Here is an 84,916-nt window from a genome sequence, read left to right on the forward strand (position 1 = left end):
TCGGCGCTTTACCGATTCTTCGGCGCCCGCCGTGCAGGGTGCAGCCCGCGACGTGCGAGGGCTGCCATGGACGACCTGCTGGCCGACTTCCTGACCGAGACGCATGAGGGGCTGACGGCCCTCGATTCCGCGCTGGTGCGGCTCGAGCGCGCGCCTGACGACCAGCCGACCCTCTCCGAGGTCTTCCGCCTCGTGCACACCATCAAGGGCACCTGCGGCTTTCTCGGCCTCTCGCGGCTGGAGGCGGTGGCCCATGCGGCGGAGAACGTGCTCGGCCGCTACCGCGACGGCACGCTGCCGGTCACGCCGGCGGGCATCACGCTGATCCTCTCCGCCCTCGACCGCGTGAAGGAGATCGTGGCGGGGCTGGAGGCGACCGGGGCCGAGCCGGCGGGCGACGACACGGCGCTGATCGGCGCGCTGGATGCCGCGGCCGACGGCCAGGATGCTCCGGCAGCCGCCGCGGCGCCGGCCGCCCCTGCCGCGCAGGGGCGGGCAGGGCCGGAAGCCCCGGCGCCCGAGCCCCCCGCGGCTGCGCGCCCATCGGCCGAGGCGGCGCAGCATGCCCCGGCCGCGCCGCCGCCCGACCCGGCCGCCGAGGCCTCCGCCGGCGCGGCGAACGCGCCGCAGACGATCCGCGTCGCGGTGGACGTGCTCGAGGATCTGATGACCCTGGTCAGCGAGCTGGTGCTGACGCGCAACCAGCTCCTGCAGCTTGCGCGCGCCGGCGGGGCGGATGCCTTCGCGGTGCCGCTGCAGCGGCTCTCGCACATCACCTCCGACCTGCAGGAGGGGGTGATGAAGACCCGCATGCAGCCGATCGGCAATGCCTGGGCGAAGCTGCCGCGGCTGGTGCGCGACCTCTCGCACGAGCTCGGCAAGAAGATCGAGCTCGAGATGCGCGGCGCGCAGACCGAGCTCGACCGCCAGGTGCTCGAACTCATCCGCGACCCGCTGACGCACATGGTCCGCAACTCGGCCGACCACGGGCTGGAGCCGCCGGCCGAGCGCCGGGCCGCCGGCAAGCCCGAGACCGGGCGGATCATCCTCAACGCCTATCACGAGGGCGGGCACATCATCATCGAGATCGGCGACGACGGCCGCGGCCTGCCGGTGGGCAGGATCCGCGCCAAGGCGCTGGCCAACGGCCTCGCCACCGAGGCCGAACTCGCCCAGATGAGCGAGCGCGAGGTGCTGCGCTTCATCTTCGCCCCCGGCTTCTCGACCGCGCAGCAGGTCACCGCCGTCTCGGGGCGCGGCGTCGGGATGGACGTGGTCAAGACCAACATCGAGAAGATCGGCGGCACGGTCGAGCTGGCCTCGAAGGAGGGGCGCGGCACAACCTTCACCATCAAGATCCCGCTCACCCTCGCCATCGCCGCGGCGCTGATCGTCGAGGCGGGCGGGGAACGCTTCGCGCTGCCGCAGATCGGCGTGGTCGAGCTGGTGCGCGTCGGGTCGAACCAGGAGGGCGCGCCGCGCATCGAGCGCATCAAGGACGCGCCGGTGCTGCGCCTGCGCGACCGGCTGCTGCCGCTGGTCTCGCTGGCCGGCCTGCTGCGCCTCGAGCCCGCGAGCCGGGAGGAGGGCTTCGTCGCGGTGATGCAGGTGGGCGGTCAGGTCTTCGGCATCATCCTCGACCGCGTCTTCGACACCGAGGAGATCGTGGTGAAGCCCGTCGCGCCGATCCTGCGCCACGTCACCATGTTCAGCGGCAACACCATCCTCGGCGATGGCAGCGTCATCATGATCCTCGACCCCAACGGCATCGCGCGCGCGGCCGGGGTCGGCCTCGACCAGGGCGCGGAGGAGGGGCGCGGCGGCGTGCCGGCAGCCGGCGGCATGAGTTCCTCGGCCAGCACCTCGCTGCTGCTGTTCCGCGCCGGGGAGGGCGGGGCGAAGGCGGTGCCGCTCGGCCTCGTCGCGCGGCTGGAGGATATCCCCGGCGAGCGCATCGAGATGGCCGGCACCACCCCGGTGGTGCAGTACCGCGGCGGGCTGATGCCGCTGGTGCCGCTGATGCCCGGCTGGGTGCCGCCCGAGGGCGCGGCCCGACAGCCCGTTCTCGTCTTCACCGAGAACGACCGCGCCATGGGCCTCGTGGTCGAGGAGATCCTCGACGTGCTGGACGAGCGGCTGGTGCTCCAGGAGGGGTCGGGCCGGCCCGGCTACATCGGCAGCGCGGTCATCGCCGGGCGGGTGACGGAGGTGGTGGACACCGCCTACTGGCTGGCCCAGGCGGGCGAGGACTGGTTCCGCCCGGCGCGCGCGGCCAGCCCCGCCATGCGCCCGCGCCTGCTGCTGGTCGAGGACAGCGCCTTCTTCCGCCATCTGGTGGTGCCTGCGCTGTCGGCGGCGGGCTACGAGGTGACGGCGGTGGATGGCGCGGCCGCGGCGCTGCGCCTGCGCGACGACGGCGCCGCCTTCGAGGCGGTGATCTCCGACATCGAGATGCCGGAGATGGACGGCATCGCCTTCGCCCAGGCGCTGCGCGCCGGCGGCGCCTGGGCGGAGGTGCCGCTGATCGCGCTCTCCGCCCGCGCCGAGCCGGCCGATGTCGCGCGCGGGCGCGATGCCGGCTTCACCGACTATGTCGCGAAATACGACCGTGAGGCGCTGCTGCAGTCGCTGCGCGACTGCCTGACGGCGCGCCAGGCCGCCTGAGGGAGCGCGGAGGATGCAGATGATCGCAGCGGAAGCGGCGGCGCGGCCGGCCGCGCTCGCGCCGGGCGTGCGGGAGGAGGCGGTCTTCCTGACGCTGACCGTCGCGGGCCAGTGGTGCGCGGTGCCGGTGCTCGCGGTGCGCGACGTGCTCGGGCCGCATGCCATCACGCGCATCCCTCTGGCGCCGCCCGATGTGGCGGGCAGCCTGAACCTGCGCGGACGGATCGTGACCGCGCTCGACCTGCGCCGGCGCCTCGGCCTGCCGCCGCGCGAGACGCAGGCGCAGGCCATGAGCGTCGTCGTCGAGCAGGGCGGCGAGCTCTACGCGCTGCTGGTGGACCAGGTGGGCGAGGTGATGGCCCTGCCCGCCGAGGGCTTCGCGCCGCATCCGCCGACGCTCGATGCGCTGTGGCGGGACGTGTCCACGGGCGTGCACCGGCAGGAGGACCGGCTGGTCATCGTGCTCGATGTCGCCCGCGTCCTGGCGATCGGCTGAGGGCGCGGCGATGGCGCAGCGCACCTGCCTCGTGGTGGATGACAGCCTCGTGGTGCGCAAGGCCGCGCGCCGCATCATCGAGGGCCTGGGCTTCGCGGTGACCGAGGCGAAGGACGGGCGGGAGGCGCTCGAGGCCTGCCGCGCGAGCCTGCCGGACGGCGTGCTGCTCGACTGGAACATGCCGGTGATGGACGGCATCACCTTCCTGCGCGCCGCGCGCGCGGAGTTCGGCGCCGAGCGGCCGCGCATCGTGCTCTGCACCACCGAGTCGGAACTCGCCCGCATCCTCGAGGCGCTGGAGGCCGGGGCGCAGGAATACGTGATGAAGCCCTTCGATGCCGGGATCCTGCGCGACAAGTTCGTGCAGGCCGGGCTGCTGGAGGATGCGGCATGAGCCTTCCGCCCGCCTCCGCCGCGGAGGAGGTGCGCGTGATGCTCTGCGACGACAGCGCGACGGCGCGCGCCGTGCTCGCGCGGCTGCTGGAGTCGGAGCCCGGCATCCGCGTGGTGCATCGCGCGGCGGACGGGCGGCAGGCCATCGAGGCGCTGGCGACGGCGCGGCCCGATGTCGTGCTGCTCGACCTCGAGATGCCCGTGATGGACGGCATGACGGCGCTGCCGCTGATCCTGAAGGCGGCGCCGCGCGCGGCGGTGATCGTCGCCTCGGCGCTGACCCAGCGCGGGGCGCGCGAGGCGATCGCGGCGCTGGCCGCCGGCGCGGCGGACTACGTGCCGAAGCCGCAGGGCGCGGCGGGCGGCGCGGCGGACCCCGCCTTCCGGGCCGAGCTCATCGCCAAGGTGCGCGGCTGGGCGCGCAAGAAGCGGCAGGACGCGGGCACGCCGCGCCCCGGGTCGGTCGCACCACCCGCCCCGGCCGCGCGCATCGCGCCGCCGAAACGCCGGCCGCTGCTGGTGGCGGTCGGCTGCTCCACCGGCGGGCCCCAGGCGCTGGCCGAACTCGTGGCGCGGCTGCCGCGCCTGCCCGTCCCGATGGTGGTGGTGCAGCACATGCCCGCGGGCTTCACCGCGATGCTCGCCGAGCATCTCGACCGGCAGGGCGCGCTGCGCTGCGCCGAGGCCCGGGACGGGGAGGCGCTGGCCGCGGGCCGCATCCACCTCGCCCCGGGCGATCGCCACCTGCTGGTGGAGGCCGAGCCGGGGGGCGGCCTGCGCGCGCGCCTGACCAGCGACCCGCCGGTGAATTTCTGCCGCCCTGCGGTGGACCCCATGCTGCGCAGCGCCGTCGCGGCGACCGGCGGGCGCGTTCTCGCGGTGATCCTGACCGGCATGGGCCATGACGGGCTGGAAGGCTGCCGCGCGGTCGCCGCCGCGGGCGGCCAAGTGCTGGCCCAGGACGAGGCGAGTTCCGTGGTCTGGGGCATGCCCGGCGCGGTGGCCCGGGCGGGCCTGCCCGCGCTGCTGGCCCCGCCCGCCGCGCTCGCCGAACGCATCGCCGCGCTGGCGGCCGAGAGGGTCATCGCATGACGCCGGAGAGCTTCAACTATCTCGCCGGGCTCGTGAAGGCGCGCTCGGGCATCGTGCTCACCGCGGACAAGGGCTACATGCTCGAGACGCGGCTTGGCGCCATGCTGCGGCGCGAGGGGCTGGCCGGGCTCGATGCGCTGGCGCTGCGCCTGCGCGGCCCGCGGGCCGAGCCGCTGGTGGCCGAGATGGTGGAGGCGCTGACCACCAACGAATCCTCCTTCTTCCGCGATGGCAAGCCGTTCGAGCACCTCAAGCGCCTGCTGCCCAGGCTCGCCGCGGCACGGCCGCCGGGCCAGGCGATCCGCATCTGGTCGGCCGCGTGCTCCTCCGGGCAGGAGGCCTATTCGGTCGCGATGACCGTGGCCGACCTCGGAGCCGCGCTCGGCGGGCGGCGGGTCGAGATCCTGGGGACCGACATCTCGCGCGAGATGCTCGACCGCGCGAAGGAGGGCGTCTTCACCCAGTTCGAGGTGCAGCGCGGCCTGCCCGTGCAGATGCTGGTGAAGCATTTCCGGCAGGAGGGCGGGCGATGGCGGGTCGCGCCCGAGCTGCGGGCGATGACGCGCTGGCAGGCCTTCAACCTGCTCGATGATCCGCGCGGACTTGGCCGCTTCGACGTGATCTTCTGCCGCAACGTGCTGATCTACTTCGACGCGCCGACCAAGTCGCGCGTGCTGGCGGCGCTCGCGGGGCAACTGGCCCCGGACGGGGTGGTGTATCTGGGGGGCGCGGAGACCGTGCTCGGGCTGACCGAACGGCTGGTGCCCGTGAGCGGCGAGCGGGGGGTCTATGAGCCCGCCCGCCCGGCCGCCCGGGCGGGGTGAGGGGTGCGCGGCGTTCGGCCTGCGCGCGGCTCAGGCCGCGTGCATGTCCATCGGCGCGGGGGCCGCGGGGGCCGGGTGCCAGGCGCTGCCGCGCATCGTCGCGGGGTCGCGCAGCACGTAGCCGCGGCCCCAGACCGTGCCGATCAGGTCGGTGGCCCCGGCCTGGGCCAGCTTCTTGCGCAGCTTGCAGATGAAGACGTCGATGATCTTCACCTCGGGCTCGTCGATGCCGCCATAGAGGTGGTTGAGGAAGGCCTCCTTGGTCATCACCACGCCCTTGCGCAGCGCGAGCAGCTCCAGGATGGCGTATTCCTTGCCGGTCAGGTGGACGAGCCGGCCATCCACCGTCACCTCGCGCGAGCCGAGATTGATGGCGAGCGGGCCGATCTGCAGCGTCGGCTGGCTGAAGCCCTTGGCACGGCGCACGATGGCCTGGATGCGCGCGACCAGCTCCTGCTGGTCGAAGGGCTTGGTGATGAAGTCGTCGGCGCCCATGCCGAACACCTTCACCTTGGTCTGCGGCCGGGAGATGCCGGAGAGGATGAGCACCGGCGTCTCGATGCGCGCGGCGCGCAGGCGGCGGACCACCTCGGACCCGTCGATGTCCGGCAGCACGAGGTCGAGGATCATGATGTCGTAGTCGTAGAGGCGGGCGAGCTCGACCGCCTCCTCCCCCGTGTCCGCGCTGTCCACGATCATGCCGGCCTGCCGGAGCATCATCGTGATGCCGCGCGCAGTTGTGAGATCATCTTCAACCAATAAGACGCGCATTTTGGTGCCCTCTCGCTCGACGGGCGTAGAATACCACTCAGGCGTGTATATTCAAGCGGATTTTCACCATACGTTCGCACCAAGAATGCGAAGGAAGGCGATTTTTGAGTCATTCCTAGAGAATCGAGACATTTTTATCACGGGCTGCTGAGCCCCAGCTCCTCCAGGCATGCAATCCAGGGTTGTGGGGTCTCCCGCGGCAGGAAATGCCCGGCGCCGGGCACCACCTCCCGCCGCCGCAGCCCGGGAATCCGCGCCGCGCATCCCGCGCTGTTGCCCGGCGGGTCCACGCCATCCTCCGCGCCATGCAGCACGATCACCGGGATCGTGATCGGCGGCCGCGCCGCCAGCCGCGCCTCGATGCCCTCCAGAGCCGGATCGCCGGGCGCGGCTCGGTGGCGGTGGCGATAGGACTGCACCACCGTCGCGACGAAGTCCGGATTGTCCCAGGAGGCGGCGGTGGCGGCGAATTCCGCCTCGGTGAAGCGCCAGGACGGGGACCACATGCGCCACAACAGGTGGCAGAAGGCGCGGCGGTTCTCGGTCAGCGCCCGCACGCCTCGTTCGGTGTGCAGGTACCACTGGTACCAGTGGCGCGCCTCCTGCTCCGGCGCGGCCGGGCGGCCGGAGGCGGCGATGTCCTGGATGTTGTAGCCATTGGCGGAGACCAGCCCGGCCACCCGCTCGGGCCACAGCGCCGCGACGATGCAGGCCGCCCGCCCGCCCCAGTCATAGCCCGCGAGCAGCGCCCGCCCGATCCCGAGCGCATCCATCAGCGCCAGCAGATCCGCACCCAGCGCCGCCTGCTGGCCCGAGCGCGGCGTGGCCGGGTCGCGGTAGCGCGTCGGCCCGTAGCCCCGCAGATAGGGCACCACCACGCGCTTGCCGCGGGCGGCGAGCGCGGGCGCCACGCCGTCCCAGGCCCGCACGTCGTCGGGAAAGCCGTGCAGCAGCACCACGGCTGGCCCATCGGCCGGCCCGTGCAGTTCGACCGCCACCTCCAGCGCCCCGGCGGTGACCATGACGTGCGGCATCCGCGCCCTCCTGCCTGCGAAGGGCGCGATCCTCTAACGCCAGCGGCGATGCATCCAGAGCCACTGGCCGGGATGCTCGCGCACCCAGCCTTCGATCACCGTGTTCATCGCCTGGGTCGCGGCGTTCACGTCCACCAGCCCCTCGGCGTCGCGGGGCATGGCGATCTCCTCGGTCAGTTCCAGCCGGAAACGTCCGCCGGGCAGGCGGATGGCGCGCGCGCCATGCACCGGGCAGTCGAAGCGCCGCGCGAGCTGCGCCAGCAGCGGGTTCGCGAAGGCCGGGCGGCCGAGGAACATCACGATGGGCCCGCGCCCGAAACGCTGGTCCACCAGCATCCCGACATGCTGGCCGCGCTCGAGCGCCTTGGCGAGCTTGAAGGGGGCGGACATCCCGGCCGCGACCAGCGTGCCCATGCTGTCGCGGCGCAGGCGCAGGATCTCGCGCGCCACCGCGGGGCTGTTGGGCGTGCGGTAGAGCACCGCGCTCTCGATCCCGTGCTTCGCCGCCGCGATCGCCGGCAATTCCCAGTTGGCGAGATGCGCGGAGAAGACGATCGCCGGCTTCCCGTCGTCGCGCAGGCGGTTGTAGAGCGCGATGGTCTCGGCCGTGGCGGTGATGCGCCCATCCGCCGGCCGCGCCGGGTCGAAATCCCAGATGCGGTCCATGTGGACGTATTCGCAGGCGACGCGGCCGAGATTGTCCCAGGCATCGCGCAGGATGGCGGCGCGCTCGGCCTCGCTCTTCTCGGGGAAGGCGGCGGCGATGTTCTCCCGCGCGATGCGGTTCGCGCCGGTCAGCGGCCCGAGGTTGCGCGCGATGAACGCTCCGATGCGCGGGCCGAGGTCGGGCCCCAGCACGCGCAGCACCGCGAAGGCCGCCCGGACCAGCAGCCCGAACAGCGCATCCGCGAAGAGCCAGAGGCGATACCTAAAGCGTGACAACGATCTTCCCGAAGACACGGCGGCTTTCCAGCCGGTCGAGCCCCTCCGCGAAACGCTCCACCGGCAGCACGGTGTCGAGCACCGGCAGGATGCCGCGCGCCATCTTCGCGTAGCCGTCGGCGATGTTGCGCATCGAGGCGCCGAAGGAGCCGAAGATGCGCAACTGGCGCTGGAACAGCATCATCAGGTTGGTCTCGGCGGACACGCCCGAGGTCGAGCCGCAGGTCACGAGCCGCCCGCCCATGCGCAGCGAGAGCAGCGATCCCGCCCAGGTCGCCGCACCCACATGCTCGAACACCACGTCCACGCCCACCTTGCCCGTCGCGCGCCGCGCCACGGTGGGGAAGTTCTGCGTCGTGTAGTTCACCACATGGTCGGCGCCGAGCGCGCGGGCCTTGGCGCATTTCTCGTCATCGCCCGCCGTGGCGATGACGGTGCAGCCCATGTCCTTGGCGATCTTCACCGCCACCGTGCCGATGCCCGAGCCGGCCGCATGGACCAGGATCGTCTCGCCCGGTTCCAGCTTCGCATTGTCGAACAGCATGTGCTCGACGGTGGAGAAGGTGATCGGCCCGCAGGCCGCATCCTCCCAGGAGATGCCCTCGGGCACGCGCACCAGCAGCCGCGCCTCCTGGTTCACCAGTTCGCAGGCGAAGCCGCCGACATGGAAGCCCTTCACGCCGCGGACGTCTTCACACAGGTTGTCCTGGCCCGCGAGGCAGCGGCGGCACGTGCCGCAGGTCAGCGCGCCATAGGGGGCGGCGCGGTCGCCGGGCTTCCACTCGGTCACGCCCTCGCCGACGGCGACGACCTCGCCCACGGCTTCCGCGCCCACGATCAGCGGCATCTCGCGCTTGGCGAAGGCCATGCCGCGGAAGCCCCAGACGTCGATGTGGTTGAGCGCGACGGCCTTGATGCGCAGCGTCACCTCGCCCGGGCCGGGCGGGGGCGGCGGCGGCACCTCCTCGAGGCGCAGGTCGCGGTCGGCATGCAGGCGTAGGGCACGCATCGGGAAACTCTCCTGAACTCGGGGGGAGAAGGGAACGTCTCCCCCCGAACCCCCCTCAACCTTCCTTGGAACCAAAAAGGCAAAGAAGGGAGGGGGCTCGGGGGAGGTTCTCCTCCCCCGTCACTTCCTACGGCGCCGCGCTCACCACGAGGCACACATTCTGCCCGCCGAATCCGAAGGAGTTCGACAGCACATGCTTCAGCCCGGACACCTTGCGCGCCACGTTCGGCACCACGTCGAGCGTGATCGCCGGATCGGGCTCGTTGTGGTTGATCGTCGGCGGCAGCACCTGGTCGCGGATCGTGAGCAGGGACAGCGCGGCCTCGATCGCGCCGGCGGCGGACAGCGTGTGGCCGATCATCGACTTGTTGGAGGAGATCGGCGGCGGCGCGTCACCGAAGACGGCGCGCATGCCGAGGGTCTCCATCTTGTCGTTCTCCGGCGTGCCGGTGCCGTGCGCGTTGACGTAGCCGATGTCCGACGACTGCAGCCCCGCATCGGCGATGGCGTTGCGCATCGCGCCGATGATCGCCGAGCCGTCCGGGTTCGAGCGCGTGCGGTGGAAGGAATCCGCCCGCTCCCCGCAGCCCGAGACGATGCCGAGCACCGTGGCGCCGCGCCGCCTCGCGTGCTCGAGGCTTTCCAGCACCAGCGCGGCGGCGCCCTCGCTCATCACGAAGCCGTCGCGCGTCTTCTCGAAGGGGCGGGAGGCCTTCTCCGGCTCCTCGTTGCGCGCCGTCAGGGCGGAGAGGAGGGAGAAGCGGATCACCGCCTCCGGCTGCACCGAGCCATCGGCGCCGAGGGCGATCGCGGCATCGGACTCGCCGCGCTGGATCGCCTCGACCGCCATCTGGATGGCCGAGGCCCCGGTTGCGCAGGCGGTGGTCAGCGCGATGGGCGCGCCGGTGGTGCCGAAACGCGCGGCGAGCCTCTCGCCCACCCCGCCGAAGAGGAAGGTCTCGTAGAGGTCGCGCCGCCCCGTCGCGGCCTCGGTCGCGGCGCGGTAGGAGCCGTCGCCCTTCGCCTTGCGCGCCAGTTCGAAGCGCTGCGGCCATTCGTATTCGACCGGCGGCATGCCGACCATCAGCGGCCCCGGGAAGGCGCCGGGTTCGCCGAGCGCGGCCTGGGCCAGCGCCTCCTCCACCGCCGCGGCGGCCATGCGCTCGACCCGCACGGGGGAGGAGACGATCTCGCCCCCCGCCGCCTCCTCGGGCAGTTCGACCGTGCCGGCAATGGTGGTCCGCAGCTTGTCCACCGGGAAGCGCCGGATGCGGGAGATGCCGGACCGGCCCGCCTGGACCGCCTGCCAGTTGGCTTCCCGCCCCCAGGCGAGCGGCGTGACGATGCCGATGCCGGTGACGGCGACGAGCGGCCGCCCGAGATGGTCCTTCATGCCGCGCGCTCCAGAAGGGCCAGCGCCTCGCCGCGCCATTGCCCGAAGCCGGTGACGAGGACGCGCTCGACCGGGCCTTCGCCGGCATCCGCCGGATCCATCGCCGGGTAGAAACCGCCGCGCGAAAGGGCCAGGGCGCCGAGGGCGACATTGGCGGGGAAGGTGGCTTCGACCCCGTGGCCGAGCAGGGAGCCGGTCCGGCGCACCGCCGCGCCGCCGAGCGTGGCCAGGAACGCCTCCTCCTCCGCCCGCGCCTCGGCCACGCCGGTCATGCCGGAGAGCACGCCGAGCCCCGCGCCCGAAGGCGCGCCGAGCCGCTCATGCAGCGCCCTGGCGGCAGCGGCGGAGCCGCCCCCTGCGCGCCGGTGCGCCGCATCGGTCGCGACGCCGGCCAGCCGCGCGAGAGGCCGCGCCCCGCGCGCCGCCGCGTGCCCCGCGGTCTCAAGCACCAGGAAGGCGCCGAGCGCCCCGCCGACGAAGCCGCCCGCCCCGCCGCGCGCCGAGACCGGGGCGAAGGGCCCCCGCCAGCAGGCCCCGCCCGCGCCGTAGAGCAGCACCAGATCCCAGCGCTGGGAGGCATAGGCGCCACCCACCAGCGCGATGCTCCCGCGCCCTTCGGCAAGGCGCTGCGCGGCGATGCGCACGGCATCCGCCGCCGCCTGCTCCTCGCCCATGAAGGTGCGAGAGGAGCCGGTCACGCCATGCACGATCGAGATGTTGCCCGCGAGCAGGTTCGACAGCTGCGCCAGGAACAGCGTCGGGCGCAGGTCGGTGGCGAGCCTCTCGTTCAGGATCGGGCCGGCCTCTGCGGGCGGGGTGTCGCACAGCGCGGTCGCCACCGCCTCGTCCACCGCGATGTCGCGCTCGCCCCCGCCGGCCGCGACGATGAGGTGCATGTCGGCAACGAGCCCCCGGGCGCCCGCCTGGTCTATCGCCAGCCCCGCGGCATAGGTCCCGAGGCGCTGCCAGGGTTCCATCTGACGCTGGTCGCCCTTCTTCGGGATCTGCGCGTCGAAGGACATGGCGGGCAGCGGATGCACCGGGTAGGGCGCGAAGGCGCCCTCGTCCAGCACCGGCTGCGCGCCGGGCCTCGACAGGACCTCCCAATGCGCATCCGCCCCTTCCCCGAGCGAGGAGACGAGGCCGATGCCGGTGATCACCACATCCTGGCGCGTCATGCGAGGCCGAGCTCCTTCCCGCGCCCGCGCATCGCCGCGGCGAGCTCGGGGGCGGGGAAATCCATGATGCGCAGCGTGAGTTCCGCGTCGCAGATGCGCTTGCCGCCCGCCTCGATGCGCGCCTGCGTCACGGCGTAGCCCGAGCCGTCATGGATGCGCCGCGCATGCACCGTCACCGGCGTCGCGGGGCCGACGAAGGAGCGGAACTTGGCCTCCTTCACCCCCATCAGGAAGGGCATGCGCGCGAAATCCATCAGCCTGAGCAGCAGCCAGCCCGAGGCCTGGGCCATGGTCTCGACCAGCAGCACGCCGGGCATCAGCGGGTAGCCGGGGAAATGGCCCTCGAAGACCGGGGAGGCGTCGGGGATGGTGCTTTCGACGACAATGGCCTCGCCCTCGAGCGAGGCCACCCGGTCCACCATCTGGAAGTATTCGAGGCGCAAGGCTGCTCCCCCCGGGGGTCGCGCCGGGCTCAGCCGCCCTTGGCGGCGACCAGCTCGTCGATGCGGGCGGCGAGGTTCTTCATCACGAAGTACTGCTCCGCCGGGGCGTTGCCGGCGTTGACCTCCTGCGTCCAGGCCTCGACCGGCACCTTGATGCCGAAGGCCTTGTCGATGGCGAAGACGATGTCGAGGAAGTCGAGGCTGTCGATGCCGAGGTCGTTGATGACGTGGCTGTCGGGCAGGATGTTCTCGCGCGGGACTTCGCTGTTCTCGGCGATGATGTCGGCAATGCGGTCGAAGGACGAGGCCATGGGTGGCCCTCCGGAATCCGGGGTGGGTCAGGGGATCGGGGGGCGTCTTTGGCGCGAATGGGGGCGGAAGGCAAGATTCGCCCCGCCGGAGGCCTGCGCCCCGCGCGGAATGCCCCCGGGGAGATTCGAACTCCCACACCCTCTCGGGCGAGCGATTTTGAGTCGCCTGCGTCTACCGTTCCGCCACAGGGGCCCGGGCGGCGCCATGCCTAGCCGGGCGCGGCCGGGTGCGTCCAGCCCCGCCGCCGCCGCTATTCCGCGGCCGCCGCCTTCGCCGGGGCCTCGACGTTCTTCGTCTCGAACTCCGCCGGGCCGGTGATCTCGAGGATCTCGACATCGTCGGAATGGGCGATCTCGCGGTGGCGGATCAGGCGCGGCTGGTAGCAGCAATCCCCGGCGTGGAAGGTCCTCTCGCCGATGTCCTCGTATTCGAACTTCACCCAGCCCTTCAGCACGTAGAACATCTGGAAGGGCAGGTCGTGGGTGTGCCACTGGCCGGTGGCGTGCTCGCCCGGTATGGCGCGGATCACATGCGCGCCGAAGGCGCCGCCGGTGGCCTCCTTGATGCCGAGGTCGCGGTACTCGAAGAAGGACCGCAGGCCCCGCTTGAACTCGGCGTCCTTGGCGTGGCTCGTCGTGGTCTTGGCCATCTCTCGTCTCCTCCGTCTGCGTTGCGTGCGCGGCCTTCGGGGAAGGGGGTTCAGCCTCTCCCGGCCCGGTCCCTCATTCGAGCGGCAGGGCGACGTGCTTCACGAAGCCCGGCCGCGTCTTCAGCGCCTCGTAATACGCCGCGAGGTTCGGCAGGTCCGGCCGCTCGATCGGCAGCCGGAACCACCGGTGCACCCAGCAGCCGAGCGCGATGTCCGCGAGGGTCGTGTGCTCCCCGCACAGGAAGCGCTGCCCCTTCACCTGCGCGTCCACGATGCGGAAGAGGCGCCCGGCATCCTCGCGCGCCTTGCCTTCGGCCTTCCAGTCGCGCTCCGGCTCGGGAAGGCGGACATGGGTGAAAAAGACCGTGACCATGGGCGCGGTGAGATGGCCGAGCGTCCAGTCCATCCAGGTCTCGACCCTCGCCCGCGCGCGGGGCTCGGCCGGGTAGAGCGGGCCGCCCGGCGCGTAGGTGTTGCAGAGGTAGCGGGCGATGGTGTTGCTCTCCCACAGCGACCAGCCATCCTCCTCCTGCAGCGTGGGCACGAGGCCCATGGGGTTCATGGCGCGGTATTCGGGCTCGCGCGTGCGGCCGAAGGCGCCGCCGGCGTCGATGCGCTCGTAGTCCAGCCCGAGTTCCTCGAGCGTCCAGAGCACCTTCATCACGTTGGACGAACTCGCCCGGCCCCAGAGCTTGCGCATCGCGCCCCTCCCGCTGTCCCGCCGCAGAGGCTAGGCGCGGCCCGCGCACCGGTCCAGTTGCGCCGCGCCGCGGCGCGCGCGACATGATGGGCATGGCATCGGCCCTCTTGATCGCGGTCCTGGCCGCCGCGGCGCCGCTTTTCGCCCAGGGCAGCGAGACCTGGTTGGGCCTGGCGCCCTGTGCGCTCTGCCTGTGGCAGCGCTGGCCCTATTGGGCGGCGGCGGGCCTTGCGCTGATCGCGGCGGCGGTGCCGGGGCGCGGGCGGGTGGCGCTGCTCGGCCTCGCCGGGGTCGCGGCGCTGGCCTCGGGCGGGATCGGCGCCTTCCATCTCGGCGTCGAGCAGGGCTGGTGGCCCTCGCCCCTGCCGGGCTGCGCGGCGCCGGCCGCCTCCGTGCTCGGCGGCTCCGTCGAGGAGATGCTGCGCGGCATGCCCGCCGCGCCGAACAAGCCCTGCGACGTGCCCGCCTTCCTCATTCCCGGCCTGCCGCTTTCCATGGCGGCGATGAACCTCATCTACGGCGCGGGCCTCGGCGCGCTGGCGCTGATCCTGGCCCGTCGAGGAGCACCGGCATGACACCCCGCACCACCGGCGAGACCCGCCTGCCCGGCGACCCCACCCCGCGCGAGACGGTCGAGCGCGCCATCCGCGTGGACCATGCCGGCGAATACGGCGCGAAGCGCATCTACGAGGGCCAGCTCGCGGTGCTGGGCCGGACCAAGTGGCGCGCGACGCTCGAACACATGAAGGAGCAGGAGCAGGTGCATCTCGACACCTTCTCCCGCCTGATCGGCGAGCGCCGCGTGCGGCCGACCGCGCTGCTGCCGGTCTGGCATGTCGCGGGCTTCGCCCTTGGTGCGGCGACCGCGCTGCTCGGCCACCGCGGCGCCATGGCCTGCACCGTGGCGGTCGAGGAGGCGATCGACGAGCACTACCGCGCGCAGGAGGAGGCGCTCGGCGAGGACGAGGCCGAGCTCAAGGCGCATATCGCGAAGTTCCGCGCCGAGGAGCTGGAGCATCGCGACATCGGTCTCGAGAACGAGGCGGAGCAGGCGCCGGCCTACCGGCTGCTGAGCGCGGCCATCAAGGCCGGCTGCAAGGTCGCGATCCGCCTGAGCGAGCGCATCTGAACCCGACCATGCAGAGGAGTCCCGCGCTGCTCGCCGCGGCGCTGCTCGCCGCGGGCGCCCTCTGGCTCGCGGCCGGGCAGGGCTGGCGGCAGGGCGTGCTGTGGCTGCTCGGCGCGGGGTTCGGCCTCGTGCTGCTGCAGGCCGCTTTCTCCTTCGCCGGCGGCTTCCGCGCCCTGCTCGCCGATCGCCGCGGCGTCGCGCTCAGGGCGCAGATGCTGATGCTCGCGATCCTGGTCGCGCTGATGCTGCCGGCGATCGAGGCGGGCGAGGTGCTCGGCCAGCCGGTGCGCGGCATCGTCTTTCCCGCCGGCGTGGCGGTGGTGATCGGCGCCTTCCTGTTCGGCATCGGCATGCAGCTCGGCGGGGGCTGCGGATCGGGCACGCTCTACACGGCCGGCGGCGGCAGCCTGCGGATGCTGCTGACGCTCGCCTTCTTCATCGCCGGCGCGACGCTCGCCGCCTGGGGCGCGGAGGCCTGGAGCGACCTGCCGGCGCCGCCGCCGCTGACGCTGCCCGGGCTGATCGGGCTGTGGCCGGCGGTCGCGGCGAGCCTCGCGGTGATCGGGCTGGTCGCGGCCGGCTCGGCGGTGGCCGAGCGGCGGCGGCATGGGCGCGCAGAGCCGCTCGCCTGGCGCGGCGGCGCCTGGCTGCGGGGGCCGTGGCCGCTGGCCTGGGGCGCGCTCGCGCTCGCGCTGCTGAACCTTGCGACGCTGTGGCTCGCCGGGCGGCCCTGGGTGATCACCGCGGCCTTCCCGCTCTGGGGTTCGCGCGCGGTCGAGGCGCTGGGCTGGGACGACCCCGCCTTCTGGGCCTTCTGGGAGGATCCGACGCGGGCCGAGGCCATCCTGCGGCCCGTGCTGGCGGACCGCACCACGGTGATGGATCTCGGGCTGATGGCAGGCGCGCTGCTGGGCGCGGCGCTGGCCGGGCGTTTCGCGCCGGCCTGGCGGGTGCCGCTGCGGCATGTGGCGGCCTCGGTGGTGGGCGGGCTGCTCCTCGGCATCGGCGCGGTGGTGGCCTCGGGCTGCAATATCGGCGCCTTCGTCGCGGGCATCGCCTCGGGCAGCCTGCATGGCTGGCTCTGGATCCTGCCGGCGCTCGCGGGGAACTGGGTGGGGATGCGGCTGAGGCCGCGCTTCGGGCTGGCGGGCTAGGCCACGCCTCGAGAGAAGAATCTTCCATATTCGATCCCGCGCGATGGAATGCGGACATCGCGCTGAACGCCGCCAATATCCTGAAATACTTTCGCTTGGCACGGTGCGGGATCCGGATATGGTCCGCGCCCATTCGAGATGATTTTTGCAGGATCGCCAGGGACACCCGATGATAGTAAGTGCCGTCCGCATCATTCTCCCCGCCGCGCTCGCCGCGCTGCTTGCCGGGCCGGCCGCCGCCTCCGGCCCCGCGCCGCTCGCCGCCGAGGGCTGCCTCGGCTGCCACGGCCCCGAAGGCCGGGGTGCGAGCGGCATCGCCGCGCTGGCCGGGCGTGACCGCGCCGAACTCGTCGCGATCCTGACCGCCTTCCGCGCCAATGAGCGCCCCGGCACCATCATGGGCCGCATCGCCCGTGGCTACACGGACGCCGAGATCGCGGCCGTGGCCGAACATTTCTCGCGCCTGCGCTGAGGGGGTGGCGATGACGAACCCGGTCCCCCGCCGCGCCCTTCTCGCCGCCGCCGCGCTGCTCGCCGCGCCGGCGCCGCTCCGCGCGCAGCCCTCGCTGCGCCTCGTCGTCATCGGCGGCGGCTTCGGCGGCGCCTCCGCCGCCTCCTTCGCGCGGCGCAACCATCCGGACGTGCAGGTCACGCTGGTGGAGCCGCAGCGCGCCTTCGTCACCTGCCCTTACGGCAACCTGCTGCTCGGCGGCGAGCGGCGGATCGGGCAGATCACGCACTCCTACGACGGGCTGCGCGCGCGCGGCGTGACCGTCATCCACGACCGGGCCGCGGGCGTGGATGCCGCGGCGCGGAGGGTGCGCCTCGCGGGCGGGCAGAGCCTCTCCTATGACCGGCTGATCCTCTCCCCCGGCATCGCGCTGCGTTGGGGCGCGATCGAGGGCTATGACGAGGCCGCGGCCGGGCTGATGCCCCATGCCTGGGTGCCCGGGGACGGGTCGCAGACGCTGCTGCTCCGCCGGCAACTGGAAGCCATGCCCGATGGCGGCGTGGTCGGCCTCGCGATCCCGGCCAACCCCTTCCGCTGCCCGCCCGGCCCCTATGAGCGCATCAGCATGATCGCGCACTACCTCAAGCGCCATAAGCCGCGCTCCAAGATCCTCGCGCTCGACGCCAAGGAGGGCTTCAGCAAGCAGGGCCTGTTCCAGGACGGCTGGCGCGCGCTCTACGGCGACATGATCGAATGGGTGCCGGGCAACCGCGACGGCAAGGTGGTCAGGGTGGATGTGCGCGAGCGCGTGCTCGAGACGGAGTTCGGCACGCGCCACAAGGTGGATGTCGCCAACATCATCCCGCCGCAATCGGCCGCCGCCATCGCGCGCGAGGCCGGCCTCGCGAACGACACCGGCTGGGTGCCGGTGGACACCCGCAGCTTCGAGGCGCGCGCGGCGGCCGGCATCCATGTGATCGGCGACGCGAACATCCCCGGGCCGATGCCGAAATCGGGCTACATCGCGAGCACCACGGCGCGCCAGGCGGTGGCGAGCGCCATCGCGCTGCATCGCGGCCAGAACCCGCCCGAAGCCGTCTACTTCAACACCTGCTACAGCCATGTCGGCGAGGAGTACGGCATCTCGGTCGTCGGAATCTTCCGCCCCAACGCCGACGGCACGGCGATCGTGGAGGTGCCGAATTCGGGCGGCGTCTCGCCACGCGGCGACCTGCCCGCGCAGCGTCGGCTCGAGGCGCTCCACGCCGACGCCTGGTACGACAGCATCACCGGGTACATGTTCGGATGAGCACGACGACACGACGCGCCCTGCTGGCGCTCGCCGCGCTCGCCCCCGCCGCCGCCCGGGCGGCGGCCGATGGCGCCCTCGCGGAGGCGATCCGCGAGGCGGTGGGCGAGGCGCCCATCGAGGATGGCGGCATCGTTCTGCGCGCGCCCGCCGTGGCCGAGAATGGCGGCCAGGTGCCGGTGACGGTGCTGGTCGAGAGCCCGATGACGGCCTCCGACCACGTGGCCGCCATCCACATCCTCGCCACCCGCAACCCGACGCCGGGTGTCGCGAGCTTCCACTTGAGCCCGCTGCTCGCGCGCGCCGAGGTGCAGACGCGCATCCGCCTCGCCGAGGAGCAGCGCATCATCGTCCTCGCGCAGATGAACGACGGGCGCGTCCGCCGCGCCGTCGCCGAGGTCCGCGTCACCACCGGAGGCTGCCTGACATGAGCGGCGCGCTGAACGCCCCGCGCATCCGCATCCCGCGCTCGGCCCGCGCCGGCGAGGTGATCGAGATCCGCACCCTGATCGAGCACCCGATGGAGACCGGCCTGCGCCAGGATGGCAGCCGCGCCGTGCCGCGCGACATGCTGACGCGCATGGTGGTGCGGATGAACGGCGAGGTGCTGCTCGCCGCCGACCTGCGCAACGGCACCGCGGCCAACCCGTTCCACGTGTTCTTCGTGCGCATGGAGCGCAGCAGCGCATTCGAGTTCACCTGGACGGACGAACGCGGCCGCAGCGCGCGGGCCGAGGCGCGGGTGAGCGTCGCCTGATCTCCGGCCGCGCTTGCCCGCCGGGCTTGCCGGTCCGGGATGGCTGCATGATAGCGTCCGGCCCATGAAGCACCTGCCCGGCGACCCGTTTCCCTGGTTCACCCTGCCGTCCACGGACAATCCCCGCTACGCCATCCATTCGGTCGCGGGGCGCTACGTGCTGCTGGGCTTCATCGGATCGGCCGGCCGGCCTGAGACCGCCGCCGCGCTCGCCGCGCTGCGGGCGCAGCGCGCGCTGTTCGACGACGACTTCGCCTGCTTCTTCGGCATCAGCGTGGACGCGGCGGACAGGGAGGAGGGGCGGCTGCAGCCCGACCTGCCGGGCATCCGCTTCCTCTTCGACCTCGATGGCCGGGTGAGCCGCGATTGCGGCGTCATCCGCGACGACCCGGTGCAGGACGGGCTTTCGGTGTTCCGCTCCTGCTGGGTGCTGCTCGACCCGATGCTGCGGGTGATCGAGGCGCGGCCGCTCGCGGAGGCGGAGGCGATCCTCGGCCGCCTCGCCGCGCTGCCGCCGCCCGCCGCGCATGCGGGCTTCGACCTCCCGCCGCCCATTCTCGTGCTGCCGCGCGTCTTCGAGCCCGATTTCTGCCGCGCGCTGATCGCGCATTACGAGGCGCGCGGCGGCGAGCCCTCGGGCTTCATGCGCGAGGTGGAAGGCAGGACGGTCGGCGTCTTCGACCCGGCGATGAAGCGCCGGAAGGACTGCATCATCGAGGACGAGGCGCTGAAGCAGGGCGCGCGCGTGCGCATCCTGCGGCGCATCGTCCCCGAGATCCGCAAGGTCCACCATTTCGACGTGACGCGCATGGAGCGCTACATCGTCGCCTGCTACGATTCCGCGGATCGCGGGCATTTCGCCGCGCACCGGGACAACACCACCTCCGGCACCGCGCATCGCCGCTTCGCCGTCACGATCAACCTCAATGCCGAGGAGTTCGAAGGCGGCGAGCTGCGCTTTCCCGAATACGGCCCGCGCGCCTGGAAGGCGCCGACTGGCGGGGCGGTGGTCTTCTCCTGCTCCCTGCTCCACCAGGCGCTGCCGGTCACCGCCGGCGTGCGCTACGCCTTCCTGCCCTTCCTCTACGACGAGGCGGCGGCGCGGCTGAGGGAGGCGAACAACGCGAGGCTCGGCGAGGGCGTGGGCGCCTATCGCGCCGGCCCCAGGCCGCAGCAGCCCGCGGGAGGCTGAGCCTCAGCCTTCCAGCTCGCTGTCCCAGTAGAGGTAGTCGCGCCAGGATTCGTGCAGGTAGTTGGGCGGGAAGTGGCGTCCGTTCTCCTGCAGTTCCCACGAGGTCGGCTGGCGCGGCGCCTGGCGCGGCAGCATCCGGCATTCGCGCGGCAGCTTCGAGCCCTTGCGCAGGTTGCACGGGCCGCAGGCGGTCACGACATTCTCCCAGGTGGTGCGGCCGCCGCGCGAGCGTGGGATCACGTGGTCGAAGGTGAGTTCCTGGGTCGGCCGTCCCTCGCCGCAATACTGGCATTCGAACCGGTCGCGCAGGAACACGTTGAAGCGCGTGAAGGCCGGGCGGCGCGCCGCGGGAATGAACTCCTTGAGCGCGATGACCGAGGGCAGGCGCAGCGCGAGGGAGGGGGAATGCACCTCCACCTCGTATTCCGAAAGCACCGAGACGCGGTCGAGGAACACCGCCTTCACGGCATCCTGCCAGGACCACACCGAGAGCGGGAAATAGGACAGCGGGCGGAAATCCGCGTTCAGCACGAGGGCCGGGTAGGACTGGCCGCCGGAGAAAAGTCCGCCGTCTGGCAAGCGCCGCTCCTTCCAGCGGTGCGCCTCCAAGACCTGGGGCCTGCCGCGGTCGGATGGGCCCCAGATGATGTGGCGCCGCCGCGAGTCGACCGCATGAATGGCATGCGGCGCGGGGTGCCGCAAGCCTCGCGCCGCGCCATGGCGCGCGGTTTCAACGGCTTGTCACGCAGTCGCGGACGCAAACGCTGCGGCGGCCCGCCGCCCCTCATGGCGCAGGCACGGAGCGTCCCTCACGCCGCGCCGCCGCCGAGGCATTCGGCGAGCAGCCGGGCCCCGGCCATCAGCCCCGCATCGTCGAGCCCATGGCCGAGCGCGGGCGGGAACAGCGCATCCACCGCCACCCCCGCCTCGCGCAACGCCGCCTCGGCCACGCGGCTCGCCGCGGCGGGCACCACCTCGTCGGCCTCGCCATGCACGATCAGCACGGCGGGCCGGGCGGCGATGGCGCCGGCGAGCCCGTCGGCGCCGATCATCCCGCCGGAATAGGCCAGCACGCAGGCCGGGTCCGGCACGGCGCCGCGCAGCCCGGCCTCGAGCACGGTCATCGCGCCCTGGCTGAAGCCCATCAGCGCGACGCGGCGCATCGGCAGGGCGAGGCGCGCCGCCTCCGCCCCGACGAAGCGGCCGAGCGCGCCCGCCGCCGCCCGCACCCCGGCCTCGAGCTGGGCGGAGGAGCGGTCCCACAGCGGGAACCATTGCCGCCCGAAGGGGATCCCCTCGCAGGCCTCGGGCGCATGGGGTGCGACGAAGAGCGCGCCGGGCACCGCCTCGGCCCAGAGCGCGGCGAGGTCGATCAGGTCGTTGCCGTCCGCGCCGAAGCCGTGCACCAGCACCACCAGCGCATCCGGCGCGCCGCCCCGCAACGGGCCGTAGCGCGGGCCCTCCAGCACATCCATGCGCGATCCCCCTTGCCGGCCGCCGCACCCGCCCGCTACCGGGTGCGGCGCATGGGCGCAACCGCCATCGTCACCCGCTTCGCGCCGAGCCCGACCGGGCATCTGCATCTCGGCCACGCGCATTCGGCCCTCTTCGCCTGGCGCCGCGCGCGCGAGGCGGGCGGGCGCTTCCTGCTGCGCATCGAGGACATAGACCCGCTGCGCTGCCGCCCCGAGTTCACCGAGGCCATCCTCGAGGATCTCGCCTGGCTCGGCCTCGACTGGGATGGCGAGGTGCGCGTGCAGTCCGCGCATCTGCCCGAATACCGGCGCGCCCTCGATGCGCTCGCCGCGCGCGGGCTGCTCTATCCCTGCTTCTGCACGCGCGCCGACATCGCGCGCGAGATCGCCGCCGCCGCCAGCGCGCCGCACGGGCCGGACGGGCCGCTCTATCCCGGCACCTGCCGCCGGCTGTCCGCCGCCGAGCGCGCGGTGCGCCTTGCCGCCGGAGAGGCGCATGCGTTGCGCCTCGACATGGCGGCGGCGCTCGCGCTGCTGCCCGCGCCGCTGTCCTTCGCCGAGGGCGGCACGCGCATCGCCTGCGACCCGGCGCAGTTCGGCGATGCGGTGCTGGCGCGCAAGGACGTGCCGGCCTCCTACCACCTCTGCGTGACGCATGACGATGCGCTGCAGGGCATCACGCTGGTCACGCGCGGGGCGGATCTCAGGCCCGCCACGCATCTGCATCGCCTGCTGCAGCACCTGATGGGCTGGCCCGAGCCGGCCTATGCCCACCACCCGCTGATCACCGACGCCACCGGGCGGCGCCTTGCCAAGCGTGACCGCGCGGCGACGCTGCGCGACCTGCGCGCGGCCGGCCGCAGCCCGGCCGAGGTCCGCGCGCTTGCCGGCTGGCCCGATTAGGCGCGCCCCATCCGCCCGGGCGCGCGCCGCGTGCCCCGCGCGACGACGCTCCGGCGCATGCGCGCGCCATCGGGCGCTTCGATCGGCCCGCGCGCCGCGCGGCCGGAGGAGGAGGCCCGCGACAGCGCCATCCGCGGGATGGCCCGACCCTAGCGCCCCTTGAACACCGGCCTGCGCTTCTCGTTGAAGGAGGCGATGCCCTCCCGCCGGTCCTCGGTGCCGACGAGCTGGTTGTAGCACTCCACCTCGAACCGCAGCGCCGTGCGGATGTCCATCTGCAGGCCGAAATGCATCGAGCGCTTGGCCTGCCGCACCGAGAGCGGCGCGTTGGCCGCGATGGTGCGCGCGGTGTCCATCACCGCCTCCCACAGCGCCTCGCGCGTGTCGAGGACGCGGTTGAGGATGCCCCAGTCGAGCGCCTCCTGCGCGGTGAAGGGGCGCGCGGTCAGGATGATCTCCTTCGCGCGGCGCTCGCCGACGATGCGCGGCAGGGTCTGCGTGCCGCCCGCGCCGGGCATGATCCCGATCGCCACTTCCGTCAGCGCGAAGCGCGCGCCGGCCACGCCATAGGCGAAGTCCGAGGCGAGCACCATCTCGAGCCCGCCCGCATAGGCATGGCCCGACACCGCGGCGATGATCGGTATCGGGCAATCGAGCTGCGCCCAGTAGGCGCGCTCGAAGATCTCGTGCTGGTGCCGCCAGGCGGCATCGGTCATGCCGTGGCGCTCCTTGAGGTCGCCACCGCCGCAGAAGGCCTTCTCCCCGGCCGCGGCGAAGACGATGCAGCGGATCTCGCCCGGCTCGGCGGTCACGCCGGTCCAGACCGCGTGCAGGTCGCGACCCATCTGCGTGTTCAGCGCGTTCGAGACATGCGGGCGGTTCAGCCGCACCACCAGGATGTGGGGCTCGGGCGCTTCGAGCTGCAGGGTCTCGTACGGCTTCAGGTCCATGGCGGGTCTCCCTCCGGCATCCGGCTGCGGACCCTGCGCGGAACCGGCCCGCCTGTCAGCCCCCGCCCGCGCATGGCATACCTGCCGCCCAGGAGGACGCCATGCCCGAGACCAACCTGCAGATCCTGCTCAGACGCCGCCCCGTCGGCGCGCCGGTGCCCGAGGATTTCGAGATCGTGGAAACCCCCGTGCCCGAGCCCGGCGAGGGCCAGGTGCTGGTGCGCGCCCGCTACCTCTCGCTCGACCCCTACATGCGCGGGCGCATGTCGGATGCGAAATCCTACGCCAAGCCGGTCGCCCTCGGCGCGGTGATGGAGGGCCAGACGGCGGGCGAGGTCGTCGCCTCGCGCCATCCGGGCTTCAGGCCGGGCGACATCGTGCTCGGCGGCTATGGCTGGCAGCGCTTCTCGGTGGTCGGGCCGGAGCGGCTGTTCAAGGTGCCGGAGCACGACCCGCCGCTGTCCACCAGCCTCGGCGTGCTCGGCATGCCGGGGCTGACGGCCTGGGTCGGCCTCGAGGACATCGGCCAGCCCAAGGCGGGCGAGACCGTTGTCGTCTCCGCCGCCTCCGGCGCGGTGGGCCAGGTGGTCGGGCAGATCGCGAAGATCCGCGGCTGCAAGGTGGTCGGCATCGCCGGCAGCAAGGCCAAGTGCGACTTCGTGGTGCGGGAACTCGGCTTCGACGCCTGCCTCGACCATCATGGCGACCTCGACGCCCAGCTCGACGCGGCGGTGCCGGAGGGCATCGACGTCTATTGGGAGAATGTCGGCGGCAAGGTTCAGGCCGCGGTCTTCCCCCGCTTTCGCGACTTCGGCCGCATGGTGATGTGCGGCATGATCGCCCAGTACAACGAGGCCCCCGGCGCGGATGCCGCCGGCGCGCCGCCCGGGCCCAATCTCGGCCCCGTGGTGCGCAAGCGGCTGCGCATCCAGGGCTTCATCGTCAGCGACACCGGTTGGCCGCGCTACGGCGCCTTCCGCGCGCAGATGGAGGGCTGGATCCGCGAGGGCCGCATCCGCTGGCGGGAGGATGTGGTGCATGGCCTCGCCAAGGCCCCGGAAGCCTTCATCGGCCTGCTGCAGGGGCGGAACTTCGGCAAGCTGGTGGTGGCGGTGGACTGACACGGGGGCGGAAGGCGCCGCCCGCCGAATGACGTTGCGCAACCGGACAACGCGCGGGATTCTCCGGTCATGACAAGGCCACCGGGTCAGCCGGCGGGGCAGAGCCAGGCTCCGGCCCCATGAACGAACTCGCCAGCAGGCCGCAAGCGGCCGCCGCCGAGCGGCCGGAGGCTGCGCGCCGGCCCGTTGCCGCGCGGCTCGTCGTCCTCATCGCCGGGGCGGTGCTGCTGCCCGCGCTGATCCTGATGGTCGCGGGCTGGGCCTCCTGGCGCGGCACCTGGGCCGAGGCCGGGCGCGAACTCGCGCGCGCGGCGGAGATCAACGCCGAATACGCGGAACGCCTGGTGGAGGGCCATGCGCGCGTCGCCGCCCGCATCGCCGAGAGCCTCGCCGTTCACGACGATGCCGCGCTGCGGGCCGTGGGCACCGAACTGCGCGAGAGCATCGCGCGCTTCATCGGCGAGTTGCCGCTGGTGCGCGGCGCGGTCGTGCTCGATGCCGTGGGCGACGTGCTGCTGCTCACCGGCGAGGCCGAGGCCGGATGGACCCGCGCGCCCGTCGGAACCTATGCGGCCATGCTGCGGGAGGCGCAGCCGGGGCGCGTGCTGCTCGGCGCCGCCTACCGGCCGCCGGGCTTCAACGGGCCGCTGCTGCCGCTCGGCCAGCGCGATCCGGTGCGCGGGCGGGCGGTGATCCTGCTCCTCGACGGTGCCCGGATCGGCACGGCGCTCGGCCGCAATGTGGGCGGGGAGGACGATTCCGCGGCGCTGCTGCGCACGGATGGCGCCATCCTCGCGCGGCATCCGGGCTTCGCCGATCCGCCGCCGCCGCTGGCGCCGGACCGCCCGCTGATGGCCGCGCTCGGCGCGGGTCTTGCCGCGGGCACGATCGAGGGCACGACGCCGCGCGATGGCGCGCCGGTGCTGGTCGCCTTCCGGCGCGTGGAGGGCGCGCCGCAACTCGCCGTCGCGGTCAGCCGCCGCCGCGCGGCGATCGCCGCGCAGTGGCGCACGGCCATGCTGCCGGTGCTCGGCATCGGCCTTCCCGCGATCCTCGGGCTGCTCGGCCTCGCGCTCGTGGTCCGGCGGCAGCAGCGGACGCTCGAACTGGCGCTGGCCGGGCTCGAGCAGCGCGTCGCCGAGCGCACCGCCTCCCTGCAGGAAGGCGAGGACCGCCTGCGCGTGGCGATCGAGGCGGGGCGCTTCGGCACCTGGGAGACCGATGCGCGCACCGGCATGACGACCCGGTCGCCGCGTGCGCTCGAGATCTTCGGCCTGCCGCCCGACCAGGCGGTGGGGCCTGCCTCCGACTGGGCGGCGCGCATCCATCCGGCCGACCGCGAGCGCGTGCTCGCCGCCTGGGAGAGGCTGCTCGCCGGGCGCGCGCCGAACTACCGCGAGGAGTATCGCTTCCGCGGCCCCGATGGCGGCTGGCGCTGGCTCGAAAGCACGGCGGCGGTGGTGCGCGCCGACCCGGTGACCGGCCTGCCCATCCGCTGCGCCGGCACGGTGCAGGACTTCACCGACCGCCACGAGGCCGAGGCGCGGCGGGAACTGCTGACGCAGGAGGTGAACCACCGCGCGCGCAACACCCTCGCCATCGTGCAGGCCATCCTGCGCCTGACGCGGGCCGCAAGCCCCGCGGAGTTCGCGCGGCTGGTGGAAGGCCGCGTCGCCGCGCTCGCGCGCGCCCAGGCGCTGCTGGCCGCCGAGCGCTGGACCGGCGCGCCGCTCGAGACGCTGCTGAGCGACGAGATGGCGCCCTATGGCGGCGGCGACGAGGTGTACCGCCCGGGCGAGAACCGCTTCGCCCTCGACGGCCCGCCGCTGCGCGTCCGCGCCGAGGCGGTGCAGGCGCTCGGCATGGTGTTCCACGAACTCGCGACCAATGCGGCGAAGCACGGCGCGCTGTCGGTGCCCGAGGGGCGCGTCTCGGTGACCTGGCGCGTGGACGAGGCGGCCGGGCTGCTGCGCATCCGCTGGTCCGAGACGGGCGGGCCGGTGCCGAGCCTGCCGAAGCACCGCGGCGTCGGCTCGCGCGTGATCGAGGCGACGATCAACGGCCAGCTCGGCGGGGCGGTGGAGCGGCGCTGGCCCGAGCAGGGGCTGGTCTGCGAGATCGCGCTGCCGCTGGCCAAGACGCGCGCGCCCGGCTGAACGCGGGGCGGCGGCGATGCGCGCCGATCCGCCCGGCGCGGACCGCCTTGCGCCATGCGTCTCATGCCGCCCGGATGACGCGGCGCTCTTCGTGTGCCGCGCTGCGACGCCGGCTTCGCCCCGGCAGCGCCGTGCGCGAGGCGCGCCGGCGGCCGTCAGTCCGCCGCGGCGCGCGCCGCCGGCGCGGCGAAGCGCGGCGCGACAGCCTCCATGAACAGGCGGATCGAGCGCGCGGCGGTCCCGGCATCCATCGGGCCGAGGCGGAAGGAACAGATCACGCCGCCCACGCCCGTCGCCTCGATCTCGGCCATCCGCGCCGCCACCGTCTCCGGCGAGCCGGCGATCAGCGCGAGCTCCGCCTGCGCGCGCGCGGGCGGCGCGTCCTCCTTCCTCATGATGATGCCCTGCTCGACGTAGATGCGCTCGCGCAGCGCCTTGCGGTGCTCCTGCATCGCCTCGAAGGCGGGGATGCCGATGCGGCGCGCCTCCTCGTCCGTCTCGGCGACGACGACGTTCCGCCACACCCAGGATTCCTCCATGCAGCGCGCGACATGCGCGGCATCGAAGCCCGCCTCCGCCATCGCCGCGCGATAGGCCGCGAGGCGCTTCGCCGTGGTCTCGTTCGACTGCACGTTCATCAGGAAGGGCAGGCCGCGGCGCGCGAGATGCAGCGCGCCCTGTTCCGAGGACGCCGCGCGGATCACGAAGGGATGCGGCCTGGTGTAGGGGGTGGGGCGCAGGCGCGGAACCTTCAGCGTCCAGTGCTTGCCCTGATGCGTGAAGCCCTCCGGGCTGGTCCAGGCCTTGAGCATGATGCCCTCGGCCTCCTCGTAGCGTTCGAGCGCCTCCTCGTGCGGGATGCCGTAGCCCTGGTACTCGTAGACATTGTAGGCCGTGCCGCGGCCGAGGCCGACGACGAGCCGCCCTTTGCCGAGGTTGTCGAGCAGCGCCAGCTGCTCGGCGAGCCGCGTCGGGTGGTGCAGCGAGACCTGCGCGACCGCGAAGCCGACCTTGATCCGCTTCGTCGCGGCCAGCACCGCGGCGGCGAAGGTCACCGGGTCCACATAGGCGCAGTTGCCGTCGAAGTGATGCTCGGCGAGCCACAGCACCTCGACGCCGAGCTCGTCGCACAGCCGTGCTTCCGCGAGGCTGTCGGCGATCACCTCGGCGTCGCGGTCAGGGTCGCGGCTTTCGGGAAAGAGGAAGTTGCTGAAGCGCAGCATCCGGCCTGCTCCGCGGTTGACCAGGGCAGCCTAGCGGATCGGCGCCTCCGCGGCGACCATGCGGGCCGTCACCGCCGCGGCGCGCCCGCGCGCTCACGCGCGGAACATCCCCCCGCCATCCACGTCCACCACGGTGCCGTTCACGTAGTGCCCGCGCGGGGAGGCAAGGAACACCGCGAGGTCGGCGATCTCTCCCGGCTCGATCGGGCGGCCGAAGGGCAGGTCGGTCAGCGTCTCGGCCCAGCGTTCCTCGTCGCCGAAGCGCAGCTTCGCGTTGGTGCGCGCCTGGGTGAGCATCCGCTCCGTCCTGGTCACGGCCGGGTTGATGCCGACGACCTTCACGTTGTTCGCCTGCGCCGCGGCGCCGAGCGCCTGCGTGAAGGCGATCAGCGCGGCATTGCCCGCCCCGCCCGCGATGTAGCCCGCGCGCGGCGCTCGGCCCGCCATGCCGATGATGTTGACGATGACGCCGGATTTCCGCGCCTCCATCGCCGGCAGGTAGAGCTGGCACATGTGGATGTAGCCGATCACCTTGAGGTCCCATGCCGCCTTCCAGGCCGCGATCGGGATGTCCTGCAGGCGGCCGGCGGGGATCGCGCCGGCGTTGTTCACCAGGATGTCCATGTCGGGGAAGGCGGCGTGCAGGCGCTCGCGCTCCGCCTCGCGCGAGAGGTCGGCGGCCAGGGTCTCGACGCGCACCTGCGCCTTGGCGCGCACCTGGTCGGCAGCGGCGGCGAGCGCCGCGCCGTCGCGGGCCGAGAGCACGACGTCGCAGCCCTCCGCCGCGAAGGCCTCGGCGCAGGCGAGGCCGATGCCCTTCGAGCCGCCCGTGACCAGCACGCGCCGTCCGCGCAGGTGCATCTCCATGCTCAGATCACCAGCTCGATCAGGAACGGCCCCGGCCGCGCGAAGGACTGCGCCATCAGGTCGCCCGCCTGGTCGAGCGTCGTCGCCTGCGCCGCCTCGACGCCCATTGCCTCGGCCATCTTCACCCAGCCAATGTCGGGGTTGCCGAGGTCGAGCATGTTCATCGCCGTCGGCCCCGGATTGGCGCCGACATTCTGATACTCGCCGAGCAGGATCTGGTACTTGCGGTTGGACAGGATCACGGTCGTCACCGGCAGCCGCTCGCGCGCCTGCGTCCAGAGCGCCTGCACCGTGTACATCGCCGAGCCGTCGGCCTGCAGGTTGATCACCCGCCGCCCGCCGCCGCCGATCGCCGCGCCCGTGGCCAGCGGCAGGCCGCAGCCGATCGCCCCGCCCGTGATCTGCAGCCAGTCGTGCCTCGGCGCGGCGAAGGTCTCGGGGAAGAAGCCGCGGCCGAAGGAGACGCTCTCGTCGGCGATGATCGCCTCCTCCGGCATCAGCGCCGCGACGGTGCGGGCGAGGCCCTCGGGGCTCGGCGCGCCGCGCGCGCGCTCGGGGCGCGGGCCGACATCGGGCATCGGGATGGCGGGCGCGCCCAACTCCTCGCACAGCGCGGCGAGCGCGGCCTCGGCATCCTGCTCGAAGCGCGTCAGCACATGCACCTGCGCGGTTTCCGGGTAGTGCTTCGAAGGCTTGCCCGGATAGGCGAAGAAGCCGACCGGCGCCTTGGCGTTCACCAGCACCAGGTGCTCGACCCATTCCAGCGCCTTGATCGCGACATCGGCCGGATAGGGCACGCGCTCGAGCGGCAGGCGCCCCTGGCCGCGCTGGGTCCGACCGTTCGAGCCCTCGGCCATCAGCCGGTGGCCGGTCGCCTGCGCGGCGCGCCAGGCATAGGCCTGCGCGCCTTCGCGCAGCGCCTTGCCGCCGAGCAGGATCAGCACGTTCTTCTTCTCGCGCAGGATGCGCGCAACGTTGCGGACCACATGCGGGTCGGCCGGCTGCGGGTGGGGCACGGGCAGGGGCTTGGCCACCACGCCGCCCTCGTCCCAGCAGGTGTCCGAGGGCAGGATCATGGTCGCGATCTGCCCGGGCGAAGTCATGGCCGCCTGCACCGCCGCCGCGGCGTCCGCCCCGACATCGGCGGCGCGGGTCGAGGTCCGCATCCAGTGCGAGACCCCGCGCGCCCAGCCTTCGGTATCGGCCGTCAGGGGTGCGTCGAAGGGCCGGTGATAGGTCGCCTGGTCGCCCACGCAGTTCACGATGCCCGAGCGCGCGCGCCGCGCGTTGTGCAGGTTGGCGAGGCCGTTGGCGAGGCCCGGCCCGCAATGCAGCAGCGTCGCGGCAGGCTTGCCGGTCATGCGCCAGTAGCCGTCCGCCATGCCGGTGACGACGTTCTCCTGCAGGCCGAGCACGCACTTCATCCCGGGGATGCGGTCCAGGGCGGCGACGAAATGCATCTCGCTCGTGCCGGGATTGGCGAAGCACACCTCGACCCCGCAACCCAGAAGTGTATGGACCAGGCTTTCCGCACCGTTCACTGCGCATCTCCGACGATCAGGAATGGCGCAGCCTGCGCGGGCCGGGCCGCCAGGGCAAGGTGGGGGCCTTGTCTTCCCCGAATCCTGCCGCAATCCTGCCCCACGAAAACGAGAGTAAATCCGGCGCCGCGCCGACAGGGGGGCAGGGCGACCGGCAGGGGGAGACGTCGTTCGCATGATTCCGCGCCTTGCCACCGCGTTCTTCGCGACGGGCTTCGCTGCGCTGCTGTGCCAGATCGTCTGGCAGCGCATGCTCGGCATCTTCGCCGGATCGGACACCATCTCGGCCGCGCTGGTCGTCGGGGCCTTCCTCGCGGGGCTCGGGCTCGGTTCCATCATCGGGGCCAAGATCGCGGACCGGCTGAGCGCGGCGCAGGCGCTGGCCGGCTTCGCGCTGGCCGAGATCGGCGTCGGGCTCTTCGCGCTGCTGTCCAAGGTGTTCCTCTACGACTGGCTCGCGACCGACCTCGCCGGGGTGGTGGACGCCGCGCCGGCCATCTTCGCGCTGTGCTTCGCGGGGCTCGTGCTGCCGACCACGCTGATGGGCGCCTCGCTGCCGCTGCTCGCCCGCGCGGTGGCGACCAGCCACGAGAACATCGCCGAGCGCATCGGCACGCTCTACGGCCTCAACACCCTCGGCGCGGGCATCGGGGCGATCGCGGGCGGCTGGCTGCTCGTCGGCCATCTCGGCTTCATCGGCGCGCTGTGGCTCGCCGCCGGGCTCGAATTCGCCGCCGCGGCGCTCGCGCTCACGCTGCTGCCCGCGCTGCGCGCGGCGCCCGCACCCGCCCCGGCCGCGCTGCGCGCCGCCGATGACGGGCAATACGGCGGCCTGCCGCTGTGGTGCGTGCTGGTGTTCCTCTCGGGCTACGTGATCGTCGCGCTCGAGATCGTCTGGGTGCGCTTCATGGGCCAGGTCGGGCAGTATCATGCCTACCTGTTCCCGACGGTGCTGGGCGTGTTCCTGCTTGCCGATGGCGCGGGCATGGCGGTCGCGGCGCGGATGGTGCGGCGGATGCGCGACCCGCGCCCGGCCTTCTTCATCACCCAGTCCGCGGGCTTCGTGCTCGCCTCGGTGCTGCTGCTCGGCGTCTGGTATGCGCTGCCCTACTGGCCGCTTTCGAGCCTCATGCCGGTGGATTTCAGCCGCATGTATGGCGGCTCGCTCGCGACGATGCTGGTGCTGACGGTCATCGTGGTCGGTCCGCCCTCCTTCCTCATCGGCATGACCTTCCCCTTCGTGCAGCGGGCGGTGCAGCGCGACCTCTCGGCGGTCGGGGCGCGCGTGGGCTGGGTGCAGCTCGCGAACATCGCCGGCAATGCGGCGGGTTCCATCATCACCGGCCTCGTGACCTTCCACCTGCTCGGCCTCGTGGGGACGATGAAGCTGCTCGCGGTGATGTCCCTGCTGCTGGTGCTGTTCTGGCTGCTGCGCGCGGGCTTCATGCGCAGGCCGGTCGAATCGGGCCTTGCCCTCGCCTGCGGCGTGCTGGTCTTCGCCATGCCCGGCAACGGCACCTTCTGGACGCGGCTGCATGCCGAGAGCAGCGGCCAGCAGGCGGCCTGGGCCGAGGACCGCTCCGGCGTCGCCTATTTCCGCGACGAGCGGGCGGGCGACAACCGCGCCGAAGGCCCCTTCTTCATCCAGGGCTTCAGCCAGGGACGCATCCCCTTCCTGCCCATCCACCAGTTCCTCGGCGCGGTGGGGCCGCTGATCCATCCGAACCCGCGCGAGGTGCTGGTCATCGGCGTCGGCAGCGGCGGCACGCCCTGGGCCGCGGGCGTGCGGCCGGAAAGCAGCGTGCGGGGCATCGAGCTGGTGGCGCCGGTGCTGACCACGCTCGAGGAGGTCGGCCGCCGCCATCCGGGCAGCCCGATGGAGCAGATGTTCCGCGACCCGCGCTGGCGGCTCGAAGCCGCCGACGGGCGGCGGACGCTCGCCAAGGAGAGCCGCCGCTACGACATCATCGAGGCCGATGCCATCCTGCCCGAGTCCTCGCATTCCGGCCTGCTCTATTCCGCCGAGTTCCTGGGCCAGGTGCGCGAGCGGCTCGCCCCTGGCGGCCTCTACGTGCAATGGGCGCCGACCGAGCGCGCGGTCGAGACCTTCGCCGCCGTCTTCCCGCACGCCATCCTGCTGATGCCGGTCGGCGTGCTGATCGGCTCGAACGATCCCATTCCCTACGATCCGTCGCGACTCGCTGCGGCCTTCCGGGAGCCCGCGACGGCGGAGCACCTGCGCCGCGGCAATGGCGCCTTCTCGGACTGGGCGAACCTGTTCGCGGAGCCGCCGATCGTCTGGTCGCCGGCCTCCCCGCGCTCCGAGGCGCCCCTGACCGACGTGTTCCCGCGCGACGAGTTCTACCTCAACAACCGCGTGGTCACGACCGACATCTATGCGCGGCGCGTGCGGCCGGTGATCGCGCAGGGCGACGCGCCGCGCTGATCCGGCGAGCGCCAGGGGCAGGCCGCCCGCGCGGGCCTGGGGGGGCAGCCTTGGCCGGGCGCCAGCCCCACGCCCTGCATGTGGCCGCCCCGCCGGCGTCGCGCGTCACGCCGGCCGTTGCGAGGGAGGTCCGCCCCGCGGCATCAGCGCGCGAAACGCGCGAACTCGCGCGCGAGATCCTCGTAGATCGCCCGCTTGAACGCGACGGCGAGGGCGGGCAGTTCCGCCAGCGGCGCCCAGCGCCAGGCATCGAATTCGGGGTGCGGGTCGCGATCGAGCCGGATGTCGGAATCGCTGCCGGTGAAGCGCAGCGCGAACCATTTCTGCCGCTGGCCGCGATACTTTCCGCCCAGCGCCTTGCCGACCAGTTCGGGCGGCAGGTCGTAGGTCAGCCAGCGCGGGTGCTCGGCCAGGATCTCGGCCTTCGCGGTGCCGATCTCCTCCTCCAGTTCGCGGAACACCGCGACCGCCGGATCCTCCCCGGCATCCATCCCGCCCTGCGGCAACTGCCAGCCGCCCGCCGCACCCTCGGCATTCGGCAGGTCGGCGCGGCGCGCCACCAGCACGAGGCCCGCCGGGCCGAACAGCACCGCGCCGACATTGTCGCGATAGGGCAGCAGGCTCATGGCGCGCTCGCGTTGCGCAGCGGGCCGGGCTCGGTCGCCAGCCCCTCGGGCCTGCGGATCATGGCCGAGACCGGCGCCATCACGAGGCCGCGTGCTTCGAGGCCGGCCGCCCAGGCGGCGATGCGCTCGACCACCACCGGCGTTGCCGCGCCGGCAAGGCCGAGGGCCGCGCCGCGCTCGCGCGCCAGGGCCTCGAGTTCGGCGAGCCGGCGGTCGATCTCTCCGCGCGTGCCCGCCGGCTCGTCGAGCACGACATCCACGCTGCGCCCCCAGGCGCGGGCCGGCGCGGGCGCGCCCGGACGCGGGTCCACATAGAGCAGCCCGCGCGCGCGCAGCGCATCCTGCACCGCGCCGATCGCCTCGGGCATGGCGGCGAAGCGCTCGCCGCGCATGCCGCCGACGGCGCCGATCGCCCCGACATAGCCCTGCGCCCGGCCGAGCACCCAGGCCAGGGTCTCGAGGTTCGCCGCCATCGGCTGCCCGGTCAGCAGCGCGCGGTCGCCCGGGTTGTTGAGCGGATAGCCGGCCGGTTCCATGGGCACGGAGATCAACGTCTCCATCCCGCGCTCGCGCGCGCGTTCGGCGGTCTGCCCGGGGCGCGGGGCGTAGGGGGAGATCGCGAGCGCCACCGCGGGCGGCAGGCGGCGGATGGCTTCCTCGGTGTGGGTGGCGTTGAGGCCGATATCGGCGACGATCACGCCGACGCGCGGGCGCGTGTCGCGCCGGTCGAACTCGCGGCCATAGGCGCGGATGGCGGTGCGGCCGTCCGGGCCGATGCGCGGCAGCGGGCCGTGGAGCGAATCCTCGAGCAGCGCGGGATCGGGCGCGGGAATGGCGCGCGGCGGCGCGGGCGGCGGCGCGGGCGCTGCGGCGACGGCCAGCACCGGCGGCTCCGGGGCGGCGGGAGGCGCGGACTCGGCCGCCCGCGCGGGCGCGGCGGTGACGCTCGCGACCCCCGGAGGCGCCGCCGCCTCCGCCGCTTGCCGCGCCGGCGGGTCGCTCGGCACGGGGGCCTGCGGCGCGGCGGTGGGCGGCGCGGGGGCGGGATCGGCCACCGGCCCCTGCGCCGCCGAGGCGACGGGAGGCGCGGCGGCCATGACGGGCTCGGGCGGGCCCAGGCGGTTCAGCCAGACCACGCCGCCGGTCACGCCGGCCCCCACCACCAGCCAGTAGAGGCCGAGCGCACGCCAGCCGGGCAGGCGCATGCCTCGCTATCCCCGCCTAGAGGTCCGATCGCCGCTGCCGGTTGCCGACAGCGGCGTTCAGTGTCCGGGCAGCACCAGGGCGGGTCGCGCGACGGGCGACCTCAGGGGCTGGAGCGGCGCGCGCCGCCGGGCGCGGCCGGAGGTGGCAGCGGGGCGCCGCGCGCCTGCTCATCGGCGGGTCGCGCCTAGCGTCCGGCGCGGCGCTGCGGGGCCGGCGCCGCCGCGATGCCGCGCAGCAACTGCACCGCCTGCTGCAACTGGTGGTCCGTCTCCGGCCGCGCCGGGTCGAAGGCGGGCGCGCCCTCGGCCGGCATGCGCTGCACGCGCTCGAGCAGGCCGGGCGGCAGGTTCATCGGCGGCGGGGGCGGCGGCGCGGCCGCCTGTGGCCGCTGGGCGCCGTTGTCGTTGCGCAGGGCGCGGCGCAGGTCGGCCTCGCGCTCGCGGCGGGCGATGGCGGCGGCGGAGGTGTCCTCGCGCGTCGCCAGCACCTCGATGTCGGGCTCGATCCCGGTCGCCTGGATGGAACGGCCGGAGGGTGTGTAGTAGCGCGCCGTGGTCAGTCGGATCGCGCCATTGCCCGGGATGGGCATGACGGTCTGCACGCTGCCCTTGCCGAAGGACTTCACGCCCATGACGATGGCGCGGCGGTGGTCCTGCAGCGCGCCGGCCACGATCTCGCTGGCCGAGGCCGAGCCGCTGTTGATCAGCACGACGATGGGCAGCCCCTGCGCGATGTCGCCCGGCCTCGCGTTCCAGCGCTGGCCGTCCTCCTGGCGGCGGGCGCGGGTGCTGACGATCTCGCCCTGGTCGAGGAAATCGTCGGCGATCTGCACCGCCTGGTCGAGCAGCCCGCCAGGGTTGTTGCGCAGGTCGAGCACGAGGCCCCGCAGGTTGTTGCCCGCCTGCTGGCGGATCTGCTGCATGGCCCGCCGCAGCGCCGCCTCCGTCTGCTCGTTGAAGGAGGAGATGCGGATGTAGCCGATGTCCCCGCCCTCGAGGCGGAAGCGCACGATCTGCGGGCGGATGACGTCGCGCGTGATGGAGAGTTCGATCGGGCGCTCGGCGCCCTCGCGGCGGATGGTCAGGCGGATCGAGGTGCCGCGCTCGCCGCGCATCTGCTCGACGGCTTCCTGCAGCGTCAGGCCCTGCACGCTGTTGCCGTTCAGGTGGGTGATGAGGTCCCCGGGGCGGACGCCGGCGCGCGCGGCGGGCGTGTCGTCGATTGGCGAGATCACCTTGATGAAGCCGCCCTCCTGCGTGACCTCGATGCCGAGGCCGCCGAACTCGCCGCGGGTCTGCACCTGCATGTCGCGGTACATGCGCGGGTTCAGATAGGAGGAATGGGGGTCGAGCCCGCTCAGCATGCCCTGGATGGCGTTCTCGATGGCATCGCGGTCGTTGACCGGCTCCACATACTCGGCGCGGATGCGCTCGAACACGTCGCCGAACAGGTTGAGGAGGCGGTAGGTTTCCGCCCGGCTGCCCTCCTGCGCCCAGGCCGCGACGAGCGGGCCCACCACCACGCCGGCCGCGAAGGCCGCGCCCACTGCCGCGATCGTGCCGCTCCTGCGCCGCATCCGATGTCCTTCCTTCCGTCCCGCCGGACCATGGACCGCCCGGCGACTCCCGTCAGTCTAAGCCCCGAGCCCCGGCCATGGCAGCCCGAAACCGCGCTGCAACATGACGTTACCGAGCGCGGCGCCTCATCCGGCGCTGCCGCGCGCGGCGGCGAGCCAGGGGGCGGGGTCCACCGCCTGCCCGTCCCGCCGCAGTTCCAGGTAGAGGCGGCCGCGGCCGCCCTCGCCCGGGCCGACCACGCCGACCGGTTCCCCGGCGAGCAGCCGGGCACCGCTGGTTGCATCGAGCCGCCCAAGGCCGGCGAGTACGACATGGTGCCCATCCGCGCATTCGACAATCAGCAGCAGGCCATAACTTCGGAAAGGACCGCTGAACACGGCGCGCCCGGCGCAGGGGCTGACCACGCGCGCGCCGGCCGCCGCGACCAGCGTCTGGCCGCGCGCTGGCACGCCTTCGGCCTGCTCGCCGTAGCCGCGCAGCACGCGCCCGGCGACCGGCTGCACGCGCGCCGCGCCCGGGCCGAGCGCGACCGCCGCCCGGTCGGGCGCGGGCGGCGGGGCGGGCAGGGGCCGGCCGGCCTGGCGGGCGGCGCGTTCCTCCCGCGCGCGTGCCGCCGCCTCGGCACGTTGGCGCGCGGCCGCGGCTGCGGCCTCGCGGGCGCGCTCGCGTTCCAGGCGCGCGAGCATCTCCGCGAGATCCGCCGCGCGGGCCAGCGCCTCCTGCGCGCGGGCGGCGGCGGCGCGCTCGGCCTGGCGGGCCTCGGCCTCGCGCATCCGGGCGGCGGCGATCTCGGAATCGAGGGCCTCGGCGGCGGCGCGCGCCTCCTCCCGCGCGGCGGCGACCAGCATCGTCTCGGCCGCGGCGACGCGGGCGCGGCGGGAGGCCTCGGCATCGGCGGCGCGCAGGGCCTCGAGGTCGCGGCGGATCTGCCGCGCGATGCCCTGCAGCACCAGCGCGCCGCGCAGCGCCTCCTCGGGCGGGAGCGGGACGGCGAGCAGCGTCTCGGCCGGCCAGAGCGAGAGGCGGCGCATGGCCGGCATCATCGGCGCGAGCGCCGCGGCGCGGCGCACCACCTCGTCGCGGGCGGCGATGGCGGCGATGACGGCCTCGCGCTCGCGCTCCTGCGCGGTTTCCAGCACCGCCTCGGCGCGCTGGACGCGCTCGGCCATGGCGACGCGCTGCCGGGCGAGGCCGCGCTCGATCTCGGCGGCTTCCTGGGCGAGGCGGGCGGCCTCGGCGGCGGCGGCGCGCTCGGCCTCGGCGGCGCGGCGGGCGTCCTGGACGGCTTCGCGGGTGGGCTGCTGGGCAAGCGCTGGGGATGCCAGCAGGGCGAGGAACAGGAACAGGGGGGCTCTGCCCCCCTGACCCCCCGCCGAAGGCTTGAGGCCCTCGGAACCCCCCTTCCGCGCAGGCGCCGAGTGCCGGGGGCCCGGGGGCCTCTCGGCCCCCGGCGGGGGTTCGAGGGGGCGGAGCCCCCTATTCCGCAGCCGCCGCACGCTCCGTCCGCAGCAGCGACGCCCCCGTCATCGCCGCCGGCTGCCCGAGGCCGAGCAGCGCGAGCAGCGTCGGCGCGATGTCCGCGAGCCGCCCGTCGGCAAGCCGCGCGCCCGCCGGCCCGCCCATCAGGATCGCGGGCACCGGGTTGGTGGTGTGGGCGGTGTGCGGCCCGCCCGTGGCGGGGTCGCGCATCATCTCCGCATTGCCGTGGTCGGCGGTGACGAGGAGCGCCCCGCCGGCGGCGCGCACCGCCTCGGCGATGCGCCCGAGGCCGGCATCCACCGCCTCCACGGCGCGGATCGCGGCCTCGAGGCTGCCCGTGTGCCCGACCATGTCGGCATTGGCGAAGTTCAGCACGATCAGGTCGTAGGTGCCCGAGCCGATGGCGGCGACGGCCTTCTCGGCGAGTTCCGGCGCGGACATCTCGGGCTGCAGGTCGTAGGTCGCGACCTTGGGGGAGGGGACCATGATGCGGTCCTCGCCCGGGAAGGGCGTCTCCTGCCCGCCGTTCAGGAAGTAGGTGACGTGCGGGTATTTCTCGGTCTCGGCCATGCGGAGCTGGCGCAGGCCGGCCGCCGCGACGACGGCGCCGAGGATGCCCTCCATGGATTGTGGGCCGAACAGCGTCGCGAGATGCGCGTTCAGCGCCTCGCTGTATTCGGTCATGCCGGCGGCGGCGGCGAAGCGGATCGGCCGCGCGCGGGCGAAGCCGCCGAAGCCGGGGTCGAGGAAGGCGGCGAGGATCTGCCGCACGCGATCGGCGCGGAAGTTGAAGCAGAGCAGCCCGTCGCCGTCGCGCATCCCGCCATAGGGCCCGATGACGGTGGCGGGGGTGAACTCGTCGGTGGTGCCCGCGGCATGGGCGGCGGCGATGGCGGCGGCGGCGGTCGGGGCGCGCGCGCCCGCGGCGAGGGCCATCGCGTCATGGGCCTCGCGCACGCGCTCCCAGCGGTTGTCGCGGTCCATCGCGAAGTAGCGGCCGATCACGGTGGCGATCCGCACGCCGGGAAGGCCTGCGATGTCGGCCTCGAACCGCGCCAGGAACTCGGGCGCGGCGCGCGGCGCGGTGTCGCGCCCGTCGGTGAAGGCGTGGATGGCGACCGGCACGCCGGCGCCGGCGAGGACGCGCGCCAGCGCCACCGCATGGTCCTGGTGCGAATGCACCCCGCCGGGGGAGAGCAGCCCCATCAGGTGGCAGGTGCCGCCGGACTGCTTCAGCGCGGCGATCAGCCCGGTCAGGGCCGGCAGGCGGGCGATGGAGCCGTCGGCGATGGCCGCGCCGATGCGCGGCAGGTCCTGCATCACGACGCGCCCGGCGCCGATGTTGAGGTGCCCGACCTCGGAGTTGCCCATCTGGCCCTCCGGCAGCCCGACATCGAGGCCCGAGGTGCGCAGGAAGGCGTGCGGGCAGGCGGACCAGAGCGCGTCGAAGGCGGGCGTGCGCGCCTGGCGGACGGCATTGTCGGCAGGGTCCTCCCGCCATCCCCAGCCATCGAGGATGACGAGCATGACGGGGCGGGGGCGGGTGGCGGACATGCGGCTTCCTCTCGCTCGCCGCGGGATTAGCCCCCGCGATGCGGCAGCGGCAAGGCCGCGGCGGGGCCTTTTCGCGCCGCCCGAGGTGCCGGCGATGCCGTGAGCCCGGTCACGGCACGGGCGTTGCGCGGGCGGGCCGAATGCGCTGCCGCCGGAACGGGAGGGCCCCCATGGACGTGACCGTGTATTTCGCGACCAATCGCGAGATCCTCGCCGAGGATCCGCCGCGCCTCGGCGCCGGATATAACGCGATCGGGCCCTATGGGCTGCGCTACGGCAAGGCCGAGGTCACGGCGCCGGCCGAGCGCGGGCGCAACCGCTTCGGGGATGGCTACCGGCTGAAGCGGGCGGCGCTCTACCCCGAACGCCTGCCGCTCGCCGAGGAAGGGGCGGGCGCGCCGCGGCTGCTCGGCAGCTCGGCGCTGCTCGATGAGCTGCGCACGCGGCTCAAGGAGACCGGCGCGGACCTGCTGGTGCTGATCCACGGCTTCGCCTCGACCTTCGAATCCACGATGGAGCGGGCCGCGCAGCTCAAGCTGCTCTACGGCACCAGGGACCGGCCGCTCGAGGTCGTCGCCTTCTCCTGGCCGTCCAACGGCCGCGCCTTCGGGCTGAAGGCGCGCGAGGGGGTGAGGCTGCAGTATTTCGACGACCGGATGGATGCCGAAGGCTCGGCCGCGGCGATGGCGCGCGCCTTCCACCGCCTGGTGGATTTCGTCCGCGACCTGTCCGAGGCCGAGAGCTGCGGGCGGGCGCTGCATCTGGTGGCGCATTCCATGGGCAACTACGCGCTGCGGCACGCGCTGCAGCAGATCCTGCGCGACGCGCCGCGCGGCCGCCTGCCCCGCCTGTTCGAGAACATCTTCCTGATGGCGGCCGACGAGGACGACGACGCGCTGAACGACCCGGCCAAGCTCGCGCACCTGCCCGAGCTCGCCCATGCCGTGCATGTCTACATGGCGCGCAACGACCGCGCGCTGGTGATCAGCGACACCACCAAGGCCAATCCCGACCGGCTGGGCGCGACCGGGCCGCGCACGCTGTCGGACCTGCCGCGCAAGATCACGCTGGTGGACTGCACGGAGGTGTCGGACACGCCCGGCCTCGACGCCCATCTGCGCCACCAGTACTACCGGACGCGGCCCGAGGTGGTGGACCATGTGCGCGCCGTGCTCTCGGGGCTTCCGCCCGACCGCATCGAGCCCCGGATCTACGTCCCCGCCAGCCGCGCCTTCCGCCTCGAACCATACCGCCGGCGCTGAACGGCCGGCCCGCCGCGCTCAGCCGCGGCGCTCGGCGCGCAGGGCGGCGATCTCGGCGCGCAGGGCGCGGATCTCGGCCAGCACCGCCTCCTGGTCGGCATGGGCGGCCGCCGCGGCGCGCTGCGTCGCCGCCTCGGCGGCGCGCACATCCGCGCTCTCCCGCTCGGCGCGCAGCGTCTGGATGCTGTCCACGATCACGCCGATGAAAAGGTTCAGCACCACGAAGGTCGCCAGCAGGATGAAGGGCACGAAGAACATCCAGGCGAGCGGCTGGGTCTCGAGGATCGGGCGCACATTCGCCTCGGCCCAGGATTCCAGCGTCATCATCTGGAACAGCGTGAAGAGGCTGGCGCCGAGGCTGCCGAAGCGCTCGGGCGCCAGGTCCCCGTAGAGCTTCGTCGCCATCACCGCGAAGACGTAGAAGATCAGCGCCATCAGCAGCACGATCGAACCCATGCCGGGCAGGGCGTGCAGCATCGCCTCGACCACATGCCGCAGTGAGGGCACGACGCTGATCATGCGCAGAACGCGCAGCACGCGCAGCGCGCGCAGCACCGAGAGCGGTCCGGTCGCCGGCATCCAGGCGATGCCCACCACCACCAGGTCGAAGATGCCCCAGGGGTCGCGGAAGAAGCGCCCGCGGAAGGCGTAGATCCGCAGCGCCAGCTCGGCGGTGAAGAGCCAGAGCAGCCCGGTGTCGAGCACCGTCAGCACCCCGCCGGCCGCCGCCATGACGGATGACGACGTCTCGAGCCCGAGTGTCACGGCGTTGAGCAAGATCAGCCCGATCACCGTGCGCTGGAATCCGTTCGAGAGCACGAGCCGCGCCGCGCGCGCACGCAAGGTGTTCGCCGAATCGGCGGCGATGAGGACTTCCTGCACGGTCTGGATCCCGCCCCTGTTGGCCCTGGCGCCGCGACTTAGGCGGGCGGCGCCGCGGCATCAAGCCGGAGGCTTCAGCGCAGCATCAGCGCCGGCACGCCGAAGAGATGCCGGTGCCCGTGCAGCACCGCCGCCCAGAGAACGACGCCGAGAAGGGGCGCGATCCAGCCGATCTCGCGGAGGACGAGCCGGTTCCGCCCGGCGAGGATCGCCCCGAAGGGCAGGATCGAGCTGGCGGCGGCGAAGCTCCGCCATGCCTCCCCGTGGCGCCGCGCCATCTTGGCGTCGATCGAGGGCATGCCGGCCAGCGCGGTGACGAGGAAGGCGCCGAAGAAGACGATCGCCGCCGTGTCCCCGTTGCCCGCGACATGCAGCCCCGACCACAGCGCGAAGGAAATCAGCATCGGGTGCCGCGTGACGCGCTGGATGCCGCGCGGGCCCTGCGCGATCAGCCCGCCCCCGCCCATCGCCGTGGGGTTGCCGATCAGCGAACACGTGAAGAGCACGAAGGCCGGCAGCATCAGCAGCGCGATGATCCAGCGCAGCCATGCCGGGGCGAACCAGACCGGCGCCGTCTCCGCCCCCTGCCAGGCGAGCACGAGCAGCCCGATCGCCACCACCGAAAGCACGGAGAAGGCGATGGTGAAGCCGGCCTCGCCCATCAGCGCGACGGCCCGCCCGCGCAGCGCGGTGCCCGAGATGCCGATATGCACGCCGACCCAGAGCAGGGCCGCAAGGACAAGGAGGATCATGGGCCGGAGCATCGCCGCAGCGCCCCCGCCGCGTCCAGCCTCACGGCCGCCAGGCGCGGTGATAGGGGTGGTTCGCCCGGATCGCCTGCGCGCGGTAGAGCTGCTCGGCCAGCATCCCGCGCACCAGGAAATGCGGCCAGGTCATGGCCCCGAGCGAGATCCGGTGCTCGGCCCGCGCCGTCACCGCCGGGTCGAGCCCCTCCGCCCCGCCGATCAGGAAGCACAGCGGCCGCCCCGCCTCCTCCCAGCGGCCGAGCAGCGCGGCGAAGCGCAGGCTGTCCGGCGCCTCGCCCCCGAGGTCGAGGGCGATGGCGAGGGCATCGGCCGGCAGGGCGGCGAGCAGCGCGGCCCCTTCCCGCCGGCGGATCTCGGCCGGCGCGCCGCGGGCCTCGGGGATCTCCGTCACCTCGGGCGGGGGGCGCAGCCGCGCGGCGTAATGCGCGTAGAGCGCGGCCTCCGGTCCCGCCTTCATCCGCCCGACGGCGAGGATCCTAGCCGGGCGTGGCGTTGGACGCCCCCGGGCTCTCGGGGCCCCACATGCGCTCGATGCGGTAGAGCTCGCGCGCCTCGGGGCGGAACAGGTGGATCACGAGGTCGCCCGCGTCGATCAGCACCCAGTCCGGCGAGGCCTGGATCGCATCCCGCCGCAGCGGCAGGCCGGCCTTGCCGAGCGCCTCGTCGAGATGCTGGGCCATGGCCTGCAACTGGCGCTCGACCTTGCCGGTGGCGACGATCAGCCGGTCCGCGTAGTCGGCCCGGCCGGTGACGTCGAGCAGCACGATGTCCTCGGCCTTGTCGTCCTCGAGGCTCTTCATCGCGGCGGCGACGAGCAGTTCCAGGCGATCGGGCGCGAGCTTCTCGCGCTTGCGGCTGCGGGCCGGGCGCGGCGCGGCGGGCGGCTTCGCCGCGCGGGCCCTCGCCACAGGCGCGGTGGCGGTGGCCCGCTTCGGCGCGGCCGCGGCCCGGGCACCCTCCCTGGGCGCCGCCTTCGGCGCGGCCTTGGCGCGCGCGGCCGGCCTGGCGGCGGCCTTGGCCTTCGCGGCCGGCGCGGCCTTCGGCTTCGTCGCCGCCTTGGGCCGGGCGGCGGCCTTCGGCTTGGGCGCGGGCTTCGGCTTGGGCGCGGCCTTGGCGCGCGCGGCCGGGCGCGCCGGGGCGGCCTCCTCCACCGCGGCGGCCTTCGGCGCGCGGGCGGGCCTGGCGGGCGCGCTCGCGCGCGCGGTGGTGCCGGGCTTCGCGGCGCTCTTCGTCGTGGTCTTCGGCGTGCGGGCTATGGCCCCCTCCTCTGCCCCGGTGTGCCCCCGGCCCGGGCCGCGCGGATGGCGGTGGCCGAGGCGGCGTGCTCCCGCGCCGGAACCAAGCACCAAGGCGCGTGGCACGCAAAGGATTCGATGCGCATCGCCCCCGGGGCGCGGCGATGCCGCCGCAGGACGGAGGCCGCCCGGCCCGCGAGCGCCCGCCGCGTCCAGCCCGGCCGCGGCAGCACCGCGAGCGCGGTGCCGCGCGCGATCTCCCGCCAGCGCCGCCAGCGCGGGAGCTGGACGAGGTTGTCCGCGCCCACCACCAGCACGAAGCGCGCGCGCGGGAAGCGCCGGCGCAGCAGCCGCAGCGTGTCGGCGGTGTAGCGCGTGCCGAGGGCGCGCTCGATGTCGGTGGCGATGATGCGCCGCCCCCGCGCGATCGCCCGCGCCGAGGCCAGGCGCTCGGCCAGCGGCGCCATGCCGCGAGTGGGCTTGAGCGGATTGCCGGGCGAGACCATCAGCCAAACCTCGTCGAGCCGCAGCGCCGCAGCCGCCCGCCGCGCGACATGCAGGTGCCCCTGATGCGCCGGGTTGAAGGAGCCGCCGAGCAGCCCGACCCGCCGCCGCCGCCCATCCCCGAAGCGGCCGGGCCTCACCGCGTGCGGACGCTCACGCTCACCGGCCGGTCCATCAGGCCCTCGTAGCGGACGGTGTAGGTGCGCCCGGCCTCGGTGGGCAGGGCGGGCGAGAAGCCGCCGAGCGAGACGTAGTCCCCCGCGCGCAGGCGCAGGCCGCGCTTCGCCAGGTCCTCCACCAGCCAGGGGATCACGTCGAGCGGATGGCCGAGCAGCGCGGTGCCCGGCGCGCGGGCGAGCTCGCGCTGGTCGTTCGCGAGCACCACCCTCATGGCGGCGAGCCGCTGCGCGAAGGCCTCGGTCGCCTCGGGCGCGATCGGCTCGCCGAGCACGCCGAGCCGCGCCCCGACATTGATGGCGAGCAGGTTCGGCCCGTCCATCCCGCCCGAGAGCACGAGGTCGGGCATCTCGATGAAGGGGATCACCTGGTCGAGATGGCGCAGGATCGCCACCCGGTCGCGCCCGGCCGTGTTGATGCCCTCGTCGCGCACGCGCACCATCAGGTCGGCCTCGACGGTCGGCACGGCGCCGAAGCGCGCCGGCACCTCGGCCCCGTCGCGCAGCGCGATGGTGGCCTCGAAGATCGTGCCGGTGACCGGGTGGTTCACGCCGAAGCGCTGCTGCGCGGCGGGATTGGTCAGCCCGACCTTGTAGCCGACCGGCCGGCCGAGGCTGCGCGCGAGCAGCGGCACGAGCCTGTCCTGCGCGCATTGCCCGTCGGCGAGCGTCGCCATGCCGGCGAGCGGCGGGGAGGGGCGGTTGGCGAGCATCGCCTCGGCCAGCCGCGCGACGGCGGCCTCCTCCGGGCAGGCGGCCCGCGCCGCGACGGGCATCAGCAGGGCAGCGGCGAGCAGCAGGTGGCGCATGGTGTCGTTCCTCCGCGGGCGGGATGCTACGCCCGCCGGGCCGCGCCGGGGAACCGGGCGGATCAGCGGAAGGCGACGGAGACCGCGCCCAGCCCCTCGACATCGAGGCGCCAGGTCTCGCCGGGCCGGGGCGGGACCGGCACCGGCGGGCCGAGCAGCGCGACATGCTCGCCCGGGCGCAGCGGCCGCCCTTCGGCGGCGAGGTCGCGCGCCAGCCCAGCGAGCAGCGCGGCCGGCGGCGCGGTGAAGCCGAGCCCGGCGGCCATCGCGCCGCCCCCGGCCTGCAGCATCGCGCGCGGGAGGGCGCCGGGCGCGGGCAGCGGGGCGGACGCCCCCACCACCCCGAGCCGGAGGCCGAGATTCCCCGCCACCCGCGCCGCCACCCCCTCTCCCGGCGTGGCGGCGAGGTCGAGCAGCGCGAGATAGGGGCTCGCCGCCTCCACCCCGCCATCGGGGCCGAGGCGCAGCAGCAGCCCCGGCGCGAGGGCCGGGCGCGCGCCGTAGCGCGCCGCGAGCGTGGCGCCGGAGGATTCGCGGAGATTGGCGAAGAACAGCGCCCCGCGCAGCGGCGGCGCGACATCGGCCGCGAGCGCATGGCCGGAGACATCGCCCCAGGGCTGGGCCAGCATCGCCACCAGCCTCTCCTGCGCGCAGCGCGCATCGGCGGGCCCGAGGCCGGGGAAGGGGGCGGGTTCGCGCCGTTCGAGCAGGTCGAGCGCGAAGCGCGCCACGGCCGGCATCTCGGGGCAGGCGGCGGCCGCCGGCGCGGCGAGCGCGGCAAGCGCCAGCGCGGCCGCCGCGCGCCTCACGGCCGCGTCTGCCCCGTGCCGATGACGTGGTAGCGGTAGGTGCAGAGCTGCTCGAGCCCGACCGGCCCGCGGGTGTGCAGCCGCCCGGTGGCGATGCCGATCTCGGCGCCGAAGCCGAACTCGCCCCCGTCGCAGAACTGCGTCGAGGCGTTCCACATCCCCACCGCGGAATCGAGCCCGTCGAGGAAGGCGCGCGCGGCGGCCTCGTCCTGCGTGACGATCGCCTCGGTGTGCTCGGAGCCGTAGCGGCGGATATGGGCGAGCGCCTCCTCCACCCCATCCACCACCTTCACCGACAGCACGGCGTCGAGCCATTCCGTCGCGAAATCCTGCTCGGTGGCGGGGGGCAGGTCCGGCACGATGGCGCGCGCGCGCGCCTCGGCGCGGAAGTCGCAGCCGAGGCCGCGCAGGTCGGCGATCAGCACCGGCAGCAGCGAAGGGGCGATGGCGGCGTCGATCAGCAGCGTCTCGGTCGCGCCGCAGATGCCGGTGCGGCGCATCTTCGCGTTGGCGAGGATGCTCCGCGCCATGGCCGGGTCGGCCGCCGCGTGGATGTAGGTGTGGCAGAGCCCCTCGGCATGGGCGAGGACGGGCACGCGCGCCTCCTCCATCACCCGCGTCACCAGGCCCTTGCCGCCGCGCGGGATGATGAGGTCGATCAGCCCCGCCGCGCGCAGCATGGCGCCGACGAAGGCGCGATCGGCGGTCGGCGCGACCTGGATCGCGGCCTCGGGCAGCCCGGCCGCGCGCAGCCCTTCGAGCAGGCAGGCATGGATGGCGGCGGCCGAGCGCGTGCTCTCGGAGCCGCCGCGCAGGATCACCGCATTGCCCGATTTCAGGCAGAGCGCGGCGGCATCGGCGGTCACGTTCGGCCGGCTCTCGAAGATCATGCCGATCACGCCGATCGGCTGCGCGACGCGGCGGATGAGCAGACCGTTCGGGCGCGTCCATTCCGCGAGCACGCGGCCGACCGGATCGGGCAGGTCCGCGACCTCCTCGAGCCCGCGCGCCATCGCTTCGAGCCGCGCGGGCGTGAGGGTGAGGCGGTCGCGGAAGGCGGGCGTCAGCCCGGCCGCGGCCTCGAGATCGGCGGCATTGGCGGCGAGGATCTCCGCCTGCCGCGCCCGCAGGGCGGCGGCGGCGGCGCGCAGCGCGGCATCCTTGGCCGGCCGCGGGGCGCGCGCGATCCTCCAGGCGGCCTCGCGCGCGGCGCGGGCGGCGGTGTCGAGAAGGCGGGCGGCATCCTGCGTGACGGCGTTCATGGCCGAGGCTTAACGCGCCGGATGCCGGGAAGGGAAGGGCGGGTGCGGGCAGGTGCCGGGCCCGCCCCGCCACCCATGCCCGGCAGGCAAGGGATCAACCTTCGCCCGCCGGATGCCGGCATGGGGTTTCGCGCGACGCCGCCCCGCCAGCCCGGCGCGCCGGTCTTACCCCTCGATGCGGATGCCACTTTCGCGGATGATCGGTTCCCACTTGGCGCGCTCGGCGGCCCAGGCGCGGGCCATCTCCTCCTGCGTGCAGGGCATGGCCTCGAGCCCGGCGCGGTTCAGCGCCTCGATCACGCCCGGGTCCCTGAGCGCCGTGACGGCGGCGTGGTTGAGCCGCGCGATCACCGGCTGCGGCGTGCCCGCCGGCGCAACGAGGCCGTACCACGAGGGCACGTCGTAGCCGGGCAGGCCGCTTTCGGCGACGGTCGGGATGTCAGGCAGCAGGCGCGAGCGCTGGGCCGTCGGCACCGCCAGGGCGCGCACGCGGCCTTCCTGGACCTGCGGCAGCACCGAGGGCGCGGTCGGGAAGCCGTAGTCGAGCCGCCCGGCCACGAGGTCGGTCACCACCAGCCCGCCGCCGCGGTAGGAGACGCCGATGGTGTCGATCCCCGCCATCTTCGCGAAGAGCAGGCCAGCGAGTTGCGGCGCGCTGCCGATTCCGCTGTGGCCCCAGGAGAGCTGGCCCGGCCGTGCCTTCGCCGCGGCGATCACATCGGCCGCGCTGCGCCAGGGGCGGTCGGAGGGGCAGACCAGGATGTTGAACAGTTCCACCGCGATCGAGATGGGCACGAGGTCGCGCGCCGGCTCGATCGGCAGGCGCATGATCATCGGGCTGATGACCAGCGCGCCGAGGGTGGCGAGCAGGATGGTGTGGCCGTCGGCCGGGCTGCGCGCCACGATCTCGGAGGCGAGGTTGCTGCCCGCGCCGGGGCGGTTCTCCACGACCACCGGCTGGCCGAGCACCTCGCTCATCTTCGGCGCCATGGCGCGGGCGGAGATGTCGGTCGCCCCGCCGGGCACGAAGCCGACGACGAGGCGGATGGGCCGGCTCGGGAAGCCATCCTGCGCGAGCGCCGGCATGGCGAGCGGCAGCGTCGCGGCGGCGAGCAGCGCGCGGCGGTTGATGGCGGTCTTTCCTTCCCTGGATCGCGGCATGGTTTCGGCTCCCTGGCGCACTGGTTCCGCCCCTTCCGGGGCGCGCGGCGCGACCCTCGCATGGCCGGGACCACGCCGCATAGATGGGATGCCGCGAGACTAGAGCAGCACGAGGTCGTCGCGATGGATGATCTCGTCCCGCCCGCGCCAGCCGAGGAGGGATTCCAGCTCCTCGCTGCGATGGCCGGCGATCAGGCGCGCGGCCTCGGAATCATAGGCCGAGAGGCCGCGGGCAAGTTCCCGCCCCGCCTCGTCGCGCACGCTGAGCGGGTCGCCGCGCGCGAAATCGCCCTGCACGCTGCGCACGCCCGCCGGCAGCAGGGAGGAGCCGCGCCTGAGCGCGCGCGCCGCCCCCGCATCCACCACGAGCACGCCGAGCGGGGCGAGGCTGCCCGCGATCCAGCGCTTGCGCGCGGTGCGCCCCTCCGGCGCGGGAAGGAACCAGGTGCAGCGCGCGCCCGCCTCGATGGCGGCGAGCGGATTGTCCCGCTTGCCGAGCGCGATCGCCATGGCCGAGCCCGCGCCGGTGGCGATGCGCGCGGCGATCAGCTTGGTGCGCATCCCGCCCGAGGAATAGCCGGGCGGCGGCTCGCCCCCCATGGCCATGATCTCCTCCGTGATGCGCTCGACCACCGGGATGTGCGCCGCTGAAGGATCCTTGCGTGGGTCGGCGGTGTAGAGGCCGTCTATGTCCGAGAGCAGCACCAGCGCGTCGGCGCCGATCATCTCGGCCACGCGCGCGGCGAGGCGGTCGTTGTCGCCGAAGCGGATCTCGGCGGTGGCGACGGTGTCGTTCTCGTTGATGACCGGCACGCAGCCGAGGGAGAGCAGCGTGCTGATGGTGGCGCGCGCATTGAGGTAGCGGCGGCGGTCCTCGGAATCCTCGAGGGTGAGCAGCAGCTGGGCGGCGTTCAGCCCGTGCGTCGCGAGCGCCTCCTGCCAGGCGCCGGCCAGGCGGATCTGGCCGACCGCGGCGGCGGCCTGCTTCTCCTCGAGCCGCAGCGTCCGCCGCGTCAGGCCGAGGGCGCGCCGGGCGAGCGCGATGGCGCCGGAGGAGACGATGACCACCTCCGCGGCGCGCGCGCGCAGCGCGGCGACATCGGCCGCGACCGAGGCGAGCCAGGCGGCCCGCGGCGCGGCCGTCGCCTCGTCCACCACCAGGGCGGAGCCGATCTTGACGACGAGACGCTTGGCATTGCCGAGGGACGGCGAAAGGCTGGCGGACATGGCGCGCGGCTGTAGCATGGGCCCCGAGCGGCCAGAAGCGGGCGCGCCATGCATCGGGCGCGGCCGGGCCGCGCCGGCGAGGCAGGCCGCAGAGGCGCCGCGCAACCAGGGACGACACGCCATGGCCGACCTCGTCATCATCGCCTATCCCGATCTGCAGACCGCCGAGGCGGCGCGGGCCAGGCTGATCGCGCTGCAGAAGGAATACCTGATCGAGCTGGGCGATGCGGTCGTCGCCGAACGCCTCGCCGACGGCACGGTGAAGCTGCACCAGCTCATCAACACCACCGCGGCCGGCGCGGCCGGCGGGGCGCTGTGGGGGACGCTGATCGGGCTGTTGTTCCTCAACCCGCTGCTCGGTGCGGCGGCGGGGGCGGGCGCCGGCGCCTTGTCCGGCTACCTCACGGATGTCGGCATCGACGACAAGTTCCTCAAAGGCACGGCCGAGGCGCTCGCGCCCGGGCAGGCCGCGCTCTGCGTGCTGGTGCGCAAGGTGACGGCGGACAAGGTGCTGCCCGCCATGGCGCAGTTCGGCGGCACCGTGCTGCGCACCAGCCTCACCGAGGCGCAGGAAGCGCGGCTCAGGGACGCGCTGAAGGCGGGGTGAGCGCGGGGCCTGCCGCGCGATCCAGGCGGGCCTGCCGGATGGTCTCGGCGAGCGCGCGCAGCACCTCGGCAACGCCCTCGCCGGTTGCGCCGCTGATCACGTGCACGGGCCGGCCGCAGGCGCGTTCGAGCGCCTTGCGGCGGCTCGCGAGTGCCTGGGGTGTCATGGCGTCGGCCTTGTTCAGCGCGACGATCTCGGGTTTGTCCGAAAGGCCCGCGCCGTAGCCGGCGAGTTCGGCGCGGATGGTGCGCCACGCGCGCGCCGGGTCGGGCTGCGTGCCGTCGATCAGGTGCAGCAGCACCGCGCAGCGCTCGACATGGCCGAGGAAGCGGTCGCCGAGCCCCGCCCCTTCGTGCGCGCCCTCGATCAGGCCGGGGATGTCGGCGAGGATGAACTCCTCGGTCGCGTTCAGCCGCACGACGCCGAGCTGCGGATGCAGCGTGGTGAAGGGATAGTCTGCGATCTTCGGCCTGGCGGCCGAGACGGCGGCGAGGAAGGTGGACTTGCCGGCATTGGGCAGGCCGATCAGCCCGGCATCGGCGATGAGCTTCAGGCGCAGCCAGATCCAGCGTTCCTCGCCGGGCCAGCCCTTGTCGGCGCGGCGCGGGGCGCGGTTGGTGCTGGTCTTGTAGTGGGCGTTGCCGTAGCCGCCGTCGCCGCCCTTCGCGATCACCACGCGCTTGCCCGGCGCGTCGAGGTCGGCGAGCAGCGTCTGCTTGTCCTCGGCGAGGATCTGCGTGCCGACGGGCACCTTGAGCACCACGTCGGGGCTGGCCGCGCCGGTGCGGTCCGAGCCCGCGCCGTTGCCGCCCTTGCGGGCCTTGAAATGCTGCGCGTAGCGGTAGTCGATGAGGGTGTTCAGACCCTCGACCGCCTCGACCACGACATCGCCGCCCTTGCCGCCATTGCCGCCGTCCGGGCCGCCGAACTCGATGTACTTCTCGCGCCGGAAGGCGACGACGCCGTCGCCACCGTCGCCGGCCTTCACATAGACCTTGGCCTCGTCGAGGAACTTCATGGTCGGGGGGCCTGAAACGCGAACGGGGGCCTCGCGGCCCCCGCTGGCACGACGGCGCGGCGCGCGCCGCTACTCGGCGGCCTGCGCCGCGGGCTCGACCGTGACGTGCACGCGGCCCTCGGCCTTGCGGACGAACTTCACGCGGCCGGTCACGGCGGCATGCAGGGAGTGCTGGCGGCCGGCATAGACATTCGCGCCCGGGATCATCTTCGTGCCGCGCTGGGTCACGATAATCGAGCCGGCATTGACCTCCTGCCCGCCGAAGAGCTTCACGCCGAGGCGCTTGCCGGCGGAGTCGCGGCCGTTGCGGGACGAGCCGCCTGCCTTCTTGTGAGCCATGGTCGGGTGCTCCTCGGGTTACGCGGCGTTGATGGCGGCGATCTTCAGCACCGTCTGGTGCTGGCGATGGCCGTTCTTGCGCCGGCTGTTCTGGCGGCGGCGCTTCTTGAAGATGATGACCTTGTCGCCGCGGGTCTGCTCGACGACGGTCGCGGTTACGGAGGCGCCGGGCACGGTGGGGGCGCCGACCGACAGGCCGGCCTCGCCGCCCACGAGCAGCACATCGTGGAAGGTGACGGTCGAGCCGGGCTCGGCCTCGAGCTTCTCGACGGTGAGCACGGCGTCGGGCGTGACGCGGTACTGCTTGCCGCCGGTGCGGATCACTGCATAGGTCATGGGTCGCCCCGGGAACTCTTCCTGAATTGCGGCGGATCCTTGGGCGTCCGGCCCAAAAACGACCGCCGGCGGCACCAGGGCGCCGCCGTGAGAGCGGGGCGTATAGCGCCGCGGGCGGCGGGGCGTCAACGGGCGATGCGTGGGCGTGCGCCTTGCCGGGCACGCGAGGCGTTGCACGGCGGGCGAGGGGCCGTTATACGGCCGCCCTCCCCTCGACCGGGGCGCGTGCCGGGTGACCGGCACGGATGGAGAGGTGCCGGAGCGGTCGAACGGGTCGGTCTCGAAAACCGAAGTACGGGCAACTGTACCGTGGGTTCGAATCCCACCCTCTCCGCCAGTTCGCATACGAGCCGCGCTCTCCGCCCCATCAACCGTCGCGCTGAGTGGCAGGTTTCCCGGGGTTTTCGGCGCAGACCTGTTGACTGGCCTGACGCGCAGACGGCCGAAAATCGCTCTCCGGAGGCCAATTCTCTCCGGACCTCCTGACTTAGCCGATTTAGTACGGAGCTCAAAAACCCAGGTAGATGGCCGGTTTCAGCGCGGCTGTCACTCGCCCCGGTTCGAACCCCGCTTGCCGGAAATTCCGTACTTCGAGAGTGAACACTTCGGTACGGGGCGCGTGCCTACCGTCAGGTCGAACATAGGCCGAGACAGCCCTCAACGGCCCCAGACGTGGCGCGCACGTTCAAACAAGCTCTCGGCGCGATCAAGAATTGCGGCTTCATCCCAGGCGTCCAATTCAACAACAGACTGATTGATCGGCAAAAGCGAGTGATTCTTCATCGCGATCTTCTTATCTTCCCACCTGCTGTTTCCCTGCGCCGAGTTCAGTGCCGAGCTGAGTATCGTCAGGTTTCCGAGCGTATGGATGGCCAGGTGCCGCTTCCGGGTCGCGATCGCCCTTACGTCGTCGCTCGGCGCGGCGGAAAGCTCGCTGAACGTGAGGCCCCTGGTCCCGTCCGGCAGGGGCCAATTCGTGATCCAGTCGCGCGGCATGATGTGCTCGATCGTAGGAGGCTGAGAGAACGCGAGCGCTTCGGCCTTCGACGACATGAAGGTCTGGTTCAGGCGACTGTAAAGGTGAACGAGCTTCGGGCTGTTGAGCGGCCCATACAGAGGCTTCTGCAGCCATGCTTCCCGGAAAGTCGCATCATCGGGCCAGACGCCTGATTCCCCGGTCTGCCCCAGCAGGACGCTCCTCAACCCATCAATGCTGAAGCCCTCTCGCCGAAGGTTCCGAGTCAGGGACAGAAAGATCCTGTTGTAGTTCTTCGTATCCAAACCGCACACGGCCCGCCGAAAGAGGTACGACTCCAGAATATCCGAGACCTGCTTCCACGCCTCTGCATCGAGATCCAAGTCCATCAAGGCCAGTAGAAATGGATAGGCGGTGCGTATGTCGAAGGTCTCCAGGAAACTGCACAGGCCGAAAACGGCATCGCCCTTTGCCGGCTGAATGATCCGCCTGAATGCTGCGCCCTGTCGGGACAGCGCGGCCAACTCCGCGCTTACGCTGGCAAACGGCTTCTTCGTCTCCACCCAGTGCCGGTACTCTACGTATAAGTGCTTGATTGGGATGTCCTGTCCCTGCTGACTGGCGAGGAAGTGCTGCATGAACAAGTCGCTCCGCGGCCTGTTTAAGCGGCCTTGCTTCACCAATCCGCGCCAGAAATTGTCGTCGAAAGCCGCCCAGTGCTGCTTGTAGACCGCCTCGACATCCAGCCTCTCGCGACCGGCGCGAAGGAAGATGTAATTCCTCAGGAGATCAGCCGGCAGCAGAGGCTCGCCGCGCGCGTTCAACGTCTCGAAGATGACCTGGGGGTCGTCGTCCTTCTGCAGGTCGATCACCACGACCATCAGCCCGCTTCGCAGGGTCTGAAAGCATTCGTCGACGCGGGCCGAGAGCGGGAAGGTACCGGCAAGCGGCAACTCGCCGTCCTCGCCGAGGAAGAACGCAGCCAATTGATTGAAGAAGAAAAGATAAGCCTCGACCATCCGCGGCCGCGGATCGGGCTTGCGCGCATAAGGGCGCCGGACCAAGGGATGGCGCCGCTCAAGCTCGTCCCGTGAGCCGGCGCTGATGACGTCGGTGAACTGCGCGCGGTCAGCCTGTGTCGGCCAGACCTTGAAGCGATCGACCTGAGGGTCGGCCATCATGCCGGTGTTGAATAGGAACTTGTCGCATTCGGCGGCCAGCGCATCGCACCCTTGGCTGCGGCAGAAATCGCGATAGGCGGAGAGGAAGATCTGCAGCGTAGTGAGGCGCTGCTGCCCGTCGATCACCTGGCGGACAACGACGTGGCCGGTAGGCGTCTGCTTCTGGTCAAGCACCATCGCACCAAGGAAGTGCAGCGGCGCGTCCTTGCGACCTTCGAGCGCCTCGGTGAATTTGCGCTGGATGTCCTCCCATAGCGGGAGCCACTGCTGGTCCTCATTCCAGACGTATTGGCGCTGGAACAGCGGCACTTCCAGGCGCTGCTTCGCGTCGAAGATCGCCAGCAGGGATGATTTCTGGACGTCCATCACTGCCCCCCCAGGAGTGCTTGCCCTCTCACTTCTTGCAGGCCTCAACCAGAGCTTCGACGGCCGCGAGTGCGGCTTGGACATCCGCCTTGACGATGGGCTGCGTCGGGTTGTGAGAAAGCGGGTTGAGAATGAGCTTCTTGTATTTCTTCAACCCCTGGAAGGCCGCCTTACGATCGGTGTTTCCCGTCGCGTGAGCTTCGCCCTTTCGTAGCAGGTCCTCCAGCTTGATCTTTTGAGGTTCATCCGTATAGCCGAACTGGAGGTTGTGCTTGCGGCAGTAACGTCGAAGGGTCAGTTCACAAGCCGTGCGCGCATAGTTCGCCGCGGCCGCGGGATGATTGTCATCGAGGAAGCGGCCGGCCTGCTTGAGTGTCGCGGCAACCAAGTCGTCCTGGCTCTCCCAGATCACTGGGCGCAACAGGCCATCACCATCCACCTTCTCGTAAATCTCAATAGCCTTCCAGGGCTCGTCAGTCAGCTGCTCGCGCGCGAGTTCGAACCAGAAGCGGTCATGCGTGAGCAGGATGATCTGCCAGCCCTTGAAAAGGTCGGCGATCACTTCGAGGACCGGACGCCGGTGCGAGTAGTCGAGGCTGATAAGCAGATCGTCGAGTACAAGCAGCTTCAGCGCCTTATCGTTTGTTGGAACACAGGTAAGACGGCCGGCGAGGTAGGTCGCGATCGCCAATGCTGAGAGGCGCGCCTCGTTCAGGAAGTTTGGCGGCGCGGGAAGGGCGTGGCCGCGGAAGGCAAGGTTGGCCGTCAGGGTCTGATTGCGGAGTTCGCGCGCGCCGGTGTCATAGGTCACCCCGTAGAATGTGAAGCCAACCAGCTCGAGAGCATCCGTCTGAAACACGTCAAGCAATCTGCGCAGCAAACCCTTGGCATGCGTTTCGAGGGCATTCAGCGCCTGCTTCATGCCCGCGTTGAACTGGTCGCAGGCGGCACCGACCTTCTCCGCGAAGTCCTTGGGGCGGCGTCCTCCGCGCGGATCCTGGATGCGACGTTGCATCGCCTTATCCACTTCGCTCCACAGCTCGCCAACTGTGCGCCGAAGCCCGCCAGCGATAGTTGCTTCGAAGTCCGCGAGCAGCTTCGTCACCGCGACGTCGAACAGATTGGGGGGCTCATTCGGTGAGCTGCCGCGGCTCATCTCAAGCAGCCGCGTGTGGCTCAGGAAGGCGGATTTCCGGGCCGTCTCGACGACCTCGGACGAGGGATGGCCCGCGGACGTCCATGGAAATGCTTTGCCGTCCGTGAGCGTGACGGTGACCGACGGGTTCGGCGGCGCGCTAAAGACGTTGCCCATCGGCGCGATCTCCGGAGCCGGCACGGAGAACAGGCCGCGCAGGGCGCGGTAGATCGTGGACTTGCCCGACCCGTTCTCCCCCCAGGCGAGCAGGTTTCTGCCCTCTAGCGTGATGGCGGCCGGCGCCACGGCTGGGAAGGCGCGAAAGTCGGAGATGCGAATCTCGGCGATCCTCGCCGCGGGCAATATGGCCGATTGGGACATCTCAGCCGCGCCCTTCGATGATCCGCACCACGTCAAGCGATTGGAGGTCGAAGAGGGTAGCGTAGAGCTGACTGGACGGGTCTGCGAGCTGGCGGGACCATTCATCGGCGGCGCGGGCCAAGGCGGGGCCTTCGAAGTCCGCGAGCCTCATCAGCCCGGCGGCTTCCGCTGCGGCAAAGGGGCGTAGGTTACGGGCGTGGAGGTCCTCGGCGAAGAAGAGCTCATAGACGAATGCGTTAAGGAGGCTTTCTGGGCGGGGACGGTCGGCGCCCGCGCACAAAGCGGCGGCCAAGATCTGCATTAGTCGTACGCTGCCTGGAGCCGCTTTAGGGATTGGAAAATTCTCCAATGCGTCTGGCTGGACTTCGTAAAATCCGCCCTGCTTTGTTGCAAATATCTGCCGCGAAACATAATTGCTAACACTGGAATTTAACACGGAGGCCAAAAATTCTGCCGCATCCGTGCGCAAAAAATAGCTCGTGTTTCCAAGAAAAAATCCATCGCGATCAATGGCAAATGTTGGCTCGCTCGAAATTTTCGTAGATATGAGCTTGGCCCCCTCAAATGAATCCCAATACGAGCACGAGCGAAGCTCCCAAAAATAACGTCCCTTATCATCTCTCCGAATCAGCTGGTTGCGCAGATCGCCATGCGTAAAGCGACGATAGATTGACGGCCATGATTGACGAAATTTAACCTCTGCCTCATCATCTGGCAGCCCGCTCCAAGCATGATTCACATTCGCAGATGACTCTATCTTGATTAGCCATTTACCATCTGCCTCAAATTTCCAGCGCTTGATTTCACGTCCGCCAACATATGGAACGATTATATCTGCCGACTTCGGGTGATACTCGATAATTTCTGCTCTCTCATTGTCATTTATTACAAATGCACTGTTTAACCCTGTCGTGATTCCGCGCGTGACCTTTCCGAGAATGTGATTTCGTAGAGAATTTCCTGCGGCACGAATTCGCGCGAAAAGCTTGCGCTCTGCTTGCGGCTCCAACTGCCATCCGCTTGCTGCGAGTTCTGCCTGAGGCATGTCGAACGCCTCTGCGGCGAACCGATCGGGGAAGGCCTTCACGGCCTCCTTCGCATCCTCGCTGTCAGCCGGCGTCCAATTCAGCGAGCGGATCATCTCCTTCGGCGCGGGTTTGGCAGGCGTTTTCCGACGCGTGCCGACCAGAATGGTGGGGTAGGCGATTGCCTCGAACACAGGCGCATCGCCGAAATCGACGATCTTCAGGATGCGCGCATGGGTGCTCAACCAAGCGCGCAGACCCTTGCCGTAGCTCGCGCGGTACCACTTGTTAGAGGTAATGAAGGCCAGCGCGCCCTCGGGCTTCAGGAGCCGCAGCGCGCGCTCGTAGAAGTAGACGTAGATGTCTGCCGTGCCGATGAAGGTCTCGTAGTCAAGCTTCAGCTGGGCCTTGCTGACGACCGGCCTGCCGTTGATCTGGAACGCCTCGATCTTCTCATGACGGATATAGGGCGGGTTGGCGAAGGCGACGTCGAACCACCCCTCGCCGCCCGCGGCGTCCAGCCCGAACATCCATTCGCCGTCAAAGAACGGGGCAAAGGCGTTGGGGTCGAAGGGGTCCCAGGCGGCCAGCTTCGCGGCATCGTCGCCGGAGAAGGCGTGATCCCGCGTCACCTCCTCCGCGATCTCCTTGCGCAACGACTGGATCTTCTTCTGCTCCGCCCGCTTGGCCCTGCCGCTGGCCGCGGCGAAGAAGGCGCGATTCGCCTCGCGCAGCGCGCGTTGCTTCACCCTCAGCGTCTCCGTCACCAGCCCCGCCTGCCCTTTGCGGTGCAGCGGCGTCAGCGTATTGGCCGCGACGAACTTGGCTTCCAGGTTAGGCAGCGGCGTGATGCCGCGATTGGGACGGGCATCATCCACGCGCTGCTCCACCGCGAGGCTGATGAAGCAGCGCAGCTTCGCGATCTGCACGGCGATGGGCTGGATATCCACGCCATGTAGGCAGCGCTCGATCAGAAACAGCTTGCGGGTGTAGTCGGGGTAGTGGCCGCTGGCGAATTTGGCGTCGAACTCCGCTAGCGCCGCCGTGGCGCGTTCGATCTCGGCCGCACGCTCGGCCGGCAAGGACACGTTCTCTGCCTCCACCAGGCGCCGCTCGTAGTAGAGCCGGTTGCGCGCCTTCCACTTCTCCCCGCCTGGGTCCAGCAGGTCGAGCATGTGGACCAGCTTCTGCAGCAGGCCGAGCGGGAAGGCGCCGGACCCGACCGCGGGGTCGATCGCCTTCATGCTCTCGATGGCCGCGATCAGCGCGTCCACCTGGGCAGGGGTGAAATCGTGGCTGCGGCTGGCGAAGCTGAGCAGGGCGCGCAGCCGGGCCTCATCATCGCCCGATGGCGCGGGCGCTGGCTCGGCGCGGCGCTCCAGTGGAAGCTCGCCTGGCGCCGGGCCGAGGTCCAGCGGCTCAGCGCGTGGGCGGCCTGGCTTCAGGTCAAGTTCGCGCGGCAGCTTCGGCAACAGCCAAGCGACCAGCGCCTCATCCACCATGAAGTCCACGACTTCGCGCGGGGTGTAGAAGCTGCCGGACTTGTTGCGTGCCGTTGTCCGCGTATCCTCGTTGTAGGAGGCGAGCAGGTTCTCGAACACCTTGCCGAGCAGCTCGGGGTCGAGTGCGGCTTCCTCCTCCAGTGGCGTGTTTTCTTCGACCGTGAACTTGTAGCGCTGGAAGAGGTCGATCAGCCCCGGCACGGTACGCGGTGCTTTGGCCTTCTCGAACCATTTGGAGAGATCTACGCCTTTGGCGCCGCCGAAGAACAACGCGTTAGGCAGCCGCGGCTGCTTGTCTGGCTGGTCCGAAAAGCCGTCGATACGGAGGATGAGGCGGCCACGTTCCCGTTCAGCGAGCTCCTTGCGCGGGTCGTCAGCCGCAATCTCGACATCCAGGCATTCAAAGAGACCGCCGTTGAGGAACGGCACGTGGGAGAAGTTGTCGAGCGCCTTCTCTGGCTCGCGGAACAGCGCCCGATGACGGAAGACGTGGTGCCCCAGGTAGTCTGGCGATTGGCCACCCTCATCCTCCCGCCAGCGACGTTCGGACATCTCGGTGTTGAGCGTCGCGAAGAACAGGTTCTGCAGGATGGCCAGGTAGTAGCCATGGCCTTCGGGCGTCGCAGCCGGCGGCTCGTTGAGCAGCTTCGCCAGCCCCGTCGGGTCGAAGAGGTCCTCCGGAACGAGCCCCTTTTCCTTGATGAACCAAACGAACATGAGCCGCGTGAGCAGCCGGATCAGCGCGATCTCTTTGGCCCCGGAGCCGTTGCCCTGGCCTTTGGGGAACGAGAGGAGCCCATCGTTGCTGCTAGCCCAGGCGAACCAGTCCGCCAGCTCCTCATAGAACCGCTTGTTGAGTTCCGCCGCTGACAGCGTCTCGAGCCAGAGGTCGTAGAGGGCACGAAAATCCGCCGGCGCCTTGCGGCGAGCGAGTGCCGCCAGCGACAGGTCTGCGAGGATCTCCACATGCGCGCGATGCGGGGCGGTTAGGTCAACGTCCTTGACCAAGCTGATCCGGCCGCCCACGACGTCGCGTGATGCATCGCGCAGGTTCGCACGACGATCGATCACCGCCAGCGTCGCGTGCATGCCATGTCTGAACAGCAGGATCACGGGCATGGAGAAGTCGCGGTTGAGCAAGCGCACGATGGCCACAAGCTGCCGCCGCGACCATGGTTGGTCGTCCAGCTCAATTGCAAGGAAGAGGAAGCTGTCGATCGCGCCGCGCTGAAAGGCGTTGGCCGTCGTCGGATCGCCGCCACGCGACAGTGCCGGCAATTCGTCACCGGTGAGCTGGAACAGGAAATGGACGGCGCGCCAGCGATCGAGCGTCTCAAATCGCGCCATATCGACGCCCAAGGCGGCGAGGAAATCGGCTGGACGGGTGGGTGTATCGAGGGTCTTTGGGCTCCTGTAGCCTAGCGCACTGAGCAGCGCCCGACCGGAGGCGGCGAGATCGGCGCCTGCTAGGTTACGAATCGCCTGCCGGACGGCGGCCAAGTGCTCGGAAGTGTGGCTCATGTGCCTTCAGTCCCGTCACGCACGATCAGCCAAGTGATGAGGTCGTAATCGAGATTGGCGCGAGCTTGCGCCACTTGGTCCGGGACCCGGGCACCGCGCTGGCCTGTCAGCGCGGCCAGTGTGCGGGTTGCGGAGGTCTCACCGATCGAAGCCACGGCTGCATGGATCAGAGCGTCGTACCGTTCCATCTTCTGTCCATGATCTGTCTCTTGATCGAAGGCGGCGCAAAGCGCCTCGAATGGCTCACCGTGCCCGAGACAGAGGGCGCGATAGGCTTCGAGAATCGGCTTCGGTTGGCCGAAGCCGAGGCGAACCGAGCCGTCGTCACGGACGTGGACGAGGTAATGGGGATCCAGGGGGTTGATCCTTGCCTGATCCGGGCTCGGTTCGGCGGGGCGTCGGCGGAGACAGAAGATGACGCCAGGATCGACGGTACCACCCTTCACCTGATTAGGAACGACGGCGCTCAGACCGAGCGGCGCCGCGCGAAGCGCCGTTTCGTTTGCGCGAGCGAAGCCGCGGAGGTCAGCGCGAAAATCGTCCAGGGCAAAGTCGGCCAGCGTGACACCGCCGCCCGTCTCTTCCAGGTCGAATACTTCGTCCTTCAGACGAAGTAGTTGCTCGTCGCGCCACCGCGAATCGCCATCGGCCTCGGTGCCCCCATTGAGCAGGTCGTCGTCGCCGGTCGCCGAAAGGTCGACCAGCGCCATGCGTGCCTCCACCCTGTCCTTCAGGCGGAGGTACTTGTTCAGGTCGTCGGTGGGCCAGAAGTTGACCATGCGGACGGTCGCATTCCGGCTGCCTATCCGATCGATCCGCCCGAAGCGTTGGATCAGTCGGACCGGATTCCAGTGAATGTCCACGTTCACCAGCAGGTCTGCATCCTGAAGATTCTGCCCTTCAGAGATGCAGTCTGTAGCGATCAATAGGTCGATTTCGCCGCCCGTATCTGCGCCGCGCAGCAGCGCGCGGCGCTTCGCCCGCGGGGCGAAGTTCACGAGGATGTCCTGGAAGCGTGCCTTGCCGAAAGTGGCTTTGCACCCGTCTCCTGTCACTAGTGCCGCGTGCAGTCCGCAATCGCGCGCGACCGGCGCTAGCTGGTCGTAGAGGTAGCGGGCCGTGTCGCTGAAGGCGGTGAAAAGAATGACCTTGCGGTTGGCTTCGCCATCGCGGTTGACGGTGGGCTCCGATGCCTTTGAGCGAACGATTTCCTCAAGGCGGTGGAGCTTTGCATCGCGAGGGGGCGTGACCTTGCGAGCTTCGGCAGCGAGCGAGGCGATACGCTCGCGGTCACGAAGCAGAGCTGCCTTCCACATTGCCCTGTCGACGTGCGCGAGATTGTACTTCAGCGCCGCGCCAACTTCGAAAGCCTCCTCGAGATCTTCGTCGAGCTCGACGTCATCAGGGGGAGGCGACGTGATCGCCGCGCTTGACTCGAACTCGTCGAGATCGCGAAGCCGCTGATCGACGCGCGCGACCATGCGTTCCATGGTTCTACGGAAGGAGCTTATCGAGCTTTCAAGCCGCTTGAGGAAGCCAACCTTCATCATGGCGATGAGGTATTTCTCGCGGTTGTTCTGATCGAAATTGCCACCCTTGTCATAAAGCGCGCGGTGTTCAGGCAGAACAAAGGTCAGCGGGCTGTAGAGTGCGAGTTCCAGCTTGCTAATGGCAGCGTCCACGTCCTCGAACGCTGGGAAGCCGCCCTCGCGGTCTATTGCGACAAAGGCAGATTCAGGCGAGGCCCGCTTGGGGAAGCCGCCAATGCGCGCCATGGAAGAGGCGTAGTGCCGTTCGATGTGCCGGCGGGAGCGGGCGATGGTGAGGCCGTCCAGCAGTCCGAACAGAGCGGGAGGCAACTTGTTCAGGAGTTCATCGGCATCGCGGCTGCCGCTCTTCGTCCAGTCGAGGAAGCGCCGCCGCGCTGTGCCGATCAGCGTGCCGAGGTTAGGAACACCTAGGGCGGCGAACGCGTCCCCCCTATCGGCAGAGATCAGATCGAGCTGAGCCTTGAGATCGCTCAAGTCATTGTTCACCGGGGTGGCAGAGAGGAGCAACACCTTGGTTCTCACGCCGGACTTGATGATGTCATCCATCAGCCGCTCGTAGCGGCTCCGGCGCCCGCCTGGGCTCCTATTCCTGGAGCCGCTTCGGAAGTTGTGCGACTCGTCGAGAACGACCAGGTCGTAATTTCCCCACTCGATCCGCGAAAGATCGATATCGCCCACTTTACCGGTGTCTCGCGAGAGATCGGTATGAGACAGGACAGTGTAGCCGAACCTGTCGTCACGCAGGGAATTTAGCTCGCTATTGTTCGCTGCGAGATGATCCGTCCAGTTCTCGCGCAGCTTCTTCGGACAGAGTACGAGAACATTTTTGTTCCTTTTTTCGAACCATTTGATGACGGCGAGCGCGGTGAACGTCTTTCCAAGCCCGATGCTATCGGCGAGGACGCAGCCGCCATGCCTTTCGATTTTCGCGAGCACGGCGCGGAGGCCGTCGCGCTGGAAGTCGAACAACATTTGCCAGATGGCCGTCTGCTCAAACGCCGTTCCTTTGAAGAGTGCATCCTCTGCCTCGCGGTCGAGCAGACTGTCACCGAAGAGGTGGAGGAGCGTCTTGAAGTAGACGAACTCCGGCGACGCATGGGCATAGCTCGCCTCCAACGCACGCAGGACTTCGTCCCGGACGTCCTCGGTCAGGTTCGCGTCGGCCCAGAGTTCATCGAACCACGCCAACAGGTCTTCGCGGTCGCGATCGCTGTCCACGATGAGGTTGAGTTCCAGGTTTGGCGAACTGCCAAGACCGAGGCCGTTGATGGTGAAGTTCGAACTGCCGACCAACGCGTGCGGACGGCGACCGTCATCGATATGGAGCAACTTGCCGTGCAGGAGGCCGGCGCGCCTGACCGACTTGATCTCGACCCGCTGCTTGATCCATTGCGCACAGCGAAGGGCCGCGGCGCGCTGCCTGATTTGCTCCGTGAGGCGCAAGCCTTCCTCGTCAAGGGCGAAGGCAGGCGGGATGAGGCCAGCGTTGTCGGCATCTTTGAGGAAGCGCGGCTCGCCGAAGAGAAACCGCATATGGCGGACTTGGTCCAGCGTCTTGTGGAGCCGCTCGTACGCAAAAATAGTGAAATATGCCGAAACCACCGACAAACTACTATCAGGGACTGCGCGTTCTGAAATGAACTCGTGAACAGCTCCCCGGCTACGGTTATCCCTGATACCTGACTTGGCCGTTCTCACGCGCGATCCTTATTCAATTCGGCTGGCGTTCCAAGAACAATAGCGTAGCCTCGGACCAAGTGTTCCCGGAAGGGGTGGCATCCCCCAGCCAGAGCCAGAGAGGATGCCAAGTGCCGGGAATGGTGCCCATAGGCGGGTCTGTTGTCATGTGTTCCGGCGCCCGAAAGGATGGGCCGATGGGCTATGCAGGGCTGAGGCTTGCGCGCTGCTTCTCCCAGGCCAGAGGAAATCCAGCGAGAAGACGGGGCAGATCCAGGCCGGGCGCCTGCCGCCCATCCAGGATCGCCTCGACGATGTCCGGCGCCAGCAGCGTCAGCCGCAGCACGCGCGACACGTACGATGCATTGATCTTCTCGGCGGCGGCCAGCTCGTTGATCGTGGCGAAGCGCCCGGACTCCAGCATGCGCCGCCACCGGAACGCGCGCGCGACCGCCTTGATCAGCGTGACGTCCTGCCGGCGCTCCAGCGCCAGCACGCCGGGCCTGACCATCGCCTTCCGCCCGCCCCGCGGCTTCACCTGAAGCGGGATGACGATCGTGAGGGTCTGCACCGCGTCGCTCACGCGGCTCCCCTCCCGGCCGCGGGCGTCTGGGCGGCGAGGTCCCGCACTAGGCTGCCGAGCCCGTCGAGCCGCAGCCGCACCGCGGCGCCCTCGGCCCGGACGTCGACCCGGTCCACCAGCAGCCGCACGATGCGCGCCCGCTCGGCGGGGAAGAGCTCGTCCCAGAGCGGCTCGATCCGCTCCATGGCCAGCAGCACCTCCTGCTCCGTCACGTCCGGCGCCGTCGCGCATGCCGCCCGCCACGTGCCGACTACCATCTCAGGCTGCCGCAACAGCGCGCGCACCTGCGCGATGACCGCCGTCTCGATCTCGCCGGCCGGAAGGCGCGCGATCGCCGGCCGCTCGGTCGCGCCGCCCTTCAGCACCGCCTGGCTGACATAGTAGCGGTACATCTGGCCGCCCCGGCCGCGGCTGTGGCTGGGCGACATGGCGCGTCCCTCGCTGTCGAAGATCAGTCCCCGCAGGAGCGGCGCCGTGGTGTTCCGCGTCCGGTTGACCCGCACCCGCGGGCTGACCTGCAGGACGGCGTGCACCGCGTCCCACTGCGCCTGCGTGACGATGGCGTCGTGCTCGCCGGGATAGGGCGTGCCCTTGTGCACCGCCTCGCCGAGGTACACGCGGTTGCTGAGGATCCGATAGACGTCGCTCTTGGTGAGCGGTCGCCCGCGCTTCGTCGTCGCGCCCTCGGCGCGCAGCACCTGCACCAGCTTCGTGCAGGACTCGGTTTCGACGAAGCCCTGGAAGATCCGCCTGACCAGCGCCGCCTCGGCTTCGTTCACCACCAGTTTCCGCTCGCGGACGTCGTAGCCGAGCGGCACGTAGCCACCCATCCACATGCCACGCTTGCGCGAGGCCGCCACCTTGTCGCGAATGCGCTCGCCAATGACCTCTCTTTCAAATTGAGCAAAGCTGAGGAGGATGTTCAGCGTCAGCCGCCCCATGCTGGTGGTGGTGTTGAAGCTCTGCGTCACCGACACGAACGTCACCTGGTTCGCGTCGAACACCTCGACCAGCTTGGTGAAGTCGACCAACGAGCGGGAGAGGCGATCGATCTTGTAGACCACCACCACGTCGACCAGCCCCTCCTGGATGTCGGCGACCAGCCGCTTCAGGGCGGGGCGTTCGAGGGTACCGCCCGAGATGCCGCCGTCGTCGTAGCTTTCGCGCACCAGCACCCAGCCCTCGGCGCGCTGGCTGGCGATGAACGCCTCGCAGGCTTCACGCTGCGCGTCGAGGGAATTGAACTCCATGTCGAGGCCTTCCTCGCTCGACTTCCGTGTATAGACCGCGCAGCGGAGCTTCCGCACGCTCGCCGGCATCGCGCCGGTCGGCTTCGTGTCGCGCTTCATGCCGCGCTCCGGCTCGGGCGCAGCCCGAAGAATACGCGCCCGTTCCAGCGGGTGCCCGTGATCGCGCGGGCGATGGCGGAGAGCGACTGGTAGGGCTGCCCCTGGTATTCGTAGCCGGCGCGCGTGACGGTCACCACGTACTCGACGCCCTGGTACTCGCGGATCAGCTGCGTGCCGGCGATCGGCTTGTCATCGCCGCGCATGCGGCGGACGGTGACCTTCCCGCCGTCGAGCTGCTCGCCGAGCGCCTCGAGGCGGGCCAGCGTCTCGGGCTTCAGGCCGCCATAGGCGAGCTCCTGGATCCTGTAGGCGAGCCGGCTTTCCAGGAAGCGCCGATTGTAGGGCGGCGGCTCGGTGCCGAAGAGCTCGCGCCACTGCTGCTTCAACGTCGGCGTGGCGGCGGTCTTCAGCGCGCCGAGCCGGCCCAGCACATCGGCGGCCGGGATGGCGGGGGCGGTGAACGCCGGCGTCGCAGCCGGCTTCGATTTCTTCGTGCGCGTCATGCGTTTCTCCGGTTGGTCCGGTTCGCATGCAGGCGCTGCGTGGCCGCGAAGTGTAGCGGCCGCTCTCCGCGGTCCGCGGCGCCGCGCGCTGCTTCCTCGGCAGCGCGGCTGCGCAGCCGCAGCAGGCCGCGGGCGAGAAGGTCGCACACCTCGCGGAGGTGGGGCGGGAGATGCTGGTTGAGGGGCTGGGCGGCGAGGCGGGCCATACCCCGCTGCTGCCAGATGAGCGACCGCCCGTGCAATGCACTGATTGCAGTGGGCGCGCAGCCCTCACATCCCGACCTGGCGCCCGAGCCAGATCACCCGCCCGATGACGTGGATCGCGTCCGGCTGGATGTCGCTGAAGGTCGGGTAGAATTCCCTGTTGTCCGAGATCACGCTGATCCGCCCGTTGGTCGGATTCACCGCGACGCGCTTCACCTGCAACCCGCCATCGGTGCGGATCACGTAGATCCCGTCCTTCTGGCCCGGCCGCTGCTGCCCCATGTCGACCAGCACCGAATCGCCCTGGCGCAGCGTCGGCTCCATCGAATCGCCGTCGACCGTCAGCACCACGAGATCGCCGATGTTCCCGCGCGCCGCACGACGCAGCCAGTCCACCCGGAACGCAATGCGGTAGGAGGGCGGCGCGTCCTCGGCCTCAAGGCCCGGGCCCGCGGAAACCATGTCGTCGTAGACCGGCAGCATGGCGAATCGGTCACCGCCGATCTGGACGATCTCCGGCATCGCGCGCGCCCGTCCCCCGGCCGCTGTCGAACCCGCCTCCAGGTAGCCGAGGATCACCGGAATCTCGTGGGCTCGCATCGGCCGCTTGCCCGCCAGCAGCCGGCTTATGGTGCTGTTGTCGACGCCCATCGCCGCGGCCAGGCCCTTCTGCGACTTGCCGGGCTGGGCGAGCCCTTCCCGGATCTGCTCGATCGTCAGCATGGCGATTCGGCGCGCCGCATCGGTCCGCATGCGGCTCTGGCTGTCGGCATGGAGGGGCTCCCACCTGGATTCGCCCCGGCTGTCCATGGGGAAAGCTGTGGATACCGGGGATAGTGTTGCGTAATCCGCAATGTGGAGTGGGTCAACCACGTCAAACGCAAATAGTGCATTGTGGCGTGCGCGGAGGACGATCTACCTATCCGCCATGCCCCCGGTTGAACCCGCCGCCACCGTCCTTGCCCGCTTCGGCGGCGCAGGCCCGCTCGCCCGGTTGCTTCGCCTCGACCGCAGCGCCGTGCATCGCTGGGCGCTGCCCAAGCACCGTGGCGGCAGCGGCGGGCTGATCCCCGCGCGCCACCACCAGCGCCTGCTCGCGCTGGCCGCCGCGCAGGGCATCGCGCTCAGCCCTGCCGACCTTGTCGGCACGCCCACGGCCATCGGCGATCCGCCCCGCGCCGGGGCCGACGACGGATAGCCCCGCTCCGTCCTTCCGCTTCTTCCCGCCCGACCCGTCCCCGCCCTTCACGGAGCATCGCTGCATGCTGTCCGAACGGTTGCCTGTTCCCGAAATCCAGCTCGCCGCGGCCGTCATCCACCGCGCGCTCGAGGACGCCGCCACCCCCGATGCGCGCCTCGCCCGCCCGCGGATGATCGACACGCCGCAGGGCCCGCGCCGCACCTTCACGCCTGGCCTCAAGCCGCAGGAGCGGGAGGAGGCGGTGCGCTTCCTGCTGGATGGCGCGCCCAACTGGCGCCAGGCGCGCGACGCCTGGTGCGAGATCGCCGACCTCTGCCCGCTGCGGCTGCGGCGCAGCGCCCTCGCACGCATCCCGCATTCCGCCATGCCGGCGGACCTCCGCCGCGCGCTACGGATCCCGGAGCCGACGCCAGCCCCGGCCATCGCCGATGGCGCCTCCATGGTCCCCGCCACGCCCATGCAGGAGGCCGCGTGATCATGGACACGCGCTCCAACCGTCCGACCCTGGACGCCCTGCGTCACCTGCCGGTGGGCGAGGTGATCGCCCTGCCGGCCGAGCATCTCGCGTTGCTCCAGTCCGATGCCCGCGAGGCGCTGGACGCGGCCAAGCGCACCCTCGACTGGATCGAAGGCGCCATCGCGCTCCGCTACGAACAGCGCGCGGTCGGCGCCCGCGCCGCGGCGGGCAAGGACACCGGCATCGTCCGCTTCGAGGACGGCACCGTCGAGGTCTCCGTTGAACTGCCCAAGCGGGTGGAATGGGACCAGCGGCGCCTCGCCGCGCTGGTGGAGCAGATCCGCGCCGGCGGCGAGGACCCGGGCGAGTATGTCGAGCTCACCTTCAAGGTCTCGGAGCGCGCCTATGCCGCCTGGCCCGAGCGCATCCGCGGCGCCTTCGAGCCGGCGCGCACGGTGCGGACCGGAAAGCCCAGCTACCGCCTCACCATCCTGAACGACGTCGCCCTGCGCGACAGCCCGCACGGGCCGGGCATCCGCCCTGCCATCGGAGGGCCGCGCTGATGGCACTCCGCATCGTCACCGCCGACGAGCGCCTGTCGCGCGCGGCCAACAAGACCACGATCGCGCTGTTCGGGCCGACCGGCGTCGGCAAGACGACGCAGCTGAAGCGCCTGGCGCCCAGCGAGACGGTCTGCATCGACCTCGAGGCCGGGATGAAGTCCGTCCAGGACTGGCCCGGCGACAGCATCCCCGTCCGCTGCTTCGAGGACATGGTGGTGCTCGCCTCGCTGGTCGGTGGCTCGAACCCCGCCGCGGCGCCAGAGGCGTTCTTCTCGCAGCAGCACTACACGCACTTCGCCGGCCTGCATCCCGAGCTGGTCGCGCTGCTCGCCAGCAAGTCCATCGTCTTCCTGGACAGCATCACCGACCTGACGCGGCAGGCGATGGCCTGGGCCAAGAAGCAGCCCGAGGCCTTCTCCGAAAAGACCGGCAAGCCCGATGTTCGCGGCGCCTACGGCCTGATGGCGCGCGAGGTGATCGGGCTGCTGAAGCACCTGCAGCACGCGCCCGGCAAGACCACGATCATGGTCGGCATCCTCGAGAAGCACACCGACGAGTTCGGCAAGGTCACCTGGCAGCCGCAGATGGAGGGCGGCAAGGCCGGCCGCGAGCTCCCCGGCATCGTCGACCAGGTGATCTCGATGTCGCTCTTTGCGCGCGAGGAGGACGGCACGCTGCGCCACGACCCCGAGCGCGGCACCGAGCGGCGCTTCGTGTGCCGCGCCGGCAATCGGTTTGGGCTGCCGGCGAAGGATCGCTCCGGCCGGCTCGACGAGACCGAGCCCGCCGACCTCGCCGCGCTGCTCCGCAAGATCAACGCCCCCGCCGCGCCCATCGCCTGAGCCGAGAGGAGACCTCGATGTACGACATGAACGATGCCGAGCTGCCGCGCAGCTCCGATCTGATCCCCGATGGCACCTTCGCGAAGGTGACGATGGTGATCCGCCCCGGCGGGCTCGATGGCCAGGGCGAGGTGGATCGCGGGCTGCTGAAGGCCTCGCGCAGCGGTGGCGACACCAAGATGATCGACGCCGAGTTCACGGTGCTGGTCGGCCCGCATGCCAAGAGGAAGTTCTGGCAGAACTTCACCGTCGCGGGCGGGAAGGTCGACGAGCACGGCGTCTCCATCGCCTGGAAGATCTCGAAGGGGACCTTCCGCGCGATGATCGACAGCGCGCTCGGCCTCGATCCGCAGGACATGAGCGAGGCGGCCAAGGCCAAGCGTGTGCTGCGTGGGCTGGCCGATCTCTCCGGCATCACCTTCGCCGCCAAGATCAAGGTCGAGGCATCGACGAACGCCGAGTATGGCGACCAGAACAGGCTCGACCGGGTCGTGCTGCCGGGCGAGCCCGAATACGCGCGCATCATGGCCGGCGAGGTGGTGCCGCCGTCGCCCTCCACGCATCGGACGCCGCGCCCCGCCTCCGCACCCTCTGCGGCGGCGCCCGCCTGGGCCAGCACGGGCGTACCCCGGGCGCCGGTGACCGCCGCCCCGGCATGGGCCGCCCCTTCCGCCGCGCCGCCCGCGCCGCCCGCGGCTGCGCCGCCGCAGGCACCGCTCGCCAACGGTCCGGCTTGGCTGAACGGCTAATGGCGGCATGGCCCGACGACGCTGGAGCCGGCCACGGGAGGTCCGCGCTGCCGCCGCGAAGCCGATGCCGCTGCCGGGCTGCAGGCCGGAGGACCAGGTTCGTCGCCTGGTCTGCGCCCTGTGCAGCCGCGAGGCGAAGGGCTTCGGCTACGTGCACGAGATGCGGCTCGGCGAGTTCCCGCACCACCGGTTCTGCAGCATGGCCTGCTGCGACGCCGGTGGCGCGCTCGCGCGGAGATCGAATGGCGTGATCGACAAGACGCAGATGGAGGCGCGCGCGATCAAGGAGGCGCGGCGGCCGCTCGCCGAGGTGCTGGTCGAGCTGCAGCTCATGGCGCCGTTCCACAACCGCAGCGCGGCGGAGATCGACCGCATCATCGAGGCCTGCGTCGACGGCTTCCAGGCCTCGATGCAGCGCCAGGCAGCCGAGCGCGATCCGCTCGACGACCCCATTCCCTTCTGAGGTGACGGTGCTGCTCGACCTGAACCACGGCTCCGGTGCTGTCTATGGGCGGGGCGATGCGCCGCCGAGCGACGCCGCCGCCATCACCGCACGCATCAACAGGCACATCGATGCTGCCCTGCTCGCGCGCCAGCGGCAGCAGATGCCGCGCGACTATCTCGGTGGCAGCCGCGTTGGCGAGCCTTGCGGACGCAAGCTGGTCTACGAGATCACCCACACGCCGAAGGATCGCGACTTCGATGCCGGCATCCTCCGCGTCTTCGACGCCGGGCACCAGTTCGAGGCGCTCTCCATCCGCTGGCTGCGCCTAGCCGGCTTCGACCTGCGCGATCGTGGCGCAGATGGCGGGCAGTTCGGGTTCGCAGCCGCCGGTGGAAAGCTTCGTGGCCATGCCGATGGCGTTATCGTCGCCGGGCCAGATGTTGGCATCCGCTGGCCTTCCCTCTGGGAGCACAAGGCGCTTGGCCAGAAGTCCTGGACCGACCTGGTCAAGCGCGGGCTGCGCCTGTCGAAGCCGATCTATTTCGCGCAGGTGCAGCTCTACATGGCCTACCTCCAGCTCGAGGTAGCCCTGCTGACCGCGCTTAACCGCGACACGCTGGCGCTGCATCATGAGGCCGTGCCGTTCGATGCGGGCGAGGCGCAGCGGTTGTCCGACCACGCCGTCGAGATCCTTCGAGCTGCCGAGGCGGGCGAGCTGCCGCCGCGCATCGCCCAGGCCGCCGACTTCTTCCTTTGCCGCCTCTGCCCCTACGCCACGCGCTGCTGGGAGGCGCCGGCATGAGCATCACCCCGTCACCGCAGCAGGCCGCCGCCATCGCCAGCATCGTCGACTGGTATCGGACGCGCCGCACCCAGCAGCAGGTGTTCCGGCTCTTCGGCTACGCCGGCACGGGAAAGAGCACGATCACCGCGGCGGCGATCGAAGCACTCGGCCTCGACCCCATGGCGCGCGACGGCGACACCGCAGGCGGCGTGCTGTTCGCGGCCTTCACCGGCAAGGCGGCGCTGGTGATGACCCGCAAGGGCACGCCCGCCTCGACCATCCACTCCTTCATCTACCGCGTCTCGGAGGCGACGCCGGAGGAGATCGCTCGTGTCGAGAAGGAGCTGTTCGACCTCCAGCGCGATCTGCGCCGCATGGGCCCTGCCGAGCGCGCCTTTGCGGAGACGCAGATCAGCAAGCTGCAGCTGCGTCTCGCCGACATCCACAAGCCCTCCTTCCTGCTGAACGAACAGTCGCGCGTGCGGGACGCCGCGCTGGTCGTGCTGGACGAGGTCTCCATGGTCGGGCCAGAGATGGCGGCCGACCTGCTCGCCTTCGGTAAGCCGATCCTCGTGCTCGGCGATCCCGGGCAGCTGCCACCGATCAAGGGCGCCGGCGCCTTCACCGAAGCGCCACCCGACGTGATGCTGACCGAGATCCACCGCCAGGCCGGTGAGAGCGCGATCATCCGGCTCGCCACCATGGCGCGGCAGGGGATCGAGATCCCGCCCGGCGGGCATGACGAGCATGTCTGGAAGCTGCCGCGCAACGCCGTCGACGCGGCCCAGATGCTGCGCGGCGGCCAGGTCATCTGCGGCCGGAACAGCACCAGGCTGTGGCTGAACGGCGCCATGAAGGCCGCGGCCGGCTTTCCGGCCACCTATCCGGAGGGCCGCAGCGAAAAGATTATCTGCCTCAAGAACCGGCATGACCTCGGCCTGGTCAACGGCATGTTCGTCAACCTCACCGACATCGAGGATGACGGCCCTCTTTCCTTCCGTGCCAGCGTTACGACGGAGGATGGCCTCGCGATCGCCGGCCGGCATCGCTTCTACAAGGGGCACTACGACGACCACGTTCGACTGCAGCCGGATCGCGCGCGGCAGGATTGGCGTGAGCTCCGCGGCCTGATCGAGACCTCCTGGGGCTACGCGATCACCTGCCACAAGGCGCAGGGCAGCCAGTGGGAAAATGTCGTCGTCTATGACGACGGCCTCTCCCGTACCCCCGAGGACCGCGGCCGCTGGCTCTACACCGCGATCACGCGCGCCGAGCGCGGGCTGGTGCTGCTTGATTGACCTGAATGACGCGGGCGCAGCGCCGGCGCGCTACGACCTCGAGGCCATTGTCCAGCGCCTGCGTGACACGGCCCCTGCCTGGGTGCCGGGCATGTTCCCGAACGGCCGGCGGCAGGGCGACGAATGGCGGCTGGCGAACATCCACGGCGCGCCGCCGCGGCAGTCGGGCTCCTGCGTCATCATGCTGCGCGGCGAGCACGCCGGCGACTGGCACGACTTCGACGGCGGCGACGGCGGTGGGCCGCTCTCGACGCTGGCGCATGGCACAGGGCTGGCGGATCGGGCGCTGTTCGCGCACGCGGCGGGGATGACCGGCTGGGCCGGCGAAGGCCCTCCGCGCCAGGAGCCGCCGCCCCCGCCGAAGGCCGAGCGCGACGCCTCCCGCGACATCGCCTTCATCCTGGAGCATGCGCAGCCGATCCAGGGCACGGCGGCGGAGCGCTACCTGCTCGGCCGCGGGCTCTCCGTGTCGGACGGCGCGGACCTGCTCTTCCACCCCGACTTAGCGAACTTCGAGACCCGCGCCGGCTATCCGGCGATGGTCGCGCTGGTCCGCAACCTCGCCGGCGAGGTGGTGGCGGTGCACCGGACCTACCTTCGGGAGGATGGCGAGGCGGTCCGGAAGGCCGACATCCCGAAGCCGCGCATGGTGCTTGGCCGGAGCGGCGGCGGCACGGTACGGCTGGCCCCGCTCGGCCCACATGGCGTGCTCGGCCTCTGCGAGGGCATCGAAACCGGGCTCTCGGCGATGCTGGCCTGTCCCGGGCTGCCAGTCTGGGCCGCGCTCTCCACCACCGGCCTCGAGCAGGCGCTGCTCCCGCCCGAGGCCAGACGCGTTGTCATCCTCGCCGACCACGATCCGTCGGGTGCGGGCATGCGTGCCGCGGAGGCCGCCGCCGCGAAGTTTCGCCTCGAGGGTCGCGAGGTCTCCATCGCCCTGCCTCCATGCGAGGGCGACGACTTCAACGACATGCTGCGGCGCGACGGGGCGGAGGCGATCGCTGCGCTGGTGGATCAGGCGATGCGCAGCGCCGCTCCCGAGCGGCCGCCCCAGGAGCCCGAGACGGGCCGGCACCTGCCCATTGGCTTCGTGGAGCCGGCACATCCGCTCCCGACCGCCCGCGCCGACGAGGGCAATCTCGACCGCGCCACCGCCCGCGCCTGGGGCCTGGTGCTGTCCGCCAACCGCTCGCCCTGGCTGTTCCGTCTCGGCGGCGAGCCATCCTGGGTCGTGCCCGACGATGACGGCCGGCCCGTCGCCGTCACCGTGCGCGAGGAGCGCCTGCGCCACATGCTGGCGAAGCTCGCCGACTGGCGAAAGGCGAACGCCAAGGGCGACCTCGTGCCCACCCCGCCGCCGACAGGCTTGGTGAAGTCGCTCGTCGCCACGCCTGACCCGGCGCTGCCAGTGCTGGCCGGAATCGTCACGGCGCCTGTGCTCGGTCGCGGCGGCGTGCTGCTCACCGAGCCCGGCTACCACCCCGACGCCCGGCTGCTCTATCGCCCGCCGCCGGGCTTCCTGCTGCCGCCAGTGCCGGAGCGGCCGACGCCAACCGAGATTGCGGCTGCGCGCAACCTCCTCCTCGACGATCTGCTCGGCGACTTCCCCTTCACTGGCGAGGCGGAGCGCGCCCATGCGCTCGCGCTCCTGCTGCTTGGCTTCATACGGCCGATGATCGACGCGCCCACACCGCTGCACATGATCGAGAAGCCCACGCCCGGCACCGGCGCGACGCTCATGGTGGACGCCATCGCCACCATCCTCACCGGCGCCGGCGCATCCGTGATGACGGAGGGGCGCGACGAGGACGAATGGCGCAAGCGTCTCACCGCAAAGCTGCGCCAGCTGCCAACGCTGCTCCTGATCGATAACCTCCGCCAGGAACTCGACAGCTCCGCCCTTGCCGCGGCCCTGACCGCTCCGGTCTGGGAGGACCGCGTGCTCGGCGCCTCGGACATGGTCCGCCTGCCGGTGCGCTGCGCCTGGGTCGCTACGGGCAACAACCCGGCCGTCTCGCACGAGATCGCCCGCCGCCTCGTCCGCATCCGCCTCGACGCCCGCACCGACCAGCCGTGGCGGCGCGATGGCTTCCGGCATCCCGACCTCATGGTCTGGGTCCGCGCCCAGCGCGGACGGCTGGTCGCGGCCTGCCTCACGCTCTGCCGCGCCTGGATCGCCGCTGGTCGTCCGCGCGCGGCCCGCAGCCTGGGCAGCTTCGAGGTTTGGAGCCAGACCCTGGGCGGCATCCTGCAGGTCGCGGGCGTCGCGGGCTTCCTGGAGAACCTCGACGAGGTGATCGCCGCCTCCGACAGCGAGGGCGGTGCATGGCGCGCCTTCATCCAGCTCTGGTGGGACCGCTTCGGTAGCGCCGAGGTCAGCGTCAGCGATCTGCTCGGCCTGGCGCAGAGCGCCGAGGCCAGCCTGCCGATCAGCGCGAAGAACGAGCATGGCCTGAAGGTCTCGCTCGGGGCGGCCTTCACCAAGCTGCGCGACCGCGCCTTCCGCATCAGCGACCGGCTGATCCACCTCCGCCAGGGGAAGGTGCTGCACAATTCGCAACGCTGGCGCCTCGAACCCGCTGCAGAGAAGCCCGTGCATGGGGGTCTTGGGGGTCTTGTGGGGATCTCACGCGGCGAGACCCCCATCGGTTCAGGCCAGGAATTCCGCGGGGTTGACGGGTCTTGGGGGTCTTGGGGGACTTTTTCCAACCCCTACGCACATGCGCGCGCGCACATGCGTGAGGAAGAAGCCGGAAAAGACCCCCAAGATCCCCAAGACCCCCAAAGCCCAGGAAATACCTGCGTTTCCGCCGAGGGGTCTTTGAACCAGAGACCCCCACAGACCCCCATGCCGCCTCCATGGCTCGAAGGGGTGCCGTAATGCGCCGCCCGCACAGCACCGGGCCGCCCGCGAGGGGACCATCCCGGAAAGCCGGGCAGCGACGGCGAGCTCCGCCAAGAACCGCGCCGTCGCCGCCCTCACCACGACGATCCCCTCTCGGAGACCCCATGGCTCTCGCGACTCTCCCCATGCCCGCGGCGCACGCAAGCGGGCCGCCGCTCACTGCCCCGCCGCCCGTCGCCCTGCGGCATCACGCCGTCCTGGCCCTCGACCTCGGCACCACCACCGGCTGGGCGCTGCGCGGCCAGGACGGCGGCATCACCTCGGGCACCATCTCCTTCAAGCCGAGCCGCTTCGAGGGTGGCGGGATGCGCTACCTCCGCTTCCGCAGCTGGCTGACGGAAATGGCCGGCCTTGCCAGCGGCCTTTCCCGCATCGCCTTCGAGGAAGTCCGCGCCCACGCCGGCACCGACGCCGCGCACCTCTATGGCGGCTTCCTGGCCCACCTCTCCGCCTGGTGCGAGGAACGCGGCATCGCCTACGAGGGCGTGCCGGTCGGGACCATCAAGCGCTTCGCGACCGGCCGCGGCAACGCCGACAAGGCGGCGATGATCGCAGCGATCCAGGCGCGCGGCTTCGCGCCGGTCGACGACAACGAGGCCGACGCCATCGCCATCCTGCTCTGGCTCACCGACGCACAGGGAGGCCGCGCATGAGCCTGCCCGGCGCACCCATCCTGGCGCGCAGTCCGATCGGGCGGCTGCGCACCCCGACCAGCGAGCCCGAGCTCAACGCCATGCGCGCCGCTGCTTGGCACCGGCACGGCGTCGCCGCAATCCCGGTCGACGACATCACCGATCCCTGGCTGCGCCAGGCCATCACCAACGAGGCCAACCGCCGCTGGGGGCGGCGCAACGGAGGCAACGCCCATGGCCGGTAAGCGGAAGGCGAAGCGCACGACGCCGCCGCGCGAGGATCTCTCCAAGCCCTCGAAGTGGCGGTTGCAGCACGGCGGCTTCGACGAGGCTGTCCGCAGCACGGATCCGGATACGGGCACGCCCATCCTGCACCGTCGCGCCGTCGACAGTCTGGGCGTGCTGCTCGCCAATGGCAGCATCACGCCGCAGATGCACGAGGCAGGCGAGATCTTCCGCGCCGTGTTCCAGCGTGCGGCGCTCGATCGCGTGCGGACCATGCCGATGATCCGCATCCCCGGCGGCAAGGCAGACCTGCTCTCCGAGAGCCAGACCGTCGCACGCGAGCGCGTGGCCCGCGCGATGACGCATCTTGGCGGCTTCGGCAGCCCATCCGGCAGCATCGCCTGGTACGTGCTTGGCCTCGAGCACAGCGTGCGCGACTGGGCACTGCGCCAGGGGTGGAACGGGCGCCCGGTCACGCCCGCGCTCGCCCACGGGATCCTGCTCGGGACTCTCGGTATCCTCAGCGCACATTTCGGGCTGACGCCACCTGCGCATGCTGCGGTCGGCGCAACAACGTCGGCGCTTCAGAACGGTGGTGCTGCAAAATCTGCACAGCCTCAATGAGTGCATTGCTCGGTGTGATCTCGCCGTGCTTGTCTGCCGTCACTGGCGAGGCATGCGTCTCGCTGGTGCGGTGGCTCACCAGCCACAGCGTCGCTCGATCGAGACAGTGGCTCGCGAGCCGCAGGGTCCTTCCTGGCCCTGCTGTATGCGGGGGGCGGAAGCGCGCAACATCGCTAGCGCCCGGCCCGAAACATGGTTCGCAGTTCGCACCCTTCGGCCCTGATCTCAATCGCTTAGCTGCGAACCGTGGCAGCATTGGTTCGCAAGCGGAGCCGGGTCTTTCGCCAAGTCGAAGCCGTCGTGCGGAAGTCGTCCTTTCGCTACTGGCGTCGCGAAGTTATCCTCCCACTGCCGGGCAATGTTCCACTTGGCGAGAGGACACGCCTGCCTGACCAGCGGGCGAACTCAACCCGTGACGGTGGGGAGCCCACGCAGCCTGGAGCTTGCAGCGCGAGGCATTGTTTCGCCGAAAAGCTCCACTCGGCACGACCGCTTGGTCAGCGGCTCCGGCCGGACGACCTGGGCATGTCGGCGAAAACTGCCCGTCTCACCTTCTGCATCGTAGTCCCGACGCTGGACACCGTTACTGCCGACGGCAGCGCCGGCGTGCTGCTCCCACCCTAGTCCCGGATGGCCCTATGACGCTCCCCTGGATGGCAGCGAAGATCCTGCTGCGCCCGGTGGCGGAGCTGCGCGCGCACTCCGGCAACGCGCGCGTGCACGGTGCCGCGCAGATCGAGCAGATCAAGGCCAGCATGCTGGCCTTCGGCTTCACCAACCCGCTGCTGGTGGACGAGGCCGGCGTGCTGATCGCCGGTCACGGCCGGCTCGAGGCCGCGGTGGCGCTCGGCATCGAGAAAGTGCCGACCATCTTGCTGCGGCACCTCTCCGCGGCGCAGAAGGAGGCGCTGCGTCTCGCCGACAACCGCATCGCGGAGAACGCGACCTGGGACCAGGCGCTGCTGCGCGACGCGCTCGCTGCGGTGCAGGCGGCGCCGGACCTCGACCTCGGGACGCTTGGCTTCTCGGCCGCGGAGCTCGACGACATCCTCGCGGCGGCTGGAGATGCCGTGTCCGACGGCGACGCGCCCGAGGCCCTGTCGGCGCCCGCGGTCCACGGGGGCGGGGACGGCGCGGCGGAGACAGAGGCTGCGGCGGAGGATGATCCGGCCGATGCCGAACCGGATCCGCCGCGCCAGGCCGTCACTCGCCCGAGCGACCTCTGGTTGCTCGGCGAGCACCGGGTGCTCTGCGGCGACAGCACCGACGCCGCATCGGTGGCGCGCGTCATGGGCGCGGACCGCGCGGCGCTGCTCTTCACCAGCCCGCCCTACGGGAACCAGCGCGACTACACCACCGGCGGCGTCTCGGATTGGGATGGCCTGATGCAGGGCGTGTTCCAGCATCTCGACCGGGTCGCGCGCAGAGACGCGCAGCTGCTCGTGAACCTCGGCCTGATCCACCGCGACAGCGAGTGGCAGCCCTATTGGGCCGGCTGGCTCGAATGGATGCGCGCGCAGGGCTGGCGCCGCTTCGGCCTGTACGCCTGGGACCAGGGGCCCGGCCTGCCCGGCGACTGGAACGGGCGGCTCGCGCCAGCCTTCGAGCTGGTCTTCCACTTCAATCGCGAGCCGCGCCGGCCAAACAAGATCATCCCCTGCCGATGGGCCGGGCACGTCAACTCCGAGAAGGGCGGGCTGCGCGCCAAGGACGGGACGGTCGGGGAATGGCAGCACGCCGGCCAGGGCGTGCAGGAGACCCGGATCCCGGACAGCGTGCTCCGCATCACCCGGCACAAGGCGCGCGGCATCGAGACCGAGCACCCGGCGGTGTTCCCGGTCGCGCTGCCCGAGTTCCTGATGCGCGCCTACGCCGACGAGGGCGATGTCGTGTTCGAGCCCTTCGCTGGCGCCGGCACGTCCATCATCGCGGGTCAGCGGACTGGGCGCCGCGTCCGCGCCATCGAGTTCGCGCCGGCCTATGTCGACTTGGCGATCGCCCGCTGGCGAATGATGCATCCCGATCTGCCGGTGACGCTGGCGGACGACGGGCGTGACTACGACGCCGTTGCTGCAGCGCGGATGGAGGTCACCGCCAGTGCAGCCTGATCTCGTCGTCTCCGCAGTACCGGTGGCTGAGCTGTTGCCCTACGCCGAGAACGCGCGCACGCATTCGCCGTCGCAGGTGGCGCAGATCGCCGCCTCCATCGCCGAGTTCGGCTTCGTGAACCCGGTCCTGGTCGACGCTGAGGGCGTGCTGATCGCGGGCCACGGCCGCGTCATGGCGGCGAAGCAGCTGGGCCTCACCTCGGTGCCGGTGCTGCGGCTCGGCCATCTCTCTCCCGCGCAGGCCCGGGCGCTCCGCCTCGCGGACAACCAGATCGCGCTGAACTCCGGCTGGGACGAGGCGCTGCTCGCTGCCGAGATCGCGCGTATCCGCGACGAGGCGGTGGTGGACCTCGACGTCCTCGGCTTCTCGGGCATGGAGCTCGACCGTCTGCTGGCCGCGGCCGATGCCGGCCTCGAGGACGACGCCGACGACGCGCCCGAGCCGCCGGCCGTTCCCGTCACCCGCGCCGGTGATCTGTGGCGCTGTGGGGACCACCGCCTCCTCTGCGGCGACGCCACGAAGCTGGCCGACGTGCAGCGCGCCCTCGGCGCCGACCGCCTCGCCGACATGGCCTTCACGGATCCGCCCTACAACGTCGCCTACCAGGGCGGCACCTCGGCCAAGATGACCATCGCCAACGACGCGCTGGGCCAGGGCTTCCTCGACTTCCTCCGGCCTGCGCTGGCGAACCTGCTCTCGGTGACGAAGGGCGCCTGCTACGTCTGCATGTCCTCGTCCGAGTGGCCGACGCTGCATCGCGCCTGGCAGGAGGCGGGCGGGAAGTGGTCCAGCACCATCATCTGGGCGAAGAACACCTTCGCCCTCGGCCGCGCCGACTACCACCAGCAGTTCGAGGCAATGCTCTACGGCTGGAAGGCCGGCGCGCAGCACTACTGGTGCGGCGCGCGCGACCAGGGAAATGTCTGGCACTTCGACAAGCCGGCGAGGAACGAGCTCCACCCCACCATGAAGCCGGTGGCGCTGGTCGAGCGCGCGATCCGCAACAGCAGCAAGCAGCGCGACACGGTGCTGGATCCGTTCGGCGGCTCCGGCACGACGATGATCGCGGCGGAGCGGACTGGGCGGCGCGCCGTGCTGCTCGAGCTCGACCCGGCCTATGCCGACGTCATCGTGCGGCGCTGGCAGGAGGCGACCGGCGAGGCGGCAGTGCTGGAGGGCGAGGACCGCACCTTTGCCGACGTCGCCGCGGCACGCGGCCGGCAATCCAGGTGATCACGGCGCGTCCGGGCGCGTCTCCGGCTCCTGCATCCAGGCCGGGATGTCGCGCTGGGCGTGCAGCACGCGCCAGACGTCGATGTGGTCGGGCTGCTCGCGGTAGAAAACGACGAACGGAAAGCGCCGCAGCGGCCAGGCGCGCAGCCCGTCCAAGCCGAGCTCGTAGGCGTAGCGGAGCGAGCCGACGCCGGGCTGCGTGCCGAGGCGGCGGAACGCCTGCTGCAGCGCATCGATAAATCGCAGGGCGAGGGGCTCGCCGCCCTCGGCCTGGTAGTGCGCGATCGCTTCGTCAATGTCCTGCTGCGCGAGTTCCCGCGGGACGACCGGCCGCGCGGTCACGCCCGATCGGCGCCGCGCAGCCGTCGGCGCAGCCTGTCGAAGTAGGCGTCGTCAGCGACGCTGCCGGGACGGGAGGCCGCGCCGGCCAGGAGCAGGCCACGCAGCCGCTGGCGCTCCTGGTCCTTTCGGATCAGCTCGCGGACGTATTCGCTGCTCGTGCTGTAGCCGCCGCTCTCGACCTGCTGGTCGACGAAGGCCTTCAGCGCGTCGGGGAGGGAGACGTTCATCGTGCCCATGGCCGGGAGGATGGCCATCTTGGCAAAAATTGGCAAGCGCGGCGTCGGCCAGCCGCAGGCAGATGTGATCCGGAACGCGGAAAGAAAGCAATGATTGCAGCGCGGTAGATGCTTGGCTCGGCTCCGCCGCAGCGCGAATGGTCCGTCACGCGCAGGGGATGCCCTGCACCACGACGGAGACGACCATGACCGACCGCGAAGCCCGCGCCGCCCGCAACCAGCAGAAGAGCCTCGAGGCCTTCCTCCAGCAGAAGGCCCGCTTCGACGCGATGGTCGCCGAACTTCAGCAGATGAGCGCGGACCATTTCGGGGCGGATCCCGAGGACGTCCTCTGGGGCCAGGCCGCGACGCTCGAACACTGGAACAGCCGGCTGGCGAGCGTGACGGACTGCTACTTCAAGCGCGGCGAATTCGCCGAGTAGCGCGCCGCGCCCGCCGCGACGCGGCGCCGCCACCGCCCCGACAGGTCAGGCCTGCGGGGCTCGGGGTGGTAGCACCCGGCTGGTCGGGTGCCCAACCGGAGACCCCGACGATGAAGCTTTCCGACACCCAGCGCGTGATCCTGAGCGCCGCTGCGCAGCACGAGATGGGCCTGGCCCGCGCGCCGAAGACCCTGCCGGCCGCCGCCCGCAACGCGGTGTTCCGCAGCCTGATCAAGAACAACCTGCTCATCGAGATCAACGCCCCGCGGGAGCATGTCGGGCTCGGCTGGCGGCAGGATGAGGACGGGACCTGGATCGTGGCGCGCATCACCGACGACGGGCTGCGCGCCATCGGCATCGACCCGAACGCGGGCGACGCGCGCGAGGAGGACGAGCAGAGCGCCGAGGCCATCGCCCGCCGCAACGCCCAGCGCCGCGCCGCCGCGGAGGCCGCCGCGCCGGTGGCCGACACGGCGCCCACGGGCCGGGAGGACGCGGCGGAGGGGGATGCCCCCGCGGAGGAGACCGAGGCGGCCCAGGCCGCGCCCACGCCCGCCCCGCGGGCCAGCCTGCGCGACGCCGCCGCGGCGGTCCTGGCCGCCTGGGACGACGAGGCAAACCGCGAGGCCGACATGATCACCGCCCTCGACGGCCCGATGGCGGTCCTCCGCGCCGCCCTGACCGGCAAGCCGCCGCGCACGGCCCGCGAGCCCGCCGCGCCGCGGAAGCCGCGCGAGGGCACGAAGCAGGAGGCGGTCCTGGCGATGCTCCGCCGCGAGGAGGGCGCGACCATCGCGCAGATCTGCGAGGCGACTGGCTGGCAGCAGCACACGGTCCGCGGGTTCTTCGCCGGCCTGAAGAAGCGCCAGGGCGTCGAGGTCCAGGTGCTGGAGCGGGTCCGCTAGGTCGGGCCGAACAAGGAGGGTGCCCGCGGGTCCTACTCCGTCTACCACCTGCCTGCCTGACGCGCGCCAGCCACAGCTGCCGGGATCATCGAGTGCGCCGGGGATCATCGCGATCCCCGGCGCCTTCTCAAGTTGGCTGCGCCGAACCATAGCGCGAAGCGTCCGTCACGCGCAGGCAACCCGCCTCGCAGCACGCAGACGGACGATGCAGCAGATCGCCACCATCACGCACCTCAAGGGCCTCGCTGACCACGCCCGCCTGAGCCACGCGCACTGGCTGCGCAGCGTGCGGCAGGGTGGCAGCGGGAACTACGGCCCCGCCTACTGCATCGAGGGCGCCGGCATCTGGCGCCGCCGGCTTGGCGAGCTGCTGGCGCAGATCCGCGACGCGGAGCGCGCGCGATGAGCGCCCGCACGCTGCGCCGCTGGATCGTGCTCGGCCAGGACGGCCGGCACGTCACGCTGGGGCGGGCGGCGCCGCCCTCCGCTGAGGAGATCGCCGCGGCGAGCGACGCGCTGAACCGGCAGGGCCTTGCCGGCTGGATCGCCACGCTGGATGGCGACTACTGGGGTCGCGGGCGCGTGACGCTCGCGCCCGTGCAGACCATTGGCGCCGGCGCGACGCTGGACTGGGCGGCCGCAGTCGCTGCCTTCGATCAAGCCCGCCAGCGCGCGCGGCGCGCTGCCTGACCCCACACCCCGCGCGCGGCGGGAGAGATGCCGCCGTGCCAGAACTCACCCCTTCCACCCGCGAGGCCGCCCGCCGCATCGGCATCACCGAGACGGCGCTCCGCAAGGCCGAGCAGACGAACCGCATCGCCCGCGAGCCGGACGGCCAGTGGGACATCGACAAGACCCGACGCCGCCTGGTGGAGACTGCGGATCCCGCCCGCTCGCCGCTGGCCAATGGCGGCGGTGGCGGCGGCGCCGAGGGCACGCCCTACGCCCGACTGAAGGTCGCGCAGCTCGCGCTGAAGGTCGAGGCACAGCGGCTTGCGCTCGACGAGAACAAGCGCCGGCTGCTCGATGTCGCCGAGGCCAACGCCACGATCGACGAGATCGCGGGCGCGATGCGCGACGCGCTGCTGAACTGGCCGGCCCGCGTGTCGGGGCTGATCGCCGCGGAGCTCGGTGTCGACCCGCACCTGCTGCAGACCATCCTGCAGCAGCACATCACCGACCTGCTCTCGGAGGCGGCCGATCGCTTCGACCCTCCAGGTCTCGGCGGAGATCGGGCAGCGGGCCCGTGACCATGTCCGGCGCCGGGCGGGGAGCATGCTCCGCCCGCCGCCGCAGCTCAGGGTGTCGGAATGGGCGGAGCGGCACCGGATCCTCGGCAGCCGCGCCTCCTCCGAGCCGGGACCCTGGCGTACGGGCCGGACCCCGTACCTGCGCGAGGTGATGGACGCGTTGTCGGCGGTGCATCCGGCGCGGCGGATCGTCTTCATGAAGGGGGCGCAGGTCGGCGCCACCGAGGCCGGGAACAACTGGCTCGGCTACATCCTGCACCACGTGCCGGCGCCGGTGCTGGCGGTGCAGCCGACCGTCGAGCTCGCGAAGCGCTTTTCGCGCCAGCGCATCGACCCGCTGCTGGAGGAGACGCCGGCCCTCAAGGAGAGGGTCGCACCCGCCCGTGCCAGGGACAGCGGCAACACGCTGCTGTCGAAGGAATTCCCCGGCGGCATTCTGGTGCTGACCGGGGCCAACAGCGCGGTCGGGCTGCGCTCGATGACGGCGCGGTTCCTCTTCCTCGACGAGATCGACGCCTATCCCGGCGACGTCGAGGGTGAAGGCGATCCGATCTCGCTGGCGGAGGCGCGGGCGCGCACCTTCGGCTGGCGGCGCAAGGCCTTCCTGGTCTCGACGCCGACCATCGCCGGGCGCAGCCGGATCGAGCGAGAATACGCCGCCTCAGATCAGCGGCGCTACTTCGTGCCGTGCCCGCACTGCGGCGAGATGCAGTGGCTGAAGTTCGAGCGGCTGCGCTGGGAGAAGGGTGACCCTCGCTCGGCGCGGTATCACTGCGAGGCTTGCGACGAGGGGATCGAGGAGCACCACAAGACCGCCATGCTGGCCGGCGGCGCCTGGCGGGCGACCGCCACCGCCGAGGATCCGCACACGGTCGGGTTCCACATCTCCTCCCTCTACGCGCCGGTGGGCTGGTACTCGTGGGAGCAGGTCGCCCGGGATTGGGACGCGGCGCAGGGCAAGCCCGAGGACCTCAAGACCTTCAGGAACACGGTGCTCGGCGAGACCTGGCAGGAGCGGGGCGAGGCGCCGGATTGGGAGCGGCTGGTCGAGCGGCGGGAGGACTTCCGGATGGGCGTCGTGCCAGCCGACGCGCTGTGCCTCACCGCCGGCGTGGACGTGCAGGACGATCGCCTCGAGTGCGACATCTGGGGCTGGGCGGAGGGGTACACCTCCTGGCTCGTGGATCACGTCGTCATCGCCGGCAGCCCGCGCGAGCGGGAGCCGTGGGATGCGCTCGCGAAACTGCTGGCCAGGGACTGGCCGCGACAGGGCGGTGGCAGCATCCGCATCGCCCGGCTCTGCGTCGACACGGGCGGGCGGGATACGGCCGCGGTCTACGGCCACCTGCGCCGGCTGCGGGATCCGCGCATCGCCCCGACCAAGGGTGTGGATGGCTGGAACCGGGCGCAGCCGGTACAGGGCCCGACGCCAGTGGACGCGATGGTCGATGGCCGGAAGCTCCGGCGCGGCCTGAAGCTCTGGACGGTGTCGGTCTCCACCTGGAAGGCCGATCTGTATCGCCGCCTCTGGCTCGGCCGCGGCGACGCGGAGGAGTTCCCGCCCGGCTGGGTGCACCTGCCGCAGGGCATCGAGGCCGAGTGGGTCAAGCAGCTCGTCGCCGAGCAGCTCCACACGGTGAAGGACCGGCGCGGCTTCGCGCGGCAGGAATGGGCCAAGCTGCGCGAGAGGAACGAAGCGCTGGACTGCGCGGTGCTCGCCCGCGCGGCGCTCTGGCTGCTCGGGGCTGACCGCTACGGCGAGCGGTTCTGGCAGCAGCTGCGCGAGCAGGTCGCCAACGCCCCACTCCAACCGAGCGAGGTTCCCACTGCCGGGAATGTCGCTCCCCCGTCGCCGCCGCCGGCAGCGCCGGACACCCATCGCCCGCGGGGCTGGCTCGCGCCGCGCTCGGGCTGGCTGCGCTGAAGGGAGGACGCACATGGACCCGACCGTCCTCGCCTGGGCGCTGGCGCAGCCGACCGGCAGCCGCGCGGCCGCGCTCGCCGCCGCCTACACGCGCGGCACGACCCGCGTGACCTTCGACGGGCGGACCGTGGAGTACCGCAGCCTGGATGAGCTTGGCCGCGCGCTCGCCGTGCTGCGCGGGGCGGAGATGACGGCGGCCCGCCGCCCGTCCGTGACGCTGGCCAGCTTCTCGCGCGAGGGAACCAGGTGATGGGTCGGCTGCGAGACGCGTGGAACGCGCTGCGGGGCTATGCGGCGGCGCAGGACCAGCGGGCCTCAGCCTGGGCGCCGTCCGGCGGCAGCGCCACGGCCGAGGTCGGTATGGCGGTCGCGACGGTCGCGCGCCGCGCCCGCGACGCCGTACGCAA

General features: G+C 71.5%; 84 protein-coding genes and 2 tRNA genes. 41 read left to right on the top strand and 45 right to left on the bottom strand.

Features of this window, described 5'->3' with window-relative positions; translation table 11 throughout:
* The first annotated feature begins 66 nt into the window (after positions 1 to 66).
* Genes FHS88_RS14735 through FHS88_RS14755 form a run of 5 tightly spaced genes read left to right on the top strand, consistent with a single transcriptional unit; the run spans position 67 to position 5,469 of the window.
* Entirely contained in the window at positions 67 to 2,664 is a 2,598-nt protein-coding gene (locus FHS88_RS14735) for a hybrid sensor histidine kinase/response regulator (protein WP_184486143.1), read from the top strand.
* Positions 2,665 to 2,683: 19 nt separating this feature from the next.
* A complete protein-coding gene (locus FHS88_RS14740; RefSeq protein ID WP_184486147.1) occupies positions 2,684 to 3,160 on the top strand; it encodes a chemotaxis protein CheW in 477 nt (158 codons plus the stop codon).
* 10 nt (positions 3,161 to 3,170) lie between these two features.
* On the top strand, positions 3,171 to 3,554 hold the full coding sequence (locus tag FHS88_RS14745) for a response regulator (RefSeq protein WP_184486150.1): 384 nt from the start codon (positions 3,171 to 3,173) through the stop codon (positions 3,552 to 3,554).
* A complete protein-coding gene (gene cheB, locus FHS88_RS14750) occupies positions 3,551 to 4,645 on the top strand; it encodes a chemotaxis-specific protein-glutamate methyltransferase CheB (RefSeq protein ID WP_246419980.1) in 1,095 nt (364 codons plus the stop codon). Before FHS88_RS14745 ends, cheB begins: the two co-directional genes overlap by 4 nt.
* Entirely contained in the window at positions 4,642 to 5,469 is an 828-nt protein-coding gene (locus FHS88_RS14755; RefSeq protein WP_184486153.1) for a CheR family methyltransferase, read from the top strand. The genes cheB and FHS88_RS14755 overlap by 4 nt, the downstream gene beginning before the upstream one ends.
* A 30-nt stretch (positions 5,470 to 5,499) precedes the next feature.
* Here FHS88_RS14755 and ctrA read toward each other — a convergent pair whose 3' ends face one another.
* The 11 genes from ctrA to FHS88_RS14810 all read right to left on the bottom strand — a co-directional run bounded on the left by ctrA (position 5,500) and on the right by FHS88_RS14810 (position 13,900).
* Positions 5,500 to 6,240 carry a response regulator transcription factor CtrA gene (gene ctrA / locus FHS88_RS14760; RefSeq protein WP_184486156.1) on the bottom strand — a complete coding sequence of 247 codons (741 nt, stop codon included), beginning with the start codon at positions 6,238 to 6,240 and terminating at the stop codon, positions 5,500 to 5,502.
* Between the two features lie 137 nt (positions 6,241 to 6,377).
* Positions 6,378 to 7,274 (bottom strand): alpha/beta fold hydrolase, encoded by an 897-nt coding sequence (locus tag FHS88_RS14765; RefSeq protein WP_184486158.1) that lies wholly within the window; start codon positions 7,272 to 7,274, stop codon positions 6,378 to 6,380.
* A gap of 33 nt (positions 7,275 to 7,307) precedes the next feature.
* On the bottom strand, positions 7,308 to 8,216 hold the full coding sequence (locus FHS88_RS14770) for a lipid A biosynthesis lauroyl acyltransferase (RefSeq protein ID WP_221244438.1): 909 nt from the start codon (positions 8,214 to 8,216) through the stop codon (positions 7,308 to 7,310).
* Entirely contained in the window at positions 8,203 to 9,225 is a 1,023-nt protein-coding gene (locus tag FHS88_RS14775) for a zinc-binding dehydrogenase (RefSeq protein WP_184486163.1), read from the bottom strand. Before FHS88_RS14775 ends, FHS88_RS14770 begins: the two co-directional genes overlap by 14 nt.
* Positions 9,226 to 9,352: 127 nt before the next feature.
* Positions 9,353 to 10,618: a beta-ketoacyl synthase N-terminal-like domain-containing protein gene (locus FHS88_RS14780; RefSeq protein ID WP_184486165.1), complete on the bottom strand. Its 1,266-nt coding sequence runs from the start codon at positions 10,616 to 10,618 to the stop codon at positions 9,353 to 9,355.
* Positions 10,615 to 11,796, bottom strand: a complete 1,182-nt coding sequence (locus FHS88_RS14785) for a beta-ketoacyl-ACP synthase (protein ID WP_184486167.1) — start codon at positions 11,794 to 11,796, stop codon at positions 10,615 to 10,617. The genes FHS88_RS14780 and FHS88_RS14785 overlap by 4 nt, the downstream gene beginning before the upstream one ends.
* Entirely contained in the window at positions 11,793 to 12,239 is a 447-nt protein-coding gene (locus FHS88_RS14790; protein WP_184486168.1) for a 3-hydroxyacyl-ACP dehydratase FabZ family protein, read from the bottom strand. Before FHS88_RS14790 ends, FHS88_RS14785 begins: the two co-directional genes overlap by 4 nt.
* A gap of 29 nt (positions 12,240 to 12,268) precedes the next feature.
* The gene (locus FHS88_RS14795; protein WP_184486169.1) at positions 12,269 to 12,550 is read right to left on the bottom strand and encodes an acyl carrier protein; all 282 of its coding nucleotides are present in this window, start codon (positions 12,548 to 12,550) and stop codon (positions 12,269 to 12,271) included.
* 110 nt (positions 12,551 to 12,660) lie between these two features.
* Positions 12,661 to 12,743: transfer RNA gene (locus FHS88_RS14800), tRNA-Leu, on the bottom strand.
* Between the two features lie 58 nt (positions 12,744 to 12,801).
* Complete coding sequence (locus FHS88_RS14805) at positions 12,802 to 13,200, bottom strand: cupin domain-containing protein (RefSeq protein WP_184486170.1); 399 nt, start codon at positions 13,198 to 13,200, stop codon at positions 12,802 to 12,804.
* A gap of 73 nt (positions 13,201 to 13,273) precedes the next feature.
* Positions 13,274 to 13,900, bottom strand: a complete 627-nt coding sequence (locus FHS88_RS14810) for a glutathione S-transferase family protein (RefSeq protein ID WP_184486171.1) — start codon at positions 13,898 to 13,900, stop codon at positions 13,274 to 13,276.
* 92 nt (positions 13,901 to 13,992) lie between these two features.
* Between FHS88_RS14810 and FHS88_RS14815 the strand changes: the two genes are divergently transcribed.
* The 8 genes from FHS88_RS14815 (at position 13,993) to FHS88_RS14850 (ending at position 19,892) form a co-directional block, all read left to right on the top strand.
* Positions 13,993 to 14,475, top strand: coding sequence for a disulfide bond formation protein B (locus tag FHS88_RS14815; RefSeq protein ID WP_246419982.1), 483 nt, complete (start codon positions 13,993 to 13,995; stop codon positions 14,473 to 14,475).
* Positions 14,472 to 15,029: a demethoxyubiquinone hydroxylase family protein gene (locus tag FHS88_RS14820; RefSeq protein ID WP_184486172.1), complete on the top strand. Its 558-nt coding sequence runs from the start codon at positions 14,472 to 14,474 to the stop codon at positions 15,027 to 15,029. Before FHS88_RS14815 ends, FHS88_RS14820 begins: the two co-directional genes overlap by 4 nt.
* A gap of 8 nt (positions 15,030 to 15,037) precedes the next feature.
* Complete coding sequence (locus tag FHS88_RS14825; RefSeq protein ID WP_184486173.1) at positions 15,038 to 16,183, top strand: YeeE/YedE family protein; 1,146 nt, start codon at positions 15,038 to 15,040, stop codon at positions 16,181 to 16,183.
* Between the two features lie 169 nt (positions 16,184 to 16,352).
* On the top strand, positions 16,353 to 16,655 hold the full coding sequence (locus FHS88_RS14830) for a c-type cytochrome (RefSeq protein WP_184486174.1): 303 nt from the start codon (positions 16,353 to 16,355) through the stop codon (positions 16,653 to 16,655).
* A 10-nt stretch (positions 16,656 to 16,665) separates the two neighbouring features.
* Positions 16,666 to 17,943: an NAD(P)/FAD-dependent oxidoreductase gene (locus FHS88_RS14835; RefSeq protein ID WP_184486175.1), complete on the top strand. Its 1,278-nt coding sequence runs from the start codon at positions 16,666 to 16,668 to the stop codon at positions 17,941 to 17,943.
* Positions 17,940 to 18,374, top strand: coding sequence for a thiosulfate oxidation carrier protein SoxY (locus FHS88_RS14840; protein WP_184486176.1), 435 nt, complete (start codon positions 17,940 to 17,942; stop codon positions 18,372 to 18,374). Before FHS88_RS14835 ends, FHS88_RS14840 begins: the two co-directional genes overlap by 4 nt.
* Entirely contained in the window at positions 18,371 to 18,700 is a 330-nt protein-coding gene (locus tag FHS88_RS14845) for a thiosulfate oxidation carrier complex protein SoxZ (protein ID WP_184486178.1), read from the top strand. The genes FHS88_RS14840 and FHS88_RS14845 overlap by 4 nt, the downstream gene beginning before the upstream one ends.
* Positions 18,701 to 18,764: 64 nt before the next feature.
* Positions 18,765 to 19,892 (top strand): 2OG-Fe(II) oxygenase family protein, encoded by a 1,128-nt coding sequence (locus FHS88_RS14850; RefSeq protein ID WP_184486180.1) that lies wholly within the window; start codon positions 18,765 to 18,767, stop codon positions 19,890 to 19,892.
* A gap of 3 nt (positions 19,893 to 19,895) precedes the next feature.
* Here the strand turns inward: FHS88_RS14850 and FHS88_RS14855 are convergent, their stop codons facing one another.
* The gene (locus FHS88_RS14855; RefSeq protein WP_184486182.1) at positions 19,896 to 20,471 is read right to left on the bottom strand and encodes an HNH endonuclease; all 576 of its coding nucleotides are present in this window, start codon (positions 20,469 to 20,471) and stop codon (positions 19,896 to 19,898) included.
* Between the two features lie 230 nt (positions 20,472 to 20,701).
* Positions 20,702 to 21,367, bottom strand: a complete 666-nt coding sequence (locus FHS88_RS14860; protein ID WP_184486184.1) for an alpha/beta hydrolase — start codon at positions 21,365 to 21,367, stop codon at positions 20,702 to 20,704.
* A gap of 51 nt (positions 21,368 to 21,418) precedes the next feature.
* Here FHS88_RS14860 and gluQRS point away from each other — a divergent pair, with 51 nt between their 5' ends.
* Positions 21,419 to 22,270, top strand: coding sequence for a tRNA glutamyl-Q(34) synthetase GluQRS (gluQRS, locus tag FHS88_RS14865; RefSeq protein ID WP_184486186.1), 852 nt, complete (start codon positions 21,419 to 21,421; stop codon positions 22,268 to 22,270).
* A 149-nt stretch (positions 22,271 to 22,419) separates the two neighbouring features.
* Here gluQRS and FHS88_RS14870 read toward each other — a convergent pair whose 3' ends face one another.
* Positions 22,420 to 23,220, bottom strand: a complete 801-nt coding sequence (locus FHS88_RS14870; protein WP_184486188.1) for an enoyl-CoA hydratase/isomerase family protein — start codon at positions 23,218 to 23,220, stop codon at positions 22,420 to 22,422.
* A gap of 101 nt (positions 23,221 to 23,321) precedes the next feature.
* Between FHS88_RS14870 and FHS88_RS14875 the strand changes: the two genes are divergently transcribed.
* The gene (locus tag FHS88_RS14875) at positions 23,322 to 24,341 is read left to right on the top strand and encodes an NADP-dependent oxidoreductase (RefSeq protein WP_184486190.1); all 1,020 of its coding nucleotides are present in this window, start codon (positions 23,322 to 23,324) and stop codon (positions 24,339 to 24,341) included.
* A 119-nt stretch (positions 24,342 to 24,460) separates the two neighbouring features.
* On the top strand, positions 24,461 to 26,497 hold the full coding sequence (locus tag FHS88_RS14880; RefSeq protein ID WP_184486192.1) for an HWE histidine kinase domain-containing protein: 2,037 nt from the start codon (positions 24,461 to 24,463) through the stop codon (positions 26,495 to 26,497).
* A 155-nt stretch (positions 26,498 to 26,652) separates the two neighbouring features.
* On the opposite strand, the gene FHS88_RS14885 is transcribed toward FHS88_RS14880, so the two are convergent.
* The 3 genes from FHS88_RS14885 to FHS88_RS14895 all read right to left on the bottom strand — a co-directional run bounded on the left by FHS88_RS14885 (position 26,653) and on the right by FHS88_RS14895 (position 30,128).
* Positions 26,653 to 27,720: an LLM class flavin-dependent oxidoreductase gene (locus tag FHS88_RS14885; protein ID WP_184486194.1), complete on the bottom strand. Its 1,068-nt coding sequence runs from the start codon at positions 27,718 to 27,720 to the stop codon at positions 26,653 to 26,655.
* Between the two features lie 93 nt (positions 27,721 to 27,813).
* Positions 27,814 to 28,587, bottom strand: coding sequence for a short-chain dehydrogenase/reductase (locus FHS88_RS14890; protein ID WP_184486196.1), 774 nt, complete (start codon positions 28,585 to 28,587; stop codon positions 27,814 to 27,816).
* A gap of 2 nt (positions 28,588 to 28,589) precedes the next feature.
* Positions 28,590 to 30,128: an acetolactate synthase large subunit gene (locus FHS88_RS14895; RefSeq protein WP_184486198.1), complete on the bottom strand. Its 1,539-nt coding sequence runs from the start codon at positions 30,126 to 30,128 to the stop codon at positions 28,590 to 28,592.
* 175 nt (positions 30,129 to 30,303) lie between these two features.
* Here FHS88_RS14895 and FHS88_RS14900 point away from each other — a divergent pair, with 175 nt between their 5' ends.
* Positions 30,304 to 32,574: a fused MFS/spermidine synthase gene (locus tag FHS88_RS14900; protein WP_184486200.1), complete on the top strand. Its 2,271-nt coding sequence runs from the start codon at positions 30,304 to 30,306 to the stop codon at positions 32,572 to 32,574.
* A gap of 143 nt (positions 32,575 to 32,717) precedes the next feature.
* Here FHS88_RS14900 and FHS88_RS14905 read toward each other — a convergent pair whose 3' ends face one another.
* From FHS88_RS14905 to gpmI, 5 genes are all read right to left on the bottom strand, one after another.
* The gene (locus FHS88_RS14905; RefSeq protein ID WP_184486202.1) at positions 32,718 to 33,200 is read right to left on the bottom strand and encodes an RNA pyrophosphohydrolase; all 483 of its coding nucleotides are present in this window, start codon (positions 33,198 to 33,200) and stop codon (positions 32,718 to 32,720) included.
* Positions 33,197 to 34,405, bottom strand: coding sequence for a divergent polysaccharide deacetylase family protein (locus tag FHS88_RS14910; RefSeq protein ID WP_184486204.1), 1,209 nt, complete (start codon positions 34,403 to 34,405; stop codon positions 33,197 to 33,199). The genes FHS88_RS14905 and FHS88_RS14910 overlap by 4 nt, the downstream gene beginning before the upstream one ends.
* 185 nt (positions 34,406 to 34,590) lie before the next feature.
* Entirely contained in the window at positions 34,591 to 35,982 is a 1,392-nt protein-coding gene (locus FHS88_RS14915) for a S41 family peptidase (protein ID WP_184486206.1), read from the bottom strand.
* Positions 35,983 to 36,108: 126 nt separating this feature from the next.
* Positions 36,109 to 37,152, bottom strand: a complete 1,044-nt coding sequence (locus FHS88_RS14920) for a murein hydrolase activator EnvC family protein (RefSeq protein WP_184486208.1) — start codon at positions 37,150 to 37,152, stop codon at positions 36,109 to 36,111.
* 307 nt (positions 37,153 to 37,459) lie between these two features.
* Positions 37,460 to 39,016, bottom strand: coding sequence for a 2,3-bisphosphoglycerate-independent phosphoglycerate mutase (gpmI, locus tag FHS88_RS14925; RefSeq protein WP_184486211.1), 1,557 nt, complete (start codon positions 39,014 to 39,016; stop codon positions 37,460 to 37,462).
* Between the two features lie 170 nt (positions 39,017 to 39,186).
* On the opposite strand from gpmI, the gene FHS88_RS14930 reads away from it, so the two are divergent.
* Positions 39,187 to 40,278: an alpha/beta hydrolase gene (locus FHS88_RS14930; protein WP_184486213.1), complete on the top strand. Its 1,092-nt coding sequence runs from the start codon at positions 39,187 to 39,189 to the stop codon at positions 40,276 to 40,278.
* Between the two features lie 18 nt (positions 40,279 to 40,296).
* Here FHS88_RS14930 and FHS88_RS14935 read toward each other — a convergent pair whose 3' ends face one another.
* The 10 genes from FHS88_RS14935 to proB all read right to left on the bottom strand — a co-directional run bounded on the left by FHS88_RS14935 (position 40,297) and on the right by proB (position 49,110).
* The gene (locus tag FHS88_RS14935) at positions 40,297 to 41,160 is read right to left on the bottom strand and encodes an ion transporter (protein ID WP_338146591.1); all 864 of its coding nucleotides are present in this window, start codon (positions 41,158 to 41,160) and stop codon (positions 40,297 to 40,299) included.
* Positions 41,161 to 41,234: 74 nt separating this feature from the next.
* Positions 41,235 to 41,912, bottom strand: coding sequence for an NnrU family protein (locus tag FHS88_RS14940; RefSeq protein WP_184486215.1), 678 nt, complete (start codon positions 41,910 to 41,912; stop codon positions 41,235 to 41,237).
* A gap of 40 nt (positions 41,913 to 41,952) precedes the next feature.
* Positions 41,953 to 42,402 carry a 23S rRNA (pseudouridine(1915)-N(3))-methyltransferase RlmH gene (locus tag FHS88_RS14945; RefSeq protein WP_338146596.1) on the bottom strand — a complete coding sequence of 150 codons (450 nt, stop codon included), beginning with the start codon at positions 42,400 to 42,402 and terminating at the stop codon, positions 41,953 to 41,955.
* A 1-nt stretch (position 42,403) separates the two neighbouring features.
* Positions 42,404 to 43,078, bottom strand: coding sequence for a ribosome silencing factor (gene rsfS, locus FHS88_RS21235; protein WP_338146592.1), 675 nt, complete (start codon positions 43,076 to 43,078; stop codon positions 42,404 to 42,406).
* A 101-nt stretch (positions 43,079 to 43,179) separates the two neighbouring features.
* Positions 43,180 to 43,806 (bottom strand): nicotinate-nucleotide adenylyltransferase, encoded by a 627-nt coding sequence (locus FHS88_RS20875; RefSeq protein WP_338146593.1) that lies wholly within the window; start codon positions 43,804 to 43,806, stop codon positions 43,180 to 43,182.
* Positions 43,803 to 44,651, bottom strand: coding sequence for a 2-keto-4-pentenoate hydratase (locus FHS88_RS20880; protein WP_246419988.1), 849 nt, complete (start codon positions 44,649 to 44,651; stop codon positions 43,803 to 43,805). Before FHS88_RS20880 ends, FHS88_RS20875 begins: the two co-directional genes overlap by 4 nt.
* Before the next feature lie 62 nt (positions 44,652 to 44,713).
* The gene (locus FHS88_RS14960) at positions 44,714 to 45,460 is read right to left on the bottom strand and encodes a hypothetical protein (protein WP_184486219.1); all 747 of its coding nucleotides are present in this window, start codon (positions 45,458 to 45,460) and stop codon (positions 44,714 to 44,716) included.
* Positions 45,457 to 46,722, bottom strand: a complete 1,266-nt coding sequence (locus FHS88_RS14965; RefSeq protein WP_184486221.1) for a glutamate-5-semialdehyde dehydrogenase — start codon at positions 46,720 to 46,722, stop codon at positions 45,457 to 45,459. Before FHS88_RS14965 ends, FHS88_RS14960 begins: the two co-directional genes overlap by 4 nt.
* Positions 46,723 to 46,887: 165 nt before the next feature.
* Entirely contained in the window at positions 46,888 to 47,883 is a 996-nt protein-coding gene (locus FHS88_RS14970; protein ID WP_184486223.1) for a Bug family tripartite tricarboxylate transporter substrate binding protein, read from the bottom strand.
* Positions 47,884 to 47,982: 99 nt separating this feature from the next.
* Entirely contained in the window at positions 47,983 to 49,110 is a 1,128-nt protein-coding gene (proB, locus tag FHS88_RS14975; RefSeq protein ID WP_184486225.1) for a glutamate 5-kinase, read from the bottom strand.
* Between the two features lie 121 nt (positions 49,111 to 49,231).
* On the opposite strand from proB, the gene FHS88_RS14980 reads away from it, so the two are divergent.
* Entirely contained in the window at positions 49,232 to 49,717 is a 486-nt protein-coding gene (locus FHS88_RS14980) for a DUF1269 domain-containing protein (protein WP_184486227.1), read from the top strand.
* On the opposite strand, the gene obgE is transcribed toward FHS88_RS14980, so the two are convergent.
* The 3 genes from obgE to rplU form a co-directional block, all read right to left on the bottom strand.
* Positions 49,692 to 50,735, bottom strand: a complete 1,044-nt coding sequence (gene obgE, locus FHS88_RS14985; RefSeq protein ID WP_184486229.1) for a GTPase ObgE — start codon at positions 50,733 to 50,735, stop codon at positions 49,692 to 49,694. The two genes, FHS88_RS14980 and obgE, sit on opposite strands and share 26 nt — an antisense overlap.
* Positions 50,736 to 50,804: 69 nt before the next feature.
* Positions 50,805 to 51,074, bottom strand: a complete 270-nt coding sequence (rpmA, locus tag FHS88_RS14990; RefSeq protein ID WP_184486231.1) for a 50S ribosomal protein L27 — start codon at positions 51,072 to 51,074, stop codon at positions 50,805 to 50,807.
* 18 nt (positions 51,075 to 51,092) lie between these two features.
* Positions 51,093 to 51,410, bottom strand: coding sequence for a 50S ribosomal protein L21 (gene rplU, locus FHS88_RS14995; protein WP_184486233.1), 318 nt, complete (start codon positions 51,408 to 51,410; stop codon positions 51,093 to 51,095).
* A 247-nt stretch (positions 51,411 to 51,657) separates the two neighbouring features.
* Between rplU and FHS88_RS15000 the strand changes: the two genes are divergently transcribed.
* A tRNA-Ser gene (locus FHS88_RS15000) sits at positions 51,658 to 51,747 on the top strand.
* A gap of 320 nt (positions 51,748 to 52,067) precedes the next feature.
* Here FHS88_RS15000 and FHS88_RS15005 read toward each other — a convergent pair.
* The 8 genes from FHS88_RS15005 to FHS88_RS15040 form a co-directional block, all read right to left on the bottom strand.
* Positions 52,068 to 53,933: a DUF262 domain-containing protein gene (locus FHS88_RS15005; RefSeq protein ID WP_184486235.1), complete on the bottom strand. Its 1,866-nt coding sequence runs from the start codon at positions 53,931 to 53,933 to the stop codon at positions 52,068 to 52,070.
* 28 nt (positions 53,934 to 53,961) lie between these two features.
* Entirely contained in the window at positions 53,962 to 55,449 is a 1,488-nt protein-coding gene (locus FHS88_RS15010; protein ID WP_184486237.1) for an energy-coupling factor ABC transporter ATP-binding protein, read from the bottom strand.
* A gap of 1 nt (position 55,450) precedes the next feature.
* Positions 55,451 to 59,497, bottom strand: coding sequence for an Eco57I restriction-modification methylase domain-containing protein (locus FHS88_RS15015; protein WP_184486239.1), 4,047 nt, complete (start codon positions 59,495 to 59,497; stop codon positions 55,451 to 55,453).
* Positions 59,494 to 62,649: a helicase-related protein gene (locus FHS88_RS15020; RefSeq protein ID WP_338146597.1), complete on the bottom strand. Its 3,156-nt coding sequence runs from the start codon at positions 62,647 to 62,649 to the stop codon at positions 59,494 to 59,496. The genes FHS88_RS15015 and FHS88_RS15020 overlap by 4 nt, the downstream gene beginning before the upstream one ends.
* Before the next feature lie 277 nt (positions 62,650 to 62,926).
* Entirely contained in the window at positions 62,927 to 63,307 is a 381-nt protein-coding gene (locus FHS88_RS15025) for a hypothetical protein (RefSeq protein WP_184486243.1), read from the bottom strand.
* A complete protein-coding gene (locus FHS88_RS15030; protein ID WP_184486244.1) occupies positions 63,304 to 64,656 on the bottom strand; it encodes a recombinase family protein in 1,353 nt (450 codons plus the stop codon). Before FHS88_RS15030 ends, FHS88_RS15025 begins: the two co-directional genes overlap by 4 nt.
* The gene (locus FHS88_RS15035) at positions 64,653 to 65,159 is read right to left on the bottom strand and encodes a DUF2924 domain-containing protein (protein WP_211842404.1); all 507 of its coding nucleotides are present in this window, start codon (positions 65,157 to 65,159) and stop codon (positions 64,653 to 64,655) included. The genes FHS88_RS15030 and FHS88_RS15035 overlap by 4 nt, the downstream gene beginning before the upstream one ends.
* A gap of 270 nt (positions 65,160 to 65,429) precedes the next feature.
* The gene (locus FHS88_RS15040) at positions 65,430 to 66,086 is read right to left on the bottom strand and encodes a LexA family transcriptional regulator (RefSeq protein WP_184486306.1); all 657 of its coding nucleotides are present in this window, start codon (positions 66,084 to 66,086) and stop codon (positions 65,430 to 65,432) included.
* Positions 66,087 to 66,291: 205 nt separating this feature from the next.
* Between FHS88_RS15040 and FHS88_RS15045 the strand changes: the two genes are divergently transcribed.
* From FHS88_RS15045 to FHS88_RS15110, 14 genes are all read left to right on the top strand, one after another.
* On the top strand, positions 66,292 to 66,561 hold the full coding sequence (locus tag FHS88_RS15045; RefSeq protein ID WP_184486246.1) for a carph-isopro domain-containing protein: 270 nt from the start codon (positions 66,292 to 66,294) through the stop codon (positions 66,559 to 66,561).
* A gap of 64 nt (positions 66,562 to 66,625) precedes the next feature.
* The gene (locus FHS88_RS15050; RefSeq protein WP_184486247.1) at positions 66,626 to 67,039 is read left to right on the top strand and encodes a hypothetical protein; all 414 of its coding nucleotides are present in this window, start codon (positions 66,626 to 66,628) and stop codon (positions 67,037 to 67,039) included.
* Between the two features lie 2 nt (positions 67,040 to 67,041).
* Positions 67,042 to 67,584, top strand: a complete 543-nt coding sequence (locus tag FHS88_RS15055; protein ID WP_184486248.1) for a hypothetical protein — start codon at positions 67,042 to 67,044, stop codon at positions 67,582 to 67,584.
* Positions 67,584 to 68,426: an ATP-binding protein gene (locus tag FHS88_RS15060; protein ID WP_184486249.1), complete on the top strand. Its 843-nt coding sequence runs from the start codon at positions 67,584 to 67,586 to the stop codon at positions 68,424 to 68,426. Before FHS88_RS15055 ends, FHS88_RS15060 begins: the two co-directional genes overlap by 1 nt.
* Positions 68,427 to 68,443: 17 nt before the next feature.
* Entirely contained in the window at positions 68,444 to 69,175 is a 732-nt protein-coding gene (locus FHS88_RS15065; RefSeq protein WP_184486250.1) for a hypothetical protein, read from the top strand.
* A 7-nt stretch (positions 69,176 to 69,182) separates the two neighbouring features.
* Positions 69,183 to 69,638, top strand: a complete 456-nt coding sequence (locus FHS88_RS15070; RefSeq protein WP_246419989.1) for a DUF6511 domain-containing protein — start codon at positions 69,183 to 69,185, stop codon at positions 69,636 to 69,638.
* Position 69,639: 1 nt separating this feature from the next.
* Complete coding sequence (locus FHS88_RS15075; protein ID WP_211842405.1) at positions 69,640 to 70,422, top strand: hypothetical protein; 783 nt, start codon at positions 69,640 to 69,642, stop codon at positions 70,420 to 70,422.
* The gene (locus FHS88_RS15080; protein WP_184486251.1) at positions 70,419 to 71,702 is read left to right on the top strand and encodes an ATP-dependent DNA helicase; all 1,284 of its coding nucleotides are present in this window, start codon (positions 70,419 to 70,421) and stop codon (positions 71,700 to 71,702) included. The genes FHS88_RS15075 and FHS88_RS15080 overlap by 4 nt, the downstream gene beginning before the upstream one ends.
* Positions 71,695 to 74,583 carry a DUF7146 domain-containing protein gene (locus FHS88_RS15085; RefSeq protein WP_184486252.1) on the top strand — a complete coding sequence of 963 codons (2,889 nt, stop codon included), beginning with the start codon at positions 71,695 to 71,697 and terminating at the stop codon, positions 74,581 to 74,583. The genes FHS88_RS15080 and FHS88_RS15085 overlap by 8 nt, the downstream gene beginning before the upstream one ends.
* Positions 74,584 to 74,732: 149 nt before the next feature.
* On the top strand, positions 74,733 to 75,260 hold the full coding sequence (locus FHS88_RS15090) for a crossover junction endodeoxyribonuclease RuvC (RefSeq protein ID WP_246419990.1): 528 nt from the start codon (positions 74,733 to 74,735) through the stop codon (positions 75,258 to 75,260).
* On the top strand, positions 75,257 to 75,484 hold the full coding sequence (locus FHS88_RS15095; RefSeq protein WP_184486254.1) for a hypothetical protein: 228 nt from the start codon (positions 75,257 to 75,259) through the stop codon (positions 75,482 to 75,484). The genes FHS88_RS15090 and FHS88_RS15095 overlap by 4 nt, the downstream gene beginning before the upstream one ends.
* Complete coding sequence (locus FHS88_RS15100; protein WP_184486255.1) at positions 75,474 to 76,088, top strand: hypothetical protein; 615 nt, start codon at positions 75,474 to 75,476, stop codon at positions 76,086 to 76,088. Before FHS88_RS15095 ends, FHS88_RS15100 begins: the two co-directional genes overlap by 11 nt.
* Positions 76,089 to 76,726: 638 nt before the next feature.
* Positions 76,727 to 78,196, top strand: coding sequence for a site-specific DNA-methyltransferase (locus tag FHS88_RS15105; protein WP_184486256.1), 1,470 nt, complete (start codon positions 76,727 to 76,729; stop codon positions 78,194 to 78,196).
* A gap of 22 nt (positions 78,197 to 78,218) precedes the next feature.
* Positions 78,219 to 79,430 carry a DNA methyltransferase gene (locus tag FHS88_RS15110; RefSeq protein ID WP_184486257.1) on the top strand — a complete coding sequence of 404 codons (1,212 nt, stop codon included), beginning with the start codon at positions 78,219 to 78,221 and terminating at the stop codon, positions 79,428 to 79,430.
* On the opposite strand, the gene FHS88_RS15115 is transcribed toward FHS88_RS15110, so the two are convergent.
* Both FHS88_RS15115 and FHS88_RS15120 read right to left on the bottom strand, forming a co-directional pair.
* Entirely contained in the window at positions 79,431 to 79,772 is a 342-nt protein-coding gene (locus FHS88_RS15115; RefSeq protein ID WP_184486258.1) for a type II toxin-antitoxin system RelE/ParE family toxin, read from the bottom strand. It abuts the gene before it with no gap.
* Entirely contained in the window at positions 79,769 to 80,026 is a 258-nt protein-coding gene (locus FHS88_RS15120; protein ID WP_246419991.1) for a type II toxin-antitoxin system ParD family antitoxin, read from the bottom strand. Before FHS88_RS15120 ends, FHS88_RS15115 begins: the two co-directional genes overlap by 4 nt.
* Positions 80,027 to 80,193: 167 nt before the next feature.
* Here FHS88_RS15120 and FHS88_RS15125 point away from each other — a divergent pair, with 167 nt between their 5' ends.
* From FHS88_RS15125 to FHS88_RS15155, 7 genes are all read left to right on the top strand, one after another.
* Positions 80,194 to 80,430 (top strand): hypothetical protein, encoded by a 237-nt coding sequence (locus FHS88_RS15125; RefSeq protein WP_184486259.1) that lies wholly within the window; start codon positions 80,194 to 80,196, stop codon positions 80,428 to 80,430.
* A gap of 110 nt (positions 80,431 to 80,540) precedes the next feature.
* Positions 80,541 to 81,335, top strand: coding sequence for a DUF3489 domain-containing protein (locus FHS88_RS20885; protein ID WP_246419994.1), 795 nt, complete (start codon positions 80,541 to 80,543; stop codon positions 81,333 to 81,335).
* 205 nt (positions 81,336 to 81,540) lie between these two features.
* The gene (locus FHS88_RS15135; protein ID WP_184486260.1) at positions 81,541 to 81,741 is read left to right on the top strand and encodes a hypothetical protein; all 201 of its coding nucleotides are present in this window, start codon (positions 81,541 to 81,543) and stop codon (positions 81,739 to 81,741) included.
* Positions 81,738 to 82,025, top strand: a complete 288-nt coding sequence (locus FHS88_RS15140) for a hypothetical protein (protein WP_184486261.1) — start codon at positions 81,738 to 81,740, stop codon at positions 82,023 to 82,025. Before FHS88_RS15135 ends, FHS88_RS15140 begins: the two co-directional genes overlap by 4 nt.
* 35 nt (positions 82,026 to 82,060) lie before the next feature.
* Positions 82,061 to 82,585 (top strand): hypothetical protein, encoded by a 525-nt coding sequence (locus tag FHS88_RS15145; RefSeq protein ID WP_019015878.1) that lies wholly within the window; start codon positions 82,061 to 82,063, stop codon positions 82,583 to 82,585.
* A 25-nt stretch (positions 82,586 to 82,610) separates the two neighbouring features.
* Positions 82,611 to 84,509, top strand: a complete 1,899-nt coding sequence (locus tag FHS88_RS15150) for a phage terminase large subunit family protein (RefSeq protein WP_184486262.1) — start codon at positions 82,611 to 82,613, stop codon at positions 84,507 to 84,509.
* Between the two features lie 13 nt (positions 84,510 to 84,522).
* Complete coding sequence (locus tag FHS88_RS15155) at positions 84,523 to 84,759, top strand: phage head-tail joining protein (protein WP_184486263.1); 237 nt, start codon at positions 84,523 to 84,525, stop codon at positions 84,757 to 84,759.
* The last annotated feature ends 157 nt before the right edge of the window (positions 84,760 to 84,916 follow it).

Origin of the sequence: Neoroseomonas alkaliterrae (genome assembly GCF_014199195.1) — a bacterium.
Taxonomy (GTDB): Bacteria; Pseudomonadota; Alphaproteobacteria; order Acetobacterales; family Acetobacteraceae; genus Neoroseomonas; species Neoroseomonas alkaliterrae.

Excerpts from the sequence above, each read along its gene's own strand:
- FHS88_RS14735 (WP_184486143.1), top strand. The coding sequence starts at position 67 with ATGGACGACCTGCTGGCCGACTTCCTGACCGAGACGCATGAGGGGCTG.
- FHS88_RS14740 (WP_184486147.1), top strand. The coding sequence starts at position 2,684 with ATGATCGCAGCGGAAGCGGCGGCGCGGCCGGCCGCGCTCGCGCCGGGC.
- FHS88_RS14745 (WP_184486150.1), top strand. The coding sequence starts at position 3,171 with ATGGCGCAGCGCACCTGCCTCGTGGTGGATGACAGCCTCGTGGTGCGC.
- cheB (WP_246419980.1), top strand. The coding sequence starts at position 3,551 with ATGAGCCTTCCGCCCGCCTCCGCCGCGGAGGAGGTGCGCGTGATGCTC.
- FHS88_RS14755 (WP_184486153.1), top strand. The coding sequence starts at position 4,642 with ATGACGCCGGAGAGCTTCAACTATCTCGCCGGGCTCGTGAAGGCGCGC.
- ctrA (WP_184486156.1), bottom strand. The coding sequence starts at position 6,240 with ATGCGCGTCTTATTGGTTGAAGATGATCTCACAACTGCGCGCGGCATC.
- FHS88_RS14765 (WP_184486158.1), bottom strand. The coding sequence starts at position 7,274 with ATGCCGCACGTCATGGTCACCGCCGGGGCGCTGGAGGTGGCGGTCGAA.
- FHS88_RS14775 (WP_184486163.1), bottom strand. The coding sequence starts at position 9,225 with ATGCGTGCCCTACGCCTGCATGCCGACCGCGACCTGCGCCTCGAGGAG.
- FHS88_RS14780 (WP_184486165.1), bottom strand. The coding sequence starts at position 10,618 with ATGAAGGACCATCTCGGGCGGCCGCTCGTCGCCGTCACCGGCATCGGC.
- FHS88_RS14785 (WP_184486167.1), bottom strand. The coding sequence starts at position 11,796 with ATGACGCGCCAGGATGTGGTGATCACCGGCATCGGCCTCGTCTCCTCG.
- FHS88_RS14795 (WP_184486169.1), bottom strand. The coding sequence starts at position 12,550 with ATGGCCTCGTCCTTCGACCGCATTGCCGACATCATCGCCGAGAACAGC.
- FHS88_RS14805 (WP_184486170.1), bottom strand. The coding sequence starts at position 13,200 with ATGGCCAAGACCACGACGAGCCACGCCAAGGACGCCGAGTTCAAGCGG.
- FHS88_RS14810 (WP_184486171.1), bottom strand. The coding sequence starts at position 13,900 with ATGCGCAAGCTCTGGGGCCGGGCGAGTTCGTCCAACGTGATGAAGGTG.
- FHS88_RS14815 (WP_246419982.1), top strand. The coding sequence starts at position 13,993 with ATGGCATCGGCCCTCTTGATCGCGGTCCTGGCCGCCGCGGCGCCGCTT.
- FHS88_RS14820 (WP_184486172.1), top strand. The coding sequence starts at position 14,472 with ATGACACCCCGCACCACCGGCGAGACCCGCCTGCCCGGCGACCCCACC.
- FHS88_RS14825 (WP_184486173.1), top strand. The coding sequence starts at position 15,038 with ATGCAGAGGAGTCCCGCGCTGCTCGCCGCGGCGCTGCTCGCCGCGGGC.
- FHS88_RS14830 (WP_184486174.1), top strand. The coding sequence starts at position 16,353 with ATGATAGTAAGTGCCGTCCGCATCATTCTCCCCGCCGCGCTCGCCGCG.
- FHS88_RS14835 (WP_184486175.1), top strand. The coding sequence starts at position 16,666 with ATGACGAACCCGGTCCCCCGCCGCGCCCTTCTCGCCGCCGCCGCGCTG.
- FHS88_RS14840 (WP_184486176.1), top strand. The coding sequence starts at position 17,940 with ATGAGCACGACGACACGACGCGCCCTGCTGGCGCTCGCCGCGCTCGCC.
- FHS88_RS14845 (WP_184486178.1), top strand. The coding sequence starts at position 18,371 with ATGAGCGGCGCGCTGAACGCCCCGCGCATCCGCATCCCGCGCTCGGCC.
- FHS88_RS14850 (WP_184486180.1), top strand. The coding sequence starts at position 18,765 with ATGAAGCACCTGCCCGGCGACCCGTTTCCCTGGTTCACCCTGCCGTCC.
- FHS88_RS14860 (WP_184486184.1), bottom strand. The coding sequence starts at position 21,367 with ATGGATGTGCTGGAGGGCCCGCGCTACGGCCCGTTGCGGGGCGGCGCG.
- gluQRS (WP_184486186.1), top strand. The coding sequence starts at position 21,419 with ATGGGCGCAACCGCCATCGTCACCCGCTTCGCGCCGAGCCCGACCGGG.
- FHS88_RS14870 (WP_184486188.1), bottom strand. The coding sequence starts at position 23,220 with ATGGACCTGAAGCCGTACGAGACCCTGCAGCTCGAAGCGCCCGAGCCC.
- FHS88_RS14875 (WP_184486190.1), top strand. The coding sequence starts at position 23,322 with ATGCCCGAGACCAACCTGCAGATCCTGCTCAGACGCCGCCCCGTCGGC.
- FHS88_RS14880 (WP_184486192.1), top strand. The coding sequence starts at position 24,461 with ATGAACGAACTCGCCAGCAGGCCGCAAGCGGCCGCCGCCGAGCGGCCG.
- FHS88_RS14885 (WP_184486194.1), bottom strand. The coding sequence starts at position 27,720 with ATGCTGCGCTTCAGCAACTTCCTCTTTCCCGAAAGCCGCGACCCTGAC.
- FHS88_RS14890 (WP_184486196.1), bottom strand. The coding sequence starts at position 28,587 with ATGGAGATGCACCTGCGCGGACGGCGCGTGCTGGTCACGGGCGGCTCG.
- FHS88_RS14900 (WP_184486200.1), top strand. The coding sequence starts at position 30,304 with ATGATTCCGCGCCTTGCCACCGCGTTCTTCGCGACGGGCTTCGCTGCG.
- FHS88_RS14905 (WP_184486202.1), bottom strand. The coding sequence starts at position 33,200 with ATGAGCCTGCTGCCCTATCGCGACAATGTCGGCGCGGTGCTGTTCGGC.
- FHS88_RS14910 (WP_184486204.1), bottom strand. The coding sequence starts at position 34,405 with ATGCGCCTGCCCGGCTGGCGTGCGCTCGGCCTCTACTGGCTGGTGGTG.
- FHS88_RS14915 (WP_184486206.1), bottom strand. The coding sequence starts at position 35,982 with ATGCGGCGCAGGAGCGGCACGATCGCGGCAGTGGGCGCGGCCTTCGCG.
- FHS88_RS14920 (WP_184486208.1), bottom strand. The coding sequence starts at position 37,152 with ATGGCCGAGCGCGTCCAGCGCGCCGAGGCGGTGCTGGAAACCGCGCAG.
- gpmI (WP_184486211.1), bottom strand. The coding sequence starts at position 39,016 with ATGTCCGCCACCCGCCCCCGCCCCGTCATGCTCGTCATCCTCGATGGC.
- FHS88_RS14930 (WP_184486213.1), top strand. The coding sequence starts at position 39,187 with ATGGACGTGACCGTGTATTTCGCGACCAATCGCGAGATCCTCGCCGAG.
- FHS88_RS14940 (WP_184486215.1), bottom strand. The coding sequence starts at position 41,912 with ATGATCCTCCTTGTCCTTGCGGCCCTGCTCTGGGTCGGCGTGCATATC.
- FHS88_RS20880 (WP_246419988.1), bottom strand. The coding sequence starts at position 44,651 with ATGCGCCACCTGCTGCTCGCCGCTGCCCTGCTGATGCCCGTCGCGGCG.
- FHS88_RS14965 (WP_184486221.1), bottom strand. The coding sequence starts at position 46,722 with ATGAACGCCGTCACGCAGGATGCCGCCCGCCTTCTCGACACCGCCGCC.
- FHS88_RS14970 (WP_184486223.1), bottom strand. The coding sequence starts at position 47,883 with ATGCCGCGATCCAGGGAAGGAAAGACCGCCATCAACCGCCGCGCGCTG.
- proB (WP_184486225.1), bottom strand. The coding sequence starts at position 49,110 with ATGTCCGCCAGCCTTTCGCCGTCCCTCGGCAATGCCAAGCGTCTCGTC.
- FHS88_RS14980 (WP_184486227.1), top strand. The coding sequence starts at position 49,232 with ATGGCCGACCTCGTCATCATCGCCTATCCCGATCTGCAGACCGCCGAG.
- obgE (WP_184486229.1), bottom strand. The coding sequence starts at position 50,735 with ATGAAGTTCCTCGACGAGGCCAAGGTCTATGTGAAGGCCGGCGACGGT.
- rpmA (WP_184486231.1), bottom strand. The coding sequence starts at position 51,074 with ATGGCTCACAAGAAGGCAGGCGGCTCGTCCCGCAACGGCCGCGACTCC.
- rplU (WP_184486233.1), bottom strand. The coding sequence starts at position 51,410 with ATGACCTATGCAGTGATCCGCACCGGCGGCAAGCAGTACCGCGTCACG.
- FHS88_RS15005 (WP_184486235.1), bottom strand. The coding sequence starts at position 53,933 with ATGGACGTCCAGAAATCATCCCTGCTGGCGATCTTCGACGCGAAGCAG.
- FHS88_RS15010 (WP_184486237.1), bottom strand. The coding sequence starts at position 55,449 with ATGTCCCAATCGGCCATATTGCCCGCGGCGAGGATCGCCGAGATTCGC.
- FHS88_RS15015 (WP_184486239.1), bottom strand. The coding sequence starts at position 59,497 with ATGAGCCACACTTCCGAGCACTTGGCCGCCGTCCGGCAGGCGATTCGT.
- FHS88_RS15030 (WP_184486244.1), bottom strand. The coding sequence starts at position 64,656 with ATGAAGCGCGACACGAAGCCGACCGGCGCGATGCCGGCGAGCGTGCGG.
- FHS88_RS15035 (WP_211842404.1), bottom strand. The coding sequence starts at position 65,159 with ATGACGCGCACGAAGAAATCGAAGCCGGCTGCGACGCCGGCGTTCACC.
- FHS88_RS15040 (WP_184486306.1), bottom strand. The coding sequence starts at position 66,086 with ATGCTGACGATCGAGCAGATCCGGGAAGGGCTCGCCCAGCCCGGCAAG.
- FHS88_RS15045 (WP_184486246.1), top strand. The coding sequence starts at position 66,292 with ATGCCCCCGGTTGAACCCGCCGCCACCGTCCTTGCCCGCTTCGGCGGC.
- FHS88_RS15050 (WP_184486247.1), top strand. The coding sequence starts at position 66,626 with ATGCTGTCCGAACGGTTGCCTGTTCCCGAAATCCAGCTCGCCGCGGCC.
- FHS88_RS15055 (WP_184486248.1), top strand. The coding sequence starts at position 67,042 with ATGGACACGCGCTCCAACCGTCCGACCCTGGACGCCCTGCGTCACCTG.
- FHS88_RS15060 (WP_184486249.1), top strand. The coding sequence starts at position 67,584 with ATGGCACTCCGCATCGTCACCGCCGACGAGCGCCTGTCGCGCGCGGCC.
- FHS88_RS15065 (WP_184486250.1), top strand. The coding sequence starts at position 68,444 with ATGTACGACATGAACGATGCCGAGCTGCCGCGCAGCTCCGATCTGATC.
- FHS88_RS15070 (WP_246419989.1), top strand. The coding sequence starts at position 69,183 with ATGGCCCGACGACGCTGGAGCCGGCCACGGGAGGTCCGCGCTGCCGCC.
- FHS88_RS15080 (WP_184486251.1), top strand. The coding sequence starts at position 70,419 with ATGAGCATCACCCCGTCACCGCAGCAGGCCGCCGCCATCGCCAGCATC.
- FHS88_RS15090 (WP_246419990.1), top strand. The coding sequence starts at position 74,733 with ATGCCCGCGGCGCACGCAAGCGGGCCGCCGCTCACTGCCCCGCCGCCC.
- FHS88_RS15095 (WP_184486254.1), top strand. The coding sequence starts at position 75,257 with ATGAGCCTGCCCGGCGCACCCATCCTGGCGCGCAGTCCGATCGGGCGG.
- FHS88_RS15100 (WP_184486255.1), top strand. The coding sequence starts at position 75,474 with ATGGCCGGTAAGCGGAAGGCGAAGCGCACGACGCCGCCGCGCGAGGAT.
- FHS88_RS15105 (WP_184486256.1), top strand. The coding sequence starts at position 76,727 with ATGACGCTCCCCTGGATGGCAGCGAAGATCCTGCTGCGCCCGGTGGCG.
- FHS88_RS15120 (WP_246419991.1), bottom strand. The coding sequence starts at position 80,026 with ATGGCCATCCTCCCGGCCATGGGCACGATGAACGTCTCCCTCCCCGAC.
- FHS88_RS15125 (WP_184486259.1), top strand. The coding sequence starts at position 80,194 with ATGACCGACCGCGAAGCCCGCGCCGCCCGCAACCAGCAGAAGAGCCTC.
- FHS88_RS20885 (WP_246419994.1), top strand. The coding sequence starts at position 80,541 with ATGAAGCTTTCCGACACCCAGCGCGTGATCCTGAGCGCCGCTGCGCAG.
- FHS88_RS15135 (WP_184486260.1), top strand. The coding sequence starts at position 81,541 with ATGCAGCAGATCGCCACCATCACGCACCTCAAGGGCCTCGCTGACCAC.
- FHS88_RS15140 (WP_184486261.1), top strand. The coding sequence starts at position 81,738 with ATGAGCGCCCGCACGCTGCGCCGCTGGATCGTGCTCGGCCAGGACGGC.
- FHS88_RS15150 (WP_184486262.1), top strand. The coding sequence starts at position 82,611 with ATGCTCCGCCCGCCGCCGCAGCTCAGGGTGTCGGAATGGGCGGAGCGG.
- FHS88_RS15155 (WP_184486263.1), top strand. The coding sequence starts at position 84,523 with ATGGACCCGACCGTCCTCGCCTGGGCGCTGGCGCAGCCGACCGGCAGC.